This window comes from Limimonas halophila, from assembly GCF_900100655.1.
GTDB lineage: Bacteria > Pseudomonadota > Alphaproteobacteria > Kiloniellales > Rhodovibrionaceae > Limimonas > Limimonas halophila.
In genome coordinates this window covers 1-112,389 of record NZ_FNCE01000004.1, presented here as the reverse complement: position 1 = coordinate 112,389, position 112,389 = coordinate 1, and the positions used below count along the sequence as shown (strand labels likewise).

The following is a 112,389-nucleotide window of genomic DNA, read 5'->3' as shown; positions in this document are numbered from 1 at the left end:
CCGCCAGCACCGCCGCCTTCGCCGCCGCGCCGGGCGCCGGGAGCAGGGTCGCGATCGCCACGGCGGCGACGGTCACGCCGAGCGCCGCCCGCGCGTGCGTTGCGCGCAGCGCCGCCGCACCCGTCATCCCGCCGCCCTCGCCGGCCACGGCGTCGTGCTGCGCACGGCCTCGCGGGCGAAGGGGCCGACCGGCAGCGCCGCCATCACCCGAACCACATCCGCCGGCCGCGCGCGCTCCATGAGAAAGCGCGCCAGGGCGTCGCCCGGCACGCCGGCCGCCAGCCGCCGGAACAGCTCGGGTGCGCCCTGCGGCTCGGCTAGCAGGCGGTTGAGGAAGATCCGGTCCAGCCAGCGGGTGCCCGCTCCCCGCATCGGAAGCGGTTGCGGCGCCCCCGCCAGGATGCGCTCGGCCAGCCGCGCGGCATGGCGCTGGATGGGCAGGAAGGCGTAGCCCGTGCTCGGCCGCGGCGCGCCCGCGCGCGTGCCGATGGGGATGACACCCGGCGCGGCCGGCGCCGGGGGCAGTGCCGTGGTCATGGGGATCGCGCCCTGCTCGCCCGCCACCACCTCGGCCGCGTTCCCGGCAACGCCCGCGACGGCGTCGGCAAGCGCGCCGTCCAGCGCCCCCCGCTCGGGCAGCGAGGGCGTGAAGGCCGTCAGTTCCACGAGGGCGCTGGCGTCGCTGTCGGGCAGGACGTAGCGGAAGCGGATCTCGCCGGCCTGGGGCACGCGGAAGTCCATGAGGTCCACCGTGCCGGGCGCGAAGGTGCCGGGGCGGGCATGGACACGGGCACCCGCGAAGACCTGCCACAGGAAAGGTTCGCCGGGCGCGCGCAGCGCATCGGCCGCCGGCGGGCGGCCGTCGCAGACGACCCCGGCGCCGATCACCTCGCCCGTCTCGGTTTCCACGTGGTCGCCGGCCACGCGCCGCACGCTGACGCCGGTGCGCAACTCGGCGTTGGGCGCGGCGGCGATGCGCTCGCGGGCGCGGGCGTAGACGTCCCCGGCGCGCACGCGGGCGTAGGGAACGCCAGCGTCTTCGGCGACGGCCACGCCGGCCGGCGTGGCGACCCGCCACGACCGCCAGCGCTGAGCGATCAGGTCGCGGAAGGGATGGGGCTCCACATCCCAGAAGCACCAGGTGCGGTCGTCGGCGTAGGCCGTGCGCGGCTCCAGCACGGTGACGCGCGCCGCCGGATCGCGGTCCAGCAATGCCACCGCGAGGCTCAAGCCCGCCAACCCACCGCCGGCGATGACGACGCGCGCGCTCATGCCGGGGCATCCGGGTCGGCGCCCACGCGTCCGGCGATGGACGCGTGCAACGCGGGATCGTGCGCAGACGGCGACCCCACATCCCACGTGCGCGGGTGCGCGAATGCCATCAGGGCGGCCAGGGAGCACACCGCCTTGCGGCCCGGCGGCACGGCGGCCCGCCGGCGCCAATCGTGAGCCGCCAGGACGCGCGGCCCGATGGCGGCGTAGATGTGCCGCGCCGCCAAGATCGCCAGCCGCGCCCGCGCGGGGATGAAGCGCATGCCGCGCTCGGCGCTGGCGTAGTAGCGGTCCGCCGTTTCCAGCGTGCGCGCCAGCGCCCGGCGCACCCGGCCGTCCACCTCGCTGTCCCCGGCACACAACTCGGCGGGGCTGAGCGGCCCGCCCAGCCACGTCGCCGGCAGGTAGCGGCGGCCGCTGGCCGCGTCCTCGCCCACGTCGCGGGCGATGTTGGTGAGCTGCATGGCGATCCCGAGGTCCACCGCGAAGGGCCACGCGCGCGGGTCACGCACGCCCAGCACGGGGCACATCATCACCCCGACCGTGCCGGCGACGCCATGGGCGTATTGGATCAGCGCGTCGCCGTCGGGAAGCTGCGGCGCGTCCAGATCGGCGCGCACGGCCCGCACCAGCGCGCGGGCGGCGTCCAAAGATATGCCGCGCCGCTGCGCCAGCCCCAGAAAGCGTTCGGTTTCGCGGTCGGGCACCGGGCCGCCGTCGAGCGCCGCGAACACCGCATCCAGCGCCGGCCCCGCGCGCTCCGGCGCGGTTTCGTCGCCCAGGTCGTCGATGCGCCGGCAGAAGGCGTAGAGCACGGCGGCGTCGCCGGCCGTCGCGGCGGACATGAAGCGCGCCGCCCAGTGGAAGGAGCGCCCCTGGGCGCGCAGCACGTCGGCGGGCGCGAGGGGATCGACGGCCTGGCTCATGCCGGCGCCCCGGCCGCGATCACGCGTTCCACGACCTTGGCGGAACACAGCACGCCGGGCACCCCGGCGCCGGGGTGCGTGCCCGCGCCGACGCAGTACAGCCCCGCCACCTCCTCGCTGCGGTTGTGGAAGCGGAACCACGCCGACTGCGTGAACAACGGCTGGATGCGGAAGGCGCTGCCGTGCCGGTCCAGGTAGGCGTGGGCGAAGTGCTCGGGCGTCACCGCCGTCTCGGCGGCGATGTGGCCGCGCACGCCCGGCAACTCGCTGGCTTCCAGGCGGTCGAGCACGCGCTCGCGCACCTGCGCTGCCGCCTCGCCCCAGTCGATCCCGGCGCGCAGGTTGGGCGTGCACGCCAGCGCGTAGAAGCTGTCCCCGCCGCAGTGCGGCGCCATGCCGGGGTCGGTCGCCGCCGGGCGGTGCAGATAGACGCTGGGCGTCGCGCACAGCCGCCCACGGTCGAAGATGTCGCGCAGCTCGTCGCGCTCGTCCGGGCCCACGGCGATGGTGTGGTGCGCGACGTCGGGATAGGCGCAATCGGTGGTGAAGTAGAGCACGTAGAGGCCCATGCCGTAGCGCAGCCGGTTCAGGCGCGGCGCCGTCCAGCGGCGCTTGGCGACATCCGGCACCATGTGGCCGTAGACCCGCGCCGGGTCCGCGTTCGCCACCACGACATCCGCCGAAAGGTGGCCGCCGCCCGCCAGGTCGACGCCCACGGCCCGCCCGTCGCGCACGGCGATGCGCTCCACGGTCGTGCCCGTGCGCACCTCGACCCCCGCGAGGTCCAGCAGCCGCGTCAGCGCGTCCACCAGCGCGCCCGTGCCGCCTTCCGGGAAGACGACGCCCCAGCGCCGCTCCAGCTCGTGGATGAGGGCGTAGATGCAGGTGGTGCGGTGCGGATCGCCGCCGATCAGCAGCGGCTGCAGGCTGAGCGCCGTGCGCAGGCGCGGATCGCGGATGTGGCGCGACACCAGCCCGTACAGCGAGCGGTCGGCGCGCAGCCGCGCCAGATCGGGCACGGTGCGCAGCATCCGCCCGAAGCTGTGGAAGGGCTGGTCGCCCAGCTCGGTGAAGCCCTTGTCGAAGAGCTTGCGCGCGTGCGCGGCAAAGCGGCGGTAGCCGTCCACGTCGCCGGGCGAGAGGCGCGCGATTTCGGACTCGATGCGCGGCGTGGGGCCGTAGTCGAAGTGCTCGCCGTCGTGGAAGCGGATGCGGTACCAGGGCGAGACCGGCAGGAAGCGCACGAACTCGGCGCGGTCGTGGCCGAACAACGCGAACAATTCGTCGAAGAGGTGCGGCGCCGTGATGACGGTCGGCCCGGCGTCCATGCACGCGCCGCCGACCGTGTAGACCTGCGCCCGGCCGCCCAGGCGCGCGCAGCGGTCCACCAGCGTGACGTCGTGGCCCCGGGCGCGCAGCCGCAGCGCCGAGGCGATGCCGCCGAAGCCGCCGCCCACGACCACCGCGCGCGGCCGCGGACCGGCCGTGTGGGGCGCGCTTACGGCGTCGCGGCGGCGCATGCCGGCGCCTCCTCGCTGGGGGCGGGGCCGCCGATGGCCGTCGCGGCCCAGCCGGTGAACGCGCGCAGCTCCGGGCGCAGGCGGGCGGCAGCGGAGGCGGCGTCACCCATCAGCCCATCCCGCCAGCCCGTGATCTCGGCCCGCACGTCGGCCCCGCGCAGGCGGGCGATCCAGATCTCGGCATCCTCCGGCGCGGCCAGAAAGCGATCGAACGCGGCCACCGTCGCCGGCTCGCCGAGGGCGCGCAGCGCCGCGACGGGGGCGCACAGCCGCGCCGCCGCGACGTCGCCGCCCGCCGGCCGGCCGAGCTTGTGCCCGTCCAGGTCCGCCAGATCGTCGCCGATCTGGTAGGCCGCGCCCAGGGCTTCGAAGGCCGTCCGCGCGACATGGCGCTCGCGGTGCGGCACCCCGGCCAGGATCAGTGCCGCGTCCACGGCGAAGGCGAAGAGCGCGCCGCTCTTGTCGCGCGCCAGATCGAGGTAGGCGTCGCGCGCCGCGTCGCCGGGCGCGGTGGCGGCGGGGGCGCGTTCGCGGGCGACGCCGTCCACCAGCCGGCGCGCGGTGGCGCTCAGGGCCTGCACCAGCTCGCGCGGCGCGCCGGTGGCCGCGGCCTCGGCGTGCGCGGCGGCGAGCAGGCGGTCGCCGAGCAGCACCGCGCCGGCCGTGCCGTGGGTCTTCCAGACGCTCGGCACGCCGCGGCGCGTGGCGTCTTCGTCGATCAGGTCGTCGTGAACCAGCGAGGCGTTGTGCAGCAGCTCGACCGCCGCTGCGGCGGCTTCGGCGTCGCGCGCGTCGCAGCCGAGCAGGGCCGCGGCGGTCAGGGTCAGGCGCACGCGGCTGCGCTTGCCGCCGGCGGCATCGTGGGCCGCGCCCGCCGCCGCGAGCGGGGTGTCCGCCCAGGCGGTGCGCAGGCGCGCCTCCACGGCGGGCGCTTGCGTGCGTGCTTGCGCCAGCGCGGCCTCGAGGGGGGTGTCGGCGTTTCCGGTCATCGGGCGCTCCGAGCGCGAGACGGGGTGGAATGGGAAGGGGGTGGGGCTTGGCCCCACCCCCGGTCGGCGGTCAGCCGGACGCCTTGGCGCCGCCGTACTCCGCCTCGGTCTTGCGCATGGCGATCTGGAAGATCAGCACGCCGAAGACCGCCTTCGCGACGATGTCGGCAACGGAATAGCCGACCTGCACGAAGGTCTCCGCGGTTGCACCCGTCAGCCCGATCATCGGGAAGAGGAAGACGATCGGGTAGAACAGCCACGCGGCGACGGTGAGCCAGCGCGCGGCGCTCACCAGGCCCTTGGCGTTCTCGGGCTGCTTGTCGATGGCGCTGGAAAGGCCGACGACCAGCTCGTAGACGATCCAGATGAACGGCAGCATCGCCAGCACCCAGAACAGCCAACGGGTGCCGTCGTCGGTCGCGACCTCGCCCGGATAGCCGAGCACGATCATGATCGCCGCCAGCACGCCCAGCCGCGTGGCCTTGGACACCGTCTCCTTCTGCGGCAGGCGCATGATGAGGATCAGCTCGATCATCAGCAGCGGGACGGTGAGCAGCCAGTCGACGTAGCGGTAGGCGTCGTTGAAGGGCTTTCCGGTCGGCTCGACGGCTCCGTTGGCGAGCGTGAAGGCGGCGTCCCAGCTCTCGGCAATGCGGAAGTAGTGATAAAATGCGATAAAGGTAACCAAGCCCGTGATGGTCACGGCGATCTTGTACGGCTGCGCCACGAGCGGCCGCCCCATCCAGAAATAGAGGGTCGACGCCGCCATGACGGCGATCGTGAACGAGAAGAAGTTGTAGACCAGATTGTACTGGCCAACTGTCATGTCGACGGGCATTTTGCTGCTCCTGTTTCCCTGTTTCCCGGGACCCTGCGGATACCCACCCTTCGGACCCGAGTTCCGGTACAGCCGCTGGCCGGTAACGGCGGTACGGCCGTTCCCCCGGCCGCGTGCCGCCTAACTTCGCCGGCCCAACAGGCTGCGTTAACCGAACATGTGGACTTCAAAAATTTGGCGGCAAGCCCGCACGTGCGTTGCGGAAAAACCCGCCGCCGTCTTGACGGCACGCCAAACTTTTTCACCAAATGTTCGCACACCGGCGGCGTGCGGCGGCACACGCATTCGGGGAATCCGGTTCACGCGCCCGGGGGACGAAGGCCGGAAAAACCACGCAACGGGATGGTGCGGCGCCCCCATCGCGCCGTAGGTGTGACAAAACATCACACGCCCGGAGGCACGCATGCGTGGTGGCGCGTTTGTGAATCTGATCCGGCTCGCCCTGGTCCTCACAGCCTGCTGCCTGGCGACACGCAGCCGCCGCACACGCCGGCTCGCCCCACCGTTCGGGAGAGCACGGATCACACCGGCCGGCGCGAACCCGCTTGGCGGCACCACGCGCGCCGGGAACGTTCCGCGGTGAGCGCGAGCACCGACGCAACGCAATCCGCTTTTCACGCACTGTCCCCTGAGGCCCACGCGGCCGCCTCGCCGGCGATGATGGGATCGCCGCCGATCTCTCAAGCCAAGATATCCGGCGCCTTTTGCGGCCGGCCCACGGGTGCGCCGCCGGGCCGGGCTGCCGGCCGACGTGACGCCGCCGTCAGGGAGCATGAACCGGACCGGGGTGTTCCACCGCAATCGATTTTGCCTTACAGCGAAAAAGGCTATACGCCCCGTCCCGGTCCGGCGCACACAACGCCACCGGCTTCCACGCGCCCGAAGGGACGTCGGGCACGGCGAGCCGGGCCATCCGCACGACCACGGCGCCGCCGGCGCACAATGCGAGATCAAGAGGAGACGCGATGAAGATCGCCATGATCGGGACCGGCTACGTCGGCCTCGTGTCGGGCGCTTGCTTCAGTGAGTTCGGAACCGAGGTGGTCTGCGTCGACCACGACGCCGACAAGATCGCCGCCCTGCGCCGGGGCGAGGCCCCCATCTACGAGCCGGGCCTGGCCGACCTCATGGCGCGCAATGCTGACGCCGGGCGGCTGACCTTCACCGGCGACATCGCCTCGGCGGTGGCGGGCGCGGACGCCGCCTTCCTCGCCGTTGGCACCCCCGCCCGGCCGGGCGACGGCCACGCCGACGTGTCCGCCGTCTACGACGCGGCGCGCGCGGTCGCGGCGCATGCCCCGGACGGCCTGGTGATCGTCACCAAATCCACCGTCCCGGTCGGCACCGCCCGGGAGCTGGAGGGGCTGGTGCACCGGGAGGCCCCGGACCGCGAGCTGCACGTGGCCGCCAACCCGGAGTTCCTGCGCGAAGGCGCCGCCATCGACAACTTCATGCACCCCGACCGGGTCATCGTCGGCGCGAACAGCGAGCGCAGCCGCAGCGTGCTGGAACAGCTGTACAGGCCGTTGTCACGCCTGGAAACGCCAACCGTGTTCACCACCCTGGAGACGGCCGAACTGACCAAGTACGCCGCCAACGCCTTCCTCGCCACGAAGATCACCTTCATCAACGAGATGGCCGACCTGTGCGAGGCGGTGGGCGCGGACGTGCACGCCCTGGCGCACGGCATGGGGCTGGACAGACGCATCGGGCGCAGCTTCCTCAACCCGGGGCCGGGCTACGGGGGCTCGTGCTTTCCCAAGGATACCAGCGCCCTCATCCAGACCGCGCGCGGGGCGGCGGCCCCCACGCGCATCGTGGAGGCCGCGGCCGCGGTCAACGACGCCCGCAAGGAGAGCATGGCCCACCGCATCGCCGCGCATTGCGGCGGCGTGGCCGGGCGCACCATCGCCGTGCTGGGCGTGACCTTCAAACCCAACACCGACGACATGCGCGCCGCCCCCAGCCGCGTGATCATCCCGCTGCTGCAAAGCTGGGGCGCCACCATCCGCGCCCACGACCCGGCGGGAATGGCGGCGGCGCGCGAGGTCATCCCCGGTGTCACGTGGTGCAGGGACGCCTATGAAGCCCTGGAAGGGGCGGCGTGCGCGGCCGTGCTGACGGAGTGGAACGAATACCGTAACCTCGACCCGGCGCGGATGAAGGCGGCCCTGGCCGAGCCCCGGATCGCCGACCTGCGCAACATCTACGATCCGGCCTCGATGGCGGCCCGCGGTTTCGCCTATCGCGGGATCGGCCGCATCACGCCCGGCGCGGGGTGACGCCAGCAAACCACCCGCCACCCACGAATGCGACGGTTTCCACGCGGCTGGCGCCCCCGGAGCACCGCCCAAAAACCTTTCTTCCGTTCCATCACCCGCAGGATCGGCACCATGACGGACTCGGACACCCCCATCGTGCACATCGGGTATCACAAAACCGCGTCCACCTGGTTTCAGACTGCGTTCTATCCCGCGTGCAAGGGCGCGCATCTGGTGACACGCCGCAACACCCGCCAGGCGTTCCTGGAACCGACGGCACTGGCGTTCGATCCCGCCGAGGCGCGCCGCACCCTGGCGGTTCCGGCCGGCATGCGCCCCGTGGTGTGCGAGGAAGCGCTGGTCGGCTACTACGGCAATGCCGGCCTGCTGCAGGCCTTGTCGAAGGACGTGGCCTACCGCGTGCGCGACGTTTTCCCCGACGCGCAGGTCGTGATCTTCATCCGCAACCAGCTGGACATGCTCGCGGCGACCTACCTGCAATACATCCGGCGCGGCGGAACGCACACCGTGCGCCGCTTCCTGTATCCCTACCGCCACGTGCGGCGCTACCGCACCAAGGCGTTCAAGAACCCGATGTTTTGCCTGGAACACCTGGATTACCACAACCTGATCCAGCATTACATCAACATCTTCGGACGGGAAAAGGTGCACGTTTTCCCCTATGAAGCCTTCCGCACGAACGCGGGCGATTTCCTGAAAACCTATGCGGCACTGCTGGGCCTGGACGTCGACGTCGACGCGCTGAGCTTTTCCGGCACCAATGTCTCCTACCGCATGACCACCGCACGCCTGGCGCGGCTGCTCAACCACGTCACCGTGGGCGACGCGCCGGACAGCATCACCCCGCTTCCCTTGATGCCGCGCAAGGTGAACGAGGTGGCGATGCGGCAGGTAAACCGCACGCCCCTGGCCGGCCCGAAGGTGACGCCGGAGCGCTTGTTCGGCCGCGAGCACGCGCGCGAGCTGGCCGTGCGGTACGCACCGGGCAATCGCGTGCTCACCGAGATGCTGGACGTGGACCTGGCCGGATACGGCTACCCGGTGGCGGCGGCCGGCCAGTCGGCGGTGTCGGACGCGGCGTAATCGCCCGCGCGCAGGAACGCCGCGATGGCGTCCGCCGCCCGCGCGCCGGCGGTCGCGCCGTCGCCCGACTGGTGGAAGGTTTCGGCGAACAGCCGGCGCTGCTGATCGCGGTAGCCGTCGGGGTCGGTGCGGGCACGCGCCAGGGCCGCGGGCAGGTCGCGCACGCTGTCCACGACCTCGCCGGCCGACCACGCGCGCAGGTTCTCCGACGGCTCCCGCTCGGTCAGGTTGTGGCCGTCGAGAAAGATGCAGGGCCGTGGCGCGTAGAGGAATTCGTAGACTTGGCTGGAGACGTCGCCCAGGTAGATGTCCGCGGCCAGCAGGTGGCTCATGTCCTGGGATGCCGCGCTTCCGGTGTCGACGTGGATGTTCGATGCACGCCGGGCCCCGAGCAGCGGCCGCGCACGATGGCGCAGCGGCCGTTTGTAGAGAATGACGTGCGGGGCGAAGATCAGGTTCACGTCGTCGCGGTTCACGAAGTGGTCGATGACCGCCTTCCCCATGGGCACCCACGAGCTTTCGGCGTTGCTGTAGTGGGGATTGTACAACACGACCGGCTTGTCGTTCGGGAATGGCCTCCGGGGCGTCGCCAAGGCCGGCGCCACGTCGAACTTGGGGTACCCCACCACCGCGCAGCGCTCGGGGGCGACCGATCCGCTCGCCACCAGCCGGTCCCGGATCTTCGCCCCCGCGGCCAGCACGAGGTCGAAGTTGGCGGCCCGCGCATCGAAGCCGACCGGGCGGTCGCCGGCACCGTGCCGGGTGTGGATCAGCAGCAGATGGCGCAGCGCGGGATCCTCGCGCAGTTTCAGGCTGGTCTTTTCCGGGGTCACCAGAACGTCCAGCTGGCGCAAAATACCCCGGTTCGCCGACAGGCGCGCCACCTTGCCAGCGTGCACGATCGGCGAGACCGCGGTCGTGGCCCAGGCGACCAGCCGCGGCTGACGTAGCCGCACCACGCGGCACCGATGATCGGGATACAGGCTTAGCACGCGCTGCACCATCGTGGCCGCGTCGGGGCTGCCTACCAGGATCAATACCTCGAACGCGGGATAGCGGCGGGAAAGCTCGCACGCCACCGGTGCAGCGTGCAGCACCTGATGACCCGCTTCGTGGTTGAGCAGAAAGCCGATGCGCATGATGTGGATCCAACCGCCAGCAACGTGGCACCAGCCCCTTGCGGGGACCGATGCGCCGGGGTGTCCGTCAGCCTACCTCGAATGGATAAGCTTTCCGCACCGCGCGCGGCAAGACAATAGGGGCCCGAGTTACCAGCGCGAGATGCAGGGGATTTTGGTGCGGTCGCAGCGATGGGCGTACTTGCGGGCGATGTCCGTCACCTCGTCCATCAGTCCGGTTTCCAGGGTGACGGGATCGAGTCCCAGGCGCAGCAGGGTGTCGTTGCGCACGTCCAACTCGTTGCTGTCCGCTTCCTTGCGCGGATTGTCCAGGTGCTGGATCGCCACGCCGGTGCGCTCGGACACCATCCGCGCCAGGTCGATCAGGCGGTGGGTTTCCGTCATCTGGTTGTAGATCTGCACCCGGTCGCCGGCCTTGGGCGGGTTTTCGATCGCCAGCGCGATGCAGCGCACGGTGTCGCGGATGTGGATGAACGCGCGCGTCTGGTGGCCGCTGCCGTGCACCGTCAGCGGATACCCGACCGCCCCCTGCATCAGAAAGCGGTTGAGCACGGTGCCGTAGTCGCCGTCGTAGTCGAAGCGGTTGATCAGCCGCTCGTCCAGGGCTGTCTCCTCGGTCTGCGTGCCCCAGACGATCCCCTGGTGCAGGTCGGTCACGCGCACGCCGTCGTTCTTGTTGTAGAAAGCGAACGCCAGCTGATCCTGTGTTTTGGTCATGTGGTAGATGCTGCCGGGGTTCGGCGGATACAGGATCTCCTGGCGCAGTTCGTGGCCGTCGTCCGCCTCCACCTTCACCGACAGGTAGCCCTCGGGGATCGTCACGCCGACCGTGCCGTAGCCATAGACTCCCATCGTGCCCAGGTGGACAAGGTGAATGTCCAGGCCGGACTCCACGATCGCCGCCAGCACGTTGTTCGTCGCCGCCAGGTTGTTGTTGACCGTGTAACGCTTGTGCCAGCTCGACTTCATCGAATACGGCGCCGCGCGCTGCTCGGCAAAGTGCACGATCGCGTCCGGCCGCCATTCCCGGATGAGCGTGTAAAGGCGGTGGTACTGTTCCGCCACGTCGATGTTGTGGGCTGGGATCTCGTGGCCGGTCAGTTGCCTCCAGGCCCGAAGGCGCTCACCCAATCGCCGGATCGGCGTCAGCGACTCCGCTTCCAGTTCGTTGTCGATGTTCCGGCGCGACAGGTTGTCCACGATCGCCACCGTGTGCCCCTGGCGGGAGAGATGCAGGGCCGTCGGCCAGCCACAGAACCCGTCACCACCCAGAACCAAGACCCGCATGTCCGCTGTCCTCAGCTTTGTTTGCGTTCCCGTCCCCGTGCGTCCACGCCACGGGTGTCCGCCGACGCGGAGCGGGCCGGCGCACAACATCCTGGACGAGCGGTGCCCACGTCCGATTGGGCGAAAACCGTTGCCCGGTGTACGCGTATTGCACGGAGACGTAACGGGGAAACCGCGCGCCGTCCATCGACGCGCCCGGGCCGAGCGTCCCGGTGGTCGACGCGCGGCGGCACGGCGGGCGAGCTGCCGGTTTCGCCCCGACCGGCGGCGAGCCTATTTCCCGGCCGGTTCGCCGGGCTGCGGCTCGTGAGGGGGCTGGTTGATGTAGTCCTCGACGTGGCCGGTCATGGCGTCGAGGCGGTTGGTGAAGAAGTGGTTGGCGCCCGGCACGACGCGGTAATCGATGCTGATGTCGCGCTGCTGGGACAGCTTGTTCACCAGCTTGGCGACGCTGCTTTCCGGCACGATGTCGTCGTCGTCGCCCTGCACCACGAGGCCCGAGGACGGGCACGGCGCCAGGAAGGAGAAGTCGTACATGTTCGCCGGCGGTGCCACGGAGACGAAGGCGTTGATCTCCGGCCGGCGCATAAGCAGCTGCATGCCGATCCAAGCGCCGAAGGAAAAGCCAGCGATCCAGCACTGCGACGCCTTCTCGTTGTAGGCCTGCAGCCAGTCCAGCGCCGCGGCGGCGTCCGACAACTCGCCCTCGCCGCGGTCGAATTCGCCCTGCGACCGCCCGACGCCGCGGAAGTTGAACCGCAGGACGGAGAAGCCCTGGCGCGCGAACGCCTGATACAGCGTGTAGACCACCTTGTTGTTCATCGTGCCGCCGTGCTGGGGATGCGGGTGCAGCATCAGCGCGATCGGGGCATTGGCCGCGCGCCCCGGCTGGTAGCGGCCTTCAAGGCGTCCTTCGGGACCGGCGAAGATCACGTCGGGCATGGCATCCTTGCCTTCATTTGATGGGCGCGGCGCATCGCGCGCCCTGTTTCGGCAGCGCGTTCCGCGCGGGTTTCGGCAGCGCGTTCCGCGCGGGTTTCGGCAGCGCGTTCCGCGCGATGGGCCGGCGCCGCCGGGCAGCCCCCGGTCGGCGCGGAAACTTGATCGATTTGGTCAGGCATACTATATCGGCCATGGAGGCTGACGGCCCAGGGTGGCGTGCGCGCGCCGGACCGCCAGCGAGGGCTGTGCACGCTAGCACGATTGGCGAAGTCATGTTCAAGACCCTTCGAGCCGAAATCGACGGCATGATGGCGCGCGATCCGGCGGCACGCTCACGGCTTGAGGTCGTGCTGTGCTACCCGGGTTTCCAGGCCCTGATGGTGTATCGCCTGGCGAATCGCCTGTGGCGGAACGGGTTTCATCTGGGCGGGCGCTTCCTGTCGCACATCGGCCGGGTGCTGACCGGGATCGAGATCCACCCGGGCGCGCGCATCGGCCGCAACTTCTTCATCGACCACGGCATGGGCGTGGTGATCGGCGAGACCAGCTGGATCGGCGACAACGTGACGCTCTACCACGGCGTCACGCTCGGCGGCGTTTCGCCCAGCGAAAACAGCGACGAGCAGCGCGAGCAGAAGCGCCATCCCACGCTGGAGAACGACGTCATCGTGGGCTCGGGCGCGCAGGTGCTCGGCCCCGTCCACGTGGGCCACTGCGCGCGCATCGGCGCCAACGCGGTGGTGACCAAGGACGTCTCGCCCCAGGCCACGATGGTGGGCATCCCAGCCAAGCAGGTGCCGCTGCACGAGCCCAAGCCCAGCCGCGAACAAGAGCCGCAGTTCGTCGCCTACGGCACGCCCACGGGCGACCTGCCCGACCCGGTCGCGCGGGCGCTGGAGGGCGTGTCGCAGGAGGTTCACCGCCTGCGAACGCGCGTCGACGAATTGGAACGCGAGCGCGCGGACGCCACGGAGGATTTGCACGGCGTCGGCGAGGACACGGCGAAGTCGCCGCGCGCCGCCGACGACGCCAAGGGTCAGTGCTAGGGCATGATAAGGTTGGACAGAAACAGTCCGGACTCTGGACACGCAGTCGCACGCCTGAGGCGTGCAAACATGCCCGCCCACGAATGACATAGAGCACGATGAGGCTCGTTGGATGACTCCGCGTCGTCCCATCGTGCTCTGAACACGCTTGCAGCGCAGGCGCAGAGGACAGCTCGCCATGAAGCTCACCGCCAAGGGCCGCTACGCGGTCATGGCCCTCTCCGATCTCGCCCGCCACAGCACGGGACATCCCATCCCCTTGGCGGAGATCGCGGAGCGCCAGGACATCTCCCTCTCCTACCTGGAACAGCTCTTCGCCAAGCTGCGCCGGGCGGGGCTCGTCACCAGCGTGCGCGGTCCCGGCGGCGGCTACCGGCTTGCCCAGCCCGCCGCCCGGACGCGCGTGGCGGACATCATCCTGGCCGTGGACGAGCCGGTGGAGACCAACCGCTGCACCCCGGCCCAGCCATGCGGCTGCAAGGACAGCACGATCCAGTGCCTGACCCACGGCCTGTGGGAGCAGCTGGGCAACCAGATCTACCTCTATCTCTCGGCGGTGACGATCGCCGACGTGATCGAGCAGCGCATGGTCCCGCCTCAGTCGCCCGACCCGCACACGGACGCGCCGGGCCCCGAGGGATCGAGCCCGGAACCGGCCTGAGCCGGGGGTGCCCGCCATGGCCGACCCGGTCTACCTGGACCACAACGCCACCGCGCCCGTCCGCCCCGAGGCGGCGCGGGCCGTGGCCGAGGCGCTGGCGGAGGTGGGCAACGCCTCCTCCGTGCACCGCTTCGGGCGCGGCGCGCGCCGGCGGCTGGAGGACGCGCGCGAGGCCGTGGCCGCGCTCGTGGGCGCGCGGGCGTCGCAAGTGATCTTCACCGGCGGCGGCACGGAAGCCAACAACCTCGCGCTGCGCGGTCTGGCGGGCGCGCGCCCGCTCGTCTCCGCGGGCGAGCACGACTGTGTCCTGCGCGCCCGCGACGACGCCGAAAGCATTCCCCTGACCGCGGACGGCCGCACCGACCTCGACGCCCTGCAGGCCATGCTGGCCGACGACGCGCGGCCGGCGGTCGTCTCCATCATGCTGGCGAACAACGAGACGGGCGTGCTCAACGACGTGGCGCGGGCCGCCGGGATCGCCCACGCGGCGGGCGCGCTCGTGCACTGCGACGCCGTGCAGGCCCCCGGCAAGATCGCTGTGGACGTGCGCGACCTGGGTGTGGACCTGCTGACGCTCTCGGCGCACAAGATCGGCGGGCCACAGGGCGTGGGCGCGCTCGTCATCCCCGGCGAGGTCTCGCTCACCAAGCTCATGGGCGGCGGCGGCCAGGAGCGCGGCTACCGCCCCGGCACGGAGAACGTCGCGGCGGCGGCCGGCTTCGGCGTCGCGGCGGAGATGGCGGGGCGCGAAACGCTCGACCACGTGGCGGCCTGGCGCGACCGCCTGGAGCGCGAGGTGCGCACGATGGCGCCCCAGGCCGTGATCCACGGCGGCGACGCCCCGCGCCTGCCCACGACGAGCTGCATCGGCCTGCCGGGCGTGAACGCGGAAACGCAGGTCATGGCCCTCGACCTCGCGGGCGTGGCGGTGTCCTCGGGCTCGGCGTGCTCCTCGGGCAAGGTTCACCCCTCCCACGTCCTGAAGGCCATGGGCCTGGACGAGGACGCGGCCGGCGAGGCCATCCGGGTCAGCCTGGGCTGGACTTCGCGCGAAGCCGACGTGGACCGCTTCCTCGACGCCTGGGGCAAGCTGGCGCGGCGCCACGCGCCCGAGCACGCGGCCTGAGCACACGGCCTGAGCACGGAGCCTCATCCCTCCCAGCGCCTCAGCCGGGCTGAGCCGCTGGGCCCCTCCCTTCTCCCGGCCGGCGGGAGAAGGGTTGATAACGCGGCGGGCACACACGATGAGCGAACCGCAGCAGCGCCCGATCTACCTGGACCACCAGGCCACCACGCCCGTCGACCGGCGCGTGGCCGATGCCATGTGGCCGTATTTCACGGAAGCCTTCGGGAACCCGCACAGCGTCCACCATGCCTATGGGCGCGAAGCCGGGGACGCCGTGGAAGCTGCGCGCGCCGAGATCGCCGCCCTGATCGGCGCCCAGGCGCGCGAGATCGTCTTCACCTCGGGCGCGACGGAATCCAACAACACCGCCATCAAGGGCGCGGCCCACTTCCACGCCCGCCATTTCGGCAAGCGCCACCTCGTCACCGTGGCCACCGAACACAAGTGCGTGCTGGAAAGCTGCAAGCGGCTGGAGGCCGAGGGCTTCGCCGTCACCCACCTGCCCGTTGCGGCGAACGGCCGCGTCGACCTCGACGCGCTGCGCGCCGCCATCCGCGACGACACGGCCATCGTCTCCGTCATGGCCGTGAACAACGAAACGGGCGTCGTTCAGGACATCGAGTCGATCGGCGCCATCTGCCGCGAGCGCGGCGTGCTCTTCCACACCGACGCCGCCCAGGCCGCCGGCAAGATCCCGCTGGACGTCAACGCGGCCAAGGTCGACCTGCTCTCGCTGTCCGGCCACAAGGTCTACGGGCCCAAGGGCGTCGGCGCGCTCTACATCCGCCGCCGCCCGCGCGCCCGCCTGGACCCGCTGATGGATGGCGGCGGCCAGGAGCGCGGCATGCGCTCGGGCACCGTGCCCGCCCCGCTCGCGGTGGGGCTGGGCGAAGCCTGCCGCCTCGCCCGGACGGAGATGGACAATGAGCGCGCGCGGCTCACCCACCTGCAGCAGCGCCTGCGCGCAGGGTTGGAAGCGGGCATTCCCGATCTCGCGATCAACGGCGATCTGGCCCACCGCATCCCCGGCAACCTCAACGTCACCGTCCCGGGTCTGGACGCGGAAACGCTGATCGAGAACCTGGAGACGGTCGCCGTCTCCACCGCCTCGGCCTGCTCCTCGGCGTCGGTGGAGCCGTCCTACGTGCTGACGGCGATGGGGCTGTCCGACACGGCCGCGGCGGCCAGCCTGCGCATCGGCCTGGGCCGCTTCACCACCGAGGCCGAGGTGGACGCGGCGGTGGACGAACTGACCGCGACGGCCCAGCGCCTGCGGGCCGCGGGCGTTAGCCGCTTGGCGGTGTAGAGCGGTGGCAATCGACTCTGGTCCGCCGGCGGGGCGATCGGTTACTTCCCCGTGCGAAGCGACCACATCCGCATGCGGCGAGAGGTTTGCGCAGCCATGCCGAAGATGACCTTCATTCAGAAGGATGGCAGCAAGAAGGAGGTCGACGCGCCGGTCGGCCTGTCGGTGCTGGAGATCGCGCACCGCAACAACATCGACATGGAAGGCGCCTGCGAGGGCTCGCTGGCCTGCTCGACCTGCCACGTCATCGTCGACAAGAAGTGGTACAAGAAGCTGCCCAAGGCCTCGGAGGACGAGGAGGACATGCTCGACCTCGCGTTCGGGCTGACCAAGACCTCGCGCCTGGGCTGCCAGATCGTGATGAGCGAAAAGCTCGACGGGCTCGTGGTGCAGCTGCCCGAGCAGGTCACGAACTGGATGGATTGAGGCGGTGAGCGGCGCGCTCACCGGCCTGGGCGAGGCGTGGTGGGTGCGCCTGGCCGCCCCCGCCATCGCCCTGACCGACGCCTGCGAGGCCGCCGGGGTATCGACCAACGCCGTGGACACGCTGGCCGCGGGCGACGACGACGCCGCGGCCTCGGCCGTGCTCACCTGCCCCAGCTACTTCTGCACCCCGGGCGCGTTCGTGCTCGTCCTGGCGCACCTGACCCGCTGCAACCTGGACTTCGAGCTGCAGGTGGTCATGGGCGCCGACGCCCGCGCCTCGGTCTACGCGGTGCACCCGCCGCTCGACGAGCATTCGCGCCAGCTGCTGTCGCAGGTCGACCCCGAGCGCGCGCCCGCCGCGTCCGAACTGGAAGCCCGCGCCCGCAGCGTGTTCGCGCGCCTGCGGTCGGAGTCGTGATGCGGCGATGCGGACACCGCGCTTTACGGCGCGGCGTGAACGCGCCATGTGGGAGCCGGGTCGCCGCCGGGTGAGGAGCAGCATGCGTCAGGCCGCCAAGATCTCCGCCACCACCGCGCTTTTCATCCTGGCGCTCGCGGCCGTAATCCCGATGATCCCGTTCAAGGCGCGGGATCTGGGCGCGGACGGCGCGCTGGTGGGGCTGCTGTTCTCCACCTTCGGCGCGGCGGCACTGGTGGCCGCGCCGTTTTGGGGCCGGATTTCCGACCGCGAGGGGCGCCGGCCGGTGCTGGCGGGCTCGGCGCTGATCTCCGCCGTGTCCTACGTGCTGCTCGGGCTGGCCGACGACCTGACGACGCTGTTCGCGGCACGCCTGATCGCCGGGCTCGGCTTCGGCTGGGTGCCGGCGGCGCAGGCGCTGGCCAGCGACATCGCGCCCAGCGGCAAGCGCGCCGCCGCCATCGGCCTGGTGGGCGCAGCCTTCGGTGTGGGCTTCAGCATCGGCCCCGGCATCCAGACGCTGGCGGAGATGGGCGGCTACTCGCTGGACGCCGTGGCCTTCACCGCGGCCGCGTTCTGCGTGGCGGCGCTGGTGAGCGTGCCCATCCTGCCCGCCGGCCGGCAGCCGCAGGCACACCGCCCGTCCATCTGGCACGTCCTGCCGCGGGCGGGGGCGAAGCTGCTGGCGATCCACATCCTCGTCTTCATGGCCTTCACGGGCGTGGAGGCGACACTGGCGCTCTTCCTCGCCGACGAACTCGGCTTCGATGCCGGCGACGTGGGGGCGCTGCTGGTCGTCGCCGGCATCGCCAACGCCGGCATCCAGGGCGGGCTGGTCGGCAAGCTGGTACCGCGCATCGGCGAAGTGCGCACGGCGATGCTCGGGCACCTGTGCCTGGCCGTTGGCGCGCTGGCGATCGTCGCAGCGGGCCTGTTCGAGCAGGGGTGGGCGATCTACCCGGCCATGGTGTGCTTCACGGGCGGGCTGGGCCTGCACGCGCCGTCGCTGCAAACCGCCCTCGCGCGGCTGGCGGGGGAGAACGGCCGCGGCGTCGCCCTCGGCGCGGCGCAATCCGCGGCGACGGGCGCGCGCGTCGTCGGCCCGGCGATCGCCGGCGCGCTGTATGCCGGCCCCGGCCACGCCGCGCCGCTGCTGATGGCCGCGGTGCTGGCGTGCTGCGCCGCGCTGGTGGGCACGATGACCGTCCTGCCGCGCGAGGAACCGGCCAGCTCCCCGGCCTGAGCGCCCGATTGCGAACGGCCCGGGCGCGCATGCGGCCCTGGCCTTGCACGCCGCCGCCCGGGCGTGCTGCTGTTCCGGCTCACCAGCCAAACGGTTTCCCGCCATGGCCCGCTGGCGCTTCGTTCACGCCGCCGACCTGCACCTGGACACCCCCTTCGCCGGCCTCGCCCGCCTGGGCGCCGAGGTGCCGGGGCTGCTGCGCGACGCCTCGCTGCAGGCGTGGGACAACCTCGTCCAGGCGACGCTGGATCACGGCGCGCACGCGCTGCTGCTGGCGGGCGACATCTACGACGGCCCCGAGCGCGGCCTGCGCGCGCAATTGCGCTTCCGCGACGGGCTCCAGCGCCTGAGCGACCGCGGCGTCCGGGTGTTCCTGGTGCGCGGCAACCACGACCCCGTCGCCGAGGGCTGGTCGGCGATCGGGGCGTGGCCGGAGGGGGTCACGGAATTCGGCCACGAGCGCGTGGAAAGCGCCCCCATCACGGTCGAGGGGCATGAGGCCGCGCGCGTCCACGGCATCAGCTACGCCCGCCGCGACACGCGCGAGAACCTGGCCCGGCGCTTCCCCGGCGAGCGCACCGCGCCCTTCGCCATCGGCCTGCTGCACGCCAACGCCGGCGGCAATCCGGACCACGCGGCCTATGCGCCGTGCAGCCTGGACGACCTGCGCGCGGCAGCCATCGACTACTGGGCGCTCGGCCACATCCACGGCCGCGAAACCCTGATCCCCGAGCGCCCCTGCGCCGTCTATCCCGGCGTGCTACAGGGGCGTTCCCCCAAGCCGACCGAAACCGGCCCCAAGGGCGCGACGCTGGTGGAGGTGGACGGCGAGCGCATCGCCGAGACCCGCTTCCTGCCGCTGGACGTCGTGCGCTTCGAGCTGCGCGAGCAGGACGTCGCCGGGATCGCGGACCTCGCCGGGCTGCGCGACGCGCTCGCCGACCTCGCCGACGGCGTCGTGCGCGAGGCCGAGGGGCGCACGATCATCCTGCGCGTCACGCTCACCGGCCGCGCGCCCGTGCACACCGAGCTGCGCCGCGCGCCGGACACCCTGGACGGCCTGCTGGACGAGCTGCGCGAACAGGCCGGGCGCGTGTGGTGGGACAAGCTGACCGACGCCACGGCCCCGCCCATCGACCGCGACGCCATCCGCGCCCGCGGCGACTTCGCCGCCGACCTGCTGACGGAAACCGACGCCCTGCGCGCGGCGGACGACGAAACCCTGCTCGCCGAGCTGCGCGCCTGGGCGGAGCCGCGCGACCGCAAGACACGCACCCTTCTGTCTGGCCTGGACGCGGAGACGGCGCGCGAAATCCTGGAGGCCGCGGAGAGCGAGGCGCTCGACCGCCTGGAGGGCGGGGAATGATCCTGCGCGGCTGGCACATCGACGGCTTCGGCGTCTTCCACGACACCCGCCGCACCGACCTGGGCGACGGCGTCACCGTGGTGTGCAGCCCGAACGAGGCGGGCAAGTCGACGCTGCTCGCTTTCATCCGCGGCGTGCTCTTCGGCTTTCCCGACGGCCGCTCCAAGGAGCCGCGCTACGAGCCCGTGCACGGCGGGCAGCACGGCGGTCGCCTGTTCCTGGAACACGACGGGCACACCTACACCGTGGCCAGGCGTGCCGACAAAAAGCAGCCCCCGCGCATCCTCAACGACGCCGGCGAGGACGTGCCGGAAGGCGTGCTGGAGCAGCTTCTCGGCGGCGCCGACAGCCGCCTTTTCCGCAACATCTTCGGCTTCACGCTGGACGAATTGCAGGCGCTGCGCTCGCTGACCGACGACAGCGTGCGCGAGCGCATCTTCTCCGGCGCCGTCGCGGGCGCGGGCCGTTCGGCGCGGAAGGCGGTGGACGATCTCACCGAGCAGGCGGACGCGCTCTACAAGCCCGACGGCCGGGCCAAGAACAACCGCGTGGCCGGACTGCTCAACGAGCTGAAGACCCTCGACGACAAGCTCACGGCCGCGCGCCGGGAGGCCGAAGCCTACCCCGACACCCTCGCCGCCGAGCGCGACGCGGAGCGGCGCGTGCAGGACTTTCGCGCGCAGTTGGACCGCCAGCAGGCGCGGCGCGACTGGCTGGCGAAGCTGGACCGGCTGTGGGCGCCCTGGCGCGACCGGCGCGCGGCCGTGGACGCGCTAACGCGGGCCGCCCCGCCCGGCTTCGATCCCGAGCGCCCGGACGAGCCCGGCGCGGTCTTGACCGAGACGGCGCGCGAAGCCGAGCGGCTGGCGCAGCAGGCGGAGCCGCAGCGCGAGCGGCTGGAGCGGCTCGCGGCGCTGGACCGGCAAATCCGCGACCGGCGCGAGCGCCTGACCGCCACGCTGGAAACGCTTGGCACCGCCTGGAGCGAGGACGCGGTCGCCGCGTTCACCCTGCCCATTCCCACGCGCGAGGAAATCCGCCAGTGGGACGGCGCGCTGAGCGAGCACGCGCAGGCCGTGGAGCAGGCCGAGGAGCGCCTGAAGCAGGCGGCGAGCGAGGCCGAGCGCGCCGAAGGCGAGCGCAAACGGCTGGCCCGCGAGCTGGACGAGCTTGGCGAGGCGCCCGAGCCGGTGGCGACGCTCCAGGCCCGCGTGCGCGCGCTGGAAACCCTGCGCGCCCGGCTGAGCCAGCGTGCCAGCCAAGCGGAAAAGGTCCGCAACCTGGAGCAGACCGCCGCCGACCGGCGCGCCCACGCCGACGCGCTGAGCCGGCGCGTGCCCGGGCGCGCCTGGAGCCTCGCGGCTGTGGCGCTGGGCGCGCTGCTGATCGCGGGCGGTGCCGGCCTCTACGTCCTGGGCGCGGTGCTGGCCGCCGCCATCGTCGCGGGCGTCGGCGTTGCCGGCGCCGCCGGTTTGTTGCTGCTGGTTCGCTGGCTGCGCCGCCGCGCGTGGACGGACGCGGCCGAGGCCGAGGCGCGGGCAACAGAAGCGGAGCGCGAAGCGGAACACGCACGGCAAGAGCTGGCTCAAGCGGAATCCGGTCTCGCCGACCTCGCCGAACAGGCGGGCCTGGCGGCAACGCCGGACGAAGCCGGCTCGGCGGCAGCGCTCGCGGAAACCCACGCGGCCGTGGACCGCCGCCGACAGTGGGAGGCGCGCAAGCGCGCCCTGGACGACGCGGCGAAGGCGGCGGACGAGGCCGAAAAGGCCCGGGAAGCTGCGGTCACGGCGCGCGACGAGGCCGTCGAGGCGCGCGACGCGCTCGCCGAGCGCTGGCTCGCCTGGAAACGCGACCACGGCCTGCCCGAGCACCTCTCGCCCCAGGGCGTGCTGGACTTCGCCAGCGAGCTGAACACGGCGCGCGAGACCGTCGGCGCCATCCACGGCGACGAACGCCAGCGCGGCCAACTTGCCGAGGCCATCGCCGACTGGACGGAGGCCGCGCGCGGCGTGCTGCACCAGCGCGGGCGCACGGCGCCGGAAGACGACACCGCGCTGATCGACGCCTTCGCCCAGGAGGCCGATGCCATCGCCGAGGAACGCCGGCAAATCCAAACGATCGCCGACGCCGAGGCCGCGATCGCGCGCGAGGCGGGCGACGACGGCGAGCGCGCGGCGGCGCTCAAGGCCGATCTGGCGGGCGGCGACCCGGACGCCTGGGCGCGCGAGACGGCGGAGCTGGACACGGCCATCGCGGAAACGCGGCAGGCCTGGGAAACCGCCGCCGGCGACCTGCGGCAGGCGCGGGCCGATCGCGAGCGCGTCGAGCGCGCCAGCGACGTGGCGGAGCTGGAAACCCGCCGCAACGCGCTGATCGCGGAGATGCAGGACGCTTACCGGCGCTGGCAGACGCTGACGACCGCCCGCGCGCTCGTGGAGCGCACGCTCAAGACCTACGAGCGCGAGCGCCAGCCCGCCGTGGTGGCGCGCGCCGGAGACCACTTCGCCCGCGTGACGGGCGGGCGCTACAGCCGCGTCGTGCAGGACAGCGAGGGCGGCGGCATCGACGTGCTGGACCACCGGGGCGAGCGCCTGCGCCCCGACCAGCTCAGCCGCGGCACGCGCGAACAGCTCTACCTCAGCGTGCGCCTGGGCCTCGCCGCCGAGTTCGCCCAGCGCGGCACGGTGCTGCCGCTGGTGATGGACGAGATCCTGGTCAACTTCGACCCCGAGCGCATGACCGCCATGGCGCGCGAACTGCACCAAGTCGCCGCGCACCACCAGGTCATCCTTTTCACCTGCCACCCCATGGTGGCGGAAACCGTCGCCACCGCCGGCCCCGCAACCGTCATCGACAACCTGCGCGCGGATGCCGGCACAGCCACTCAAACATCCGCGGCGTGAAAACCGTCACCGCATCATCGGGCCACGGTTCGGACCGGCACCTTCCCTAAGACAGCCGCAAACACCGCACCACGCGGGCGTCCATCAGCCTGACAGGCGCGATCCAACAAGCACGAGTTCGCGCGCCGACGGCACGCCGCGTCAGCAAGCCCCGGTTCGGACCGGCACCTTCCCCAAGACAGCCGCAAACATCTCGTTCCGCGGGCGTCCATCAGCCTGACAGGCGCGATCCAACAAGCTTTGTTGGTTAGGTGCGGCGGCTTTCGGGTGGGACGCCGATGTTCCAGACGAGGCGGCCGACTTCGCGGTGGATGAGGTCGAGGTTGGAATCGCGCACCGTGGGGAGCTGGTAGCGCGCCTTCTTGACGTCGGTGTAGTCGACCGTGGCGGTGAGCAGCTCTTCGCCCTCCCCGGCCTCGACGAGCGTGGTGCCGTAGGGATCGACGATGCGGCTGCCGCCCCAGAAGCGCACGTTGCCCTCCTGCACGGCCAGGTTCGCCACCAGCAGCGGCATGCCGTAGATCATGGCGAAGACTTGGAGCGTGGACCGCCAGTTGTCGGGGTTGGAGAACTCGGTGGAGACGACTTCCTCGGCCGAGGCGATGGGCACCTGAAGCACCGTGGCGCCGTGCACGGCCGCGAGGTGAACGAGGGCGGGGTTCCACAGGTCGGCGCAGATCAGCGTGCCCGCGCGCCAGGGCGTGCGCTCCAGGTCGAAGGTGTCGATGTAGCGCCCCTCGGCGAAGTGCTTTTCCTCTTCCAGGAAGCCGTAGCTGGCGAGCTGGAGCTTGCGGTGGATGAAGGCGACGCGGCCGTCGCGCACGGTGATGGCGCTGTTGTGGAGCTGCGCGGCGACGCCTTCCTCGACCGTGCCGAAGGTCGTGCACATCGGCCCGGCGGCCTCGGCCAGCTCGTGCACCACGGGGCTGTCGCGGTGGATGGCGAGATCGACGGCGCGGTGGCCGACGCTGTAGCCGGTGAGCGAGAGTTCGGCGAAGACCAGCATGTCCAGGCCTTCGGCACGCCCGCGCTCGATCATCTCCAGGTGCTTGCGCTTGTTGGCCTGGATGTCGCCGAGCGTGGTTTCGATCTGGGCCACGCCCACCTTGATGCGGCCACCGTCGATCATCGTCTGCCTCCCCTGCGTGCGGACGGCCCTCGGGCCGTCATGTCTGCGATGTGGTCGTGTCGTCGTCCCGCCCCTCGGTCGACGAGCGTGCGGTGAGCCCGGACCACGCCGTGCCCAGCGGCAGCGCCCGTGTCGGCACCGTGGCGGTCAGCGCCCGCCGCACGGCCACCGGCACGGACCGGCGCATCATGCGGTAGAGGGCGAAGACAACCACGACGAGATGGATCGCCGCCAGGTACCAGAGGAACCCGGCGGTGCCGAGGATGTCCATGGCCCAGCCGGCCGTCGACGGGCCGAGGATGGCGCCGGCCCCGAGCGCGAGCAGCAGGCCGCTGCTGGCCGCCACCATCTGCTCGTGGGCCAGATGGTCGTTGGTGTAGGCGATGAGCACGGAATACAGCGTCAGGATGGTCCCGCCCAGCGGCACGGCCAGCGCGATCAGGCCGAGCGTGCTGATTTGCGCCACGGGGACTGCCAGCGCGGCGGACACGGCCGCCCCGAGCGCGATCCCGACGGCAACCTTGCGGCGGTCCATGCGGTCGGACAGCTTGCCGAGCGGCCACTGGAAAACCGCCCCGCCAACGATCAGCGCGGCCATGAACGCGGATACCTCCGCGACCGTCAGGCCGATCATGTGGGCATAGACCGCGCCCATGCCGAAGGTCGCGCCCTTGGCCACGCCGGTCAGGAAGCAGCCCACCGTGCCCAGGGGCGAGATGCGGTAGAGCTGGCGGATGGGAAGCGGCGCGGGCGTGGTGGTGTCCGGCTGGGAGGTGGCGCTGAGCAGGATGGGCACCAGCGCTGCCGAGATGATGACCGAGCAGATGGCGAAGAGATCGAACGCGCCCGGATCGGCGGCGTTGAGCATGAGCTGCCCGCCGCCCATGCCCGTGTAGCTCACCACCATGTAGACGGACAGCAGCCGCCCGCGCAACTCGTTCCCCGCGCTGGCGTTCAGCCAGCTTTCGGAGACCACGTAGAGCCCCGCGTAGGCGAAGCCGGTGACCACGCGCATGACGGCCCAGACGGGCGGCGTCACCATGAGGCTGTGGACCAGGATCGCGATCGAGGCGATCGAGGCCATCGCCGCGAAAACCCGCACGTGGCCAACGTGGATGACCGCGCGCGGCGTCAGCAGCGAGCCGCCGAGAAAGCCGATGTAGTAGCCCGACATCACCAGGCCGGTGACCGAGCTGCCGAAATCCTCCGAGGCCGCGCGCACGCCCAAAAGGCTGCTCTGCAGCCCGTTGCCCAGCATGAGCAGCCCCATGCCGAGCAGCAGTGCCCAGACGCCGCCCGCAGCTTGGACCGTCGCGTTGCGGCTCACCCTTTCCGCAGGGGCGGCCATGGACCGTGCTCCACACGCCGACGGCCGCACGGGGGGGTGCGGCCGTCGGGTTTCCCGGTTTGCCGGCGGGCGTCAGCTGTCGCTGGAGCCCTTGAAGTTGAAGCCGGCGCCGGAACCGATGCCGGACGGCCAGCGCGCGGTGATCGTCTTGTGCTTGGTGTAGAAGCGCACGGCCTCGGCTCCGTAGATGTCGTGCTCGGCGAAGATGGAGCGCTTCCAGCCGCCGAAGCTGTGGTAGGCGGGCGGCACCGGGATGGGCACGTTCACGCCGACCATGCCGTACTGCACCTGGTTGGCGAAGGCGCGCGCGGTGTCGCCGTCGCTGGTGAAGATGGCGGCACCGTTGCCGTATTCGTGCCCGTTGGTGATGTCGAGCGCCTGCTGCGGGGTGTCCGCCCGCACGACCGAGAGCACGGGGCCGAAGATTTCCTCCTTGTAGATGCGCATATCCGTAGTCACGCGGTCGAAGAGTGTGCCGCCCATGAAGTGGCCGTTCTCGTAGCCCTGGAGCGTCAGGCCGCGGCCGTCCACGACCGCTTCGGCGCCCTCCTGGATGCCGGTTTCGACGTAGCCCTCGACGCGCTCCTTGGCGGCGGACGAGATGAGCGGCCCCATGTCGGCCTCGGTGTCGGTGTAGGGGCCGATCTTCAGGTTGCGCACGCGCGGGGCCAGGCGCTCGATCAGGGCGTCGCCCGTCTCCTGGCCCACGGGCACGGCCACCGAGACGGCCATGCAGCGCTCGCCGGCGGCGCCGTAGCCCGCGCCCAGCAGCGCGTCGGCGGCCTGGTCCATGTCGGCGTCGGGCATGACGACCATGTGGTTCTTGGCGCCGCCGAAGGCCTGAACGCGCTTGCCGTTGGCCGTGCCGCGCCGGCGGATCACCTCGGCGACCTTGGTGGAGCCGACGAAGCTCACCCCCTCGATCTGCGGGTGGTCGAGGATGCTGTCCACGGCCTCCCGGTCGCCGTGGACGACGTTGAGCACGCCTTCGGGCAGGCCGGCCTCGTGCATCAGCTCAGCGAGCCGCAGCGGGGCCGAGGGGTCCTGCTCGGACGGCTTGAGGACGAAGGTGTTCCCGCAGGCGATCGCCATGGGGAACATCCACAGCGGGATCATCTCGGGGAAGTTGAAGGGCGTGATCCCGGCGCAGACGCCCAGCGGCTGGCGGATGTCGCTGAGGTCGATGCCCGTGGCGACGTCCGGCGACAGCTCACCCTTGAGGAACTGCTGGATGCCGCAGGTGAACTCCAGCACCTCCAGCCCGCGCATGAGCGAGCCGCGCGCGTCGGCCAGCGTCTTGCCGTGCTCGCGCGAGACCAGCTCCGTGATCTCGTCCATGTGCTGATGGATCTTTTCGCGGAACTTGAACATGACCTGGGCGCGCTTGGCCGGCGGCGTCGCCGACCACGCCGGAAAGGCGCGCGCGGCGGCCTGAACGGCGGCGTCCACCTCGCCCGCGTTCGCCATGGGGGCGTGGCGCTCGATCTCGCCCGTGGCCGGGTTCTCGATGGGCAGCGTGCGGCCGCTGCCGCCGGCGGTGCGCGTGCCGCCGATCCAGTGCGGGAGTTCTTCGGTCATGGCGCTCTCTCCTGGTCCGCGCGCCGGGGTGTCGCGCCGCCCCGGCGGTTCGTGTGTCAGGCGGTGGACCCCGATGCGGGGGCCGTTGGCTCGGAGTCTGACTCGCGGGCCTGGCCCTGGGCCATCTCCACCGCGCTGGGCATGGCGGTGACGTCTTCGCTGGCCGTCACCGCGCGCATGAGCAGGCGCGCGAAGGTGTCGGCGGCCTCGGTCACGGCGGTGGCGGAGCGGTGCAGCTCGACGTCAACGGGCGGCAGCGCCGGCAGGTCGAAGGCCTCGTCGACGATGCGGCAGCTTTCCGGCACCGAGCGGCGGGCCTTCACGCTCAGCGCCATGCCGGCGTCCAGCGCCAGGTTCATGCCGGTGGGGCTGGCGCTCATGTAGACCAGCGACCAGGGCCGCTGCGCCCGGGCCAACGCCGCGATGGCATGCGCGCGGAAGATGCAGCCCGTGGGGTTGAGCGCCAGCGGCAGCGGCGTGCCCGGCTCGGCCGGGAAATAGTGGCCCGCCACCCAGACCAGCCGCTCCTGCCCGATCACCTCGCCGGTCGCGGTGGGCTCGTGGCGGATGGTGAGGGCGAGGTCGAGCTTGCCCTCCTGCATGTGCTCGACGAGCCGGCTGCTCAGATCGCAGACGACCTCCAGGCGCACGTCCGGGTGCTCGCGGGCGAAGGTCGGGATCACGCCAGGCAGGTAGAAGGCCGCCTGCTCTTCCGAGATGCCGATGCGCAGCGTCTTGGTGGCGGTGACGGCGGTCACGGCGGCTTCCGCCTCGTCCTGCAGGCGCAAGATGCGCCGCGCGTAGGGCAGAAGCGCGCTGCCCGCGCCGGTCAGCTCGACGCTGCGGCTGGTGCGCGTGAACAGGCTGTCGCCGATCTGCTCCTCCAGGCGCTTGATCTGGAGGCTCACGGCCGACTGCGTGCGGTTGAGCGCGCGCGCCGCCGCGGTGAAGCCGCGGCTCTCCGCCACGCTGACGAAGGCGCGCAGGAGTTCGGGGTCCATCCCTGCCTCCTCTCGGGCGTGCGATCCGTTCCGGGCCGGCCGCCGACCGTCACGGTCCTTGTATTGCAGGCCCAAATGGATATGATTTCGTATATTCGTTTAACTCATCGCTGAGGCGACCATACCGTATGCGGTGAACTTGGCAAGGACACAGCGTCCATTTTCGATCGCCAAAAAACACCACGGAGGGACGGCATGTCCGCACCGCAGACGGTTCAGCCGGCCGGGAACGCCACCGTCGGCGCGGTCGCGCACACCACGATCGATACCGACAGCTATCCGATCCACGACCGCGGCAGCCAGCGCTACTGGGACCTGGTGAACCTCTACCGCCAGCAGATCGCCGACGTGGGCTGCGCGGTCATCAAGGACTTCGTCCGCTCCGAGGCGCTGGAGCGCATGCGCGGGGAGACGACGGACCTCGCGCCCAAGGCGCACTACAACAACACCTACACGAACCCCTACAACAGCGCGGACGATCCCAGCCTGCCCGAGGATCACCCCAAGCGCACCTTCGCCGACCGCACCAACGCCTTCGTGGCGGGCGACCTGATCGAGACCGACACCGAGGTCCGCCGCCTCTACCACGATCCCGGCTTCCAGCAGTTCCTGGCCGACGTGCTGGGCGTGGAGGAGATTTACGAGTACGCGGACCCGCTTGCCGGGCTGGTCATCAACGTGCTGCAGCCGAACTGCCAGCATCCCTGGCACTTCGACACCAACGAGTTCATCGTCACGATGATGACGCAGCAGTCCGAGGCCGGCGGGCGCTTCGAGTACGTGCCCGAGATCCGCTCCAGCGAGGACGAGAATTTCGACGAGGTCGGCCGCGTCGTGCACGGCGATCATTCGCAGGTGCGCGTGCTGGATGTGAAGCCGGGCGACGTGCAGATCTTCTTCGGCCGCTTCTCGCTGCACCGCGTCTCGCGCGTCGAGGGCGAGTCCGAGCGCCACACCGTGATCCTGGGCTACGCCAAGCAGCCGGGCCAGATCGGCAAGGCCGAGCGCACGCGCAAGCTCTTCGGCCGCACGGCCGAGGTGCACCACCAGGAAGAAGCGACGAACGCCGGCCGCAGCGACAAGCTGAGCGACTGATCGCCCGTTTAAAAAACCGAGCTGATTGTTGTGACGTTAATTTAGAGGCAACCCCACCCCCTCTGTCGGCGCGGGGCAGCGCCCCCGCCGCCGTCTCCCCCTCCCCTTCAGCGAAGGGGAGGGGGAGAGATTGAGGGGGTGGGGATTGGTCGTGCTCCGCAAGAACACGGATGCGGCCCGGCCTCTTGGCCCAGAACCATGCGAGGACACGCCGTGAACGATTCCGGCAACTGGACCGAACCCAAGGAGATGCGCGCGCATCTCGACGTGGTGCCCAGCGGCCCCACGATGACGAGCGACTCCATCCCCATGCACTTCGACCCCAAGACGCTCCGGGCGGGACGGCTGGAGCGCCTGCGGGCAATGATGCGCGAAGCGGACCTGGCGGCCGTGGTCCTGCTGGACCCGTACAACCAGCGCTACGCCACGGGCTCGCGCAACATGTTCGGCTACTTCCTGCGCAACTCCACGCGCTACATCTACGTGCCGCAGGAAGGGCCGGTCATCCTCTTCGAGTATCCGGGCAGCGCGCACGTCTCCACCCACCTGGAGACGATCGACGAGGCGCGTACCTCCAAGGTCGTCTGGTCCTCGGTCAACGCGCGCGACACCGACGCCGCCGCGCCCTTCGCCGAGGAAATCGCCGACCTCGTGCGCCAGCACGGCGGCGGCGCCACCAAGATCGGCCTGGACCGCTGCTTCCACCTGCTCGCCGTCGGCCTGGAAAACCAGGGCCTGACGGTGGAGGACTGCAACGCCCGCATCCTGTGGACCCGCGCGGTGAAGACGCCGGAAGAGGTCGCCTGCCTGGCGCAGAGCATGGCGGCGTCCGAGGCCGCCGTCGCCGCCGTCGAGCGCCAGATCCGCCCCGGCGTCACCGAGCAGGACCTCTTCGCCACGATGTACGAGAACGTCATCCGCGGCGGCGGGGAGTTCATCGAAACGCGGCTGCTCAACTCCGGCCCGCGCACCAACCCCTGGTTCAACGAGGCCAGCTCACGCCCCATCCGCCCCGGCGAGATGGTCGACCTCGACACCGACACCATCGGCTGCAACGGCTACTACTGCGACATGTCGCGGTCGTTCCACTGCGGCCCAGGCCGGCCGACGGGCTACCAGAAAATGCTGTACCAAATGGCCTACGAGCAGGTGCAGTACAACATGTCGATCCTGAAACCCGGGATGTCCTTCCGCGAAATCGCGCAAAAGGCGTGGCCGATCCCCGAACGCTTCTACGACCTGCGCTACCCCTCGGTCATTCACGGCGTCGGCATGCACGGCGAAACGCCGATGATCGCCCACTACGGCGACTTCGACCGCTTCTCCAACGACGGCATCCTCCAACCCGGCATGGTCGTCTCCGTCGAGAGCTACATCGGCGAACCCAATGGCCCCGAGGGCATCAAGCTGGAGGACGAGGTCGTCGTCACCGGCGACGGCGTCGAGCTGCTCTCCAAATACCCCTACGACGATGCATTGTTGGGTAGGCAAGTCTGACCAAAGATGATCTTTGGACCAAGGATGATCCTTGGAACCCTCTGTCACGCGACACCGGCGTCGCGCGGCGACGGATGGGTCCCTCACGACCAAGTATGATACTTGGAACCGTATGTCACTCGACACCGGCGTCATGCCGCGACGAGTGGGTCACTCACGACCAAAGACGATCTGTGGAAACCTGAGTCAGACGGTGGGCGCCCGGCGTGTTCACCGCCTGCGTCGGTCTTGAGACGTGCGGGGGCACCGGCCGGTGCCCCCGCTTGTCGTTTTGGGGTCGTGGCGATCCGTCTTATACGAACGCTCATTAAGCGGAACCTACGACAAGCCGAGGATGTAGCAGCGGAGCCTCGCCAGGGTCCTTTCTCCTTTAGGAGAAAGACAGAATGAGGCAATGAGTTCCGCTCATTGCGCATGCGTCTTACGCCGCGGCCGACCGCTCGGCGCCGCCCATTTCGCGCGCAACCGCGGCCACGGCGTCGGCAAGGATATCCAGGCCCTTGCTGAGCGTGGCCTCGTCGATCGTCAGCGGCGGCAGCAGCTTCGCCACCTCGTCCCGCGCACCGGCCGTCTCCAGGATCAGCCCGCGCGCGAAGGCGGCGTGGGACACGGCTTCGGCCGCACCCGGCACGTCCAGCACGAGGCCCTGCATCAGCCCGCGCCCGCGCACGGACGGCTTCAGGCCGGGATGCCGGGCGGCGATGGCCTCCAACCGTTCCCGCACGATCTCGGCCTTGGCGCGCACGCCGCGTTCGAAGGCGTCGTCGCGCCAGTAGGCCTCCAGCGCCGCCGCACCCGTCACGAAGGCGGGGTTATGGCCGCGGAAGGTGCCGTTGTGCTCGCCTGGGGCGAAGACGTCGTGCTCGGGCTTGATGAGCGTCAGCGCCAGCGGCGTGCCGTAGCCGCCGATGGACTTGGACAGGCAGATCAGGTCCGGGTCCAGGCCCGCCGGCTCGAAGCTGAAGAAGGTGCCCGTGCGCCCGCAGCCGGCCTGGACGTCGTCCACGATCAGCAGCATGCCGTGCGCGCGGCAGATGCGCTGGAGGCGCTGGAGCCAGCCCATGCTGGCGGGATGCACGCCGCCCTCGCCCTGCACCGTCTCCACGATGGCGGCGGCGGGCAGGTCCACGCCGCTGGAGGTGTTGGCGAGCATGGCCTCCAGGTGATCGAGCGTGTCCACGCCCGCGCCCAGCGCGCCGTCGAGGGGCGCGAACACCACGTCCGGCAGCGCCGTTCCGGCACCGCCGCGCTTGCCGCGGTTCCCCGTGGCCGCCAGGGCGCCCAGTGTCATGCCGTGGTAGGCGTTGGTGAAGCTGACGATCGGGCGCCGGCCGGTGACCTTGCGGGCGATCTTCAGCGCCGCCTCCACGCAGTTCGTGCCCGTCGGCCCCGGGAACATGACCCGGTAGTCCATCCCGCGCGGGGCCAGGACGATGTCGTGGAAGCGTTGCAGGAAGCGGGCCCGCGCCTCGGTGACGAGGTCGAGGCTGTGGGTGACGTTGTCGCCTTCCAGGTAGTCGATCAGCGCGCGCTTCAAGAGCGCGTTGTTGTGGCCGTAGTTGAGCGCCCCGGCCCCCGCGAAGAAGTCGATGTAGGCGTCGCCGGCGCGCGTGCGCATCACGGCGTCCTTCGCCGTGGCGAAGGTGACGGGAAAGTCGCGGCTGTAGCTGCGCACCGCGGACTCGTGCGTTTCGACGCTGTGAAGCGGATCGGTGGTGTCCATGAAATCCTCGCTCGTCCCGTTCACCGGGACCAAAAACCGGGTCAGGCCGACGCGGCGGGCTGGAAGGGCCCGACGCGGATCAGGCGCTCGCTTTCGTGGCCCTCGCCGGGAAAGAGATCGGCATCGAAACCCTGGCCGATGGTGAAGCCGGCATCCAGGTCGCGCGCAAGCGCGCGGAAGAGGCGCTTCGAGGGTTTGTTCGACGGCGTCACCGTCGCCTCGATGTAGCGCACGTGGCGGCACGCCGGGCGCGACAGCATGGCGTGCACCAGCCGCTTGGCCAGGCCGCGCCCGCGCTCGCTCTCGGCGCTGGCGACCTGCCAGATGAAGAGCGTTTCCGGCTTCGTGCGCGGCACCAGCCCGGAGACGAAGCCGACGATCCCGCCCTTGCGCTCGGCGACCAGGCAGGTGTCCGCCAGGTATTCGCCCAGCATCAGGTAGCTGTAGGCCGAGTTGAGGTCGAGAACGCCGCTGTCCTCGACGATCTTGTAGATCGCGGCGCCGTCGCCCGTCTCCGGGGCACGGAAGCGGTAGCGCTTGGCATCCTTGCGGGGGTTGGCGGGCGTGGAGGCGGTGGCCGTCCCGCCCGCGTCCTGAACGTCCGCCCGAGCAGCCGGATGCAGCGCATCCGCCTGAACGCGGTTCTGAAGATTTTCTGGGGTCATAACCTGTATGTGCTGTTCAAGCTGTTGAACCAGCCGGCCGAAGGCCCGCCGGGACAGCGCCGCACGTCGCGGCCGCATGCCCCGAACGCTCACTGCCAGTCTAGCGGCAGTGCCGTTGCAAATGCCTTAGCCGATGTGCGGTGCAGCGTACCCTATGCCGGGCGAATGTCAACCGGGATTGCCGGGATGGGACGCGATAGGGTCCAGACGGGCTGCGCAGATCCATCTCGATAGATTCGGCAAAAACTCCGGTTTTCCAGCGCATTGCTCCGAATATTCCGCACCATTTCGCCAGCCCATTTGGGTGTTGACTTGACACCGGCTGACGGGTGGGTATTTTGCAGTGCAAGATGCATTGGCCCGGCGCCCATCATTGCCCGGGCACCGCCGGCGCGGGAGAGGCCCCGGCGCCGGCGCACCATCCCGCCGGCCATGTACGGCCGGGAAACCCATCCCCACGGAAAGATGGAGCCATGAAAGGGTATTATGCGATTGTTCGGCACGCGCCGGACAACGATTACCGAGTGATCTTCCCCGACCTGCCCGGCTGCGGCTGCACCGCGCCGACGGTCGAGGAAGCCCTTCACCAAGCCGAACAGGCGTTGCGCCTTCATTTGGCCGACCTCGACGCCAGCGGCGAACCGGCGCCGGCGCCGCGCCCGGCCGACGGCATGCTGGCCGAGGCCGCGCGCATCTCCGCCGTCGCCGCCGCCTGCCTCCGCCCACCGGCGGCCTGACGGCAGCGCATTCAAAAACGGGAAAACGAACTGGGGGCCGGTTCGCCGGCCCCTTTTTATGCCGACCGGCCCGCCACGGACCGGACCTGGCCGTCGTCGAGCACGCGCCCGGCCGGGAAAACGGCCGTCGCGGTTGTCCCCTCGCCGGGCGCGCTCGCCAAGTAGAGTTCGCCGTCGTGTAGCGTCATGAGCTGGCGCGTGATGGCGAGGCCGAGCCCGGTGCCCTCCTGATGGTCGCTGGACAGGCGCTCCTCGCTCTTCTCGAAGGGATGCAGCACGCGATCCAGGTCCGCCTCGGCGATGCCGGGACCCGTGTCGGTGACGGCGATCGCCAGGTCGCCGGCGTCGGTCCGGGCGGCGCCCACCGTGACCCGGCCGCCCTCGCCCGCGAATTTCACGGCGTTCGTCAGCAGGTTCAGAACCACCTGGCGGAGCGCCCGCTCGTCGGCCAGCAGCCTGGGGGCTGTCCGGTCGACGCCCAGCGAAATCCCCGCCGGCTCGGCGCGCGGCTCGACCATGCGCGCGCATTCGTGCAGGATCTCACCGGTCTGCAAGGGCTCCGGGTTGAGTTCGTAGCGCCCGGCTTCCAGCCGCGACATGTCCAGCAAGTCGTTGACCAGCTCCAGCAGGTGGCCGCCGCTCTTGCGGATGTCGTCGGCGTAGCTCGCATACTGTTCGATGTCGTCGCCGAGCAGGCGGTCGCGGATGACTTCCGACATGCCGATGATGGCGTTGAGCGGCGTGCGCAGCTCGTGGCTCATCGTGGAGAGAAAGCGCGTCTTGGCGGCGTTGGCCGCGGCGGCCTGGTCGCGCGCCTCGACGAGATGGCGCTCCATCCGCTTCTGGTCGGAGATGTCGCGCATGATCGTGGACAGGCGGATCACCTCACCCTGGGAGTCGAAGTGCGCGAAGATCACCTGGGAAACCGGGATTTCGGTGCCGTCGGCGGTGAGCAGGGCCGTTTCCCCCGTCCAGACGCCACCGGCCAGTGCGGTGGGCAGCGCCTCGTGGAGCACGCGCTCAGTCGCCCAGCGGGGGTGATACTGCTCGATTGTACGCCCGGCGACGGCGTCCCGGTCGAGGCCGATCAGCCACTCCGTGGCGGGATTGATGTAGGTGGTGCGCCCGTCCGGCGTCGCCATGCCGATGACGTCGGGGGTGTTCTCCAGGATCTCCAGCAGCCGCGTTCGCGCCTCCTCCGCGTGGGCGTGCTCGGCGCGCAGGCGCTCGCGTTCGCGCGCGTTTTCGCGGAAGATCTGGACCGTCCGCGCCATGCGGCCGATTTCGTCGCCGCGTTCGCGCGCCGGCACCTCGGCGTCGAGGTCGCCTTCGGCCAGCCGGCGCATGGCCCCGGTGAGCGCGGCCACCGGGCGGCTGATGCTGCGCGTCAGCACCCAGCCGGCGAGCCCCAGCGCCAGGGCGGTGAATAGCGCGATGCCGATGGCGACGTTGCGCGTGGCAACCGAATTCGTCACGGCCTGATCGTGCAGGCGGTCGCTGCGGCCGTTCAGCCGCCCCATGCTCTCGGTCATCAGGCTCTGAAGGGCGGCGAACTGCTTTCGCCCCCGCCCCGTGACCGTGAGGTAGGCCGCCTCGCGGCGGCCGGCCTCCATCTGCGTGCGCGTGTGCCGGATCAGGTCCTTGTAGGCCGTCCACGCCGTCTGCAACCGCGCGGCCCGCTCGGCGGCCTCCCCCGAGGCGCGTCGCCGCCAGCGCGCGATGGCGCCGTCCAGCTCCTCGGTCAGCTCGGCGACCTTGGCGTCCACCGTGGCGCGGCGCTCGGCCCCGGGGGCGAGCACGAGGGAAAGCGTGTGCTGGCGCAGCCGCCCCAAGGGTTCGACGATCTGCTGGTTCAGGAAGATCGTGCGCTCGGTGACGCTGTCGACGCGCCGCAGGGCGTCGGTGCTGCGCTCGGCGACCACCAGGACGAGCACGATCAGCGCCGCCATCCCGAGGCCGCCGACCGCGTTCTGGACGAACAGCTTGAGTCCGATATCCGGCGCGCGCAGCCGGCGGACCGCGGACGAAAGACGCATCGGCACCGAGGGGTTGTTACCGCTTTCGGCGCAAGGATCGCATGCGCTGCGCAGCTTGCGCAAATGCAGGTTACGCTCCGGTCCGAGACCCAGCCCGGCGGCGATCCCGTTTCGTTCTCGCCCCGCCCGCGCGAGCACCGCAGAGGTGAAGAACAAACAACCTCGCGGTGTCCTTGCGCATTCTTAAATTTACTATTGAACGCGTTTTTTCATCCCTGCCGCATTGGTTGTACTCCCCCATCCATGCAGGCCGTGTGGGTGGGCTGTTTTGACAGAGCCGCGTGTGCGCCCGGGTGTCATCAAACGTTCACGAACCTGTGCAGCGGATGTCACGCGCCGCGCCTTTTTTGCGCGCCGCACGCCCCGGCGGCCATCCGACGCGGACCACCGACTGCCGGGGCGCGCGCACGAACGCTGGAGGCCGGCATGCACACCGTTCGATTGGCCACCAAACTGCCCGTCGTCGTCACCGTTTCCGCGTTGATGGTGGCGGCCGTGACCGGCGGGGTCTCCTTCCTGGTGGCGAAGGACTCCCTCTATCAGGCGTCCCGAGAGCGCCTGGCGGCCCTGCTGGAGACGCGCGGGGCGGCAATCGAAGCCTATGCCGGGTCCGTCCGACGCGACCTGGAGCTGCTGGCGACGAGCGAGCAGGTGCGCGCCGCCGCCGACGCCTTCCGCATCGCCCACACCGGCCTCGGCTTCGACGAGAACGCGATGCTGCGCAAGGTTTTTGTCGAGCAGAACCCGAAGAAACCCGAAAACCGCAGCGAACTGATCGAGGCCGAGGGGCGCACGGCCTCCTCCTACAACCGGCCGCACGCCAACCATCATCCCTTCTTCCGCAGCTTCGCCCGGGTGCGCGGCTACGCCGACATCTATCTCGTCAGCGCGAAGGGCGACGTCATCTACTCGGTGAACAAGCGCGCCGACTTCGCCCGCAACCTGAACGACGGCAAGTGGGCGAAAACCGGCCTGGGCCGGGTCTACGCGGCCGCGCGGAAAGCCGAGGGCGAGCCCAAGCTGCACTTCACCGGCTTCCGGGCCTACGCGCCGCTGAATGGCGCCCCCAGCGGCTTCGTCGCCCGGCGCGTGTTGAGCGCCGACGGCAAGCTGCTGGGCGTGATCGCCGCCCGCCTGCCCGCCGCGCGCGTGAGTCAGCTCACCGCCAAGGCGCCGGGGCTGGGCCGCACGGGCGAGATCGTGGCGGTCGGCGGCGACGGCCGCCTGCGCACCGACGTGCGGGGTCTGGACGGCTCCCAGATCCTCGATCGCTCGGTGGACAACGCCGCCGTTCGGGCGGCGCAGCAGGGGCGGACGGGCGCCGCCGAGGTGACCGGCCTGCGCGGCAACAGCGCCCTCACGGTCTACGAACCCGTGACCGTGCTCGGCGAGCGTTGGGCCCTGCTGGCCCAACAGGACCTGAGCGAGATCAACGCCCCCGCCAACGCGCTGGTTTGGCGGGTGCTGGCGGTGATCGCGCTGGCCGGCGGGCTCGTCGCGGCGGCGGGCTGGCTGTTCGCCCGCACCACCGCGCGGCCCATCGCCGCGATGACCGATGCCATGAAGACGATCGCGCAGGGCACGACCGACATCGAGGTTCCCGGCCGCACCCGCCGCGACGAGATCGGCGACATGGCCGACGCCTGCGCCGTCTTCCGCGACGCCATTCGGGATTCCCAGAAACTGGCCGAGGAGGAGCAGGCCAAGCAGGAGCGTCAAGCCGCCCGCGCCCGCAAGCTGGCGGAGCTGACCGACGCCTTCGACCGCACGGCCACCCAGGTACTGGAAAGCGTGGGCCAACAGACGAGCGCGCTGAGCAACACGGCGGATCGCGTGCACACCATCGCCGAGACCGCGAACGGCAAGGCCCGGCAGGCCGCCACCGGCGCGCAGGAAGCCAACGCCAACGTGCAGACCGTGGCCACCGCCGCCGAGCGCCTGGACGCCTCCATCCAGGCGATCGCGGGTCAGGTGAGCGACGCCACGCAGGTGGCCAACGACGCCGTCGCGGAAGCCGACCGCGCCGGTGAGCAGGTCCGCAGCCTCTCCGAGGCGGCCGACAAGATCGGCGAGGTGGTCACGATGATCCAGGACATCGCGGAGAAGACCAACCTGCTGGCGCTCAACGCCACGATCGAGGCGGCGCGCGCCGGTGAGGCCGGCAAGGGCTTCGCCGTCGTGGCCGACGAGGTGAAAACCCTCGCCAATCAGACCTCCAAGGCCACGCAGGACATCGGCGAACACGTCCAGCGCGTCCAGGCGGAGACGGGCGACGCCGTCACCGCCATCGAGCGCATCGGCGAGTCCATCCGCCGCATCGACACCCAGGCCGGCGAGATCGCCGGCGCCATCGAGCAACAGCGCGAAGCGGCCTCCGAAATCACCGGCAACGCCCAGCACGCCGCCAAGGGCACACAGGACGCCAGCCAATACATCGAGGAAGTCTCCTCGGCCGCCGACGAAACCGACCAGGCCGCCGGCGACGTGGTGGCGAGCGTGCGCGCGCTCACCGAGCAGGCGGATCACCTGCGCGGCGAGGTCGACCGCTTCCTCCAGGACGTGCGGGGCATCTGATCACAACAGCGGCCGCGTCTCGCCCTGGCCCTGCTCGAACGGCGCGATCACGCCCGGATCGTCGTTGGCGACGGCGTTGACGCGCGTGGATACGGGATAGGCGGTAAGCCTGTCGGCCGGGTACGGCCCCAGCAGCGCCTGCGCGGTTTCGGGCTCGGTGTCCGGGTCGAGCCAGGTCGCAAAGCTGGCCGGGTCCAGGATCACGGGCATGCGCTCGTGGATATCGGCCAGCTCGTCGTTGGCGTCGGTGGTGAGGATGGTGCAGCTCTCCACCGTCTCGCCGCTGGTCTCGTCGCGCCAGTGTTCCCACAGCCCGGCGAAGGCGAACAGCCCGCCGTCGGTCAGCGTCACGCGGTACGGCTGCTTGCGCCCGCCCTTCGTCTCGGGCTTTTTCCACTCGTAGAAGCCGTCGGCGACGACCAGGCAGCGCCGCCGCCGGAACGCGGCCCGGAAGGCGTTCTTCTGCGCCGCCGATTCCGCGCGGGCGTTGATCATGCGGCTGCCGATGCTCGGGTCGTCGGCCCAGAAGGGGATCAGGCCCCAGCGCAGCAGCGCCAGGTGGCGTTCGCCGTCGTCGCCCTGGCGCACGGCCGGCACGTCCTGCGTCGGCGCCACGTTGTAGCGCGGCGGCAGGTTGGGCCGCTCGGCCACCTTGAAGACACGCTGGATGGCCTCAACCGGTTGGGTGATGGAATAGCGCCCGCACATGCCTCGTCCTCCCGTCCGGTCAGATAGCGCACGCGCGGCCGCGCAGCCACCCGGCCGGCGGGGGACGGGCTTGGGTCGTTGCATCGGCGCGGGTAGGATCGCAGCCTCACATCTCCCGCATCACGATCACGGACCCGACAGCCCATGACCGAGGATCTCACCCCCGAGCGCATGAACGAACTGGTCGATCTCGTGCGCCGGCTCGCCGGCCGCGCCGGTCAGGCCACGCTGGTCTACTACGGCGCCGACGCCGACATGGGGGTGCAGGAGAAAAGCGACGAGTCCCCGCTGACCAAGGCCGATCTGGCCGCCGACCGCATCATCGGCGAGGAATTGAAGCAGGCGACGCCGGACATCCCCGTGGTGTCCGAGGAAGGCGTGGAGCAGCACGGCGCGCCCGCCGTCGACCGCCTGTTCTGGCTGGTCGACCCGCTGGACGGCACCAAGGAATTCATCGAGCAGAACGGCGAGTTCACGGTGAACATCGCCCTGATCAAGGACGGCCAGCCGGTGCTGGGGATCGTTTACGCGCCGGCGCTCAACCGCACCTGGCTGGGCGCGCGCCTGCAAAGCGGCGAGGCGCACGCCCTCTTCATCGACGACGGCGCGGAGCCCGAGGAAATCGCGGCACGCACGCCGCCGGCCGAGGGGCTGACGGTCGTGGCGAGCCGCCGCCACGGCGATCCGGAAACGCTTAAGGCCTTCCTGGGCGGCAAGCCGGTCGCCGAAACGAAGAACGCCGGCAGTTCGATCAAGTTCTGCCTGGTCGCCAGCGGAGAGGCGGATCTCTACCCGCGCTTCGGCCGCACGATGGAATGGGACACGGCGGCGGGCCACGCCGTGCTCGCGGCGGCCGGCGGCCGGGTCGAAACCACGGACGGCCAGCCCTTCACCTACGGTAAGCCCGACTTCGCCAATCCCGAATTCGTCGCCTACGGGGCATAAAACTTGGCCCCGGCCGCCGAGCTGGCCGGCCGGGGCCGAGGACCGGTGCAGTTGAGCTTACGCCCGCGCCTTGCGCTGCGGGCCGCCGCGCCGGTGCGCCACGAGCTTGCTCACGCCCGACAGGGCCGCGCGAACCCGATCCGCGCCGGCGACCAGCCACCGATGCAGCTCCTCAGCCTGCTCGCGGCGCGCGGTACGCGCGATGCCGTTCATCTGCTCGGGGGTGAGCGAACCGTTGTGCCAGACCTGCATGGGAACCCTCCTTTTCACCAACGTCCCGCTTTCGTCTGGCAATCGATATAGGGGCCAGGAGGCACCGGGAGAATTGTGCATCCCCGATAGCCAAGATGCAGGAAATGCATGAAGATGGCGGAAACCGGCCCGCCAACAAGATTGCTGCGCGCGCCCCCGTGAGCGGGGAAGCGTCTTCCCCGATCCCCGGCAGGCGGGGAAGAATTTTCCCCGATCTTTCGTCAAAAAAGTCGGCTTGCGGGTCAGCCAAACCGCTTGAAAAGCTCCTCCGCCAGGGCGCGCACCTCCCCAGCCGCCCGGCCGCGGGGCTGCGACTCGGTGACGCCGAGTCCCTCGGCCAGGCTTTCCGCCAGGGCCACGCGCGAGCCGATGCGCGTCGCCGCCAGCCCCACATCCAGCCGGCCGAGCGCGTCCGTCATGGCGTCGGTGAGGCGGGCGCGCGGCGGCACGCGGTTGAGCACCACCAGGGCCGGCGTGCCCGCGTCGGCCGCGAGGCTCAGCGTCGGCTCGGTCGCCCGCACATCCAGCGGCGAGGGCTGCACCGGCGCCACCATGAGGTCGGCGGCGCGGATGACGGCGCGCGCGTCGGTTTCCGCGTGCGGCGGGCTGTCGATGACCACGAGGTCGTGGCCGCGCTGCAGGCGCGACAACTCCGGCCCCAAGCGCCAGCCGGCCACGCTGTGCACCGTCACCGGCGCGCGGGTGTCGGCCGCCGCGCGCACCTCGCCCCACCCTGCCAGCGAGCCCTGCGGGTCCGTGTCCACGGCCGCCACACCGTGCCCCGCCTCGGCCAGCGCGACGGCCAAGTGCGCCGCCAGCGTGGTCTTGCCGGCGCCGCCCTTCTGCTGGGCCAGCGCGATCGTGTGTGCCGCCATGGCGTCCCTCCCCCGTTCGGGGAAAGGCTGCGGTCCACGACCCGCGACGGCAAGTGTATGCTGCACCGCACGGAAAGTGGCTTGCCCCGAACACCGGTTTGGGTAGAGTCGACTCAGCGCCCCGGCGAAAGCCACGGCGCGATCGCAGCCGCACGCGATTTGCGGCGCGGCGGCCGGCGCAGGGATGCCCCAAAGGGCGCCGCGCCGGCCGCGTTGCCATATCCTGATCTGGCGAAACACGCGTGCGCCGCTACACTCCGGCGGCCATGACAGCCAGCACCCCCATTCGCGCGGCGGCCCCCCTTCGCGCGGCAGACGACGACGCCATCGCCCGGGCCGGCGAAATCCTCGCCGGCGGCGGGCTTGTCGCGTTCCCCACCGAAACCGTCTACGGCCTGGGCGCGGACGCCACCAACCCACGCGCTGTCGCCGGAATCTTCGAGGCCAAGGGCCGGCCACGCTTCAACCCGCTGATCGTCCACGTCGCCAGCCTCAAGGACGCCGCGGCCATCGGCACCCTCAACACGGTCGCCCGCGCGCTTGCCGAGCGCTTCTGGCCCGGCCCGCTGACGCTCGTGCTGCCGCGCCGGGCGGACAGCCCCGTCGCCGAGCTGGTCAGCGCCGGGCTCGACACCGTGGCCGTGCGCGTGCCCGCCCATCCCCTCGCCCGCCGCGGCATCGCCGCCGCGCAGCGCCCGCTCGCGGCGCCCAGTGCCAACGCCTCCGGTGAGGTCAGCCCGACCACGGCCCAGCATGTCGCCGACTCCCTCGACGGCCGCCTGGACCTCATCCTCGACGGCGGCGCGTGCGAGGTGGGCGTGGAAAGCACGGTCGTGGACACCACCCGCACCCCGCCCGTGTTGCTGCGGCCGGGCGGCATCCCGCGGGAGGCCCTGGAAGCCGTCGTGGGCGCGGTCGCCGAGCCCGGCGGCAGCGGCGGCGCGCCCGCCAGCCCCGGTCAGCTCACCAGTCACTATGCCCCGGACCACCGCCTGCGCCTGAACGCGGCCACGGTCGCGGGCGACGAGGGCCTGCTGGCCTTCGGCGACGACGTGCCGCCCGGCGCCGCCGTCACCCGCAACCTCAGCCCCGCCGGCGACCTGCGCGAGGCGGCGGCCAACCTCTTCGCCATGCTCCGCGATCTCGACCGACAGCCCGTGCGCGGCCTCGCCGCCGTGGCAATCCCTGACCATGGTCTCGGCCGCGCCATCAACGACCGCCTGCACCGCGCTAAACACGAGGGTGTTTAATAAACATGAGGATGTTTAATCCCTTCTGTCAGTTTGATGGACGCCCGTGTAACGCGATGTTTGCGTCAATCTTGGGGAAGGTTGCGATCCGCACCGGCACCCGATGAAACACACGCGTTGCCGTTGGCGCGGCGGCCCAACGGCACCATGCTCGACCCATGACCGAGGACACCCTGCTCGACCGTCTGTGCGCCGCCGTGGGCGCGCGCTACGTCGAAACCGATCCCGATGCCCTGGCGCCGCACCTGATCGACTGGCGCAAGCGCTACCGGGGAACGGCGCGCGCCCGCGTGCGCCCCGGCACGACTGAAGAGGTCGCGGCCGTCGTTTCCGCGTGCGCGCAAACCGGCACGCCCGTCGTGCCCCAGGGTGGGGAAACCGGCCTCGTCGGGGGCGGCGTGCCGGACGCCTCGGGGTCGGCCGTCATCGTGGCGACCGACCGCCTGAACCGCGTACGTGCCGTCGATCCCGCCAACAACACCATGACGGTCGAGGCCGGGTGCATCCTCCAGCACCTCCAGCAGACGGCCGAAGCGCACGGGCGCCTCTTCCCGCTCAGCCTCGCCGCCGAGGGCATCTGCCAAATCGGCGGCAATCTGGCGACGAACGCGGGCGGCTTGAACGTGCTCAAGTACGGCACGGCGCGCGATCAGGTGCTGGGGCTGGAGGTCGTGCTGGCCGACGGCAGCGTCTGGGATGGCCTGCGCCGCCTGCGCAAGGACACCGCCGGCTACGACCTCAAGCACCTCTTCATCGGCGCGGAGGGCACGCTCGGCATCATCACCGCCGCCGTGCTGCGCCTGCACCCGCAGCCGCGCGAGACGGCGACGGCCTTCGCCGGCGTTCCCGACGTCGAGTCCGCGCTCGCGGTGCTCAACCGCGTGCAGGAAGCCACCGGCCACGCCGCCAGCTCCTTCGAGCTGATGGCCCGGCGCGGCGTCGAGCTTGCCGTCAAGCACGTCGAGGGCGCGCGCGACCCGCTGGGCGCGGCGCATCCCTGGACCGTCCTCGTCGAGGTCACGGGCGGCTTCGGCGACGGGGGCCTGCGCGCGGGCCTGGAAGGCGCGCTCATGGCCGCGCACGAGGCGGGGGAGATCGCCGACGTGGTGATGGCTGAAAACGCCGGCCAGGCGCGCGCGTTCTGGCACCTGCGCGAGGCCATCGTGGAGGCCCAGCGCCACGAGGGCGGGTCCATCAAGCACGACATCGCCGTGCCCGTTTCGGCGGTGCCCGCCTTCCTGGCCGAGGCGACGCCGGCGGTGGAAGCCATGATCCCCGGCGTCCGCCCCGTGCCCTTCGGCCACCTCGGCGACGGCAACCTGCACTTCAACCTGACCCAGCCCGAGGGCGCGGACCCGGGGGCCTTCCTGGCGCGGTGGGAGGCGGTGAACGCGCGCGTGCACGACATCGTCCACGCCCACGGCGGCACGGTCAGCGCCGAGCACGGGGTCGGCCAGCTGAAAATGGGAGAAATCGCCCGCTTCAAGCCGCCGGAAGAGATGGCGATGCTGCGCGCCATCAAGCGCGCCCTGGACCCGCACAACCTGATGAACCCGGGGCGCGTGGTCACGCCGGAGGCTGAGAGTTAATGAAATCGTTTGCTACAGGACCTGACACGTTTTTGTGTCCACGTACGTGGACGCCCGCAACGGTGTGCGGGCGTGACGAGTTGGAAATAATCCGCCCCGAACCGTCATGGCCGTTCACCGTAACGGCCATCCACGCCTGATTCTGAAAAGGCCGTCATGTCCTGTAGCAAACACTTTTGTGAGCTCCCCAGCACCCCAACGCCGATCACACCGCCTGCCCCGCCGTGGCCGGGGGCGGGGTTTCGCCGCGCCGGGTGGCGGGGGCGAAGCCGAAGCGCAGGCGGCGCTTGATGTCCTGAAACGCGGCGAGCAGCGCGTGCTGGTCGTGGGCGCCCAGGAAGACGTCCGCCAGCTCGTAGCTGTAGGCGTCCTGGTCGTGCAGCTCGGACAGCACCACGCCCGGCTGCACGCGCACGTCCACGATCGCGTCCGGATAATCCGCCTTGATGGCGTCCAGCGTCGCCTGATCGGGCACGCGCGTCACGCGGCCGTCGCGGAAGCGGCGGATGAAGAACTTGGCAGCACAGTTGGCCGGCCCCACACGCGACGGCCAGTCGGGCGTGCGCCCCAGCGCCAGATCCACCATGATCTGGAAGTGCGGCACGCCGTGCACCTCCGCGAAGAGGTCGGCGTGGGACTGCGACAGGCGCGGGTTGATCTCCAGCAGCCAGAGCTTGTTGCTCGCCTTCTCCCAGAAGAACTCGACGTTGAAGGTGGCCTCGTCGTAGCCGATGTGGCGCATCACCCGCTCAGCCACGCGGATCATACGGCGCTGGACGGCCGTGGGCAGGCGCGAAGGGTACTGGTAGCGCCGGAAGCTGGAGCGGTTGCGGTGGCGTATGGAGTCCACCACGCCGTAGACGCGCGGCACGCCCCGGTGAACGTAGCCCTCCAGCGTGCACTGGCGCCCGCCGACGGCCGCCTCCGCGATGCACCAGCGCCCGGTGACGTGGGCGACGTCCGCCGGCATCTCCACCCGCCGCAACAGCGCGTCGAAGGGGGTGCCCAGGCGGTCGATGCGCTCACGCGTGGCGGCCAGGGCCGTCTCGAAGTCGGCCGGGCCGGCGATGCGGAAGCTCAGCTGCGAGGCGAAGCCCTTCACCGGCTTGAGCCAAAAGGGATACGGGAGGGGTGGGTCCGGGTCGGCAAAAGGATCGACGGCGCGGAACGCGGGCACGCACTCGGGCGCGACCTCGCGCTGCAGCTGGCGGCTCCACACCTTGTGCTCGCACGTGAGCACGCTGGTCAGCGATGGCCCCGGCAGCCCGAACGCGCGGCACAGCACCGGCACCAGCGAGGTCGTCGGGAAATCCCACCAGCCCACGATCCCGCCCGCACCCCCGGCGGCGCGGATGCGCGCGCACGCCGTTTCCACCAGGGCGTCGAAGTCGAAGGCGTCGCGGCCCTTCACCTCGTCGTATGCCAGCGCCGGCTTGACGCAAAGCCGGTCGTAGCCGTCGATCCGGCGCAAATGGCCGTGGTTGAGGGGGTCCAGGCCCACGACGAACAGCGGCTGCGGCATGCGGGCGGATCCTGCGGTATGGCGGCGACGGCGCGCACACCACATGGTGCCACACGCGCAGCGGATTGGGAGGCAATCCGGAATGGGTGCACGAGAAACCCGGTGTGGGCTCATCGCGGGGATGATGCTCGCCGCCGCCTGCACCACCACGGCGCGGGCCGGGATCGCCGTCGGCGCCAAGGCGGAGCTGCGGCACGCCCTGCTGGCGCACGTCACCGCGCACTACCTGGATGCGAAGGGCATCCAGGCTTCGGTCCACCCCGGCTTCAGCGCGGCGACGCTGTGGGGCGCGCAGCAGGACGGGGTGGTGGATCTGGCCTGGGAAAGCGTGGGCATCGCGCTGACCACGCGGCACGATATGGAGATCGCGGCGGCGCGAAAGCTTGACCGTGAATCGAGCATCGCCCGGTTGCGCGCCAAGGCCGCGGACGGCCCAGTGGCGTGGCCCGCCGTATCGAAGGCCCGCGGCGGCCCCGTGGTGGCGGCACGCGCGGACACCGCCGATGCGCTGGACAGCGCCACGATCGCGGCGCTTCTGCGCCACCTGCGCCGGCAGGACGATGCGCGCTTCGGCATGACCACCGGCTTCGCCGGGCGGCCGGACGGCATCCGCGCCCTGGCCGCCGCCGCGCCGCCGCCCGTGGCCCGCGACAGCCTGCGGCGCATGCCCGGCGAGGCGCTGGTCGCGGCGCTGCGGGACGGCACGCTCACGGGCGCGTCCCTGCCCCGCAACGACGCGCGCACGCACGCCGACGGTCTCATCGTCCTGCGCGACGAGCGCGGGGCCTTCCCCGATCACACGCTCGCCGTGGGGGTGCGGCGCGCGACGCTCGACAAGCACCCGGCGCTTGCCGACCACCTGCGAACGCTCGCCAAACGCATCGACGGCGGGGCGCTGCGCGAGCTCACCGGCGCCGTGGTGCGCGAGGACACGGGCGTGTCGTCGGCGGCAAGAGCTTTCCTCCGCCGCACGGGGCTGATCGAGCCCGCGACAAACGCCGGCCGGGACGGCTGACCCGCCACACCCGGCCGGCGCGCGGGCGTCAGCCGCCCTGCTTCACGGTGACCTTCTTCACCTGCCGCTGCGCCTCGGGCGTCTTGGGCAGCTTGAGCGTCAGCACGCCCTTGTCGACCGTGGCCTCGATATTGTCGCGGTCGACGTCCTCCGGCAGCCGGAAGCTGCGCCGGAAGCTGCCGTAAGAGCGCTCGCGGACGTAGTGGGTCTCTTCCGTGCGCTCCTGCTCGTGCGATTTCTCGCCCTTCACGGTCAGGAAGTCGCCGCTGACCTCGACGTCGACGTCCTTTTCGGTGAGGCCCGGCACCTCGGCCGTGATCTTGTACGCGTCGTCCGCCTCGCTGACCTCGAAGCGAACGTCCGCGACCGCCGTGGCCGGATGCGCTTCCTCGGCCCGCACCGGCCCCTCCCAGCCGCGGTGCCAGGCGGGCAACCCGAACGTGCGGGTGAAGCTGTCGAAAAGCGAATTCATTTCGTTCTGCAGGTCGGCGAAGGGCGTGAATCCGCGCTCGTGCGCGGGCGTTTCGCCGCTGGAGCGGGGTGTGATATTGACCGCCATGATGGCCTCCCTCGGAGCGCTGGAGATCCGGACTCGCGCGGCCGGCAGACAGCCAGCGCGCACACCGCACGTGGGAAGGCCGGTCGGTTTTTTCAGGACGAACGGTCGGGGCACCCCGCCCGGATCACATCGCGCCGCTGACCAGCGCCACAACGCCAAAGACGGCCAGCAGCACCGCCGCCAGCCGGTTCGTCCACGACAGGCTCTGCGGGCCGATGCGCGGCTTGAGCAGGATGGTTCCCCCGCACAGTCCCAGCCACCACATCGCCGACCCCGCCAACACGCCGATCACCAGCGCGGTGACGTTGCCGGTCCCGGCGGCGAGGTCCTCCAGCCCCAGGGCGGCGAAGATGCCGACGAAGCCCATGATGGTCATGGGGTTGGACAGCGTGATCGCCAACCCCGTGGAATAGCCGCCCAGCACGCGCACGTGCACCGGCACGTCCGGCTCGATGCGCGGCCGCGTCCGTTGCCAGGCACGCCATGCCAGCACCAGCAGCACCACGCCGCCGACGATCTTCAGGGAGGTGCTGTGCGCCACGAGATAATCCGCGATCGAGGCGAGGCCGAACGCCGCCACCAGCCCGAACAGGCCGTCGGCGGTGGCGGCGCCGATGCCCGTCGCCAGGCCCACGGTCGCCCCGTCCTGCAGGGTGCGCTGGATGCAAAGCAGCCCGACCGGCCCCACCGGCGCCGCGACCGCGATGCCGATGCCAATTCCTTCCAGCAGCAGCCAGGCGAGCTGCATGCTCGACCCTCCGCGAACGTGGTGCCCTGATTCGCGATATCCGCACGGTCATGCAATCCGCCGCCGCTGTTTGCAAAGCCGGCGCGGCACGTTATCTGACCGGGTGCCGTGTTACAGGGAGGCCGCCAATGCGCAAGACGCTCTGTGTCGCCGGGATGATGGCGGGGATGGCGCTCGCCCCCACCGCCCATGCCGAGGTCGGCGACATGGTGACGACCAAGACCGGCTGCAAAACGGTGAAGGCGTTTAAAACCTTCGAGGAGGTCTACAAGGGCGACGGTCGAGTCGCCGCCTACAAGGCGCTTCTGGACACGGGCAACTGCGCTCGCCTGCCCGAGAAGGTCGACGTCAAGCTGCTGGAAGCCGTCCACAGCTTCGATTTCGGCTGGGGCACGGGCGACGTCTGGCGTGTGAAGCCCGTTCCGGACACCAAGATGACGCCGAAGGAATTCTTCATCCGGATTCGTGACGAGAAATAGGAACCGGCGCCCGTGGATCGAACCAGCGGGCGCCGGCCCACCGGCCGAGCGGCCGGCGGGACGATCGTCCCCCGCCTTGCATGACCGCCCGGGCGCTCCCCTGTTGCCGCTCAGGATGGCACACCCGGTAGCCCGGATCCACGGGGCTATTCGGCCAGCCCGTGCTCGCGCTTGATGTGGGCATAGGTGCCGTCGGCGCGCATCGCGGCGATCCCGTTGTCGATCGCGCGGAGGATCTCCTGCGTGTTGTCGATCTTGCGGCTCACGGCCGCGCGCAGCTCGCGGGCGGAGAGCGCGGTGTCGGTCATCGCGAAGGGGTGCTCGAAGCGCGGCTCGTTTTCTTCGATCAGGTAGCGGGCAATGAGTTCGTCCGCCACGGTCATGTCCACCTGCCCGGTATCCACCTTGAACAGGTTGGCGAGCAGGGTCGGGGCTGGCGTGCGCGTGAAATGCTCGGCCTGCATGAACGCGTCCGTGTAGTGGTAGTCCTCCGCCACGCCCACCGTCTTGCCGGTGAGGCTGTCCAGGCCCGTGTAGCTGAACGCGTCCGCGCGCCGCGTGACGAAGACCAGGCGGTTGCGGGCGATGGGCGCCGTGAACGCCATCTTCCGGGTGCGCGCGTCCGTGTACCAGACCGAAGACAGCACGTCGCGCTCGCCCGCCTTCACGAGGCGCACGGCCCGCGGCCACGGCATCATCTCCACGCGCACTTCATGTCCCGTGCGCCGCAATGCCGTGGCGAGGATGTCGTTGGCGAACCCCTTCGCGCGCAGGTGTTGGGCCGAGAACGGCGGCCAGCCCGTCAGCGCCGCCACCGTCACGGCCGCCTGCGCGCCCGGGGCGGCGGCGACGGCCAAGAGTCCCAGCAGCACGGCGGCGAAAGACCCGCGCAGCCTCGCCATGCGCACCCCCTGTAGAAAACCGGACGACACACCCGCAGCCCGACCGCACACGACTGCCGATACGTGAATGGTGTGCTGAAAAACCATGCTTACCTCGGAGGTGCAACCGTAGTGAAACATTCGTGCACACACCCGCCCAAGGTGGGCAGCCGCCGCGAAGCGACGAATGCAACTCGTCGATCACGCCCATATGCCGCGCGTCGTGAATACGAAATCCAATTGTTCCACTGAAGTCGGATATCAAATGGCTTAGACCGAATGTCCGCACTTGTTTTTGGCAGCATTTGTTATCGTTCTTCTGCGTTGTGGGCGGGCAAAAAGATGCTCGCACACGGAAGCAATTTTGCTGACACATGAATGTCACCGGAAGCGGAACGCGATCGATGGAGACGCTTGCGTCGATCGATTGCTGCTCGCCGAACGGTTTCAAGGAGGCTCGCGATGATCACCACCGCCAAGCCGCACACCCTGCCGCGAACGAAGATGCTGCTGATCACCACCGCGGTCGCGGCCGCGCTCGCCCTGTCCACCCACGCCGGGGCTTCCACCTCCATGCTGTCGGGCAAGCAGCTCGCCCAGACCGAGACGGAGGCTCAGGACACCGAGCAGGGCGGCATGGACGAGTCCGGCACCATGGAAGAGGAGTCGACCGGCGAAACCGGCGCCACGGATCAGGAGGCCACCCCCGAGGAGGGCATGGAAGAGGCCGAAACCATGGAAGGCGAGGCCACTGACGAAGGCGCCGCCGAAACCACGGCCGAGGAAGGCGAGGCCACCGAAGAGGGCACCGGCGAAACCATGGCCGAGGAAGGTGAGGCCACCGAAGAGGGCACCGGCGAAACCATGGCCGAGGAAGGTGAGGCCGCGGGCGACGAAGGCGGCTTCCTCGCCGGCTCGCCCGGCGCGATGATGCAGGCCGGAAGCATGATTGGCGCCAGCGTCGTCGGCGGCGGCGGCGAAACGGTCGGCACGGTCCGCGACCTGCTGCTCGACGCCGAGGGGAACCTCCAGGGCGTCGTCATCTCCTCCGGCGGCTTCCTCGGCATCGGCGAGAAGCGCGTCGGGGTGAGCTGGGATTCGCAGACGATGCGCTTCGAAGGCGAGAGCCTTCAGACCGCGCTGACCCAGCAGGAGATCAAGAACGCGCCCGAGTTCGGCGCGGCACCGGAAGGCGAAGGCGCCACCGGCGAGGGCGCCACGGGTGGCGAAGGCACCACCGGCGAACAATAAGATCGGGTCTCTTGCGACGACGATTCGCTCGCAGACCCCGCCGAAAGCGTTCGGTCTTCCCGACGGACGGGCCAATGCGCGAGTCGGGTGACACCAACTTGACCGAACGTCGGCGAGAGCGGCGGGGCATTGGCCCCGTCGCTCAGTTTCGCGGCCGCTGGATCGCCAGGTGGCTGTCGCTGGGCAAGGGGAGCGCCGGCGGCGTCGGTGCATCGGCCGAAACCCCGCGGCTCATGCGTCCAGCCACACGCACCCCGTCCGCCGGCCCGTACAGCCACATCGCGCCCGCGCGGTCCCCGGGCTGCAAGCTCGCCAGATCCTCGCGGTAGCTGTAGCCCATCAACGGTCCCGACCGGCCCGGATGGTTCAGGCCGATCACGTGCCCGATCTCGTGGGCCAGGACCCGCGTCAGTTCGTAGGTTTCGTCGTCGCCGTCGGCCGTGGTTTCCCAGGCGGCGTCGGGGTTGAGGCAGATCGCGGCCGAGGTGATGCGCCCGCGCCCGGGAACGGTCGTCCGAGCGTGCTCGACGTTGGTGAAGGCGATGCCGCGCGGCTCGCCCTGGCCGCCCACCACGAGATCGGCCGATTCCAGGGAATCGGCGGGCCGGAAGCTCACGCCGGCCGCGCGCGACCACATGCCCAGGGCCGTTTGCAGCGCGCCCGCCACGTCCCCCCGGTCGAGCTTGGAGCGGCGCAGCACCGGCGCCACAGGGCCGAGCTGCTTGCAGTTGATCCGCTCACTGTCCGGATGGGGCGCGTCCGCAAGCGCGTAGGTGATCGTCACCGGCGTTCCGCGCGCCGGCTGCCCCCACTTCAGCGCCATGCCATCCAAGTGGATAACCTTGAAATCGGCCGCCGCCGCATGGCCGGCCAAGGCCAGCACCCACACAACCACACCCAGCGCCAGGTTCCGCATTGCGCCGCCGTCCCGGTTGATCGTTCGAATGGTCTAGCTGTTTCGCGGGAGTATTTAAGCTTCGTTCGCAGTGCTGTCACCTCTTCCGATCCAACTTTCATCGGATCAACCGAACGTGGGCAATGGCGTGTCGGGATTTTTGTTAACACTGGTCACGGCAAAGGGCCTGCGCCGGGAATCCGCCGAAACCCGGGACCGGACCGAAAACAACGGCTACGAACGAAAACAGGGGGCTCGCGGCTTTCCGCGAGCCCCCTGACGGGATGGTGCCCAGGGAAGGATTCGAACCTCCGACACTACGATTTTCAATCGTATGCTCTACCACCTGAGCTACCTGGGCACCGGTGGTGGCAAGGGATCGTCCGCCCCTTGCGAAGCCCGGTTTGTAACGATGCGTCCCGGGCCTGTCCAGCCCCGATGTGGGCTGCGCCTCAGGCGCTTACCACCCCACCGGCCAGCCGCCGTCACCCCTCGCCGTCGTCCTCGCCGTGCGCCGCCGTCGGGGCGGGTTCGCCCGTTGGGATACGGTAGCCGCCGTCCAACCAGCGGCCGAGGTCGAGGTCGGCGCAACGCTTGCAGCAGAAGGGCGCGTGCTTGGCGGACGCGGGGCGCCCGCATTCGGGGCAGCGGCGCGTATCGGGGGGATCGGTCATGGCGTCTCGTCCTCGTCGGCTGTCCGCGCGACGTCAGGTCATGCGCGCGTCCACGTCGTCGCGGGCGCGCGCCGGCTCCTCGGCGAGCGCGATGGCGCGCCCCAGCCGCGCCTCGGTGTCGGCCCGCGCCGACGCCAGCGCGCCCGTGAGCGCGGCCACCACCTCGGGCGCGGCCGCGATTCGCGGTGTCCCGGCCGGGGTGGCCCGCGCCGCCCGCTCCAGCGCCCGCAGCCCGTCGAGCGCGACGGTGCTCGCACGCGGCAGCCAGCCGCCGCCGTCGACGCCGCAGCGTTCCCCGAGCACCTCGTGCAGCGGCGCGCGCTCGCGCTGGCGCGTCAACTCCACCAGGCCCGAGGCCCGCATGGCCGAGATATCGGTGTGGACGCGGTCGCTCGCCAGGGCTTCGGTGAGGGTGTCGGTCACGCGCCGGCGCTGCTCGCGCTGTTCGATCGTGGGGAAATCGACGACGTTCAGCCCCGCCAGCGCGCGCAGGCGAATCTGCCGCGCCACCTCGGCCGCCGCCGCCACACTGGCGTCGAGCGCTTCGCGCCCGCCCGTGTCCACGTCGATCGCGGTCAGGCTGGTCACGGGCTCGATGCGCAGCGCGCCCCCGCCCGGCACCGGCACGTCGGGGGCCAGCAAGTCGTTGAAAACCCCGTCCACGCCGGCCGATTCGAACAGCGGCACGGCGCCCGTGTGCGCGGCCATGCGGTCCGCCAGCTCGGGCACGCGCCGGCGCAGGGCGGCGAGCCCCCCGCTGCCCTCGACGGCGATCGTCGCCGGGTCCGTGTCGCGGAGAATGTCGGCGACGATGTCACGCTGCGCCAGCCAGCGGGGCACCGGCCCGTCGCCGGCGGTGTCGCCGTCCGCCCGCGCCAGCCGCGCCCCCTTCCCCGGCGGCGGCGCACGCGTGATCTCCACGGGAACGGGGTCGCCCGCGCCCAGATCCCGCCCCGCCTTGCGCGGCAACAGCCCCGGCCGGTCGAGGCCGATCTCGACGAAGAGGGCGTCCAGCCCGCGGTCGACCTCCAGCACGCGGCCCACGGCGCGTGACCCGGCGACCGGCGGCGCGTCCGGGCGGTCGATGTGGGCGTCGAGCGGTTCGTCGTCGCCGTCCAGCACCAGCAGGCGCGTTTCCACCGCGCCCAGCCCGACCAGCGCGCGCGTCATCGCACCGGATACCCCAGCCCCGCGAGCAGCTGCACCGTCTCGCACACGGGCAGGCCCACGACGGCCGGGTAGGAGCCGTTCACCCAGGGAATGAACGCGCCCGCGCGGCCCTGGATGGCGTAGCCGCCAGCCTTACCGTCCCACTCGCCGCTGTCGAGATACGATCGGATGTCGTCGGGGTGCAGGCGCTTCATCTTGACGCGCGTCGTCACCAGCCGGTGCGCCGTACGACCGCCGGGCGCGCGCACGGTCAGCCCGCCATAGACCCTGTGCCGCCCGCCGGACAGCAGCCGCAGACACGAATGCGCCTGCTCGCGCGTTTCGGGCTTGGGCAGGATGCGCCGGCCCGCAGCCACGACGGTATCGCAGGCGACGACGAACGCGTCGGGATGGCGCGCCGCCACCGCCTCGGCCTTCTCCGCCGCGACGCGGGCGGCGTAGGCATTGGGCAACTCGCCGCGCGCGGGGGTTTCGTCCAGGCTGGCGGGGTCGATGCGGTCGGGCGCCAGCGCCACCTGGCGCATGAGTTCGAGCCGCCGGGGCGAGGCCGACGCCAGCACCAGCGGCGGACGCTCGCTCGCACAATCGGGCGCCGTCACGCCGCCCCCGCTTACTTGTACCGGAAGGTGATGCGGCCCTTGCTCAGGTCGTAGGGGGTCATCTCCACGTTCACGCGGTCGCCCGCGAGCACGCGGATGCGGTTCTTGCGCATCTTGCCCGAGGTGTGGGCCAGCACCTCGTGACCGTTGTCCAGTTCCACGCGGAACATCGCGTTGGGCAGAAGCTCTCTCACGGTGCCCTGGAACTCGATAAGATCTTCTTTTGCCATGCGGCTCCAGCCGTTCCTTTCGTCCTCGTCCGGTGCAACACTGGTGCGCGGTGAAGCGAACGCGCGCCGCCGCGCCGGTCCCACGGACCCGCGGCGCGCGGAGCATACCGACTCACCCGGCCCCGTCCAAGCGCACCGCACGCGAACCCGGCGCGGTCACGAGCCGGCCTTCAGCGTGAGATCGAAGCGGCCCTTGATCCGCTGGAACAGGGAATCGCGCACCTGGCGGTAGATGTCCACCCGCATGGCGCGGCTGCCCTCCACCACGGTGGGGTCGAGCGTGCGCCAGAATTCCACCTCGCAGGCCATCGTGCGCGTCATCTCCACCGCGCGGTGCTGGGCTTCGGGAGAGAGCGAAATCACCAGGTCGAAGAAGCTGTTCTCCAGCTGGTCGAAGGTCTTGGAGCAGTGCTTGGAGAGGTCGATTCCCACCTCCCCCATGACCTCGACGACGAAGGGGTCGATCTCGCCGGCCCGCAGCCCGACGGAGTCGACGTAGATCTCGCTGCCCGCCAGGTACTTGAGCATGCTCTCCGCCATGGGCGAGCGCACGGCGTTCTGCGTGCAGGCGAACAGCACGCTGTCCGGGAGGTCGCGCATGGCCCGGTCTAGCCCCGGATGTGGAGCACGCAGAGGAGCGTGAACAGCCGCCGCGCGGTGTCGAAATCCACGTCGGCCTTGCTGGAGAGCCGCTGTTGCAGCAGTTCCGAGCCCTCGTTGTGCAGACCGCGGCGGCCCATGTCGATGGCTTCGATCTGGGAGGGGCTGGCCGTGCGGATAGCCTCGTAATAGCTCTCGCAGACGGTGAAATAGTCCTTGATGATCCGGCGGAACGGGGAGAGGCCGACGGTAATGGAGTCCTGATACGCGCCTTCGCCGCTGTGGATGTCCAGGATCATCCGGCTTTCTTCAAGCCGGAGGTTCAGGCTGTACGGCCCCGGCGCCAGCTCGCCGTAGGGGCGGAAGCGGTTGTCGTTCAAAAGGTCGTGAATCGCGATCTGGCGCTCGTGCTCGACATCACGACTGCGCCGCACGACGGTGCGCTCGTCGAGCGTCACCTGCGCGATGTAGTTGGCGGTCGTGTCGCCGCCGGGATCGGCCCCCCCGGGGTTTTCGGGTTCACCGCTCACACCGTCACCGCTCTCCTTGGTTCAGCCTGAGGCTCACCGACAGCGCGTGCGCGTCCAGCCCTTCCGCGCGGGCCAGGGTAACAGCCGCCGGGCCGATCTTTTGAAGGCCCGCCGGGGGCACCTCCAGGATCGAGGAGCGCTTCATGAAGTCCAGCACCGACAGGCCGGAGGAGAAGCGCGCGCTGCGCCCGGTGGGCAGCACGTGGTTGGGCCCGCCGACGTAGTCGCCCACGACCTCGGGCGTGTGGCGGCCCAGGAAGATGGCGCCGGCGTTGCGGATCCGCGCGGTCATGGCGTCGGGGTCGGCGACCGCCAGCTCCAGGTGCTCCGGCGCCACGCGGTCCACCAGCGCGGGCGCGTCCGCCAAATCGGCGACGCGGATGACCGCGCCGTGGTCGCGCCAGCTCTGGGCGGCGATCTCGCTGCGCGGCAACTGCTGCAGGTGGCGGTCCACCGAGCGCTTCACGGCCTCGGCGAAGTCGCCGTCGTCGGTGACGAGGATGGCCTGGGCGGCCGTGTCGTGCTCGCTCTGCGCCAGCAGGTCGGCGGCGACGATGGTGGGATCGTTGTCCCCGTCCGCGACCACCAGCACCTCCGACGGCCCGGCGATCATGTCGATGCCGACGCGGCCGAAGACCTGGCGCTTGGCGCTGGCGACGTAGGCGTTGCCGGGGCCGACGATCTTGTCCACCGGCGCGATCGTCTCCGTGCCGTAGGCCAGCGCGCCCACGGCCTGCGCGCCGCCGATGCGGTAGACCTCGTCCACGCCCGCGATGTACGCGGCGGCGAGCGCCAGCGGGTTCACGTAGCCGCCGGGCGCGGGCACCGTCATCACCAGCCGCTCGACGCCCGCGACCTTGGCCGGCACGGCGTTCATCAGCACCGAGGAGGGATAGGCCGCCGTGCCGCCGGGCACGTACAGCCCCACGCCCTGAACCGGCCGCCAGACGTGGCCCATGCGCACGCCCTGATCGTCGGTATAATCCAGGTCCTCGGGAAGCTGGCGGGCGTGGAAAGCGTGGATGCGATCGCGCGCGAGCCGCAGCGCGTCCAGCGTCTCGGGATCGATGCGCTCCAGCGCCGTCTGCTGCTCGTCGCGGCTCACCAGCATGCCCGCCGGGGTCATGCGGTGATCGTCCAGCAGTTCGGTGAACTCGAGCACCGCCCCGTCCCCGCGCGCCTCCACGGCGCGCAGGATCTCGGCGACGCGGTCGTCCACCTGGGCCGCGGCCTCGCGGCGCGCGGTCAGGAAATCGGCGAACTGCCGCTCGAAGCCCTCGCGGCGGGCGTCCAGCTCATGCGGCATCGGCGGCCTCCCGGAAACGCTCGATCCAGTCGCCGAGCGCGTGCGGCCGCGTCTTCAGCGCGGCGCGGTTGGCGATCAGGCGTGAGGTGACGTTGGCGATGTGCTCCACCTCGACAAGGTCGTTGGCCTTGAGCGTCTTGCCCGAGGAGACGAGGTCCACGATGCGCCGGCACAATCCCAGGCTGGGCGCCAGCTCCATCGCCCCGTTCAGCTTCACCGTCTCCGCCTGCACGCCGCGCGCGGCGAAGTGCTGCTTGGTGATGTTCGGATACTTGGTGGCGATGCGCACGTGGCTCCAGCGCGCGGGGTCGTCGTCCTTTACCAGCTCGCGCGGCTGCGCCACCGCCATGCGGCAGTGCCCGATGCCCAGGTCCACGGGCGCGTAGAGCTCGGGGTAGTCGAACTCCATGATGACGTCGTTGCCCGCCACGCCCAGGTGCGCCGCGCCGAAGGCGACGAAGGTGGCGACGTCGAAGCTGCGCACCCGGATGATGTCCAACTCCGGGTGGTTCGTGGTGAAGCGCAGCTGACGCGAGTCATCGTCCGAGAAGGCCGCCTCCGGCTCGATGCCCGCGTGGTCGAGCATGGGGGCCAGCTCGTCCAGGATGCGTCCCTTGGGCAGGGCGAGGACCAGCTTTTCGTTGGCCGCCGCTTGGTCGGTGGTTGTCGCCTGTGTCTGGGTCACCGCGTGCGCGTGTCCGCCGTTGTCGCTGTCGGTTTCGGGGTCGGTTTCGGGGTCGGCGCCGCCGCGCTCCGGGCGCAGCGCGTCACGACGAGGGCTCGTGCCCCGTATGGGCGGGCGCATCCGCCTCGCCGGCCGCCTGCGAGTGGTCCGGACGCCAACGCGTGGGCCACGGCTCGCCGAGGTCTTCCAGATGGCAGACGATGCCCGCTCCCTGCAAGCGCACCGCGGCATCCTCGGCGAAGGCCAGGGTGACGCCCTCGGCGTCCGGCAGCACCGCGAGCAATTCGAGCACGCGCTCGCCCTCCTGACGCGAAAAGCCGCGGAAGGCGACGCTGCGCACGCGGTCGAAGGCCACGCCCGCGTGGACGCGCTGGTACAGCGGCGCGTCCTCGAAGCGCGCGTCGTCGCCGGCATCGTCCGCGGCCTCGGGCGGCTCCTGGCGCGGCAGGTCCGGCAGGTCCTCCAGCGGCGCCCGCGCCTCCCAGCGGAAGCGGTTGACCACCATGACGAAGCGCCGCTCGCGCGGGAGCTGGTCCATGTCCCGCACGGGCACCAGGGCGTCCTGCAGCACCGCCGAGAGCACGCGGTAGTCCTCGGTGTCGCGCGCGCGAAGCTTGAGCGGCCGGTCCGCGGATGTGTCGCTCATCGTGTGCCTACCCGTCGTCGGGCTCGCGGGTGATGGCGGCGCCGCACGCCGCGAGCTTGTCCACCAGGCGTTCGTAGCCCCGGTCCAGATGGTACACGCGATGGAGCACGGTTTCGCCCCGCGCGGCCAACCCCGCAAGGACGAGGCCGGCGCTGGCGCGCAGGTCGCTGGCCATCACCGGCGCGCCGTCCAGGTGGTCGCGGCCGTGCACCACGGCCGTGCCGCCCTCGACGCGGATGTCGGCGCCCATGCGCTCCAGCTCGCAGACGTGCAGGAAGCGGTTCTCGAAGATCGTCTCGGTGATGACGGACTCCCCGCGCGCCAGGGTCATCAGCGCCATGAACTGCGCCTGGAGGTCCGTGGGGAAGCCCGGATAGGGCTCCGTGGTGACGTTCGCCGCCGCCGGCGTGCCGCCCTGCCCGCGCGCCCGCAGCCCGTCGCCATTGGCCGTGACCTCGACGCCCACCTCGGCCAGCTTGTCCAGCACGCCGGGCAGGTCGGCGGCGCGCGCGCCGATCAGCTCCAGCTCGCCGCCCGTGATCCCGGCGGCCATGGCGTAGGTGCCGGCCTCGATGCGGTCGGGAATGACGGCGTGGCTGGCCCCCGACAGCTCGCGCGCGCCGTGGACCGTGAGCACGTCGGTGCCGATTCCCTCGATCTCCGCGCCCATGGCCATGAGGCAGTGCGCCAGATCGCACACCTCGGGCTCGCGCGCGGCGCCCACCAGCCGCGTCGTCCCGCGCGCCAGCGCCGCCGCCATGAGCACGTTCTCCGTCGCGCCCACGGAAACGTGCGGGAAGACCACCTCCCCGCCCGTCAACCCCCGGGGCGCGCGCGCCACGATGTAGCCCTCGCGCAGCTCGATCGTCGCGCCCAGCGCCTCCAGCCCGCGCAGGTGCAGGTCCACGGGACGCGTGCCGATGGCGCAGCCGCCGGGCATCGACACCTCGGCGTAGCCCTGGCGCGCCAGCAGCGGCCCCAGCACGAGCACGCTGGCGCGCATGCGGCGGACGAGGTCGTAATCCGCGCGCGCGTTCTCGATGCGGCCGGCCTGGAGCGTCATCGCGCCGGGGCCGGTGCGACGCGTGCGCACGCCGTGGTGCTCCAGCACCGTGGCGAGCGTGGTGATGTCGGCGAGGGTGTCGGGCAGGTTCGACAGATGCAGCGGGTCGTCCGTCAGCAGCGAGGCCGCCATGAGCGGCAGCGCCGCGTTCTTGGCACCGCTGATGGGGATGCGCCCCGCCAGCGCCCGGCCGCCCTGGATGCAAATCCGCTCCATCGCGCGCCGTCCGGCCGTTACAGGCGCGGCAGGGTCACGCCCTGCTGGCCCATGTACTTGCCGCTGCGGTCGGCGTAGGAGGTCTCCGGCTGGTCCGCGCCCTGCAGGAAGAGGAACTGGCACACGCCCTCGTTGGCGTAGACCTTCGCCGGCAGCGGCGTGGTGTTGGAGAACTCCAGCGTGACGTGGCCCTCCCACTCGGGCTCCAGCGGGGTGACGTTCACGATGATGCCGCAGCGCGCGTAGGTCGACTTGCCCAGGCACACCACCATCGTGTCCCGCGGGATGCGGAAATACTCCACCGTGCTCGCCAGCATGAAGGAGTTGGGCGGAATGATGCAGTGATCGCCCTCGCGCACCACGAAGGAACTCTGGGAGAATTCCTTGGGGTCGACGATGGCGTTGTCGACGTTCGTGAAGACGTGGAAGCGCGAGCCCACGCGCCCGTCGTAGCCGTAGGACGACAGCCCGTAGGAGATGACGCCGCCGCTTGTGTGCTCGGCGAAGGGCTCGATCATGCCGTCGCGCTGCGCGCGCTCGCGAATCCAGGTGTCGGGCATGACGGACATGGCCGCGGACCTCGTGCATGCGGAGTGGGCCCGGCGGGCGGGCTCACGCGTCGGATTGGGTGGTACGCCGGGCGCGCTGCTGGGCTTTGCGCTTCTTGAGGTTGTCGCGCAAACGGCGCGCAAGCCGCGCTTCGCGGTCCGATTCGGCGGACCGCGATCCCCCGTCGGGCTGATGGCCGGTGCGCTTGCGCGGATGGTCGGTTTCGCTCATGGTGCAAGCGTGATCGCGCCGTGTGGCCGGGTCAAGGCAGGCGCGCGACCACCGTGTGACGACATCAAGGGTCCGACGGCACCATGATCGGGCCGTCGCGCAGCGCTGGCGCGCAGCCATCACACCGCAACGCGATGCCGGGCGGTCGCACCCTTGCATCGCCGGCGCCGGCCTGTCAGGTTCCGCACACTTTCGCGGTCGCCGCGGTAGCTCAGTGGTAGAGCACACCCTTGGTAAGGGTGGGGTCGGGAGTTCAAATCTCCCCCGCGGCACCACCTTGTTCGTTTTCCATCCCACGATGTTCCGCAAAATCATGTCGCGCCGCGGGCCGGCGTGCCGGCCGTGGTGAGCGCCGGCCCAAATCGCTTGTGACGTCGCCGCACGCATCACACAGTCGTGGCACCCGCTGTCCCCAATGAGAGCGCACGCCGCATGCGCATCCTGGTGGTCGAGGACGATCCGGGGGTCGCCGACCTCGTGACCGATGGCCTGCGCCACGACGGCTACGCCGTGGACACGGCGGCCGGTGTGGGCGAAGCGCGGGATCTGCTGGACGTCGCGGCCTACGATCTGCTCGTCCTCGATCTGACGCTTGCCGACCGCGACGGCCTGGAGCTGCTGCGCGCCCTGCGCCACCGCCAAGACACCACGCCCGTGCTGGTGCTCACGGCGCGCGGCCAGCTGTCCGATCGCGTCGCCGGGCTGGATGCGGGCGCCGACGACTACCTCGTGAAACCGTTCGCCCTGGACGAATTGAAGGCCCGGTGCCGCGCGCTGCTCCGCCGGCCGAGCGCCGCCCTGGGCACGGTGATGACCCTCGGCCCGATCCAGTTCGACACGGCCGCGCGCGAAGCCTACCTCGACGGCGCGCATCTGGACCTGGGCCGCCGCGAGAGCGCGCTCTTGGAAGTGCTGATGCGCAACCACGGCCAGGTGGTTACGCGGGAAACGCTGCAGGATACCCTCTACAGCTTCGACGAAGCGGTGACGCCGAACGCGCTGGAAGCGGCCGTGTCGCGGCTGCGCCGCCAGCTCCGCCCGGCGGGCGAGCGCGTGAGCCTCGCCACGGTCCGCGGCGTCGGCTACATCCTGCGGGTGCCATGAGCCGTCCGCACCCCACCCTGCAGCGCATCGTGGTGACACGCCTCGTTGCGGTCGGCGTGATCGCCGTCCTGCTGCAGATCCCGTTGCTGCTGGGCTTCTACCTCACCGACCACGAGGGGCTGCGGCGCGTCGGCGCCGAAGACCTGGCCGACCGCGTGGTCGAGCGCGCCCGCGCGAACGGCCCCGGGGACGGGTTTCCCGGCGGCGCGGTCCCCGCCCACGCCGCCGCGGTGCTGCACTGGTCGGATGCACCGTCCGGGCGGGGCGACGACGACCTGCTCGCCGGCGTGCGCCGGTTCGCCGCGCGATCGCCCGGGATGCCGGAGGGGCTCATCCATCTGGATCTCGGCGACGACCCCGCGTGGCTCGCGGTGCGCCGGACATCGACGCCGCACGGGCCGCTGGTCGCCTATGTCGGCGTGGAAGCGAACGAGGCCGAACTGCAATTCGACGCGCTGACGCAACGCGCGCTGATCGACGAGGCCATCGAGCACGTCGTGCTGTCCATTCTGCCGGTAGCGCTGGTGCTCATCGTGGTCGCCAGCCTGGCGATGCGGCGCGCGCTGCGCCCGCTGGTGCGCGTGGCGCGCGCGGCCGAGGAGCTGGGCGAGAGCGGGCTGGACAGCCGCCTGCCCGCCGACGGCCTGCCGCGCGAAGTCGCCAGCTTGGTCAATGCGGTGAACACCGGCCTGGCACGCCTGGAGCGGGCCACGGCGCGTCAGCGCGACTTCGCCGCCATGGCGGCACACGAGCTGCGCACGCCGTTGACCCGCCTGAAGCTGGAGGTGGATCACCTGACCGACCCGCGCGCCCGGCGCCTGCGCGAACAAATCGACTCGCTGACGCGCACGGCCAACCAGCTGCTTGCCCTGGCGCGCGCGGAAGCCCTGGAAGCCCCCGTGCACGAACGCGTGGACCTCAGCGCGGTGGCGCGCCGACTGGTGGCGGAAATGGCACCAATCGCCCTCGACCAGGGCCAGGAACTCGGGCTGGACGCACCCGACACGCCCGTGACTGTGAACGGGGACGGGGACGCCATCGACATGGCCCTGCGCAACCTGATCGAGAACGCGCTCGCCCACGTCCCCGAGGGTGGCACGGTGGACGTGCGCGTGGGCCCTGGCGCCCGCGTGACCGTGGCCGATGCGGGACCCGGCGTCCCCGATGCCGCGAAACCCGAAATCTTCGACCGCTACCGGCACCGTCCCGGCGGGGGCCGGCGCCGCGGCGGCGTGGGCCTGGGTCTGGCGATCGTGGCCGAGGTCATGGCGGCTCACGGCGGCCGCGCCGAGGTCCACGACAGCGATCTGGGCGGGGCCGCCTTCGTGCTGGATTTCACCGCCCCGGCGCACGCCGCCGAAAAAACCTGACAGCTCGTCAGGTGCTCGTCAGCCGACCCCAGTAGGCTTCTCCCCAGTCAACGCGGCGCGCCCAGCGCGCCAGGGGAGAGCCAGACCGGAGGTCACGATGGACGAGGATCGCGACGATCGCTTCGACGACGACCGGGACGATGCGGGCTTCGACGGCCGCGAGATCGAAGGCACCCGACGTGCCGACACGCTGACCGGGACGCCCGCCGCCGATGTCATCGAGGGCGAGGGCGGTGCCGACACGCTCACGGGCAACGGCGGTGCCGATCGCTTCGAATTCGAGCGCGGCGACGGCAACGACGTCATCACCGACTTCGAGCCCGGCACAGACGTGCTCATCTTCGACGATCAACCCGCGTCGGCCGTCACGCTTGCCGACGGTGACACGGGCGCAGCGGTCACCCACGCCGGCGGCAGCGTCGTGCTCGACGGCGTCAGTGCCTCGGCCGTGCCGGCCAGCGCCATTCGAACCGAAGACGGCGTGCGCGACGAGCGTGACGACGACGACCGTTTCGACGATGACAGCGGCGCGGACGATCGGGATTCCGACGACGACGACCGCGACGATCGCTTTGACGATGACGACGGCCAGGATCGCGAGACGGACAGGGATCGCGACGACGCTCGCGACCGGGACGATGCCGGCAGCGGTGACCCCGACGACGCAAACAGCAACCCCGGTACGCCGGACGGTCCCCCCGCCCCGGATGTCGGCGAGTTGAACGTTCTCACGCTCACCGGGCAGCCGCAGACCCTTTCGCTCGGATTCGATGCCGACGTGCGCGGAACCTCGGCTGCCGAGACGGTTCAGGTTCAACCCGGCGCCACGGTAACCTTCGGCGGCGGTGCGGGCGATGCCGTGGAACTCGGCGGCAGCCTGGCCGATTTCAACGTCGCCGCCAGCGGCAACACCCTGACGCTGTCGAACGGCGGAACGCAGGCGCAAATCGCCCTGAACGGCGAAGTTACCGTCGCCTTCGCGGACGGCGGCGCGACGGCGAGCGTGGTGCCCGGCAAGGCGGGCTTCGCCGTGGCCCTGGGCGGCGAGACCGTGGACGGTTCCTTCGATCCCGGTGGCGTCCAACTCGATCCCGCGTTGGCTTCCGACGTGGCCGCCCCGGATCCGGGCACACCGAGCGGCCAGGGCGTGCCGGCCCTTCCTTCGGAAGGTGGCCCCGCCCCCGTCGCCGTCGGCACCGCGGCCAGCGAGAACATCGACGGCAATCAGGCGGTCGACACGCTGTCCGGTGCCGGCGGCGCGGATCGCTTCATCTTCGATACCGGGAGCAGCTCGACCGTCACGATCGACGACTTCGCCGAGGACGATCAGCTGTTTTTCCAGGGCATCGACCAGCTGGGGGATATCGGCGTCAGGAACGACGATCTCACGGACGGGTCGGTCACGCTGACGGCCGGTGAGGTCACCGTGACCGCGACCAATCTCGGTGCCGACGCGGACAGCCAGATTTTCAACGCCAGCGCCTTCGAGAGTGCGTTCGGCGCCGACGCCCTGGGGTTCGCCTGAACCATCCGGATCGACCCGCGGGCGGGGTCATTCCCCGCCCGGCCCAGGCCGATGGGAGATTGCCATGAAACTGGGAAGCTATGTCGCCCTGACCTTGCTGGCCGGCGCCGTCGCGGTCGGCGGCACGGCCGTGTCGGCGGAGATCGCCGGTACGCCCCTCACGATCGCGTCGGCTGACGGGATGACCGAGACGGACCACGACCGCGACGACCATGAAAGCTCGGAAGGGGACGCCGGCGTGTCCGCGGCCGCGGTTCGCGACACGCTCAAGGCGCATGGCTACACCGATGTCCGCGACATCGACCGCGACGACGGCCGCTACGAGGCGGACGCGCGCACCGCGGACGGCAACCGCGTCGAGGTCGACGTGGACGCCGGAACCGGGCGGATCATCCGCGAGGAGCGCGAGGAATGACCGTTCACGCCACGGGCGGGCACGCGGCGGACACACCGCGCGTGTCCGTCTGGGATCCGTTGCTCCGGGCGCTGCACTGGTCGCTGGCGACGAGCTTCGCCGTGGCCTACCTGACCGGCGAGACGTGGATGAGCGTGCACGAACTGGCCGGCTACGCGATCGTCGCCATCGTCGGCGTGCGCGCCCTGTGGGGCTTGGTCGGTCCACGGCATGCGCGTTTCGACGACTTCGTGCCGGGGCCACGCGCCCTGCTGGCGTATCTTCGGGCCCTCGCAGCCGGGCGCGCACCGCGGCATCTGGGCCACAACCCGGCCGGCGGCGCCATGATCGTGGCGCTGCTGGCAAGCCTGCTTGCCGCGAGCGCGACCGGCATCCTGACCGACAGCCTGGGCAAAGCCGCCGAGGAGCTGCACGAACTGGCGGCGAACGCCTGCCTTATCCTGGTGCTGATCCACATCGCCGGCGTCGTCGCCACCAGCCTGCTGCACCACGAGAACCTGGTCGCGGCCATGATCACGGGACGCAAGCGGTCGCACTAGCTTGGTCCGGCGATTGCGGCACCGGGTCGCCACGCTCCCCCAACCCCCAGAGCCCGTACCCCCGGCTCGCGGCGCCCGGTGCCACCCGGCCCGCGCGGCATCGCCGCGCGGGCCATTCCGGTTGCGGTGCTGCCGCACAGACGGCGCGGCTATTGAAGATCCCCGGGCAGATCGAGGCCCAGGCGCGTGCGGGCGGCGGTCGCCGTTTCGGCGTCGATCGTGGGCGGGCGCAGGTCGACCCCCTCGGCGAGGGTGTCGTGGATGACGCGCAGGGCCTCGACGCGCGCGGCCTTCTTGTTGTCCGCCGGGATCACGTGCCAGGGCGCGCGCTCGGTCGAGGTCAGGCGGATCATGTCCTCGATCGCCCGCGCATAGGCGTCGCGCTGTTCCCAGTTGCGGATGTCGGCCACGGACAGCTTCCAGCGCTTTTCCGGGTCGGCGAGGCGCTTCTTGAAGCGGCGGCGCTGTTCCTCGGCGCTGATGTGCATGAACAGCTTGACGATGTGCACGCCGTCGTCGAGCAGCATGCGCTCGAAGTCGGTGATCTCGCGGTAGGCGCGCTGCCAGGCCGCGCGCTCGGTCAAGGCGTCCACGCGCTCGACGAGCACGCGCCCGTACCAGGAGCGGTCGAAGACGGCCAGGCGGCCCGCTTCGGGCAGGAGTTGCCAGAACCGCTCCAGGTGGTGCCGCCCCTGCCAGCGGGCTGGCGGCGGCCCGATCGACCAGTAGTTGAGGGCGCGCGGCTCCAGCACGGACGCCATGCGGCGGATGACGCCGCCCTTGCCGCTGGCGTCCCAGCCCTCGAAAACGACGATGCCGCGCAGGCCCTGACGCATGTAGGCGAGCTGAAGGGTGCGCAGCGCCGCCTGCAGTGCGACCAGACCATCGCGGTAGCGGCCGGCGAGCTTGGCGCGGGTGGGCACGTCCGCGAGGGTGAACGCGGCGTCCGGCATGGCATCCGGCTGGTCCACGGCACGCCCTCCACCGGCAAACAAACAGCTATGGGGCAGTTCCCCACACCCGGCCCGCCATCGCAAGGCGAAAACGCGGCCGGTGGCGATCGCACGCGCGCCCGCCGGATGACCTCCCCCGAACGGTGCTTTGACGATCGGGGCTGCACAGGTTAGAACAAAACATGAACTTTGAGCGTGAATCATCGGGGCCGGCCGCGGGCCGGGGACTGCTTCATGGCCGACCTGGACCACCTGCGCGCCCGCATCCGCGCGCTGGAACGCGGCAACGCCCCCGATGCGGGCGTGCTGCCGCTGGGCGCCGAAGCGCTCGACACCGCTCTGCCCGGCGGCGGCCTGGCGCGCGCGGCGGTGCACGAGGTGGTGCCCGCGCGCACGGGCTGGGACGACGGCCCGGCCGCCGGGTTCGCACTGGCGCTGGCCGGGCGCGCGCTGGCGCGGGCCGACGGCCCCGTGCTCTGGGTGGCGCGCACCCTCGACCTCTACCCGCCCGGCATCGCCGGCTACGGCGTGCCGCCCGCGCGCCTGCTGTGCGCCCGCGCCCCGGACGACGCCGGGGTGCTGTGGACGCTCGAAGAGGCGCTGCGCTGTCCCGCGCTGGCGGCGGCCGTGGGCGAGGTCGGGCACCTGGGCCGCACGTCGGTGCGCCGCCTGCAGCTCGCCGCCGAGGCGGGCGGCGTGACGGGGCTGCTGCTCCAGCGCCGGCGCATCCCGCCCACGCGCGCCGAGCCCAGCGCCGCCGTCACGCGCTGGCGGGTGGGCGCGCTGCCGCGGATCTCGCTGACGAGCGGGCCGCGCTGGCGGGTGGAGCTGGCGCGCGTGCGCGGCGGGCTGCCGACCGAGTTCGAGGTGATCTGGGATGACGCGACGGGTCGTTTCGCTCTGGCTGCCCCGCTTCGCGACCGAGCGGCGGCGGGCTGATCCTGGCTGTCCCTGGGTGCTGGCGCGCGGCGACGGCGACCGCCTCACCGTGGCGGCCGTGGACGCGCGCGCGGCGGCGGCGGGCCTCACCCCCGGCCTGCCGCTGGCGGAGGCGCGCGCCCAGGTGCCGGACCTGCTCAGCGAGCCCCACGACCCGGCGGCGGACGCGCGGGCTTTGCACCGCCTGGCGGCGTGGTGCGGGCGCTACACGCCGTGGACGGCGCCCGACGGCGGCCACGACAGTGCCGGCGCGGCGGGCGTGCTGCTGGACGTCACGGGCTGCGCCCACCTGTTCGGCGGCGAGGCGGCGTTGCTGGCCGACCTCCTGGCGCGCCTGCATGACCTGGGCCTGAGCGCCCGCGCGGGCCTGGCGGGCACCGTGGGCGCGGCCTGGGCGCTGGCGCGGTTTGCTGGCGAGACGGCCGCGATCTGCCCCGAGGGCGGCGAGCACGACGCCCTGGCGCCGCTGCCGCCGGAAGCGCTGCGCATCGCCCCGGCGCAGGCGGGGATGCTGCACCGCCTGGGGCTGACGCGCCTGGAGGCGCTGTGCGCCATCCCGCCCGAAACCCTGGCGCCGCGCGTGGGCCGAACCGTGGCGCAGCGGCTGGATCAGGCCCTGGGGCGCGCGGGCGAGCCGGTGACCCCCATCGCCCCCGCGCCGCCGCTGCGCGTGCGCCGCGCCTTCGCCGAGCCCATCGGGCGGCGCGAGGACATCCGGGCGGCGATGGAAGAGCTGGCGGCCGCCCTCGCCCGCCGGCTGGAGACGGACCAACAGGGCGCGCGCCGGCTGGCGCTGACGCTCTACCGCGTGGACGGCTCGCTGCAGACCGTGGCCGTGGGCACCAGCCGTGCCAGCCGCGAGCCCGCCCATCTGACGCGCCTGCTGCACGAGCGTCTGGACGAACTGGACGCCGGCTTCGGCGTGGAGGTCGCGACCCTGGCGGCGACGGCGGTGGAGCGCTTCACCGCCGCGCAGGCCGGGCTGGGCACCGGGCGCGAGCGCGACGACCTCGCCGCGCTGATCGACCGCCTGACCGCCCGCCTGGGCGAGGGCGCGGTGGCGCGCCCGCACCCGCGCGACACCCACACGCCCGAGCGCGCCGTGACCTGGATGCCGCCGCTCTCGCGGCCCGGTGCGGATGCCTGGCCGGCCGTGCCGCCGCGCCCCGTGCGGCTCTTCTACCCCGCCCCGCGCCTGGACGTGAGGGGGTACACGTCCGACGGCCGGCCGCGCGCGCTGCACTGGGGCGGGCTGGACCACCGCGTCGCCGCCGCCGAGGGCCTGGAGCGCCTGAGCCCGGCGTGGTGGCGCGCCCCCGAGGCCGCCCCGCGCGATCACCTGCGCCTGGAAACCGACGCCGGCCGCCGCCTCTGGGCCGCCCGCCACGGCGAGCGGTGGAGCGTGCAGGGGGTGTTCGGGTGACACCCGCGCAGCATTGCAGGTCATGACCCGCGAGCTATGTCATTAATCTAGACTTGGATGGAGGTGGGACATGGGTGAGTCCGCGATCGCCAGGCTGTTCCGCAACGGCCGCAGCCAGGCCGTCCGGCTGCCCAGCGCCTTCCGCTTCGAGGGCGACCGGGTGCGCGTTCGCCGCGTCGGGCGCGGGGTGCTGCTGGAGCCCATGTTCACCGACGCGGGTGCGTGGTTCGCCGCGCTGGACGAGGCCGGTGGCGACGCCCCCTTCATGGCCGAGGGCCGCGCCCAGCCAGCCGCGCCGCGGCGCGACATGTTCGCATGAACGCTCTGCTCGACAGCGTCCCAGCGATGGCGCGCATCAAAGATGTTCAGCTACGATGCTGGCAGACGACCGGCGAACGGAGGGGCCGTTATGGCCACGCTGACCATTCGCGATCTGGACGAAGCGACCATCGAGCGCTTGAAGGCGCGCGCGAAGGCGCACAACCGCTCGCTGGAAGCCGAGGTCCGCGACCTGATCACTGCATCGGCGAACACACCCAATTGGGCGAGCTTTCGCCGCGAGGCCGAGCGGATCGCCGCCAAGACAGCCCAGCGCCCCCAGTCCGACAGCGTCGAGTTGATCCGCGCGGACCGCGACAATGATTCGGATTATCGATAGCTCCGTTTTCATCAAATGGTTCATCGCGGAGCAGGCCCACGAGGCGGCATTCGCTTGGCTGGATGACGAAACCACCTTCATGGCGCCGAGCCTGCTGGTGTGCGAAATCGCCAATATTGCCTGGAAAAAAGTCCGGCGCGGCGACATCGATGCGGACGACGGCTATCGTCTCGTTTTCCGATGTGGGGGCGGCCGGATCGAACTGATTCCCGACGAAACCCTGTCCCTGACGGCGTGGCGCATCAGCCGTGCCCTGGACCATCCAGCCTACGATTGCTTTTTCCTGGCAGCCGCGGAAGTGGCGAATGCACATCTGCTGACCGCCGACAAACGACTATGTGCGGCCGTCGCAAACACCGAATACGAGCCGTATGTCCGCGACGTCGTGACCGGCTGATCGCTAATAAAGCCGTATGACCGCCGACCTCGCCGTGACGACCAACTTCAGCTTCCTGCGCGGCGCCTCGCACCCGGACGAGCTGGTGGTGGCGGCGCGCGCGCTCGGGCTCTCGGCCATCGGGGTCGCCGACCGCAACACCGTGGCGGGCGTGGTGCGCGCGCACACGGCCGCGCGCGAGCATGACCTCCCGTTGCTGGTGGGCGCGCGGCTGGTGTTGCGCGACGGGCCGGAGGTCATCTGCTACCCGACGGATCGCGCCGCCTGGGGCCGGCTGTGCCGCCTGCTCACGCGCGGCAAGCGGCGCGCGCCCAAGGGCGACTGCTGGCTCGACCTCGCCGACCTGCCCGCCCACGCCGAGGGCCAGCTCGCCATCGTCGTGCCGCCCGACGGCCCGGAACCGGACCAGACCTTCGCCGACGCCCTCGCCTTCCTCGGCGCCACCTTCCCCGGCGCCTGCTACCTGGGCGCGCGCGTCGCCCTCGACGGCTGGGACGCACGCCGCCTCGCCGCGCTGGACGAGCTAGAGAACAAAACAGGAATGCCGTTGGTGGCGCTGGGCGATGCGGCCATGCACACGCCCGCGCGCAAGCCGCTGATGGATGTGCTGACCTGCATCCGCGAGGGCTGCACGATCGACGAGGCTGGCCGGCGGCTGGCGAAGAACGCGGAAGCCCACCTCAAGTCGCCCGAGCGCCTGGGCGAGCTGTTCCGCGACCGCCCCGACGCCCTCGCCCGCACCGAGGAAATCGCCGCGCGCGTCCACTTTTCCCTGGACGAGCTGTCCTACGAGTACCCCGAGGAAAGCGCCGGCCGCTCGCGCCCGCCGCAGGCCGAGCTGGAACACCTCACCTGGCAGGGCGCGCGCGGCCGCTACCCGGACGGCGTGCCCGAGCGCGTGCAGGACACCCTGCGCCGCGAGCTGGAGCTGATCGGGCAGCTCGGCTACGCGCCCTACTTCCTGACGGTCTTCGACCTCGTCCGCTTCGCGCGCTCGCGCGGCATCCTGTGCCAGGGGCGCGGTTCCGCGGCCAATTCGGCGGTGTGCTACTGCCTGGGCATCACCGCCGTCGATCCCGCGCGCATGGACCTGTTGTTCGAGCGCTTCGTCTCCGCCGAGCGCGGCGAGCCGCCCGACATCGACGTCGATTTCGAGCACGAGCGCCGCGAGGAGGTCATCCAGTACATCTACGCCAAGTACGGCCGCGAGCGCGCGGGGATCGCCGCCACCGTCATCTGCTACCGCCGGCGCGGCGCCATCCGCGAGGTGGGCAAGGCCATGGGCCTGTCCGCCGACACCATCGCCGCGCTGGCCGGCGGCGTCTGGGGCCGCGACGGCGAGGGCGGCGACGCCGAGGGCCTGCGCGCGCTGGGCCTGAACCCGGACGACCCGCGCCTCGCGCAGACCCTGGCGCTGATCGAGGAAATCCAGGGCTTCCCGCGCCACCTCTCGCAGCACGTGGGCGGCTTCTGCATGACGCGCGGGCGGCTGGACGCGGTCGTGCCCGTCGCCAACGCGGCGATGGACGGGCGCACGATGATCGAATGGGACAAGGACGACCTGGAAGCGCTGGGCATGCTCAAGGTCGATGTGCTCAGCCTCGGCATGCTCACCTGCATCCGCAAGGCGTTCGATTTGCTGGCCGAGTACCACGGCGCGCGCCACGGCCTCGCCACGGTGCCGGAGGGCGACGCGGGGGTGTACGACATGCTCTCGCGCGCGGACTCCCTTGGCGTCTTCCAGGTGGAAAGCCGGGCGCAGATGAACATGCTGCCGCGCCTGCAACCGCGCGCGTTCTACGACCTCGTCATCGAGGTGGCGATCGTCCGCCCCGGCCCCATTCAGGGCGACATGGTCCACCCCTACCTGCGCCGGCGCAACGGCCGGGAGGACGTCGCCTACCCCGGCGAGGCGCTGAAGCGCGTGCTGGGCAAGACGCTGGGCGTGCCGCTGTTCCAGGAGCAGGCGATGCAGATCGCCATCACGGCCGCGGGCTTCACGCCCAGCGAGGCCGACCGGCTGCGCCGTGCCATGGCGACCTTCCGCCGCCACGGCACGGTGCACCACTTCCACGAACGGCTGGTGGAGGGCATGGCCGCGCGCGGCTACGACCGCGCCTTCGCCGAGCGCTGCTACAAGCAGATCGAGGGCTTCGGCACCTACGGCTTTCCCGAGAGCCACGCCGCCAGCTTCGCGCTGCTGGTCTACGTCTCGGCGTGGCTGAAGCACCACTATCCGGCGGCCTTTGCGTGCGCGCTCTTGAACAGCCAGCCCATGGGCTTCTACGCGCCCGCCCAGATCGTGCGCGACGCGCGCGAGCACGGCGTCACCGTGCGCCCAGTGGACGTGAACCGCTCCGGCTGGGACTGCACGCTGGAACCCTCGGAAGACGGCCAGGCGCTGCGGCTCGGGCTGCGGCAGGTGGTGGGCCTGGGCGAAGCGGCGGGGCGCGCGGTCGAGGCGGCGCGCGGCAACGGCTACCCGGACGTGCACACGCTCTGGCGGCGCACCGGCCTCGACGCGGGCGCGCTGGAGGCGCTGGCGAACGCGGACGCCTTCGGCTCGCTGGGGTTGGACCGGCGGCACGCGCTCTGGGCGGTGAAGGGGCTTCCGGACGCGCGGCCGCTGCCGCTGTTCGACGGCCTGGACGCGGGCGAGCGCGGGCCGGAGCCCGAGGTGCGGCTGCCCGAGCTGTCCGAGGGCGAGAACGTGGCCGAGGACTACGCCAGCCTGCGCATGACGCTGCGCGCCCATCCCGTCAGCTTCCTGCGCGATGGGCTGCGCGAGGCGGGCTTCGTGCCCACCGAGGCGCTGTGGGACATCGAGCCGAAGCGCCGCGTGCAGGTGGCGGGGCTGGTGCTGGTGCGCCAGCGCCCCGGCAGCGCGAAGGGCGTGATCTTCGCCACGCTGGAGGACGAAAGCGGCATCGCGAACATCGTGCTCTGGCCCGGCGTGTTCGCGCAGTATCGCCAAACCTTCCTGCAAGCCAGCCTGCTGGGCTTGCGCGGCCCCATCCAGCGCGACGGCCTCGTCATCCACCTCGTCGCCGAACAGCTCTGGGATCTCACCGACCGCCTCGCCACGCTCCAGTCTCCAACCTTCGCCAATTCCCTCGCCCACGCCGACGAGGTCAAACACCCCGGCCCGGAGCCGGTGTACCCCTCACGGGATTTTCATTGAGCAACAAAGCTTGTTGCATCGGTTCAGTCACGCACACCGAACCTAGCAACACTAACACATCGTCTATGCCCTCAGAATCATCTTAACTCTATCCAATGATAGCACCAGCTATCCCTCCACGCGCAGCAACGCGCCATTTACTTTCACCATTAATCTTTTTACGTTCCTATGCCAAGGCTTTTTTCGTGACTCCTCCTCTAACCATTCCTTACCTGTCCTCAGATACTCTTTACTTTTCTCATCACCGTATCGCTCGAAATATTGAAGCGCTTGCTCCGCGAATGTCACTACGTGATATGTCTTTCTTTTGTCGTAAAAATAACAATCACGAATGATTTCCATGCTCTTATCCAATGTTTCTCGAACATTCTCCTCTTCCTCATCCGCACCAATATTCGCTTTGAACAATATTATTGCATGAGAATGCCTTATCGACCTTACACGGCCGCCTGTCCGACGGATCGCCTCATCAATCCACCTAAACGCTCTCCGAAAAGCTCGTTTTTCCGCGAGAAACAGAGCAGCCTGCTGATAAATAAACGGATTGTCGTATTTTTCTGAAAGGAACCGATAAAATTCTTCCCCTTCATCAGCGCTCTTAAACGCCCGAACGTATAATTCCGCATCAAATGCTCGCCGCTGAAACACATCAAACCTAGCAATACGTATCGGCGACAAGTTATAATGAAATTGCTTTAAAACATTCTTAAGCAATTCTTGAGGAACCTGATCCAAAATCACCTCTGAAACCCAACTAGACCTTGGAAAAAAGTGATCCTGTTCTGTATCCACCCACGGCCCATCATAGTCAACCACAAACTCCCCAAGCTGTTCTATCAGCCCCTGAATATCATCAATACCATACCCTTCACTACGAACAAAAGATAGAATCATGTCAAACGAAACAGGCGCCCTTGTCATGTGTACGTAACAAATCATAACAAATAATTTTGCTAATTTCGGGTATTTACTATTCAATTCACTAATCACACTTCTATAGCGACGTTTGATCGACTGCGTTTTAATATTTGCATCGACCATCTCAAAAAGAGAGGGCTCCTTATCGCCCTCCATTTTTGGATCTTTCATATTGCCAACTTTAAGATCTTCGGGAAGACTATCGTAGACTTTCTGACGATCTCGATCAGATAATTCGGTTATATTTCTCAGCTTGCATCCGCTTTTATCAACTAAATGAGATACAATCTCGTAATTATACTCTCTTTCTGTAGCAATTACTTGTATATTATTTTTATTCTTTATAAAATTAAACGCTTCTACGCTATCGGACAACTGATCCAAGTATATTATCGCTGGTTCACCATTTAATTTTTGAACAATTTGATGCGCATGTTCGACAGGCATATAATCCGCCATTAACTTATGTTTTTCGTTTGACGTATATGCCGCTGCCTGCATCAGCATAGTTGTTTTCCCACTCGCTGGAAGACCAATCAGTATCGAATTATTGTTCCCATCAATGTCATCTATTAACTTATCCAGATGACTGATTTCAGCGATTTTACCCGAATATATATCAGACCAGACGGGTTTTGCGCCGTTGAAAAAATTATGCAACGGCCGAACAAATTGAACCTCTTCAATACTTGGTATTTTTTCGTCTGGGAACTGAATACTTGTGCTAGATACATTTTGCTTAATGACCTTATTTGCATTAACCCTCGAAAAATAATCTAACAAATCTTCAATATCGCCGCTAATAATGTTGAACCCGAAACTTCTGTAAAAATCAACCACTTCATCTCTCAAATCAGTAACAAGTATCCATTTGGCATTGTTGCCGCCGATATTTCCAAATTTATCGGACAATACTTTCAACGTACTAGCGTCAGACAAACTGTACCCACAGAAAATTGTCGGCATTTCCCGAATTTTTTGCTTCAAAAAATGCCACTGATCAGGATCCTCAGAAAACGCAGACGCCAAATCTTCGGACGAGAACGTTAAACTTGGCCTAACATGATTAACTGTGCCATGAAGAGGCACAAAGTTGACAGCGTATCCAGACGACAACGACGGCCCGCGAAGCGAAAGGTCGTGAATATAGTATTCTGATATATCAAAAAAAACTTTATAAATTAAATCATCTATATTCGTCGTAAAAATGGAGCTTATAGATATGTTTTTCAAATTATAATATTTTTCGGAGAAATTTTTTACCTTGTGGCGATTTATGAGGTATTTCATAAAATGTTCGTCATGTTTAGTACGCAATATCTGAGATATTTGATCTAAGTTGAGATTCCCGTAATGTTCTGGAAACCCGAATTTAGTTATTAGCTCGTCTTTGAGTTCAGAACCCAGTGGAAGGGTTTGATTATTTGCATCCTCAGAAAGCTTAGAAAAACCCGCACCAAGAAATAAATTTACGTTGCTTTTCAGGGCTGCGTTAAGGCTGTTTTCATTTTCGATCTGAAGGCTCATAATATCCTCCAATGGTTTTTGTGGTTTTAGTATAGCTACGCTGCGGGGCGTGTCAACGACCGCGATTATACGTGCTGCGCGTGCATTTCTATGGCCAAAATATAAGGCGTCGTGTTAGGCTTGAATCGGTGGAGTGGGCGTGTTTTTTCTTTATGATGTTCGGTTTACGGACGCTCGCTGATAGAGGGGTGCGTACGAATTCTCTTTGTTATCTCGCCTGCACGCGCTGAAGGGCGATTACCGGGGCTTCTGGGCGATCACGGTTCGCGCGAACTGGCGGATCGTGTTCACGTTCGCGGAAGACGGCGTTCGAGACGTGGATTTCGTCGATTATCATTAGGATGGCTGTGCCATGCGCATGAAGACCCCGCCGCATCCGGGCCGCATCGTGCGGCAGGAATGCTTGGAGCCGTTGGGCCTCACGGTGACGGAGGCCGCGCGGGTGCTGGGCGTGAACCGCAACACGCTGAACAACCTCGTCAACGAGAAGGCCGGGATTTCGCCGGAAATGGCGGTGCGGCTTTCCAAGGCGTTCGGCAGCACACCGCGCACCTGGCTGAGCTTGCAGATGGAACACGATCTCGCACGCGCCGAGGCCGCAGCGGACAGCATCGACATCGCGCCCGTCGCGCGGCCGGACGCCGAGGCGGCGGAGAGCGGTCAGCGCGACCCCGGCCGGACTTGAGGCGCCGCTCACCCCATCAGCGCGACGATGTCCGCCACGTGCTCCCGTTTGGCGGGGTGCATTTGGTGGATGGCGTGGACGAGGCGGGTGGTGGAGCCGGGCAGGTGGTGGAGGCGGCGGGTGGCGACCAGGGCTTCGAGGATGAGGTCGAGGGGGTCGGCGTCGAGCTGTTCGGCGAGGGCGACGACGCGGCTGAGCGTCAAACCGGCGTTGCCGCGTTCGAAGGCCAGCAGGTGCCCGGCGGTGATGGGCATCTTGGCGACCAGCCGTTCGCGGCTCATCCCCACGGCCTCGCGGTAGGTGGCGACGGTGCGGCCCAGCGCGGCGTCGAAGGCACGGTCCTCGGCGCACTCGGTTGGGAACTTTTCGACCATGAAGCCTCCGTATAGCCGCAACGTCTGATCCGGTCTTCAGAGCGCCGAAATATATAGCGCTGCGCCCAGAACTGGCGTTACGAATATACGAGACGACCGTTAATGTCTAGATAGATACGTTGGGAACGTATTCTTTCTGCGCCGGCTTGAGCGGATGCTCCGGGCATGGCCGGTGTGGACGATGTGACCGATGCGACGGTGAAGGAGGCCTTCGGCGCGCGTCTGCGCGAGCTGCGTGGTCACGCCGACCTCACGCGCCCGCAGTTCGCCGAGCGCGTCGGCAAGTCGCCCGAGGCCATCCGCGACATCGAGATCGGCAAAAACAGCGTACGCCTGCCCGACGCCGCGCGCTTCGCCGCCGCCCTGGGCGTCAGCCTGCCGGAGCTGACGGACCTCGCCGACCTGCCCCGCCACGACAGCGAGCACCGTTCGGCCCTGCTGGCCTTTGTCCGCACCGCCCGCGCCGCCGACGCCGCAAGCATCCACCTCATGCGCAGCTACCTGCGCGGCCTGCTGGCCTTCCTGAACGCGCGAGAGGGGTGACGGCGGTTCGGGCTGGGGTCCCTACCCCGCCGTGCCGAACGCCAGCGCGGCGGACTCGCCGTCGCGGGTGAGGAAGTCGCGCTGGGAGAGCATGGCGAAGGGTTCGCCGTCCGCGTCCACGACCGGGAGGTGCCGAAAGCCGCCCTCGCGCATGCGGGACAGGCAGGTTTCGACGGGCTCATCGACGGTCACGGTCGCCACGGCGCGCGACATGACGTCGGCCACGCAGGTCGTGCGCACGTCCAGCCCCGGCACCACCACGCGAGTCATCAGGTCGCGTTCGGTGAAGATGCCGGACATCCGCCCCGCGCGCAGGGCAATGACCGCGCCGATGTGGCGGTCGGTCATCATCTCCGCCGCGTCCAGCACCGTCAGCTCGTCGTTCACGGCCGCCAGGTCGCGGTCCGCGATCAGGCCCGGCAGATCGCCCACACGCATGTTCGCCTCCGGCGCTGGACTGGCGCGGCTCTCCGCCGCATCCCCCGATACGCAGGCGGATGCCGCCCGGATCAGCCTAATTGCTCGCCGTCACCGCCGCCGCGATCGCCAGGGCCGAGCCGAACACGGCGAACAGCGCGTGGGCGGAGAGCACGAAGCCGCGCACGCCCGGTTGGCTGGTGGACACCTTGTGCCCGGCCGCGCCGATGGCCGCCGCGACGATGAGGAACGCCATCGCCAGCACGCCGAAGCTGATGCCGCCCTCGGGCTCGGTGCGCGTGGGCGGCCCGACGGCGACCACGGCGATCGTGAGCGCCACCGCGCCCAGCCCGAGCAGCGCGTGCGCGAGGATCGCGGGGCGCGGCGGCGTCCACGCCCCGCCCCGGACGAGGAAGGCGATTCCCAGGCCGGCGCCGGCCAGGGCGGCGATGCCGGCGACGATGGCGGCGGTGTCCAGCAGCGCGGGCATGAGGCTCCTCCGGATGTGCCGCCCCCGAGATAGCGTTTGGCGGGTCATCTGTCAGCGGCCGTGGATTGCGCTTTGACGCGGCGGGTGCGAACGCGCTCCACTCCGGGTATGGCCCGATTCCAGACGTGGCTGAAAGCTCGCGTGCGCTGGCTGGCGCGGCAGCGCGGCGTACGCCAAACAGCTCGTTATGCGGATTTCTACGTCCGCTGGCTTCAGCACCATCCCAACGGCTGGTTCCGGCGCGGCGCGGCGCTGCTGTTCATCTTCGGCGGCTTCTTCGCCTTCCTGCCCATTCTGGGCGCGTGGATGCTGCCGGTGGGGCTCGTGGTGCTTTCGGACGATCTGCACATGCTGCGCCGCCTGCGCCGGCGCATCGTCATCCGCATCGCCCGTTGGCTGCTGGACCGGCCGCCCCTGCGCGAACGGCTGCGCGCCCAGCGCCGCACGGCCGCCCCGCGCGTCCGCGCCGTGGCCGGGGAGGACCGCGGATGAGGCCGACCGCCACGCGCGATCGCCTTTTGCAAAGCGGGCACAGGAACGCCATGCTTCGATCGCCGAACGCAGCGCGGTGGGGAGTCCTCGCATGGCCGTCTACCTCATCACCTTCGCCGTCAACGACGATTCCGGTGCCGACGCGCGGCGCTCCCGCATGTGCCGGCGCATCGAAACCACGCTGGCCGGGCAGTGCATCACGCCCACGGCCTATGCCATCGACGGCGACGATATCGCCCAGATCGAGTGCCGCGACACCGACGAGATCCGCGACTTCCTGCGCCGCGACCTGAGCGACGACGACGAGCTGTTCGTCTTCGCGCTGTCCAAGGAGCAGCCCTGGGCGGGCGACGGCGGCCCGGCGGCGCAGAACTGGCTGCGCGACCACATGGACCGCCCCGACAAGGAAACCTTCATGAAGGTGGTGCGCGACCTGGGCCAGCAGTGACGCCCCCGCCCCTTCCGCGCGCGAGGCACTTGCCAGCGCCCGTGCCGGCATGCGACACGCATGCCGCGATGCACAACGAACCGATTCCACGGCATACCCGTCGGCAGCCGTCATCCGCGTTACGGGAGGCGGCGTGAGCGGCGATCCCATCCGCGTGAACCTGGCGCTTCAGGGCGGCGGCGCGCACGGCGCCTTCACCTGGGGCGTGCTGGACCGCCTGCTGGAGGAGCCGGACATCGTCATCGACGGCGTCAGCGGCACCTCGGCGGGGGCAATGAACGCCGCCGTGCTCGCGGACGGCATGGCGCGCGGCGGCAACCAGGGCGCGCGCGAGCGGCTGGCGCAGTTCTGGGACACCGTGATCCACATGGGCCGCTTCGGCCCGCTGGTGCGCACGCCGCTGGACGCCATGGCCGTGCCGTGGAACATGGAATACAGTCCCGGCTACATGATCTTCGACGCGATCAGCCGGTACTTTTCGCCCTATCAGTTCAATCCGATGAACTGGAACCCGCTGCTTGCGATGCTGCGGGAGACGATCGATTTCGACCGCGTGCGCGCCTGCGACTGCATCAAGCTTTTCGTCGCCGCCACGGCCGTGCGAACGGGCAAGCTGCGCGTCTTTCACACCCGCGAGATGACGCCCGAAGCCGTGATGGCCTCGGCCTGCCTGCCCCACGTGTTCCAGGCCGTGGAGATCGACGGCGAACCCTACTGGGACGGCGGCTACATGGGCAACCCGGCGCTGTTCCCGCTGATCTACAACTGCGACGCCAGCGACATCATGATCGTACAGGTCAATCCGCTGGCCCGCGACGAAACGCCCACGACCACCCCGGCCATCCTCGACCGCGTCAACGAGATCAGCTTCAACGCCACGCTCATGCGCGAGATGCGGGCGATCGACTTCGTCTCGCGCCTGGTGGCGGAGCACAAGCTGGAATCCGACGGGCACAAGCCCGTGCGCCTGCACCGCGTGGACGTGCCCGAGCCCATGCGCCACCTCTCCGCCGCCTCCAAGCTCAACGCCGAGCGCAGCTTCCTCAACCAGCTCCACGCCTGGGGCCGCGAGCAGGCCGACGGCTGGCTGGCGGACCATCGCCGCGACCTGGGCGCGCGCTCGACGATCGACATCGAGCGCGACACCACGTAACGGCCCCACCCGGTCGCGACGGCGCGTTGACGCCGCTGCACCGCAGCATCAAGCTTGCCCGGATGCCGGGCGACGCCCGGCCCCACCCGCGCGGAGGTGCGTCCCGGCATGGTGAGCTACCTGGATGTGGAACGGCCGGCGCCCGGCACGGCCGTGCGCGTGGCCCCCGGGATCCACTGGGTGCGCCTGGACCTGCCCTTCAAGCTGGACCACGTGCACGTCTGGCTGCTGGACGACGGCGACACCTGGACCGTCGTGGACGCCGGTATCGGCAACGACGCCACCTGGGCCGCGTGGCAGCAGCTCACCCAAACGACGCTCGGCGACAAGCCGATCGGGCGCATCGTCCTCACCCACTTCCACCCGGACCACGTGGGCGCGGCGCCCTGGCTGGCCGAGGCGCACGGCGCGTCCATCTGGATGACGCGCCCCGAGTGGCTGACGGGGCGGCTGCTGAGCGTCGACCTCGACGCCGGGATGACGGACCACGTGGTCGCCTTCTACCGCGCGGCCGGGTGCGGGGCGGCCTACCTGGACTACGTGCACCGCACCAGCGACGCCTACGCCCGCATGGTGGCGCCGCTGCCGCGCAGCTACCGCCAACTGCGCGACCGCGACGGCCTGCACATCGGCGGGCGGACGTGGCACGTGATCGTTGGCGGCGGGCATTCCCCGGCGCACGCCTGCCTCTACGCGCCCGACGACGGCATCCTCATCTCCGGCGACCAGATCCTGCCGCGCATCTCGCCCAACGTGGGCGTCAACGCCAGCGAACCGGACGCCGACCCGCTGGCGGATTTCCTCGCGTCCTTGAACCGGCTGGAGGGCCTGCCGGAGGGGCTGCTGGTGCTGCCCTCGCACGACGCGCCCTTCCACGGCCTGCACGGGCGCTGCGAAGAATTGCGCGCGCACCACGACGCGCGGCTGAACGATTGCCTGACGGCGTGCCGCGACGGCGCCACCGCGATGGAGGTGGCGCAGGTGCTCTTCGACCGGCCGCTGGACGATCACCAGACGGGCTTCGCCGTGGCGGAGACGCTGGCCCACCTCAACCACCTGCTGGCGGCGGGCCGGCTGACCCGCGAGACGGACGGCGACGGGGTGTGGCGCTACACCGCCGTCTGAGGAGCGCGCGACACGCACACGGTTGTCAGGGCCGGCACCGTCCCCGTGATTGATACGCATGCGCAATGAGAGGAACTCATGGTCTCATTCTGTCTTTCTCCTAAAGGAGAAAGGACCCTGGCGAGACTCCGCTGGTACATCCTCGACTTGTCGTAGGTTCCGCTCAATGAGCGTCTGTATGACGCAAACATCTCGCTTGGAAGGCGTCCGTGGGCCTGACAGATGTTTCCAAAGATCATCGTACAATGAAAAAAACACTGGTCAGAGCTGGCACTTTCCCCGTGACGGACGCAACCATCTCGCTTGGAAGGCGTCCGTTGGCCTGACAGACGTTTCCAAAGATCATCTTTGGTCGGCGATGACCTTGCCGTCGTTGGGGAGGGTGTCGGGGGCGGCGAGGTGCACCTCGGCGCCGACGGTGCAGACCGCGCGGAAGGTCTCGGCGATGCGCTCGGCCAAGCCGTCCCCGCTGTCTGCGGTCTCGCAATAGAGCGTGGCGACGTCGCGGTGGTCGGCCTGCTCGACGACCAGCCGCGCGCGGCGGACGGCGTCGAAGCGCCCCACGAGCTCCTGGATCTGTTCGGGGTGGACGAAGACGCCGCGCACCTTGGTGGTCTGGTCGGCGCGGCCCATCCAGCCGCGGATGCGCATCTTGGTGCGGCCCGTGGGGCAGGTCCCCGGCATGACGGCGGACAGGTCGCCCGTGGCGAAGCGGATCAGCGGATAGTCGGGGTTGAGCGTCGTGACCACGACCTCCCCCACCTCGCCGTCGGCAACGGGCGTGCCGGTGCCGGGGTGGACGATCTCGACGACGACGTCCTCGTCCACGACCAGCCCCTCGCGCGCCTCGGTCTGATAGGCGATGAGGCCGAGGTCGGCGGTGCCGTAGCACTCAAAGACCTCGATGCCGCGCGTGCGGAAGTGATCCACCAGCGAGGCCGGCAGCGGCTCGGCGGTGACGAGGCCGCGCTCCAGGCTGTCCACGGCGAGGCCCAGCTCGTCCGCCTTCTCCAGCAGGATGTTCAGGAAGGACGGCGTGCCCGTGTAGTAGCGCGGGCGCAGCTGCGCCATGGCGCGCACCTGCTGCTCCGACTGGCCGGGGCCGGCCGGGAACACCGGGCAGTCCAGCGCCTTGCCCGCGCTGTCGAACATGAAGCCGGCGGGCATGAAGTGATAGCTGAAGGTGTTGTGAACGATGCCGCCGCCGCGCTCGACCCCGGCCGCGCGCAGCGCGCGGGCGAAGCGCCAGACGTCGGTACCCCCGCCTTGCGGCTCGTAGATAGGTCCCGGCGACTGGAAGACGCGCTCGAAGGGACCGCTGTCCTCGGCCACCAACCCGCCGAAGGGCGGCGCGTCCGCCTGGCGCTGGATCAGGTCCGCCTTGCGCAGCACCGGCAGCCCGGCCAGGGCCTCGCGCGTCGTGATCCGCTGGGAGTCGACGTCCGCCAGCGTCTCGGCGAAGTGCGGCGTGGCCGCCTGGGCGCGCGCGATCTGGGCGGGCAGGCGCTCGGCCAGCTCCGCCGCGCGCTCGGCGTCGGATCGGGTTTCGCGCGGGTCGAGGGGCGCGCTCATCGCCGGCTCCTGTTCGATTGGGTGGTTACAGCCAGCGCTTGCGGCGCTTGTAGCTCTTGAGGTTCTTGAAGGACCGCCGCTCCTCGCCGCCGCCGAGGTAGGACTCCTTCACGTCCTCGTTGTTCAGCAGCTCTTCGCGCGTGCCGTCGAGGACGACCTTGCCGTTCTCCATGATGTAGCCGTAGGAGCAGAGGTGCAGCGCCCAGTTGGCGTTCTGCTCCACCAGCAGCATCGTCAGCCCCTGCTCGCGGTTGATGCGCTCGATGATGCCGAAGACCTCGCGCACCAGCATGGGCGAGAGGCCCATCGAGGGCTCGTCGAGCAGCAGCACGCTCGGCCGGGCCATGAGCGCCCGCCCGATCGCGAGCATCTGCTGCTCGCCGCCCGACAGATACCCGGCCAGGCCCTTCGCCCGCTCGGCCAGGCGCGGGAAGTATTCGAAGACCTGCTCGATGTCCTGGTTGATGGCGCCGCGATCCTTGCGGGTGTGCGCGCCCAGGCGCAGGTTCTCCACCACCGTCATGTCCTCGACCAGCCGGCGGCCTTCCATGACCTGGAAGACGCCTTTGCGGACGATGTCCTCGGCCGGGTGGTTGGTGATGGCCTCGCCGTTGAGGCTCACCGAGCCGCGCGTGATCTCCCCGCGCTCGGTGAGCAGCAAGCCGGAGATCGCCTTGAGCGTCGTGGACTTGCCCGCGCCGTTGGCGCCCAGCAGCGAGACGATCTGGCCGCGCGGCACCTCCAGCGTCACCCCGCGCAGGACGAGGATGACCTCGTCGTAGACGACCTCGATGTTGTTGATGCTGAGCACCGTGTCGGTCTGCGGGTCGGCGGCGGCCTGGGACATGGCGGCACCTTCTGCGGGCGGCGATGGGGAAAGGCACAAACGGGGCGGGCTCCGGCCCGCCCCGTCGTCCCGCGTTACCAGCCGAGCCAGTCGTCGCGGCGCGGCAGGTCGATTGTGGTCAGATGCTCGAAGGCGATCTCGCCGTCGCCCTGGTAGTCGTTCTGGTACACCATGACCTTGGTGGTCCCGCGGTGGTTGTCCGCGGTCCAGGTGTGCGGCAGGCAGACGCCCTCCATGCCGTCGGGCACGTGGCCCTCCATGCTCTCCAGGCCGGCCTTGATGGCGGGTCCGGTGACCTCGCCGTTCGCGGCGGCGCGCTTCATGGCATCAGCCATGAACATCACCGAGCAGACGCCGCGCATGTAGTGCAGCGCCTTGCGCTCGTCGCTGCCGGCGATCTCCCGGATGGTTTCCATGCCGGGCGCGTCGTCGGTCCAGATCGCCGCGCCGACCGGGAAGACCACGCCGTCACCGGCCTCACCCGCCGGATCGACGGAGGTTTCGTCGAAACCCCAAACGTTGGTGAGGAACTGCACATCCACGCCCACCGTCTCGCAGGAGCGCAAGAGCGAGATGTTCGAGCCCGAGGTGTTGGCGAGATAGGCGTAGTCCGCGTTCTTTTCCTTGAGCGAGAGGCACTGCGCCTTGAAGTCGCCGGGCGAGAGCGAATACACGATCGGATCGAGGACCTCGAAGCCGAGTTCCTTGGCATAGGCCGCGCAGGCTTCCTTGGGCGCGTTCGGATAGGGGTGGCTGTCGCCCATGTGGATGAAGCGCGGCGTGCCCTCGTTGCCGGCCTTTTCCCAGTCGTTCTTGGCCCATTCGACCATGGCGCGGCAGCCGTCCGAATAGGACGGGCCGTAGAAGAAGTTGTAGGGTGCCGCGACCTTGGTGTGCGGGGAATCGCCCTTGGGGTCCGTCAGGTGGCCGGAGTAGGACGCCGAGAGGTAGGGGATCTTGTCGCGCGCCACGAAGCGCACCAGCGCCTCGGTATCCGCCGTGCCCCAACCCTGGATCGCCACGGGCTCCAGCTGCGTCTTCCACTTCTTGTAGGTCGAGATGGCGCGCCCGGTCTTGTAGCCGTAGTCGACCGTGTCCTTCTCGATCTCCTGCCCGGCGATGCCGCCGTGCTCGTTGATGTAGGCGATGGCGTCCTCGACGCCCTGCCCGTAGACCTGCCCGACGTCGGACGTCGGGCCGGTGTAGGCCGCCAGGTGTCCGACCGGGATCTCCTGCGCCTGCGCGGACATCGTCCCCGCCGCCAGGATGCCGGCAGCAGCCAGCAATCCGATGCGCGTCATGACGTTAACCCTCCTCCGTTCGTCGCGGGCCTTTGCGGGCCCTGGTTTGTGGGTCGGCCCCATTTCGGGTGCCGTGTTGGGTCCGGCGCGCGGCCGGACCGGGTGAACCGCCGCCTCAGTACGAGAAGGGGTAGAGCTTCCAGTACGCCTTGATGAGCTTCCAGCGGTGCGCGAGCCCCTCGGGCTCGAAGATCAGGAACCCGACGATCGCCAGGCCGATGGCGATCTCCTTCATGTAGGCCACGCCCTGCTCGATCCCCGGCATGGCGCCGGACAACCCGGCGGCCAGCATTTCCATCACCTCGGGCAACAGCACCAGGAAGGCGACGCCCATGAGCGTGCCCATGATGGAGCCGAGCCCGCCGATGATGATCATGCCCAGGAACTGGATGGACATGAGGATCGTGAAGCCCTCGATGGAGACGAAGCCCAGGTAGTGCGCGAAGATCGCGCCGCCCACGCCCGCGTAGAAGGCCGAGATGCCGAAGGCGAGGATGCGGTACTTGGTGAGGTTGATGCCCATGATCTCGGCGGAGAGGTAGTGATCGCGCACGGCGATCAGGGCGCGGCCGTCGCGGCTGCGCACCAGGTTGCTCGCGAGCAGGAACATCACCAGGACGAAGCCGAGCACGATGTAGAAATAGCTCCGGTCGGTATCGAAGGTCATGCCGAAGAGCGCCACCGGCTCGGCGAAGGAGCCGGCGGAGCCGCCCGTGAACCACTCGGCGCGCGAGAAGAAGTCCTCGATGATGAACTGCGCCGCCAGCGTGGCGATGGCGAGGTAGAGGCCTTTGATCCGCCCCGCCGGGATGCCGACGATCATCCCCACGGCCGTCGTGATCAGCCCCGCCAGGGGGATGCACAGGATCACGGGGATGCCCGTGTGGGTGCTGAGATAGGCCGAGGTGAACGCGCCGAAGCCGAAGAAGGCGGCGTGGCCCAGCGAAATCTGCCCGGAAAAGCCCACCAGCAGGTTGAGCCCCAGCGCCGCCACCCCGAAGTAGCCGATCTGGATCAGCAGGTTCAGGTAGTAGGGCGTGAGCACCAGCGGACAAGCCGCTGCCAGGATCACGCCCAGGACCGCGAAGTTGCGCGACATCGCGGTGGGAAAGATCCGCGTGTCCTGCCGGTAGGTGGTGCGGAACTCGCCGCACCGTGGTGCATCCGCGCTGAGCGCCACGGCGCGCCCTCCCCTCGTCTTTTAAATCCGTTCGATGTCCTTGGTGCCGAACAGGCCGTAAGGCTTGATCATCAGAATGATGACCAGGACGTAGAACGGCACGATTTCGTAAAGATTGCCCCAGTTGAGCCACGTGGAGTCGACGAATTGGGCGGCGTTTTCCAGCAAGCCGATGATCAGCCCGCCGACGACGGCGCCGACGATGGAGTCCAGGCCGCCCAGGATCGCCGCCGGGAAGACCTTGATGCCGAAGAAGGACAGCGCCGAGCTGACGCCATTGACCATCCCGATCACCACCCCGGCCATGGCCGAGACCATGGCCGAGATCGCCCACGCCAGCGCGAAGACGTGCTTGATGGAGATGCCCAGGCTGGCGGCGACCTGCTGGTCGAAGGCGGTCGCGCGCATCGCCAGGCCCATGCGCGAGTACTGGAAGAAGTAGTAGAAGCCCACCATGATGACGAGCGCGAAGACGAGGCTCATCAGATAGGCCGTCTGCACCTGCAGCCCCAGCACGTTCACCGAGTCCACCGAAAAGACCTCGGGGAAGCGCTTCGTCCACTCGCCGAAGATCCACGCCAGCGTCGACTGGAAGACGATCGACAGCCCGATCGTCAGCATGATCACCGACAGGATGGGCTCGCCGATCATGGGACGCAGGACCACGACCTGCAGCAGCACGCCGAAGATGAACATGAACAGCAGCGTGACCAGGAAACCCAGCCAGAACGGCAGCTGGAACTCCACCAGCAGCGCCCAGCACACCCACGCGCCGATCAGCAGGAACTCGCCCTGCGCGAAGTTGACGATCTTCGTGGACTTGTAGATCAGCACGAAGCACATCGCGACGACGCCGTAGAGCGTGCCGACGATGGCACCGTTGACGAGGAGTTGCAGCAGGAAGTCCCAGTTCATCGCAGCATATCCCCGGCTCAGCCGCCGCCAGCGGCGCGGCGTTCCGTCTCGGCCGTGCGACCGCCCGCCAGCTCGGCGGCCGTCGCATGAACCTCGCCCGCCGCCTCACCGGCCTCGGGCTGATCGGGCATGAGGTCCACCACCTTCAGCGTCGTCTGGATGCGCGAGGTCGTGCCGTCCTGGAAGGTGATGACGGTGTCCACGTCGACGCGGTCGCGGCCGCTGTAGATGGCGTCGATGATGTCGCTGTACTTCTCGTTGATGATCGGCCGGCGCACCTTGCGCGTGCGCGTCAGCTCGCCGTCGTCCGGGTCCAGCTCCTTGTAGAGCAGGAGGAACTTCCGGATGCGCTGCCACGGCGGCAGGCTCTCGTTGACCTGCTCCACCTCGCGCTGGATGGCGTCGTAGACCGCCGGCTGCGCGGAGAGGTTCGTGTAGTTGGTGAAGCCGATCCCGCGCTGTTCCGCCCACTTGGCGACGATGCCGTAGCGGATGCAGATCATCGCCGCGAGGTAGGGGCGCTCGTGGCCGAGCACCACGGCCTCGGCGATGAAGGGGGAGAACTTGAGCTTGTTCTCCACGTACTGCGGCGAGAAGCGGTCGCCGTGCGCGGTGGTCGCCAGGTCCTTGATGCGGTCGACCACGACGAGGTGGCCGTTCTCCGGCTTGAAGTAGCCGGCGTCGCCGGTGTGCATCCAGCCGTCGACCATGTCCTCGCGCGTGGCTTCCTCGTTCTTGTAGTAGCCGAGGAAGATTCCCTGCGTGCGCGCGACGATCTCGCCCATGCCGTTTTCGTCCGGGTTTTCGATGCGGACCTCCGCGCCCTCCATGGGAACGCCGACGGTGTCGAAGTCCACGTCGTCCGGGGTGTGGATGGTGTAGGCGCCCGCCAGCTCCGTCTGGCCGTAGAGCTGGCGCAGCGGAACGCCCATCGCGAGGAAGAACTTGAAGGTGTCCGGCCCCAGCGCCGCGCCCCCCGTCGCCGCCGAGCGCAGGTAGGTGAAGCCCAGGCGGTCCTTGAGCGCGCGAAACAGGATGAACCACGCGATCGGCGACGACTTGCCGGTCTGCTCCAGCTTGCGCGTGCCGATGCGGGTGCCGAGGTGGTACATCGCGCGCTTGAAGGCCGAGGCCTCCATCATGCGCGCCTTCACGTCGGCGGCGATGGACTCCCACACGCGCGGGGCCAGCAGCGCGAAGGTGGGGCCGATCTCGCGCAGGTCGCTCATCATCGTCTCGCCGGACTCGACGAAGTTCACCGTGATGCGCGAGATCAGCGGCTGCGCCACGGCGTAGACCTGCTCCATGATCCACGGCAGCGGCAGCACCGAGACGTAGTTGTCGTCCGGGTACTTCGGGTCGGCGTGCAGGTAGGCGAGGCTGTGCTTGAGGAAGGGCCCCGCCTGCATCATCGCCAGCTTGGGGTTGGACGTCGTGCCCGAGGTGGTGAGCAGGATCGCCACCTCCTCGCCGTCGCGCTGCTCGATCAGCCGGCGGTAGAGCCCCGGATCGGCCTCGCGCGCCGCATCCCCGCGCGCCATCATGGCGTCCTGGCTGATCAGGCGCGGATCGTCGTATTTCCGCATGCCGCGCGGGTCGTGGTAGACGATCCAGCGGATCGAGGGGCAGCGGTCGGCGATGGCGAGCATCTTGTCCGCCTGCTCCTCGTCCTCGCAGAACACCAGCGCGGTCTGGGCGTAGTTGACGAGGTAGACGACCTCCTCCGACAGCGCGTCGCCGTACATCCCGATGGTCATGGCGCCGATGGCGTGGCCGGCGACCTCGGTGACAACCCATTCGGGGCGGTTGCTGCCGATGATGCCGATGGTGTCGCCCGGCGCGATGCCCAGCTCGCGCATGCCGAGCGCCATGCGCTCGACCATGTCCTGGTAGTCGCGCCAGGTGAACTCGTTCCAGATGCCGTATTCCTTCTCGCGCAGCGCCACCTCGTCCGGCACGCGCTCGGCGTGGTGCGCGAGCAGCTTCGGGAAGGTGTCGAGCGTGTCGAGATCGGGATACGCCGCCGGCTGCCGGGTCATGACGCCGCCCTGTGGTCGTGTTCGGCCTCGATGTCCTCGCCCAGGTAAGCCTGCTTGACGCGCGGGTCGGCCATCACCTCCTCCGGCGTGCCCAGCGCGATGCGCTGGCCGAAGTCGAGCACCGCGACCCGGTGGGAGATGTCCATCACCGCGCCGATGTCGTGCTCGATCATGGCGATGGTCACGCCCCACTCCTCGTTCAGGTCGATGATGAAGCGCGCCATGTCCTCTTTTTCTTCCTGGTTCATGCCCGCCATGGGCTCGTCGAGCAGCAGCAGCGCGGGCTCCAGCGCCATGGCGCGCGCCAGCTCGACGCGCTTGCGCAGGCCGTAGGAGAGCGTGCCCGTCGTGGCCTTGCGGATGTGGGCGATTTCCAGGAAGTCGATGATGGTCTCGGCGGCGCGGCGGTGCTCGATTTCCTCGCGGTCCGCACCCGTCAGCCAGTACAGCGAGCCGGTGATGAAGTTGTTGCGCAGCTGGTTGTGGCGGCCGACCAGGATGTTCCCGAGCACGGACATCCGGTTGTAGAGGGCGAGGTTTTGAAACGTGCGGCCGATGCCGCGAGCGCAGCGGGCGTTCGGCTTGGCACGCGTGAGATCCTCGCCGCGAAAGCGGATCGCGCCCTGCTGCGGCCGGTAGCGCCCGGAAACGCAGTTGAGGAGCGAGGTCTTGCCGGCCCCGTTGGGGCCGATGATGGAGAAGATCTCGCCCTCGCCCACCGACAGGCTGACGTCGCTGAGCGCGGACACGCCGCCGAACTGCAGCGTGACGTCGGCGACCTCCAGGATGGGCGCGCCGGCGTCAGCCATGACGGCACCCGGATCGGCTGGCGGCACCTGCACCACATCGGCGGGCGGCCGCGCGGGCCGGATGGCGGAATGACAGCGGACCCCACATCGCCGAGGAGCCTCCCCAGGTTCCCGTTGTCGCGGCGCCGGGCTGCGGCGCCGTGTCCCGCGGCTTTTGGCCGCCGCGTTCAGCTTATGGGTCGATACGTTACGTTTACGTCAACGTCACTTCAAGCATGGAATCGTGCCCACCTGCAATTCCGCGTTGCACAATCAGCGCGGCCCCATGCGAACCGCGCCGTCGAGGCGGATGACCTCGCCGTTCAGCATAACGTTCGTGAGCAGGTGCAGCGCGAGCGATGCATACTCCTCGGGCAGGCCCAGGCGCTGGGGAAACGGCGTCTGCTCGGCCAGCGATTGGCGCACCTTGTCGGGCAGGCTCGCCATCATGGGCGTGTCGAAGATGCCGGGCGCGATCGTCACCACGCGGATGCCGCGGCCCGAAAGATCGCGCGCCAGCGGCAGCGTCATGGCCGCGACGCCGCCCTTGCTCGCCGCGTAGGCCGTCTGCCCGATCTGCCCGTCGTAGGCGGCGATCGAGGCGGTGTTGACGATCACGCCGCGCTCGCCGTCCGCGCCCGGCGCGTTGTCCGCCATGGCGGCGGCGGCCAAGCGCGCCACGTTGAAGCTGCCGACCAGGTTGACGTTCACCGTCTTGGCGAAGGCGTCCAGGTCGTGCGGCTCACCCGCCTTGTTGAGCACGCGCCCCGAAGCGACCACGCCGGCGCAGTTGAACGCGCCGTGCAGCGCCCCGTAGGCGGAGAACGCGGTGTCCACCGCTTCGCGCGCGTCCGCCTCCCGGCTCACGTCCACGCGCACGAAGCGCGCCGCGTTCCCCAGCTCGGCCGCGAGCGCCGCGCCGCCCTCGGTATCGACGTCGCCCAGGACGACCGCACCGCCCCGCGCCACCAGCGCCCGCGCCGTGGCCGCGCCCAGCCCGGAGGCGCCGCCGGTGACGAGAAACGTCCGCCCATCGATGTCCATGTCGAAGCTCCCTGCCGGAATGTGGCCGACTTGACGCTAACGTAAGCGTCAATATCCTGCCAGATGGAAGATTGGCACACCCGGGCGCCGGTTGCCCGAGCGGTTGTGGGCGGGCATGGATTTCGAGCTTTCCGAGGATCAGCAGGCGTACCAGGAGAGCGCGCGCACCTTCGCGCGCAACGAGCTGGCGCCCCACGCGGCCGACTGGGACGAGCGGGCCCACTTTCCGATCGACGTGATCCAACGCGCCGGGGAGATGGGGTTCTGCGGCCTCTACACCCCGGAGGAAGCCGGCGGCCTGGGCCTGTCGCGCCTGGACTCCGCCATCATCTTCGAGGAGTTGGCGGGCGGCTGCACCTCCACGGCTGCCTACCTGACGATCCACAACATGGCCTCGTGGATGGTCGCCACCTGGGGCAGCGCGGCGCTGCGCGCGGCGTGGTGCGAACCGCTCACCCAGGGCCAGCGCTTGGCGTCCTACGCCCTCACCGAGGCGGGTTCCGGCTCGGACGCGGCCAGCCTGCGCACGCGCGCCGTGCGCGACGGCGACGCCTACGTCCTCACCGGCGACAAGATGTTCACCTCGGGCGCCGGGGACACCGACCTCCTCGTCGTCATGGCGCGCACCGGCGGCGAGGGCGCTGGCGGCGTCACCGCCTTCGCGGTGCCGGGCGATGCGGCGGGCATCACCTACGGCCGCAAGGAGGTGAAGATGGGCTGGAACAGCCAGCCCACCCGCTCGATCCGCTTCGAGGGCGTGCGCGTGCCCGCCGAGAACCGCCTGGGCGACGAGGGCGAGGGCTTCAAGCTGGCGATGAAGGGCCTGGACGGCGGGCGCATCAACATCGCCACCTGCTCCATCGGGACGGCCCAGGCGGCGCTGACAGCGGCGCAGCGCTACGCCCGCGAGCGCGCGCAGTTCGGCCGCGCCATCGCCGACTTCCAGGCCATCCAGTTCAAGCTGGCCGACATGGTCACCGAGCTGGTGGCGGCGCGGCAGATGGTGCGCCTCGCGGCGGCCAAGCTGGACCGGCGCGATCCCGACCGCACCGCCTACTGTGCCATGGCCAAGCGCTTCGCCACGGACGTGGGTTTCCGCGTGTGCAACGAGGCGCTTCAGGTCCACGGCGGCTACGGCTACCTGCGCGACTACCCGCTGGAGCGCCACGTCCGGGATGTGCGCGTGCACCAGATCCTGGAGGGCACGAACGAGATCATGCGCCTGATCGTGGGGCGCAGCGTGCTGGAAGACGACGCGACGGACCGCCTGCGCTGACGCGCACGCGCGGCGAATGCCGTCGCAGCCTTGCGATCGCCGCCGGCACTTGCTTTATCCGATGGGGTAAGCCGTTTACCCGAAGGAAAGCGGCATGTATGACCTGCCGCGCGCGTCAAGACGACGACCGGCAGCGAACGAAAGTGAGCGACGCACGCAATGGCCGACAGCGCCCCGACCCCCGACGGCGAGCCGGACAGCTCCAAGAAACGCAGCTTCACGATCGGCGAGCTGGCGCGGGAGTTCGACGTCACCCCGCGCACGATCCGGCTGTACGAGAAGCAGGGCTTGCTCGCGCCCGAACGCGACGGTCAGCGCCGCATCTATTCCCGGCGCGACCGCGTGCGCCTCAAGCTCACGCTGCGGGGCCGGCGCATCGGCATGACGCTGGCGGAAATCCGGGAGGTCTTCGACCTCTACGACAGCTCCGCCAACGGCGAGGAGCGCCAACTGCAACGCTACCTCGACATCCTGGAGGAAAAGCGCGACGCCCTGCTCCGCCAGCGCGCGGACATCGACGCCGCGCTGGCGGAACTGGAGGAGTCGGCGAGCGCCTGCCGCGAGGTGCTGTCCGCCCGCAAGGGCGAAAAGCAGGCGAACTCCGCCCGCAACACGACGCTCCGCCCCTCGGTCAACCCACGTTGACGTTTACGTAAAGGCGACGTACGCTCGACAATGTCGGTTTCTGCCACCCCGTCGAGCGTCCGCCATGACCCACATTCCCCAGCTCAACTTCGGCCTCGGCGAGGACATCGACATGCTGCGCGACAGCGTCGTGTCCTTCGCCCGCAACGAAATCGCGCCCATCGCCGACGAGGTGGACCGCAGCAACAGCTTCCCGCGCTGGCTGTGGCCGAAGCTCGGCGAAATGGGGCTGCTCGGCATCACGGTCGAGGAAGCCTACGGCGGCGCGGGCATGGGATACTTGGCCAAGACCGTGGCGATGGAGGAGATCTCGCGCGCCTCGGGCGCGATCGGGCTGTCCTACGGCGCGCACGCCAACCTCTGCGTCAACCAGATCCGCCTCAACGGCACGGAAGACCAGAAGCAGCGCTACCTTCCCAAGCTGTGCACGGGCGAGCACGTGGGCGCGCTGGCGATGTCCGAGCCGGGCGCCGGCTCCGACGTGGTGAGCATGCGCCTGCGCGCGGAGAAGCGCGGCGACACCTACGTCCTCAACGGCACCAAGATGTGGATCACCAACGGCCCGCTCGCGGACACCCTGGTGGTCTACGCCAAGACCGACCCGGACGCCGGCGCCAAGGGCATCACCGCCTTCATCATCGAAAAGGACATGCCCGGCTTCGAGCCCGCACAGAAGCTGGACAAGCTGGGCATGCGCGGCTCCGACACCGGCGAACTGGTGTTCCGCGACTGCGAGGTGCCGGCGGAGAACGTGCTGGGCGCGGAGAACAAGGGCGTGCGCGTGCTCATGTCCGGGCTGGACTACGAGCGCGCCGTCCTCGCCGCCGGGCCGGTGGGCATCATGCAGGCGGTGCTGGACGTGGTGACGCCCTACGTCCACGAGCGCGAGCAGTTCGGCCAGCCCATCGGGGAGTTCCAGCTCGTCCAGGGCAAGCTGGCCGACATCTATTCCACGCTCAACGCCTGCCGCGCCTACGTCTACGCCGTCGCCGCCGCCTGTGACCGCGGCGAGACCACGCGCAAGGACGCCGCCGGCGCCATCCTCTACGCCGCCGAGAAGGCCACGCAGGTCGCGCTCGACGGCATCCAGCTGCTCGGCGGCAACGGCTACATCAACGAATACCCGACGGGCCGGCTGTTGCGCGACGCCAAGCTCTACGAGATCGGCGCGGGCACCAGCGAGATCCGGCGCATGCTCATCGGCCGCGAGCTGTTCAACGAAACGGCCTGACCGCCCCATCCCGACACCCTACGGCGAGGGAGCTTCTGCCATGTCCGCCGATCCCATCGTCATCGTCGGCTACGCCCGCACCGCCCTGGGCGGCCTCATGGGCGAGCTTGCCGCCAAGCGCGCCCCGGACCTCGGCGCCGCCGCCATCAGCGCCGCCATGGAGCGCGGCGGGCTGTCGGCCGCCGATCCCGACGAGGTCTTCATGGGCAACGTCCTGCCCGCCGGCATCGGCCAGAACCCGGCGCGCCAGGCCGCGCTCGCCGCCGGGCTGCCGCAAAGCGTGCCGTGCACGACCGTCAGCAAGGTCTGCGGGTCGGGCATGAAGGCGAACATGCTGGCCGCCGACCTGCTCGCCGTGGGCACGGGCGACGTCTTCGTCGCCGGCGGCATGGAGAGCATGTCCAACGCGCCCTACCTGCTGAACAAGGCGCGCGGCGGCTACCGCCTGGGCCACGGCGAGATCAAGGATCACATGTTCGTCGACGGCCTGGAGGACGCCTACGAGCCCGGCCGGCTCATGGGCGTCTACGGCGACGAGACGGCGCGCGTCTACGGCATCTCGCGCGAGGCCCAGGACGACTTCGCCATCCGCTCGCTGGACCGCGCGCAGACGGCGAACGAGGACGGCACCTTCGCCCGCGAGATCACGCCCGTCACGATCCATTCGAAGAAGGGCCAGACCACGGTGGACCGGGACGAGCAGCCGCGCTCGGCCAAGCCCGACCGCATCCCCCACCTCAAGCCCGCGTTCTCGCCCGACGGCACGATCACCCCCGCCAACGCCAGCTCCATCTCCGACGGCGCGGCGGCGCTCGCGCTCATGCGCCGCTCCACGGCCGAGCGGCGCGGGCTGACGCCGCTGGCGACGATCCGCGGCCATGCCGGCCACGCCCAGGAGCCGGCGTGGTTCACCACAGCGCCCGTCGGCGCGATCAAGAAGCTGCATGAGCAGGTCGGCTGGACCGCGGGCGAGGTCGACCTCTACGAGATCAACGAGGCCTTCGCCGTGGTCACGCTCGCGGCCATGCAGCAGCTCGGCCTCTCGCACGAGCAGGTGAACGTCCACGGCGGCGCCTGCGCCCTGGGGCATCCGCTGGGCGCGTCGGGCGCGCGCATCATCGTGACGCTGCTCGGCGCCATGGAAGCGCACGACGTCAAGCGCGGCATCGCCTCGCTGTGCATCGGCGGCGGCGAGGCCACCGCGATCGCCCTCGAACGCGCCTGAGCCCCGCCATGCCCGTCATCCGCAGCGCCGTCGACACCACCAGCGAGTCCTTCCGCGAGAACGCCGACGCCATGGGCGCGCTCGTCAGCGACCTGCGCGCCCACGTCCAGCGCGTGAAGCAGGGCGGCGGTGAACGCGCCCGCCAGCGCCACGTCGCCCGCGACAAGCTGCTGCCGCGCGACCGCCTGCGCGTCCTGCTGGACACGGCGGCACCCTTCCTGGAGTTCTCGCAGCTCGCCGCGCACAACGTCTACGCGGACGACGTGCCGGGCGCCGGCATCATCACCGGCATCGGCCGCATCGCCGGGCAGGAGTGCGTCGTCGTCGCCAACGACGCCACGGTGAAGGGCGGCACCTACTACCCGCTCACGGTGAAGAAGCACCTGCGCGCGCAGGAGATCGCGCGCCAGAACCACCTGCCCTGCGTTTATCTGGTGGACTCCGGCGGCGCCAACCTGCCCCAGCAGGACGAGGTCTTCCCCGACCGCGACGACTTCGGCCGCATCTTCTTCAACCAGGCCACGATGTCGGCCGAGGGCATCCCGCAGATCGCGGTGGTGATGGGCTCGTGCACGGCCGGGGGCGCCTACGTGCCCGCGATGGCCGACGAGAGCATCATCGTGAAGGAGCAGGGCACCATCTTCCTGGGCGGCCCGCCGCTGGTGAAGGCGGCGACCGGCGAGGTCGTCTCCGCCGAGGAGCTGGGCGGTGCCGACGTGCACGCGCGCACCTCCGGCGTCACCGACCACTACGCCCTCAACGACGCGCACGCCCTGGGCACGGCGCGGCGCATCGTGGGCGACCTGAACCGGCGCAAGCAGCACGACCTGGCGGTGCAGCCGCCCAAGCCGCCGCGCCACGACCCGCAGGAGCTGCACGGCGTGGTCCCCACCGACCTCGCGCACGCCTTTGAGGTGCGCGAGGTCATCGCCCGCATCGTCGACGACAGCGAGCTGGACGAGTTCAAGGCGCTCTACGGCACCTCGCTGGTGACCGGCTTCGCGCGCCTGCACGGCTATCCGGTCGGCATCGTCGCCAACAACGGCGTGCTCTTCTCGCAGTCGGCGTTAAAGGGTGCGCACTTCGTCGAGCTCTGCTGCCAGCGCGGCATCCCGCTGATCTTCCTGCAAAACATCACCGGCTTCATGGTCGGGCGCAGCTACGAGGCCGGCGGCATCGCCAAGGACGGCGCCAAGCTGGTCACGGCCGTCGCCAACGCCAGCGTGCCCAAGCTGACCGTCATTATCGGCGGCAGCTTCGGCGCCGGGAACTACGGCATGTGCGGGCGCGCCTACGACCCGCGCTTCCTGTGGATGTGGCCGAACGCGCGCATCTCCGTCATGGGCGGGCAGCAGGCGGCCAACGTGCTCGCCGAGGTGCGGCGCGAGAGCCTGGAGCGGCGCGGCGAGTCCTGGTCGCCCGAGGACGAGGAAGCTTTCAAGGCGCCCATCCGCGAGCAGTACGAGCGCCAGGGCCACCCCTACTACGCCTCCGCGCGGCTGTGGGACGACGGCATCATCGACCCCGCGGACACGCGCACCGTGCTGGCGCTCGGGCTCTCGGCGGCGCTCAACGCCCCGGCGCAGCCGACGAAACACGGCGTCTTCCGGATGTGAGGCGCGCCACCCAATGACACCGAACAGCCCATTCACACCGCACTCTGGACATCCCCATACCCCTCTCGGATCGGGCTTCCGCCCGATCCCGTCTCCCCCTTCCCCTTCAAAGGGGAAGGGGGAGATCGCAGAGGGGGTTGGGGTCCGCGACCTCGTCGGATCGACGGCATGAGGCGCCGATGACGCAAGACATCCTCTCCGTCGCGCACGACAACGGCGTCGCCTGGGTCACGATCGACCGGCCCGAGGTGCGCAACGCCTTCGACGACCACCTGATCGCGGAGCTGACGGCCACGCTGCGCGAACTGGACGGGCGCGCGGACGTGCGCGCCGTCGTGCTGGCGGGCGCGGGCAAGCACTTCTCGGCGGGCGCGGACCTCACCTGGATGCAGCGCATGGCGTCCTTCGGGTGGGACGACAACTTCGCCGACAGCCAGGCACTGGGCGAGCTGATGCACACGCTCAACACCCTGGCGCAGCCCACGCTGGCGCGCGTGCAGGGCGCGGCCGTCGGCGGCGGCCTGGGGCTGGTGGCGTGCTGCGACATCGCCGTGGCCTCGGACCGGGCGGTGTTCGCGCTCACCGAGGTCAAGCTCGGGCTCATCCCGGCCGTGATCGCGCCCTACGTCGTCACCGCCATCGGGGAGCGCGCGGCGCGGCGCTACGCCGTGACGGGCGAGCGCTTCGACGCCCACCGCGCCCACGACCTGGGCCTAGTGCAGGAGGTCGTGCCCGAGGCGGAGCTGGACACCTACCTCGCCACGATTCTGGACACGCTGCGCGAAAACGGCCCGCAGGCCATGCGCGGGGCGAAGCGGCTGATGCGCGATGTGGCGCGCGTGCCCATCGACGCCGAGCTGCGCCGCGAGACGGCGCGCCGCATCGCCGACCAGCGCGCCAGCGCCGAGGGTCAGGAGGGCGTCGCGGCCTTCCTCAACAAGCGCACGCCGAGCTGGCGCGATCATTAACGGCAGGTGCCCGCCATGTTCGACACCGTCCTGATCGCCAACCGCGGCGAGATCGCCTGCCGCATCGCCCGCACCTGCCACCGGCTGGGCGTGCGCAGCGTCGCCGTCTACTCCGAGGCGGACGCCGGGGCCGCCCACGTCGCCGCGTGCGACGAGGCCTGGCCCATCGGCCCGGCGGCGGCGCGCGAGAGCTACCTGAATGCCGAGCGCATCCTGGACGTCGCCCGGTGCAGCGGCGCACAGGCCATCCACCCCGGCTACGGCTTCCTCTCGGAGAACGCGGCGTTCGCCCGCGCCTGCGCGGCGGCGGGGATCGCCTTCATCGGCCCGCCGGCCGAGGCCATCGAAGCCATGGGCTCGAAGAGCGCGGCCCGGCACCTCATGGCGGAGGCGGGCGTGCCGCTCGTGCCGGGTTACGACGGCGACGCGCAGGACGACGCAACACTGAAGAAAGCCGCGGATGACATCGGCTACCCGGTGCTCATCAAGCCCACGGCGGGCGGCGGCGGCAAGGGCATGCGCCGTGTGGACCGCGCGGCGGACTTCGCGGACGCCCTGGCGGCGGCCAAGCGCGAGGCGGCGGCCAGCTTCGGCGACGACACCGTGCTGCTGGAGCGCTACGTCACCTCCCCCCGCCACATCGAGATCCAGGTGTTCGCCGACACCCACGGCGACGCCGTGCACCTCTTCGAGCGCGACTGCTCCATCCAGCGCCGCCACCAGAAGCTGATCGAGGAGGCCCCCGCCCCCGGCATGACGGCCGAGCGGCGGGCGGAGATGGGCGCGGCGGCCGTGCGCGCGGCCCAGGCCATCGGCTACGTCGGCGCCGGAACGGTGGAGTTCATCGCCGACGCGGGCGGCGAGTTCTTCTTCATGGAGATGAACACGCGCCTCCAGGTCGAGCACCCGGTCACGGAGATGGTGACGGGCACGGACCTCGTGGCGTGGCAGCTTCAGGTCGCCGCCGGGCAGCCGCTGCCGCACGCCCAGCCCGATCTCGCCGTGCACGGCCACGCCATCGAGGCGCGCGTCTACGCCGAGGATCCGGCCGCGGGCTTCCTGCCCTCGATCGGCACGATCACGCACATGGCCACCCCGGCGGAGACGCCGCACGTGCGCCTGGATTCCGGCGTGCGCCAGGGGGACGCGATCACGGTCCACTACGACCCCATGATCGCCAAGCTGATCGTCTGGGACCACAGCCGCGACGCGGCCCTGCGCCGCCTGCGCCGGGCGCTGGGGGAGTTCCGCGTCGTGGGCCCGACGACCAACCTGCGCTTCCTGCAAGCCGTGGCGGCGCATCCCGCCTTCGCCAACGGCGAGGTCACGACCCACTTCATCGACGAGCACCGCGACGCCCTGCTGCCCGAGGCGGCCCCGGCGTCCGACCGCGTGCTGGCCGTGGCGAGCCTGGCGGTGTTCCGGCGCATCGAAGCGGACGCGGCCGATCGCGCGGCGCGGTCGGGCGATCCCTTCTCGCCCTGGCACGCCGTCGACGGCTTCATGCTCAACGACGACGGCCACCACGAGCTGACCTTCCGCGACGGCGAGCGCGACGTCAGCGTGACGGCCTGGCTGCGGCGCGACGGCTACGTGCTGGAGCTGCCGGGCGGGCCGGTGCTCGCGTCGGCGGATGCGGGGGAGAACGGCGAGCTGCGCGTGGCGCTGGACGGCGTGCGCCTCTCCGCCACGGTGGTCGAAGAGGGCGAGCGGCTGACGGTGCTCACGGAAGAGGTGAACCACACCCTCGTGCTGCACGACCCGCTGACCGCCGGCATGGCGGACGCGATCAAGGAAGGATCGCTCACCGCGCCCATGCCGGGGACGGTGACGCAGGTGCACGTGCGCCCCGGCGAGGCGGTGCACGAGGGCCAGGCGCTGATGATCCTGGAAGCCATGAAGATGGAGCACACGATCACGGCGACGAAGGACGGCGTCGTGGACGCGGTCCACTACGCGGCCGGCGACACCGTGGGCGAAGGCGCGGAACTCCTCGCCCTGCGCGACGCCGAGGACACCGAGCGGGCGGCGGAATGACCTTTCCCGAGCGCGTCACCCTGGTCGAGGTCGGCCCGCGCGACGGGCTGCAGAACGAGCCGCAGCCGGTTTCGGCCGACACCCGCATCGCGCTGGTGGACCGCCTCGCCGCCGCCGGCCTGCCCGTGGTGGAGGCGGGGGCCTTCGTCTCCCCGCGCTGGGTGCCGCAGATGGCGGACAGCGACGCCGTGCTGACGGGGATCACGCCCCGGCCGGGCGTGCGCTATCCCGTGCTCGTGCCCAACACCAAGGGGCTGGACAAGGCGCTGGCGAGCGGCGCGCGCGAGATCGCGGTGTTCGCGGCGGCCTCGGAGACTTTTTCCAAGAAGAACATCAACGCCAGCATCGCCGAGAGCCTGGAGCGCTTCGCGCCCGTCATGGAGCAGGCGCGCGCCAACGGCGTGGCCGTGCGGGGCTATGTGTCGTGCGTGCTCGGCTGCCCCTACGAGGGCGCGATCGCGCCCGAGCAGGTGGCCTGGGTGGCCGAGCGGCTGATGGAGTTGGGCTGCTACGAGGTCTCGCTGGGCGACACGATCGGCGTGGGCACGCCGCTCAAGGCGCGGCGGCTGGTGGAGACGGTGGGCGCGCGCGTGCCCGTGGAGAAGCTGGCGGCGCACTTCCACGACACCTACGGCCAAGCGCTCGCCAACCTCGTGACCGTGCTGGACCAGGGCATCGCCACGGTGGACACGGCCGTGGCCGGGCTCGGCGGCTGCCCCTACGCCCCCGGCGCCGCCGGCAACGTCGCGACCGAGGACGTGCTCTACATGCTGGACGGCATGGGCATCGCAACCGGCGCCGACCTCCACGCCGTCGCCGCCATCGGCCGCTGGATCAGCGAACAGTTGGACCGGCCCATCGCGTCGCAGGCTGGGAAGGCGTTGGTTGCGCGCGCGTGTACCGCTTAGCACGCTGAGAATCCTGTTATACCGCTAGCATGATACTATTCGTCCACGCCGGACCCAGTTACCAGACGATACGAAGCACGATTTATCCGAGTAAGACGATATATAGCTTGTTTTATTTTTTATATATCGTGTTTTTCATTTAACTTATATTTTTGATCTATAATATAATTGACAATTACCGAGATCTACATATATTCCATTATCATACCAGATTTAATTTAAATATATTCGAATATTTGCGGCAAATTTAACATATCCGTCAAATCGACCTTTTTTCAACGGATGATGGGAACATATGTATGAGCACCTCAACACTTGCCTAACCGACGCAGACAGATATCAGGGATTAGCCGGACCATAAACTTTCGACCCTATCACCTCCCAGGATGCCCCCTTATCAGCGACATACCGGTTGCATTAATGGTCTCTGGTATGCCATTCTCATCAATCATAATTGCACAATCTGGGCAATACTCACCGAGAACGTGTAACACTGCAAAAAAGGCAAGGTTAAGGGAAAGACATGATAGAAGATATTCTCCGAGCATACATCAATTTTTTGCGAAAAAACAAAGGAATATTTCGCTTCGTTACAATAGTAGTACTAATAGCATATTCGGCAGCTATTTTGTTTGCGACAGGCCTTATATCTGCGAATCTCACCTTATTCGTCGTATCTGGCGCAATAGTTTTCGTTGTTATTGTAGTATTTCTTGGAGTCCCCTCAACCGGACAGTATGAGGAAACTACAGGGATAGACGACTTCGCCAATCTGTTCCGAGAACCATTACATGAAACTACGCGGAAAAATCGTCGAAATCTTCTAATCTCATCAACTATCGGGTTGGTCATGTCTGTCGGCAAGATTGCTCCAACTGAAATAAAAGCGCTAGGGATAACCCTTGATGCCGTCGAACAAAATAATCTTTATCTCCTCGTTGCAGGCATTGTATCTTATTTTATTATATCATTCTCCGTCTATATACGATCGGACTTAATATCCGCTTTCTTGAGTGCTGAATCGAAAAGGAATGATTTAAAGTACACGCTAGTTGGACGAATTCTTTTTGACGCAGTTCTTCCACTGATTGTTGGAATAGCTTCCCTGGGATTCCTCACAACACAATTCCAACAAATTTGTTAATTTATATTTAGTAGAGTCATACGCAGGACACCGCGTCCCGGACTTCTGCAATTAAAGCATTTCTGAATATATTATTCACTTAATAAGCTAAAATTTACCTATTGTATTGTTACGGAATAAATAATTGAAAACGCGATACATTTAGGCACGGCTAAAAACCAGGAGAAGGCGGATCCATACGCGGTTTGTTGGCGCAACATGTGTACGTTCAAGTCAAGTTTTATGTTTGTTGCTCAATACACGTGATAGCAGGTTACAAATCCTCTCCCCGCAACATCTTGTAGATGCCGGAATAGTCCTTGTGGCCGTGGCCCTGGTTGCAGAAGACGCCGTAGAGGGCGGCGGCTTCGGCGCCGAGGGGGCTGGCGACGTTGGCGTTCGCCGCGGCGTCCTGGGCCAGGCGCAGGTCCTTGAGCATCATCCCGGCGGCGAAGCCCGGCGTGTAGTCGCGGTTGGCGGCAGCCGTCTCCACCACGCCCGGCACGGGATTGTGGTTCAGCATCGCCCAGCACGAGCCCGAGGCCTGGGAGATGATCTGGTACAGCGTCTCCGGGTCGATGCCCTGCTTCTCGCCCAGCGTGAAGGCTTCCGAGGTGGCGAGCATGCAGATGCCCAGCATCATGTTGTTGCAGGCCTTGGCGATCTGGCCGTTGCCCGCCTGCCCCGCGTGGATCGCGGCCTTGCCCATGACGTCGAAGAGCGGCTTGGCGCGCGCGAAGGCGTCCGCGTCGCCGCCCACCATGAAGGTGAGCTTGCCGGCCTTGGAGCCCTCCACCCCGCCGGAGACGGGCGCGTCCAGCACCGCCTGCCGCCCGCGCACGGCCGCCGCGACGGCGCGCGCGCTGTCCACGTCGATCGTGGAGCACTCCAGCATGAGCGCGTCCTCGGGCGCCGAGGCGATGACGCCGCCCGCGCCCTCGTAGACCGAGCGCACGGCCGCGCCGTCGGGGAGCATGGAGACGACGATGGCCGCCGAGGCCGCCGCGTCCGCGACGCTGTCGACGATCGTAACGCCCTGCTCGCGCGCGGCCGCGCAGTTTTCCGCCGAGAGGTCGGTCCCGTGCACGCTGTAGCCGGCGGCGACGAGGTTCGCCGCCATCGGGCCGCCCATGTTGCCCAGGCCGATAAAGCCCACGCTGGTCATGCTTCGCCTCCCCGTTCGTGTGCGCGGACGCCGCGCTTGACGTCCACGTCAGCTTCTTGGGGTATGGTGCGGCGCGCGCGGCGCGTTCGCAAGGATCACGGTTGCATCGGGACCATCACCCCCACCCGATCGCCTGCCAGCGATCGACCTCCCCCTCTTCCGCCGAACCTACGGGAGTCACACATCTTTGTTGCGAGGCAGGAAGATGCGCCACAGCTACCGCTCGTCGTCACCCGGCTTGACCGGGTGACCTCACCCAGTTCGACCTCCCCGCAAGCGCCGGGAATGCCGAGCTGGGTGAGACCACCCGCTTGAAGCGGGTGGTGACGGGGTTTGGGAAAGTCGCGATTGCACGAGAACCAATCGCGATCCGTGAATCCCGTAGCCCCGCCCAAGGGGAGGCCGCCGGGTAGAGGCTGCTTCACGCCGCGAACGACAGGTCCGGCACGTCCAGCGGGTCGAAGCAGCGGGCGACCTCGGCGTCCGTGACGTCCTCCAGCCGCGCGGGGTTCCAGGCGGGCGAATTGTCCTTGTCCACGAGCACGGCGCGCACGCCCTCGAAGAAGTCGGCACGCGCCGTCATCGCCTGGCTGAGGCGGTATTCCGTGACCATGCAGGCGTCGAAGTCCCTGTCCGCCGCAGCGCGGATGGCGGCGAAGGTCACCTTCATTGAGCTGGGCGAGCGCTGGCGCAGCGTGGCCGCGGTCTGCTGCGCCCACTCGCTGCCCTCGGCGTCCAGCGCGGCCAGGATGCCTTCCACGCTCTCGGCGGCGAAGCAGCGGTCGATGGCCTCGCGGTGCTCGGCCAGCGGCGCCGGACCCGGATCGCCCGCGAAGTCGGCGAGCACGTCGGCCACGGCCGCGTGCGCGTCGTCCTCGAACGCGGCCGACGGCAGGGCTTCCTCCAGCTCCGCCATGCGGTCGCTGGGGACGTAGTGCGTCGCCAACCCGGTGTAGACGGCATCCGCCGCCGTCAGACGCGCGCCCGTGAGCGCGAGGTACATCCCGAGTTGCCCCGGCAGGCGCGAGAGCACCCAGGTCGCGCCCACGTCGGGAAAGAAGCCGATGGCGGTCTCCGGCATGGCGACCATCGTGCGGTCGCCGGCGATCCGGTGGCTGCCGTGCACGGAAATCCCGACGCCGCCGCCCATCGTGATGCCGTCGATCAGCGCCACGTAGGGCTTGGCGCAGGCGTGGATGCGGCGGTTGAGCGTGTACTCCTCGGCGAAGAAGCGCCGGCGCAGGTCCGTGTCCCTCGGCCCCGCGTCGTAGACCGCGCGCACATCGCCGCCGGCGCAGAAGGCCTTTTCGCCCTGGCCGCGGATCACCACCGCGCTCACGCTGTCGTCGGCCGACCACGCGGCGAGCTTGGGGTCCATGTGGCGGATCATGTCCAGCGACAGCGAGTTCAGCGCCTTGGGGCGCGTCAGCTCGATCTCGGCCAGCGCGCCGCGGCGCTCGAACGCGATTTCGTCCGTGCCGCCCTGCTCCGTCACCGCGGCCGGGGTGTGCTCGTTCACGGCCCTGCCCTCCCCTTCGGATCTTCGACCGGCGGCAAGCATGCGGCGCCCGGCCGCGATGTTCAACACGCCCCGCGCCGCACCGCAACATGCGAAACGATCTTGCGCTTGACGCGCACGTAAGGTCGTGCGCGTGCGATCCGCCCCAAGCGCGCGCAAACCGTCTTGCTTTTTGCCGCCACGCTCGGGCGGACCGATTGTCGCACCCGAGCGCGCGGGCGTATCCTCCGGGTGTGCGCGCCGGGTGGTTGCCGTTTACGTCAAGCCCCGGCGCGGCCCATGCGAGGAGGGCGCGTCATGGCTCTCGCCGAAGTCTCCCTGAAGGACAAGTACCGCCAGGAGCGCGGCACGATCTACATCTCGGGCATCCAGGCGCTGGTGCGCCTGCCCATGATGCAGCGCCAGCGCGACAAGGCGGCGGGGCTGGACACCGCCGGCTACATCTCCGGCTACCGCGGCAGCCCGCTGGACGGCCTGGACAAGCAGATCTGGGGCGCCAAGCCCTTCCTCGACAAAAGCGACATCCACTTCCACCCGGGCATCAACGAGGACCTGGCCGCCACCGCCGTCTGGGGCACGCAGCAGGGCGACATCTTCAAGGACTTCGACAAGGACGGTGTCTTCGCCATGTGGTACGGGAAGGGCCCGGGCGTGGACCGCTCGGGCGACGTCTTCCGCCACGGCAACATGGCCGGCACGGCCAAGAACGGCGGCGTCCTGCTGCTCGCCGGCGACGACCACACGGCGTCCTCCTCCACCACGGCGCATCAGTGCGAACACGCCTTCATGGACGCCATGATCCCGGTGCTAAACCCGGCGGGCGTGCAGGAGTTCCTCGATCTCGGGCTCTATGGCTGGGCGCTCAGCCGCTATTCGGGCTGCTGGGTGGGCTTCAAGACCACGGCGGAAACCGCCCAGACCGCCGCCGCCGTCTCCATCGACCCCGAGCGCATCCAGATCGCCGAGCCCACGGACTTCGAGATGCCGCCGGGCGGGCTCAACATCCGCTGGCCCGACCCGCCCCTGCAGCAGGAAGAGCGCCTGCATCGGTACAAGCTCTACGCCGCGCTGGCCTTCGCGCGCGCCAACAAGCTCGACAAGCGCGTCATCGACAACCCGCACAAGCGCAAGCTCGGCATCATCACCGCCGGCAAGGGCTATCTGGACCTGCGCCAGGCCCTCGACGACCTGGGCATCGACGAGGACCTGGCCGCCGAGATCGGGCTGTCGGTCTACAAGGTCGCCATGTCGTGGCCGTTGGAGCGCGAGGGCATCCGCGCCTTCGCCGAGGGGCTGGACGAGCTCGTCATCGTCGAGGAAAAGCGCGCCTTCATCGAAAACCAAGTGCGCGAACAGCTCTACAACTGGCGCGAGGACGTGCGCCCGCGCGTGGTGGGCAAGTTCGACGAGCACGGGCAATGGCTGCTGCCGTCCTTCGGCGAGCTGACGCCGGCCAAGATCGCCCGCGCCCTCGCCCCGCGCATCGAGCGCTTTTACGACAGCCCGCGCATCCGCGAGCGGCTGGCCTTCCTCGATGAAAAGGAAAAAGCGCTCACGAGCGAGCCGTCGCCGCTGACGCGCCTGCCCTATTACTGCTCCGGCTGCCCGCACAACACCTCCACGGTCGTGCCCGACGGCAGCCGCGCCATGGCCGGCATCGGCTGCCACTACATGGTGCAGTGGATGGACCGCAACACGGCCACCTTCACGCAGATGGGCGGCGAGGGCGTGCCGTGGATCGGCCAGGCGCCGTTCTCGACAACCGAGCACGTCTTCGTGAACCTGGGCGACGGTACCTACTACCACTCGGGCATCCTGGCGATCCGCGCCTGCATCGCGCAGCAGGTGAACATCACCTTCAAGATCCTGTTCAACGACGCCGTCGCCATGACCGGCGGGCAGCAGGTGGACGGGCCGCTCGACCCCATGATGATCTCGCGCCAGCTCGCCGCCGAGGGCGTGCGCGTGATGCGCGTCGTGACGGACGAGCCGGAGAAGTACCCGCTCAACGCCGGCTTCGCGGACGGCGTCAGCGTTCACCACCGCGACGAGCTGGACACGATCCAGCGCGAGCTGCGCGAAACGCCGGGCGTGACGGCGCTGATCTACGACCAGACTTGCGCCGCGGAGAAGCGCCGCCGGCGCAAGCGCGGCACCTACCCCGACCCGGCCAAGCGCGTCTTCATCAACGATCTGGTGTGCGAGGGCTGCGGCGACTGCTCCGCCAAGTCCAACTGCGTCTCGGTGGTGCCCTACGAGACGGAATACGGCACCAAGCGCGCCATCGACCAGTCCAGCTGCAACAAGGACTTCTCCTGCCTCAAGGGCTTCTGCCCCTCCTTCGTCACCGTCGAGGGCGGGCAGCTCCGCCAGGGGCCGCAGGGGTCCGCCGAAGCGCTCGCGCACGACTGGGGCGAACTGCCCGAGCCGAATGTGCCCGAGCTGGCGAGCGACACCCACAACATCGTCGTCACCGGCGTGGGCGGCACGGGCGTCGTCACCGTCGGGCAGATCCTGGGCATGGCCGCCCACATCGAGGGCAAGGGCTGCACCGTCTTCGACATGACGGGCCTGGCGCAGAAAGGCGGCGCGGTGACCAGCCACGTGCGCCTGGGCAGGACGCGCGGCCACATCCACTCCAGCAAGATCTCCGCCGGCACGGCGGACCTGCTGCTGGGGGCCGATCTCGTGGTCGCGGCGGGCTTCGACGCGCTGGCCAAGACGATGGCCGGGCGCACGCACGCCGTCATCAACACCCACGAGACGATCACGGGCGACTTCACGCAGAACCCGGACTACACCTTCCCCGGCGAGGAGCTGCGCGAGCGCATCCGCGAAGCCGTGGGCCGCGAGCGCGCGGAGATGGTGGAGGCCACGGAGCTGGCGACCGGGCTGCTGGGCGATTCCATCGCCGCCAACCTCTTCATGGTGGGCTACGCGTGGCAGCGCGGGCTCATCCCGCTGTCCGAGGCCGCGCTGATGCAGGCGGTGGAGACGAACGGCGCCGCCGTGGATTTCAACAAGCAGGCCTTCCTGTGGGGCCGTCGCGCCGCGCACGACCTCGCATCCGTGCAGAAGGCGGCCGAGCCCGCCGCCGGTGAGGAAGCCGTGGGCTCCGAGCACCTCTCGGAGACCCTGGACGAGGCCATCGAGCGCCGCGTCACCTTCCTGACCGACTACCAGAACGCCGCCTACGGCGAACGCTACCGCGCGCTGGTACAAAAGGCGCGCGACGCCGAGCGGCAGGCCGCGCCGGAGCGCGAGGAGCTGAGCTGGGCGGTGGCGAAGAGCTACTTCAAGCTGCTCGCCATCAAAGACGAATACGAGGTGGCCCGGCTCTTCACCACGGGCGAGTTCGAGGCCAAGCTGAAGCGCCAGTTCGAGGGCGACTACAAGCTGAAGTTCCACCTCGCCCCGCCGATCATGAACCCCGCGGACCCGAACACCGGGGAGCCGCGGAAGAAGACCTTCGGGCCGTGGATGTTCCCGGTCTTCAAGGTCCTCGCGCGGTTGCGCGTGCTGCGCGGGACCAAGCTCGATCCCTTCGCCTACCTCGCGGAGCGCAAGCGCGAGCGCGAGCTGATCGCGGAATTCGAGGCGCTGATGGATGAGGTGCTGGCGGGGCTGACCCGCGACACCCACGCCACGGCGGTCGCGCTGGCGGAGTTGCCGCAGCAGGTGCGCGGCTACGGCCACATCAAGATGGCCAACCTGGAGCGCGCCAAGGCGGAAGAAGCCCGCCTCTTGGACCAGTTCCGCTCCCCGGCCCCGATGCCGCAGGCGGCGGAATAATACCGCCGAGTTGATGAAGTCATAAGCCTCATCCCTCTCTGCCTTTCGCGCAGGTTTGCGCGAAAGCCATCTCCTCCCTCTCCTTCAGGAGAAGGGGGAGATTGTAGAGGGGGTTGAGGCCGACACGATGACCAAGTCATGTCATTGGCTCGATGGTATATTACCGTCGAGACGCCCCGGTGCACGCACGTGCCGGGGCATCCAACGCCGGTCAGCCGAGATACTTCGCCAGGATCTCGTCCAGCTTGCCGGAGTCCTTCACGGCCTCGAAGGCCTTGCGGAAGGCCTCGATCGCGGCCGGATCGGTGTCCGGGTTGAAGGCGTAGTAAAGCTCGCCGCTCTTGAGCACGTGCTTGACGTCGAAGCGATCCGCCATGCCCTCGTTCTTGAGCGCATACTTGGAGACGTTGACCTCGTAGGCCCAGTAGGTGGCACGGCCCGCCGCGAGCAGCTTGAGGATGGAGTCCAGGTTGCTGACGCGGTGCAGCGCGCTCTTGGGCACACCCTTTTGCATCAGCAATTGTTCGGCCACATCGTCGCGGATGGTGGCGGTGCGCGCGTCGTGAAGCTGCGCCAGATCGTCGATCGCCGGCTTGTCGGCCGGGCCAATGACGCCGATCTTGGTGGACGCGATGGGGCCCACCCAGGTGAACTTGTCCTCGCGGTTCTCGGTGCGCGTCGTCGCGAAGACGACCGTGTTGGCCTGATTGAGCGTCTTGTTGTAACCGCGCGACCAGGGCGCCATGGTCACGTCGGCGATCGTCTTGCCGGTATCGGCTTCCTCGAAAATCGCCCGCGTCAAGTCGATGGAAATGCCGGTCTTCTCACCGTCAATCTTCATGTTGTAGGGTGGATATTGCTCGGTGTAGAAGCTCAATTTGTCGATGGGCCCGGCCTGCGCCATCGGCGCCACCAGAACAGCCACGAGGGCGAGCGCGATCCGTCGCATGGTGTTTTCCCTTCCGCTGGGATTCCATAAAGGCGTTTGTCGTCCAGACATCCGACGGGACGCGTGGGCGCGCGCCGTGCGGCATCGCTGCTCGTGGCCGCCGCCGACACCGACCCGGTGCGCCACCGCATCCCCCTTTTTGATTAGCGTTCGCGATAAATTATCTCACGTCAACCATTAACGGGGAGCGACGCCGGGGGTCAAAAAAGGGGCCGCGCGGGTACACCGGGCGGCCCGAGCTTGGGGAGGGTCGACGTTCATGACAAAGCGGTTCCGGAAATCCCGAAGGCCGCTCCAACGTCGATGCCGGGATTTCACCGCTCATTGTGGTGCAGTGCAACATTCGACACGGCGCGGCCCGCGCAAGGCCCTTTTGACCGCCACGCAAAGGCGCCGCGCCGGCGGCCCGTTCAGGCCGCTTCCCGCTCCCACGGCGGCACGCCGGCGAAGTGCCCGACCAGAAAGTCGAGAAAAACGCGGATCTTGGGCGCCAGGTTGCGGCGGTCTGCGTAGATGGCGACGATGTTCGAGTTTTCCTGCACGTAGTGCGGCAGCAGGCGCACCAGCCGCCCCGCGCGCAGATCGTCCTGAACCAGATAGGTCGACAGCCGTGCGATCCCCACGCCCGCGAGCGCCGCGTGGTAGATGGCGTCCGCGCTGTTGGCCTCGAAGTTGCCGCTGACGCGCAGCGTCTCTCCGCCCCGATCGTCGAACACCCAGTCGTTCCAGGCCGTCACCGTGGTCAGACCCAGGCAGTTGTGGCGGGCCAGATCCTCGGGCGTTTGCGGCGCGCCGAAGCGCTCGACATAGGCCGGCGCGGCGCAGATCACGCGCCGGTTGGGAGCCAGCTTGCGGGCGATCACGGTGGGATCGGCGATCTGCTCGCTGAAGCGGATGGCGACGTCGACGTCCTCCGCCGCCAGGTCCACGGGGCGGTCCGTCAGTTCCAGATTGAGCCGCAGTTCGGGATACGCGTCCAGAAACGCCGGCAGCAGGGGCAGCAATTGCGCCTTGCCGAAGGCCACGGTGGAGACGATGCGCAGCGTCCCGCGCAGCGCGCCCATCGTCGCGAGCGATTCCTCGGCGTTGGCGACCTCCCGCGCCACCGCGCGGCAGCGTTCGTGAAACGCGCGCCCCTCCTCGGTCAGCGAAATGCCCTGCTGCGTGCGGTTGAGCAGGCGCACGCCGACGCGGTCCTCCAGGTGGCCGATCTGACGGCTCACGGCCGAGGGCGACTGCTCCAGCGCCCGCGCCGCCCGGGAGAAGCTCCCGGTGTCGACGACGCGGGCGAAGAGGATCATCTGGCTGGCGAGATCCATGGGGCCACCCCGTCCTTGTGCACCGCAGCAGAAGCGTAACGGCTGCACGGGCCGGTGGCGAGCGCCGGGTTCAAGGGGAGGCAGAGCGACCTAGCGGCATCGCGCGCACCCGGCCTGCGGCGCTCCGCACGCACCCCGCCACGCTCGCGAACAGCCGGCCGGCGGCGGCGTGCGCGGCTTCTGCCCGCAAGCGGTGCGCCCGGGCGATGCAAGCGTCGATTTCGGCCTGGCTGGGCTGGCGGATGACCGTGGCGATCCGATCGTCCATCATCACACGTCTCCTTCCGGCGTGGTTTGCGCCGTGGGTGACGGCGCCGTGCTGCAATGCACAATGTTGGATCGGCGCCGGATGCGAGAAGCCGCCGCGGGCGCAAAGGGGCCTTGTCCGCGGTGCAAGGGGGCGCCCTCCGGCCAGTTTTGACGCACATCAATGCCGGTGCCGGAACGCGAGGTAGTGTGCCGGTGTTGTCCGAATGCCACCGCACGCCGCTTCACGAGACGGAGACGGCCATGACCTTCGTGCTGACCAGCGCGGCCTTCGGCCAGGGCGAGCGCATCCCGAAGCTCTACACCTGCGAGGGCGACGACACCTCGCCGCCCTTCCAGTGGCAGGGCGCGCCCGAGGGGACCCGCAGCTTCCTGCTGGTCTGCGACGACCCGGACGCCCCCGGCGGCATCTTCCGGCACTGGGCCGCCTACGACATCCCGGCGGACTGGACCTGGCTGGAAGCGGGCCTGAACGGCGAAACGCTGACGCACGGCATCCGTCAGGCCATTAACGACTTCAACAAGCCGGGCTACGGCGGCCCCTGCCCGCCCGAAGGGCACGGCCCGCACAACTACCACTTCCGCCTGAGCGCGCTGAGCGAACCCACGCTACCCGTGGCGCCGGGCGCCACCTGTGTGGAGGTCCAGACGCTCGCCCGGCCCTACGTCATCGACTTCGTGGAACTCGTCGGCGTCTACGAGCGCTGAGGCGGCCGGCGCTGGAAACATTCATCTTACGGAACGGGTCAATTTTACGGCCAAGGTGTTGCCACCTTGACCGAATTGACCCTATCGATGCTTCCGCCTCTTTCCGGCCGGCGCTGGAATCATTTATCTTACGGGACGGGTCAATTTTACGGCCAAGGTGTTGCCACCTTGACCGAATTGACCCTATCGATGTTTCCAACGTTTTACAGGCGGCGCTGGAAGCACCTAACGGTGCTTCCAGTGGGGCTCCCGCTTCTCGTTGAAGGCGGCCATGCCCTCGGCGCGGTCCTCGAAGGCGAAGGTGGCGTGGAAGGAGCGGCGCTCGAAGCGCACGCCCTCGGCCAGCGTGGTTTCCTCGGCGCGGTTCACGGCCTCCTTGCACGCCATGACGGCGGGCAGCGACATCCCGGCGATCGTGCCGGCCGTCTCCAGCACGCGGTCCATCAGCTCGTCGGCCGCGACGACCTGGGCGACGAGCCCCGCGCGCTCGGCCTCCTCCGCCTTCATCGTGCGGCCGGTCAGGCACATCTCCATCGCCTTGGCCTTGCCGACCGCGCGCGTGAGGCGCTGCGTCCCGCCCATGCCGGGGATCGTGCCCAGCTTGATCTCGGGCTGGCCGAACTTGGCGTTGTCCGCCGCGATGATCAGGTCGCACATCATTGCCAGCTCGCAGCCGCCGCCGAGCGCGTGCCCCGCCACCGCGGCGATCGTGGGCGTGCGCAGGTGCGCGATGGCCTCCCAGTCGTCGGTGATGAAGTCCTCGTAATGGACCTGGGCGAAGTCCTTGGGCTGCATCTCCTTGATGTCGGCGCCGGCGGCGAACGCCTTCTGCGAGCCGGTGATGACGATGCAGCCGATGTCGGGGTCGTTGTCCATCGCGCGCGCGGCGCTGTCCAGATCGGCCATGAGCTGGCTGTTGAGCGCGTTCAGCGCATCCGGGCGGTCGAGCGTGATGATCCCCACGCGATCGCGCGTTTCCGTGCGGACGAGGCTGTCGGACATGACGTGGCTCCCTGTTGTGCCGGCGGGGATCGACCCCGCGCCTCCCGCCGGTTTACGCGCGCGTCAAGACCGCTGCAAGCCGGGTTTCCGTGTGGGTCAGCCACCGAACAGAACCGCGTACATGATGCGCCCGGGCACGAAGGTGAAGATGCCGGCGATCACCAGCGCACCCACGAAGAGCGACACCATGGCGCGCTTGTGCCGGTCGACACGGTGGCGATGCGCCGCCAGGACCGCCAGCGGCAGGGTCGCCAGGGTCAGGATCGACAGCAGGTGAATGGGGCTCCACCGCCCAACCACGCGGAGTTCGTGGATCCAGAAGGAGCTGCCCGCGACCACGAGCATCGCGATCACCCAGCCCCAGCCGAGCACACGGTGCGGCACCGTCCCCTTCGGCCCGGCGAGCTGCACCAGCCCGGCCACAAAGGCCAGGATGGCGGCAAACGCGTGGACCTGGATCGCCGGGCTTGCGCTCAGCAACGGGGTCAGGCTCATGCGATCCTCCTGGTTTCGAGGGCATTTCACCGTAATACTGCCGAGTTGATGAAATCGTCGACCCCAACCCCCTCTGTAATCTCCCCCTTCCCCTTGTAGGGGAAGGGGGAGATGGGTTTGGGGCGATAGCCCGAAACCCAGAGGGGGATGGGGCTATG

The 112,389-nt window shown here is 69.4% G+C and carries 106 protein-coding genes, 2 tRNA genes and 1 pseudogene (1 of these 109 only partly in view); 51 read left to right on the top strand and 58 right to left on the bottom strand.

Annotated features, from left to right (window positions below):
- The 7 genes from BLQ43_RS07405 to BLQ43_RS14325 form a co-directional block, all read right to left on the bottom strand.
- Positions 1-127 carry the 5' end (the start) of a Brp/Blh family beta-carotene 15,15'-dioxygenase gene (locus BLQ43_RS07405; RefSeq protein ID WP_143006187.1) on the bottom strand. The gene continues 818 nt to the left of window position 1, outside the view, so the window shows 127 of its 945 coding nt (coding positions 1-127); it begins with the start codon at positions 125-127; its stop codon lies off the left edge, out of view.
- Positions 124-1,272, bottom strand: coding sequence for a lycopene cyclase family protein (locus tag BLQ43_RS07400; RefSeq protein ID WP_090019499.1), 1,149 nt, complete (start codon positions 1,270-1,272; stop codon positions 124-126). The genes BLQ43_RS07405 and BLQ43_RS07400 overlap by 4 nt, the downstream gene beginning before the upstream one ends.
- Positions 1,269-2,198, bottom strand: a complete 930-nt coding sequence (locus BLQ43_RS07395) for a phytoene/squalene synthase family protein (protein WP_090019498.1) — start codon at positions 2,196-2,198, stop codon at positions 1,269-1,271. The genes BLQ43_RS07400 and BLQ43_RS07395 overlap by 4 nt, the downstream gene beginning before the upstream one ends.
- Complete coding sequence (gene crtI / locus BLQ43_RS07390; protein WP_090019497.1) at positions 2,195-3,718, bottom strand: phytoene desaturase family protein; 1,524 nt, start codon at positions 3,716-3,718, stop codon at positions 2,195-2,197. The genes BLQ43_RS07395 and crtI overlap by 4 nt, the downstream gene beginning before the upstream one ends.
- Entirely contained in the window at positions 3,697-4,707 is a 1,011-nt protein-coding gene (locus BLQ43_RS07385) for a polyprenyl synthetase family protein (RefSeq protein WP_090019496.1), read from the bottom strand. The genes crtI and BLQ43_RS07385 overlap by 22 nt, the downstream gene beginning before the upstream one ends.
- A 70-nt stretch (positions 4,708-4,777) precedes the next feature.
- On the bottom strand, positions 4,778-5,545 hold the full coding sequence (locus BLQ43_RS07380; RefSeq protein ID WP_218119153.1) for a bacteriorhodopsin-like: 768 nt from the start codon (positions 5,543-5,545) through the stop codon (positions 4,778-4,780).
- 763 nt (positions 5,546-6,308) lie between these two features.
- Entirely contained in the window at positions 6,309-6,524 is a 216-nt protein-coding gene (locus tag BLQ43_RS14325; RefSeq protein ID WP_143006186.1) for a hypothetical protein, read from the bottom strand.
- On the opposite strand from BLQ43_RS14325, the gene BLQ43_RS07375 reads away from it, so the two are divergent.
- The gene (locus tag BLQ43_RS07375; RefSeq protein ID WP_090019495.1) at positions 6,511-7,827 is read left to right on the top strand and encodes a UDP-glucose dehydrogenase family protein; all 1,317 of its coding nucleotides are present in this window, start codon (positions 6,511-6,513) and stop codon (positions 7,825-7,827) included. The two genes, BLQ43_RS14325 and BLQ43_RS07375, sit on opposite strands and share 14 nt — an antisense overlap.
- Positions 7,828-7,938: 111 nt before the next feature.
- On the top strand, positions 7,939-8,910 hold the full coding sequence (locus tag BLQ43_RS07370) for a hypothetical protein (protein ID WP_090019494.1): 972 nt from the start codon (positions 7,939-7,941) through the stop codon (positions 8,908-8,910).
- Here the strand turns inward: BLQ43_RS07370 and BLQ43_RS07365 are convergent.
- The 3 genes from BLQ43_RS07365 to BLQ43_RS07355 form a co-directional block, all read right to left on the bottom strand.
- Positions 8,862-10,049, bottom strand: a complete 1,188-nt coding sequence (locus BLQ43_RS07365) for a CDP-glycerol glycerophosphotransferase family protein (RefSeq protein ID WP_090019493.1) — start codon at positions 10,047-10,049, stop codon at positions 8,862-8,864. The two genes, BLQ43_RS07370 and BLQ43_RS07365, sit on opposite strands and share 49 nt — an antisense overlap.
- A gap of 129 nt (positions 10,050-10,178) precedes the next feature.
- The gene (locus BLQ43_RS07360; RefSeq protein ID WP_090019492.1) at positions 10,179-11,336 is read right to left on the bottom strand and encodes an NAD-dependent epimerase/dehydratase family protein; all 1,158 of its coding nucleotides are present in this window, start codon (positions 11,334-11,336) and stop codon (positions 10,179-10,181) included.
- A gap of 273 nt (positions 11,337-11,609) precedes the next feature.
- Positions 11,610-12,278, bottom strand: a complete 669-nt coding sequence (locus BLQ43_RS07355; protein ID WP_090019491.1) for an alpha/beta hydrolase — start codon at positions 12,276-12,278, stop codon at positions 11,610-11,612.
- Between the two features lie 272 nt (positions 12,279-12,550).
- Between BLQ43_RS07355 and epsC the strand changes: the two genes are divergently transcribed.
- The 9 genes from epsC to BLQ43_RS07310 all read left to right on the top strand — a co-directional run bounded on the left by epsC (position 12,551) and on the right by BLQ43_RS07310 (position 22,773).
- Positions 12,551-13,324: a serine O-acetyltransferase EpsC gene (gene epsC, locus BLQ43_RS07350; protein ID WP_090019490.1), complete on the top strand. Its 774-nt coding sequence runs from the start codon at positions 12,551-12,553 to the stop codon at positions 13,322-13,324.
- A gap of 178 nt (positions 13,325-13,502) precedes the next feature.
- A complete protein-coding gene (locus tag BLQ43_RS07345; RefSeq protein WP_090019489.1) occupies positions 13,503-13,985 on the top strand; it encodes an Rrf2 family transcriptional regulator in 483 nt (160 codons plus the stop codon).
- Between the two features lie 16 nt (positions 13,986-14,001).
- On the top strand, positions 14,002-15,111 hold the full coding sequence (locus tag BLQ43_RS07340) for a cysteine desulfurase family protein (protein ID WP_090019488.1): 1,110 nt from the start codon (positions 14,002-14,004) through the stop codon (positions 15,109-15,111).
- 118 nt (positions 15,112-15,229) lie between these two features.
- Complete coding sequence (locus tag BLQ43_RS07335) at positions 15,230-16,417, top strand: cysteine desulfurase family protein (RefSeq protein ID WP_090019487.1); 1,188 nt, start codon at positions 15,230-15,232, stop codon at positions 16,415-16,417.
- Between the two features lie 96 nt (positions 16,418-16,513).
- Entirely contained in the window at positions 16,514-16,843 is a 330-nt protein-coding gene (locus BLQ43_RS07330; RefSeq protein WP_090019486.1) for a ferredoxin family 2Fe-2S iron-sulfur cluster binding protein, read from the top strand.
- A gap of 4 nt (positions 16,844-16,847) precedes the next feature.
- Complete coding sequence (locus BLQ43_RS14600) at positions 16,848-17,261, top strand: hypothetical protein (RefSeq protein WP_090019485.1); 414 nt, start codon at positions 16,848-16,850, stop codon at positions 17,259-17,261.
- Between the two features lie 82 nt (positions 17,262-17,343).
- Positions 17,344-18,504 (top strand): MFS transporter, encoded by a 1,161-nt coding sequence (locus tag BLQ43_RS07320; RefSeq protein WP_176758570.1) that lies wholly within the window; start codon positions 17,344-17,346, stop codon positions 18,502-18,504.
- Between the two features lie 103 nt (positions 18,505-18,607).
- On the top strand, positions 18,608-19,870 hold the full coding sequence (locus BLQ43_RS07315) for a metallophosphoesterase family protein (RefSeq protein WP_090019483.1): 1,263 nt from the start codon (positions 18,608-18,610) through the stop codon (positions 19,868-19,870).
- Positions 19,867-22,773, top strand: a complete 2,907-nt coding sequence (locus BLQ43_RS07310) for an ATP-binding protein (RefSeq protein WP_090019482.1) — start codon at positions 19,867-19,869, stop codon at positions 22,771-22,773. Before BLQ43_RS07315 ends, BLQ43_RS07310 begins: the two co-directional genes overlap by 4 nt.
- A 247-nt stretch (positions 22,774-23,020) precedes the next feature.
- Here the strand turns inward: BLQ43_RS07310 and BLQ43_RS07305 are convergent, their stop codons facing one another.
- From BLQ43_RS07305 to BLQ43_RS07290, 4 genes are all read right to left on the bottom strand, one after another.
- On the bottom strand, positions 23,021-23,902 hold the full coding sequence (locus BLQ43_RS07305) for a nitrilase-related carbon-nitrogen hydrolase (protein ID WP_090019481.1): 882 nt from the start codon (positions 23,900-23,902) through the stop codon (positions 23,021-23,023).
- Between the two features lie 37 nt (positions 23,903-23,939).
- Complete coding sequence (locus BLQ43_RS07300) at positions 23,940-25,229, bottom strand: MFS transporter (protein ID WP_218119152.1); 1,290 nt, start codon at positions 25,227-25,229, stop codon at positions 23,940-23,942.
- 93 nt (positions 25,230-25,322) lie between these two features.
- Positions 25,323-26,828, bottom strand: coding sequence for a CoA-acylating methylmalonate-semialdehyde dehydrogenase (locus tag BLQ43_RS07295; protein ID WP_090019480.1), 1,506 nt, complete (start codon positions 26,826-26,828; stop codon positions 25,323-25,325).
- A 56-nt stretch (positions 26,829-26,884) separates the two neighbouring features.
- Positions 26,885-27,829: a LysR family transcriptional regulator gene (locus BLQ43_RS07290; RefSeq protein WP_090019479.1), complete on the bottom strand. Its 945-nt coding sequence runs from the start codon at positions 27,827-27,829 to the stop codon at positions 26,885-26,887.
- Positions 27,830-28,024: 195 nt separating this feature from the next.
- Between BLQ43_RS07290 and BLQ43_RS07285 the strand changes: the two genes are divergently transcribed.
- Together BLQ43_RS07285 and BLQ43_RS07280 are read left to right on the top strand one after the other, a co-directional pair.
- Positions 28,025-28,924, top strand: coding sequence for a HalD/BesD family halogenase (locus tag BLQ43_RS07285; RefSeq protein ID WP_090019478.1), 900 nt, complete (start codon positions 28,025-28,027; stop codon positions 28,922-28,924).
- Positions 28,925-29,137: 213 nt separating this feature from the next.
- On the top strand, positions 29,138-30,421 hold the full coding sequence (locus tag BLQ43_RS07280) for a M24 family metallopeptidase (protein WP_245659500.1): 1,284 nt from the start codon (positions 29,138-29,140) through the stop codon (positions 30,419-30,421).
- A gap of 421 nt (positions 30,422-30,842) precedes the next feature.
- Here the strand turns inward: BLQ43_RS07280 and ectB are convergent, their stop codons facing one another.
- Together ectB and ectA are read right to left on the bottom strand one after the other, a co-directional pair.
- A complete protein-coding gene (gene ectB / locus BLQ43_RS07275; protein ID WP_090019589.1) occupies positions 30,843-32,144 on the bottom strand; it encodes a diaminobutyrate--2-oxoglutarate transaminase in 1,302 nt (433 codons plus the stop codon).
- A 41-nt stretch (positions 32,145-32,185) separates the two neighbouring features.
- Positions 32,186-32,809, bottom strand: a complete 624-nt coding sequence (gene ectA / locus BLQ43_RS07270; RefSeq protein ID WP_090019476.1) for a diaminobutyrate acetyltransferase — start codon at positions 32,807-32,809, stop codon at positions 32,186-32,188.
- Positions 32,810-33,159: 350 nt separating this feature from the next.
- On the opposite strand from ectA, the gene BLQ43_RS14595 reads away from it, so the two are divergent.
- Complete coding sequence (locus BLQ43_RS14595; RefSeq protein WP_143006185.1) at positions 33,160-33,546, top strand: type II toxin-antitoxin system HicB family antitoxin; 387 nt, start codon at positions 33,160-33,162, stop codon at positions 33,544-33,546.
- A gap of 56 nt (positions 33,547-33,602) precedes the next feature.
- Here the strand turns inward: BLQ43_RS14595 and BLQ43_RS07260 are convergent, their stop codons facing one another.
- Positions 33,603-35,582 (bottom strand): sensor histidine kinase, encoded by a 1,980-nt coding sequence (locus tag BLQ43_RS07260; protein ID WP_090019474.1) that lies wholly within the window; start codon positions 35,580-35,582, stop codon positions 33,603-33,605.
- Between the two features lie 426 nt (positions 35,583-36,008).
- On the opposite strand from BLQ43_RS07260, the gene BLQ43_RS07255 reads away from it, so the two are divergent.
- The gene (locus tag BLQ43_RS07255; protein ID WP_176758568.1) at positions 36,009-38,156 is read left to right on the top strand and encodes a methyl-accepting chemotaxis protein; all 2,148 of its coding nucleotides are present in this window, start codon (positions 36,009-36,011) and stop codon (positions 38,154-38,156) included.
- Here BLQ43_RS07255 and BLQ43_RS07250 read toward each other — a convergent pair whose 3' ends face one another.
- On the bottom strand, positions 38,157-38,864 hold the full coding sequence (locus tag BLQ43_RS07250) for an SOS response-associated peptidase (RefSeq protein ID WP_090019472.1): 708 nt from the start codon (positions 38,862-38,864) through the stop codon (positions 38,157-38,159). It lies immediately after the preceding gene.
- 144 nt (positions 38,865-39,008) lie between these two features.
- On the opposite strand from BLQ43_RS07250, the gene cysQ reads away from it, so the two are divergent.
- Positions 39,009-39,809, top strand: a complete 801-nt coding sequence (gene cysQ / locus BLQ43_RS07245; RefSeq protein WP_090019471.1) for a 3'(2'),5'-bisphosphate nucleotidase CysQ — start codon at positions 39,009-39,011, stop codon at positions 39,807-39,809.
- A 57-nt stretch (positions 39,810-39,866) separates the two neighbouring features.
- Here cysQ and BLQ43_RS07240 read toward each other — a convergent pair whose 3' ends face one another.
- Positions 39,867-40,061 (bottom strand): hypothetical protein, encoded by a 195-nt coding sequence (locus BLQ43_RS07240; protein ID WP_090019470.1) that lies wholly within the window; start codon positions 40,059-40,061, stop codon positions 39,867-39,869.
- 242 nt (positions 40,062-40,303) lie between these two features.
- Positions 40,304-40,936 (bottom strand): ParA family partition ATPase, encoded by a 633-nt coding sequence (gene parA, locus BLQ43_RS07235; RefSeq protein WP_090019469.1) that lies wholly within the window; start codon positions 40,934-40,936, stop codon positions 40,304-40,306.
- A 266-nt stretch (positions 40,937-41,202) separates the two neighbouring features.
- Between parA and BLQ43_RS07230 the strand changes: the two genes are divergently transcribed.
- Positions 41,203-42,186: an L-threonylcarbamoyladenylate synthase gene (locus tag BLQ43_RS07230; protein WP_090019588.1), complete on the top strand. Its 984-nt coding sequence runs from the start codon at positions 41,203-41,205 to the stop codon at positions 42,184-42,186.
- A 158-nt stretch (positions 42,187-42,344) separates the two neighbouring features.
- A complete protein-coding gene (locus tag BLQ43_RS07225; RefSeq protein ID WP_090019468.1) occupies positions 42,345-43,775 on the top strand; it encodes an FAD-binding oxidoreductase in 1,431 nt (476 codons plus the stop codon).
- A gap of 205 nt (positions 43,776-43,980) precedes the next feature.
- Here the strand turns inward: BLQ43_RS07225 and BLQ43_RS07220 are convergent, their stop codons facing one another.
- On the bottom strand, positions 43,981-45,297 hold the full coding sequence (locus BLQ43_RS07220) for an ATP-grasp domain-containing protein (protein WP_176758567.1): 1,317 nt from the start codon (positions 45,295-45,297) through the stop codon (positions 43,981-43,983).
- 82 nt (positions 45,298-45,379) lie between these two features.
- Here BLQ43_RS07220 and BLQ43_RS07215 point away from each other — a divergent pair, with 82 nt between their 5' ends.
- Complete coding sequence (locus BLQ43_RS07215) at positions 45,380-46,312, top strand: glycine betaine ABC transporter substrate-binding protein (RefSeq protein ID WP_176758566.1); 933 nt, start codon at positions 45,380-45,382, stop codon at positions 46,310-46,312.
- 28 nt (positions 46,313-46,340) lie between these two features.
- Here the strand turns inward: BLQ43_RS07215 and BLQ43_RS07210 are convergent, their stop codons facing one another.
- Both BLQ43_RS07210 and BLQ43_RS07205 read right to left on the bottom strand, forming a co-directional pair.
- The gene (locus BLQ43_RS07210) at positions 46,341-46,871 is read right to left on the bottom strand and encodes an Hsp20/alpha crystallin family protein (protein WP_090019466.1); all 531 of its coding nucleotides are present in this window, start codon (positions 46,869-46,871) and stop codon (positions 46,341-46,343) included.
- A 124-nt stretch (positions 46,872-46,995) separates the two neighbouring features.
- Positions 46,996-47,619: a LysE family translocator gene (locus tag BLQ43_RS07205; RefSeq protein WP_090019465.1), complete on the bottom strand. Its 624-nt coding sequence runs from the start codon at positions 47,617-47,619 to the stop codon at positions 46,996-46,998.
- A 128-nt stretch (positions 47,620-47,747) separates the two neighbouring features.
- Here BLQ43_RS07205 and BLQ43_RS07200 point away from each other — a divergent pair, with 128 nt between their 5' ends.
- A complete protein-coding gene (locus BLQ43_RS07200) occupies positions 47,748-48,098 on the top strand; it encodes a hypothetical protein (protein WP_090019464.1) in 351 nt (116 codons plus the stop codon).
- 146 nt (positions 48,099-48,244) lie between these two features.
- On the opposite strand, the gene BLQ43_RS07195 is transcribed toward BLQ43_RS07200, so the two are convergent.
- Positions 48,245-49,000 (bottom strand): transporter substrate-binding domain-containing protein, encoded by a 756-nt coding sequence (locus tag BLQ43_RS07195; protein ID WP_176758565.1) that lies wholly within the window; start codon positions 48,998-49,000, stop codon positions 48,245-48,247.
- Between the two features lie 441 nt (positions 49,001-49,441).
- Here BLQ43_RS07195 and BLQ43_RS07190 point away from each other — a divergent pair, with 441 nt between their 5' ends.
- Complete coding sequence (locus tag BLQ43_RS07190; RefSeq protein WP_090019462.1) at positions 49,442-50,230, top strand: PRC-barrel domain-containing protein; 789 nt, start codon at positions 49,442-49,444, stop codon at positions 50,228-50,230.
- A gap of 142 nt (positions 50,231-50,372) precedes the next feature.
- Here BLQ43_RS07190 and BLQ43_RS07185 read toward each other — a convergent pair whose 3' ends face one another.
- The 14 genes from BLQ43_RS07185 to BLQ43_RS14590 all read right to left on the bottom strand — a co-directional run bounded on the left by BLQ43_RS07185 (position 50,373) and on the right by BLQ43_RS14590 (position 59,624).
- Positions 50,373-51,146, bottom strand: a complete 774-nt coding sequence (locus BLQ43_RS07185; RefSeq protein WP_090019461.1) for a matrixin family metalloprotease — start codon at positions 51,144-51,146, stop codon at positions 50,373-50,375.
- Positions 51,147-51,410: 264 nt separating this feature from the next.
- Positions 51,411-51,486: transfer RNA gene (locus tag BLQ43_RS07180), tRNA-Phe, on the bottom strand.
- A gap of 124 nt (positions 51,487-51,610) precedes the next feature.
- Positions 51,611-51,799, bottom strand: coding sequence for a DNA gyrase inhibitor YacG (locus tag BLQ43_RS07175; protein ID WP_090019460.1), 189 nt, complete (start codon positions 51,797-51,799; stop codon positions 51,611-51,613).
- 33 nt (positions 51,800-51,832) lie between these two features.
- Positions 51,833-52,969 (bottom strand): ribonuclease E/G, encoded by a 1,137-nt coding sequence (locus BLQ43_RS07170; protein WP_090019459.1) that lies wholly within the window; start codon positions 52,967-52,969, stop codon positions 51,833-51,835.
- On the bottom strand, positions 52,966-53,568 hold the full coding sequence (locus tag BLQ43_RS07165; protein WP_090019458.1) for a Maf family protein: 603 nt from the start codon (positions 53,566-53,568) through the stop codon (positions 52,966-52,968). The genes BLQ43_RS07170 and BLQ43_RS07165 overlap by 4 nt, the downstream gene beginning before the upstream one ends.
- 11 nt (positions 53,569-53,579) lie before the next feature.
- A complete protein-coding gene (gene infA / locus BLQ43_RS07160) occupies positions 53,580-53,798 on the bottom strand; it encodes a translation initiation factor IF-1 (RefSeq protein WP_090019457.1) in 219 nt (72 codons plus the stop codon).
- Between the two features lie 156 nt (positions 53,799-53,954).
- Entirely contained in the window at positions 53,955-54,398 is a 444-nt protein-coding gene (locus tag BLQ43_RS07155; protein WP_090019456.1) for an arsenate-mycothiol transferase ArsC, read from the bottom strand.
- Positions 54,399-54,406: 8 nt separating this feature from the next.
- The gene (locus tag BLQ43_RS07150; RefSeq protein WP_281217565.1) at positions 54,407-54,928 is read right to left on the bottom strand and encodes a UPF0262 family protein; all 522 of its coding nucleotides are present in this window, start codon (positions 54,926-54,928) and stop codon (positions 54,407-54,409) included.
- 4 nt (positions 54,929-54,932) lie between these two features.
- Complete coding sequence (hisD, locus tag BLQ43_RS07145) at positions 54,933-56,234, bottom strand: histidinol dehydrogenase (protein WP_090019455.1); 1,302 nt, start codon at positions 56,232-56,234, stop codon at positions 54,933-54,935.
- Positions 56,224-57,039, bottom strand: coding sequence for an ATP phosphoribosyltransferase (hisG, locus tag BLQ43_RS07140; RefSeq protein ID WP_090019454.1), 816 nt, complete (start codon positions 57,037-57,039; stop codon positions 56,224-56,226). The genes hisD and hisG overlap by 11 nt, the downstream gene beginning before the upstream one ends.
- Positions 57,002-57,565: a DUF2948 family protein gene (locus BLQ43_RS07135; protein WP_090019453.1), complete on the bottom strand. Its 564-nt coding sequence runs from the start codon at positions 57,563-57,565 to the stop codon at positions 57,002-57,004. The genes hisG and BLQ43_RS07135 overlap by 38 nt, the downstream gene beginning before the upstream one ends.
- Before the next feature lie 7 nt (positions 57,566-57,572).
- Positions 57,573-58,844, bottom strand: a complete 1,272-nt coding sequence (murA, locus tag BLQ43_RS07130) for a UDP-N-acetylglucosamine 1-carboxyvinyltransferase (RefSeq protein ID WP_090019452.1) — start codon at positions 58,842-58,844, stop codon at positions 57,573-57,575.
- Positions 58,845-58,861: 17 nt separating this feature from the next.
- Positions 58,862-59,413, bottom strand: a complete 552-nt coding sequence (dcd, locus tag BLQ43_RS07125; protein WP_090019451.1) for a dCTP deaminase — start codon at positions 59,411-59,413, stop codon at positions 58,862-58,864.
- Positions 59,414-59,456: 43 nt separating this feature from the next.
- Positions 59,457-59,624 carry a hypothetical protein gene (locus tag BLQ43_RS14590; protein ID WP_176758564.1) on the bottom strand — a complete coding sequence of 56 codons (168 nt, stop codon included), beginning with the start codon at positions 59,622-59,624 and terminating at the stop codon, positions 59,457-59,459.
- A gap of 200 nt (positions 59,625-59,824) precedes the next feature.
- On the opposite strand from BLQ43_RS14590, the gene BLQ43_RS07120 reads away from it, so the two are divergent.
- From BLQ43_RS07120 to BLQ43_RS07095, 7 genes and pseudogenes are all read left to right on the top strand, one after another.
- Positions 59,825-59,899: transfer RNA gene (locus tag BLQ43_RS07120), tRNA-Thr, on the top strand.
- Positions 59,900-60,056: 157 nt separating this feature from the next.
- A complete protein-coding gene (locus tag BLQ43_RS07115; RefSeq protein ID WP_090019450.1) occupies positions 60,057-60,728 on the top strand; it encodes a response regulator in 672 nt (223 codons plus the stop codon).
- Positions 60,725-62,098 carry a sensor histidine kinase gene (locus tag BLQ43_RS07110; protein WP_090019449.1) on the top strand — a complete coding sequence of 458 codons (1,374 nt, stop codon included), beginning with the start codon at positions 60,725-60,727 and terminating at the stop codon, positions 62,096-62,098. Before BLQ43_RS07115 ends, BLQ43_RS07110 begins: the two co-directional genes overlap by 4 nt.
- Positions 62,099-62,195: 97 nt before the next feature.
- A pseudogene (locus BLQ43_RS14905) lies at positions 62,196-62,321 on the top strand (hypothetical protein); the annotation flags it as partial.
- Positions 62,322-62,429: 108 nt separating this feature from the next.
- Entirely contained in the window at positions 62,430-63,623 is a 1,194-nt protein-coding gene (locus BLQ43_RS07105) for a hypothetical protein (RefSeq protein WP_143006181.1), read from the top strand.
- Positions 63,624-63,687: 64 nt separating this feature from the next.
- Positions 63,688-64,038 (top strand): PepSY domain-containing protein, encoded by a 351-nt coding sequence (locus tag BLQ43_RS07100; protein WP_090019447.1) that lies wholly within the window; start codon positions 63,688-63,690, stop codon positions 64,036-64,038.
- Complete coding sequence (locus BLQ43_RS07095) at positions 64,035-64,577, top strand: cytochrome b/b6 domain-containing protein (RefSeq protein WP_090019446.1); 543 nt, start codon at positions 64,035-64,037, stop codon at positions 64,575-64,577. Before BLQ43_RS07100 ends, BLQ43_RS07095 begins: the two co-directional genes overlap by 4 nt.
- A 149-nt stretch (positions 64,578-64,726) precedes the next feature.
- Here the strand turns inward: BLQ43_RS07095 and BLQ43_RS07090 are convergent, their stop codons facing one another.
- Positions 64,727-65,548 carry a polyphosphate kinase 2 family protein gene (locus tag BLQ43_RS07090; protein ID WP_176758563.1) on the bottom strand — a complete coding sequence of 274 codons (822 nt, stop codon included), beginning with the start codon at positions 65,546-65,548 and terminating at the stop codon, positions 64,727-64,729.
- A 216-nt stretch (positions 65,549-65,764) separates the two neighbouring features.
- Here BLQ43_RS07090 and BLQ43_RS07085 point away from each other — a divergent pair, with 216 nt between their 5' ends.
- The 6 genes from BLQ43_RS07085 to BLQ43_RS07060 all read left to right on the top strand — a co-directional run bounded on the left by BLQ43_RS07085 (position 65,765) and on the right by BLQ43_RS07060 (position 72,128).
- Positions 65,765-66,469, top strand: a complete 705-nt coding sequence (locus tag BLQ43_RS07085) for an ImuA family protein (RefSeq protein WP_090019444.1) — start codon at positions 65,765-65,767, stop codon at positions 66,467-66,469.
- On the top strand, positions 66,408-67,892 hold the full coding sequence (locus BLQ43_RS07080) for a Y-family DNA polymerase (protein ID WP_090019443.1): 1,485 nt from the start codon (positions 66,408-66,410) through the stop codon (positions 67,890-67,892). Before BLQ43_RS07085 ends, BLQ43_RS07080 begins: the two co-directional genes overlap by 62 nt.
- A gap of 70 nt (positions 67,893-67,962) precedes the next feature.
- A complete protein-coding gene (locus BLQ43_RS07075; protein WP_090019442.1) occupies positions 67,963-68,211 on the top strand; it encodes an antitoxin in 249 nt (82 codons plus the stop codon).
- 90 nt (positions 68,212-68,301) lie between these two features.
- The gene (locus BLQ43_RS07070) at positions 68,302-68,550 is read left to right on the top strand and encodes a FitA-like ribbon-helix-helix domain-containing protein (RefSeq protein WP_090019441.1); all 249 of its coding nucleotides are present in this window, start codon (positions 68,302-68,304) and stop codon (positions 68,548-68,550) included.
- The gene (locus BLQ43_RS07065) at positions 68,531-68,947 is read left to right on the top strand and encodes a type II toxin-antitoxin system VapC family toxin (protein ID WP_090019440.1); all 417 of its coding nucleotides are present in this window, start codon (positions 68,531-68,533) and stop codon (positions 68,945-68,947) included. Before BLQ43_RS07070 ends, BLQ43_RS07065 begins: the two co-directional genes overlap by 20 nt.
- A 16-nt stretch (positions 68,948-68,963) precedes the next feature.
- Positions 68,964-72,128 carry an error-prone DNA polymerase gene (locus BLQ43_RS07060; protein WP_090019439.1) on the top strand — a complete coding sequence of 1,055 codons (3,165 nt, stop codon included), beginning with the start codon at positions 68,964-68,966 and terminating at the stop codon, positions 72,126-72,128.
- Between the two features lie 108 nt (positions 72,129-72,236).
- Here the strand turns inward: BLQ43_RS07060 and BLQ43_RS07055 are convergent, their stop codons facing one another.
- Positions 72,237-74,573, bottom strand: coding sequence for an SIR2 family protein (locus tag BLQ43_RS07055; RefSeq protein ID WP_090019585.1), 2,337 nt, complete (start codon positions 74,571-74,573; stop codon positions 72,237-72,239).
- A gap of 205 nt (positions 74,574-74,778) precedes the next feature.
- On the opposite strand from BLQ43_RS07055, the gene BLQ43_RS07050 reads away from it, so the two are divergent.
- Entirely contained in the window at positions 74,779-74,913 is a 135-nt protein-coding gene (locus tag BLQ43_RS07050; protein ID WP_090019438.1) for a type II toxin-antitoxin system RelE/ParE family toxin, read from the top strand.
- 12 nt (positions 74,914-74,925) lie between these two features.
- The gene (locus tag BLQ43_RS07045; RefSeq protein ID WP_090019437.1) at positions 74,926-75,258 is read left to right on the top strand and encodes a HigA family addiction module antitoxin; all 333 of its coding nucleotides are present in this window, start codon (positions 74,926-74,928) and stop codon (positions 75,256-75,258) included.
- A gap of 8 nt (positions 75,259-75,266) precedes the next feature.
- Here BLQ43_RS07045 and BLQ43_RS07040 read toward each other — a convergent pair whose 3' ends face one another.
- Complete coding sequence (locus tag BLQ43_RS07040) at positions 75,267-75,632, bottom strand: helix-turn-helix domain-containing protein (RefSeq protein WP_090019436.1); 366 nt, start codon at positions 75,630-75,632, stop codon at positions 75,267-75,269.
- 165 nt (positions 75,633-75,797) lie between these two features.
- Between BLQ43_RS07040 and BLQ43_RS07035 the strand changes: the two genes are divergently transcribed.
- The gene (locus BLQ43_RS07035) at positions 75,798-76,175 is read left to right on the top strand and encodes a helix-turn-helix domain-containing protein (protein WP_090019435.1); all 378 of its coding nucleotides are present in this window, start codon (positions 75,798-75,800) and stop codon (positions 76,173-76,175) included.
- A 21-nt stretch (positions 76,176-76,196) separates the two neighbouring features.
- On the opposite strand, the gene BLQ43_RS07030 is transcribed toward BLQ43_RS07035, so the two are convergent.
- Positions 76,197-76,613, bottom strand: a complete 417-nt coding sequence (locus BLQ43_RS07030; RefSeq protein WP_090019434.1) for a CBS domain-containing protein — start codon at positions 76,611-76,613, stop codon at positions 76,197-76,199.
- Positions 76,614-76,689: 76 nt separating this feature from the next.
- A complete protein-coding gene (locus tag BLQ43_RS07025) occupies positions 76,690-77,082 on the bottom strand; it encodes a hypothetical protein (protein ID WP_090019433.1) in 393 nt (130 codons plus the stop codon).
- A gap of 108 nt (positions 77,083-77,190) precedes the next feature.
- Between BLQ43_RS07025 and BLQ43_RS07020 the strand changes: the two genes are divergently transcribed.
- The 4 genes from BLQ43_RS07020 (at position 77,191) to BLQ43_RS07005 (ending at position 80,300) form a co-directional block, all read left to right on the top strand.
- Positions 77,191-77,574 (top strand): hypothetical protein, encoded by a 384-nt coding sequence (locus BLQ43_RS07020; RefSeq protein WP_143006180.1) that lies wholly within the window; start codon positions 77,191-77,193, stop codon positions 77,572-77,574.
- Positions 77,575-77,665: 91 nt separating this feature from the next.
- Positions 77,666-78,022 (top strand): hypothetical protein, encoded by a 357-nt coding sequence (locus BLQ43_RS07015; protein WP_090019431.1) that lies wholly within the window; start codon positions 77,666-77,668, stop codon positions 78,020-78,022.
- Between the two features lie 133 nt (positions 78,023-78,155).
- Entirely contained in the window at positions 78,156-79,175 is a 1,020-nt protein-coding gene (locus BLQ43_RS07010; RefSeq protein WP_245659498.1) for a patatin-like phospholipase family protein, read from the top strand.
- Between the two features lie 108 nt (positions 79,176-79,283).
- Complete coding sequence (locus BLQ43_RS07005; protein WP_090019429.1) at positions 79,284-80,300, top strand: MBL fold metallo-hydrolase; 1,017 nt, start codon at positions 79,284-79,286, stop codon at positions 80,298-80,300.
- A gap of 342 nt (positions 80,301-80,642) precedes the next feature.
- On the opposite strand, the gene BLQ43_RS07000 is transcribed toward BLQ43_RS07005, so the two are convergent.
- From BLQ43_RS07000 to BLQ43_RS06965, 8 genes are all read right to left on the bottom strand, one after another.
- Positions 80,643-81,872, bottom strand: coding sequence for a phenylacetate--CoA ligase family protein (locus tag BLQ43_RS07000; protein ID WP_090019428.1), 1,230 nt, complete (start codon positions 81,870-81,872; stop codon positions 80,643-80,645).
- Between the two features lie 25 nt (positions 81,873-81,897).
- Complete coding sequence (locus BLQ43_RS06995) at positions 81,898-82,719, bottom strand: ABC transporter ATP-binding protein (RefSeq protein ID WP_090019427.1); 822 nt, start codon at positions 82,717-82,719, stop codon at positions 81,898-81,900.
- A 74-nt stretch (positions 82,720-82,793) separates the two neighbouring features.
- On the bottom strand, positions 82,794-84,020 hold the full coding sequence (locus tag BLQ43_RS06990) for an ABC transporter substrate-binding protein (protein ID WP_090019426.1): 1,227 nt from the start codon (positions 84,018-84,020) through the stop codon (positions 82,794-82,796).
- 115 nt (positions 84,021-84,135) lie between these two features.
- Positions 84,136-85,200, bottom strand: a complete 1,065-nt coding sequence (locus BLQ43_RS06985) for a branched-chain amino acid ABC transporter permease (protein WP_245659496.1) — start codon at positions 85,198-85,200, stop codon at positions 84,136-84,138.
- 21 nt (positions 85,201-85,221) lie between these two features.
- Complete coding sequence (locus BLQ43_RS06980) at positions 85,222-86,115, bottom strand: branched-chain amino acid ABC transporter permease (RefSeq protein ID WP_090019425.1); 894 nt, start codon at positions 86,113-86,115, stop codon at positions 85,222-85,224.
- Positions 86,116-86,132: 17 nt separating this feature from the next.
- Positions 86,133-88,154: a long-chain fatty acid--CoA ligase gene (locus BLQ43_RS06975; RefSeq protein WP_090019424.1), complete on the bottom strand. Its 2,022-nt coding sequence runs from the start codon at positions 88,152-88,154 to the stop codon at positions 86,133-86,135.
- Positions 88,151-88,963 (bottom strand): ABC transporter ATP-binding protein, encoded by an 813-nt coding sequence (locus tag BLQ43_RS06970; protein ID WP_090019423.1) that lies wholly within the window; start codon positions 88,961-88,963, stop codon positions 88,151-88,153. The genes BLQ43_RS06975 and BLQ43_RS06970 overlap by 4 nt, the downstream gene beginning before the upstream one ends.
- Positions 88,964-89,215: 252 nt before the next feature.
- Positions 89,216-89,986, bottom strand: coding sequence for an SDR family NAD(P)-dependent oxidoreductase (locus tag BLQ43_RS06965; protein ID WP_090019422.1), 771 nt, complete (start codon positions 89,984-89,986; stop codon positions 89,216-89,218).
- A gap of 115 nt (positions 89,987-90,101) precedes the next feature.
- Here BLQ43_RS06965 and BLQ43_RS06960 point away from each other — a divergent pair, with 115 nt between their 5' ends.
- The 8 genes from BLQ43_RS06960 to BLQ43_RS06925 all read left to right on the top strand — a co-directional run bounded on the left by BLQ43_RS06960 (position 90,102) and on the right by BLQ43_RS06925 (position 99,892).
- Positions 90,102-91,262, top strand: coding sequence for an acyl-CoA dehydrogenase family protein (locus BLQ43_RS06960; RefSeq protein ID WP_090019421.1), 1,161 nt, complete (start codon positions 90,102-90,104; stop codon positions 91,260-91,262).
- 159 nt (positions 91,263-91,421) lie between these two features.
- Positions 91,422-91,907, top strand: a complete 486-nt coding sequence (locus tag BLQ43_RS06955; protein ID WP_090019420.1) for a MerR family transcriptional regulator — start codon at positions 91,422-91,424, stop codon at positions 91,905-91,907.
- Between the two features lie 64 nt (positions 91,908-91,971).
- Positions 91,972-93,138, top strand: coding sequence for an isovaleryl-CoA dehydrogenase (locus tag BLQ43_RS06950; RefSeq protein WP_090019419.1), 1,167 nt, complete (start codon positions 91,972-91,974; stop codon positions 93,136-93,138).
- Positions 93,139-93,178: 40 nt separating this feature from the next.
- A complete protein-coding gene (locus tag BLQ43_RS06945) occupies positions 93,179-94,363 on the top strand; it encodes an acetyl-CoA C-acyltransferase (RefSeq protein ID WP_090019418.1) in 1,185 nt (394 codons plus the stop codon).
- A gap of 8 nt (positions 94,364-94,371) precedes the next feature.
- Positions 94,372-95,979, top strand: a complete 1,608-nt coding sequence (locus BLQ43_RS06940) for a carboxyl transferase domain-containing protein (RefSeq protein ID WP_090019417.1) — start codon at positions 94,372-94,374, stop codon at positions 95,977-95,979.
- 179 nt (positions 95,980-96,158) lie between these two features.
- Entirely contained in the window at positions 96,159-96,947 is a 789-nt protein-coding gene (locus tag BLQ43_RS06935; RefSeq protein WP_090019416.1) for an enoyl-CoA hydratase/isomerase family protein, read from the top strand.
- A 15-nt stretch (positions 96,948-96,962) separates the two neighbouring features.
- Positions 96,963-98,984 carry an acetyl-CoA carboxylase biotin carboxylase subunit gene (locus BLQ43_RS06930; RefSeq protein WP_090019415.1) on the top strand — a complete coding sequence of 674 codons (2,022 nt, stop codon included), beginning with the start codon at positions 96,963-96,965 and terminating at the stop codon, positions 98,982-98,984.
- The gene (locus tag BLQ43_RS06925) at positions 98,981-99,892 is read left to right on the top strand and encodes a hydroxymethylglutaryl-CoA lyase (RefSeq protein ID WP_090019414.1); all 912 of its coding nucleotides are present in this window, start codon (positions 98,981-98,983) and stop codon (positions 99,890-99,892) included. The genes BLQ43_RS06930 and BLQ43_RS06925 overlap by 4 nt, the downstream gene beginning before the upstream one ends.
- Before the next feature lie 1,397 nt (positions 99,893-101,289).
- Here the strand turns inward: BLQ43_RS06925 and mmsB are convergent.
- The gene (mmsB, locus tag BLQ43_RS06920; RefSeq protein WP_090019413.1) at positions 101,290-102,180 is read right to left on the bottom strand and encodes a 3-hydroxyisobutyrate dehydrogenase; all 891 of its coding nucleotides are present in this window, start codon (positions 102,178-102,180) and stop codon (positions 101,290-101,292) included.
- 421 nt (positions 102,181-102,601) lie between these two features.
- On the bottom strand, positions 102,602-103,699 hold the full coding sequence (locus tag BLQ43_RS06915) for an enoyl-CoA hydratase/isomerase family protein (protein WP_245659494.1): 1,098 nt from the start codon (positions 103,697-103,699) through the stop codon (positions 102,602-102,604).
- 279 nt (positions 103,700-103,978) lie between these two features.
- Between BLQ43_RS06915 and BLQ43_RS06910 the strand changes: the two genes are divergently transcribed.
- Positions 103,979-107,491, top strand: a complete 3,513-nt coding sequence (locus tag BLQ43_RS06910) for an indolepyruvate ferredoxin oxidoreductase family protein (protein WP_090019412.1) — start codon at positions 103,979-103,981, stop codon at positions 107,489-107,491.
- 211 nt (positions 107,492-107,702) lie between these two features.
- Here BLQ43_RS06910 and BLQ43_RS06905 read toward each other — a convergent pair whose 3' ends face one another.
- The 3 genes from BLQ43_RS06905 to BLQ43_RS06895 all read right to left on the bottom strand — a co-directional run bounded on the left by BLQ43_RS06905 (position 107,703) and on the right by BLQ43_RS06895 (position 110,030).
- Positions 107,703-108,440, bottom strand: coding sequence for a substrate-binding periplasmic protein (locus BLQ43_RS06905; protein WP_176758562.1), 738 nt, complete (start codon positions 108,438-108,440; stop codon positions 107,703-107,705).
- A gap of 410 nt (positions 108,441-108,850) precedes the next feature.
- Complete coding sequence (locus tag BLQ43_RS06900; protein ID WP_090019410.1) at positions 108,851-109,759, bottom strand: LysR family transcriptional regulator; 909 nt, start codon at positions 109,757-109,759, stop codon at positions 108,851-108,853.
- A gap of 70 nt (positions 109,760-109,829) precedes the next feature.
- Positions 109,830-110,030 (bottom strand): hypothetical protein, encoded by a 201-nt coding sequence (locus BLQ43_RS06895; RefSeq protein ID WP_090019409.1) that lies wholly within the window; start codon positions 110,028-110,030, stop codon positions 109,830-109,832.
- A gap of 239 nt (positions 110,031-110,269) precedes the next feature.
- Between BLQ43_RS06895 and BLQ43_RS06890 the strand changes: the two genes are divergently transcribed.
- Positions 110,270-110,734 (top strand): YbhB/YbcL family Raf kinase inhibitor-like protein, encoded by a 465-nt coding sequence (locus BLQ43_RS06890; RefSeq protein ID WP_090019582.1) that lies wholly within the window; start codon positions 110,270-110,272, stop codon positions 110,732-110,734.
- Between the two features lie 225 nt (positions 110,735-110,959).
- Here BLQ43_RS06890 and BLQ43_RS06885 read toward each other — a convergent pair whose 3' ends face one another.
- A complete protein-coding gene (locus BLQ43_RS06885) occupies positions 110,960-111,736 on the bottom strand; it encodes an enoyl-CoA hydratase (protein WP_090019408.1) in 777 nt (258 codons plus the stop codon).
- 96 nt (positions 111,737-111,832) lie between these two features.
- Positions 111,833-112,231, bottom strand: a complete 399-nt coding sequence (locus BLQ43_RS06880) for a DUF2306 domain-containing protein (RefSeq protein ID WP_090019407.1) — start codon at positions 112,229-112,231, stop codon at positions 111,833-111,835.
- Positions 112,232-112,389: the final 158 nt, after the last annotated feature.

Bases quoted from the DNA above. Each gene is read 5' to 3' on its own strand.
- BLQ43_RS07400 (WP_090019499.1), bottom strand. From the start codon at position 1,272: ATGAGCGCGCGCGTCGTCATCGCCGGCGGTGGGTTGGCGGGCTTGAGC.
- BLQ43_RS07395 (WP_090019498.1), bottom strand. From the start codon at position 2,198: ATGAGCCAGGCCGTCGATCCCCTCGCGCCCGCCGACGTGCTGCGCGCC.
- crtI (WP_090019497.1), bottom strand. From the start codon at position 3,718: ATGCGCCGCCGCGACGCCGTAAGCGCGCCCCACACGGCCGGTCCGCGG.
- BLQ43_RS07385 (WP_090019496.1), bottom strand. From the start codon at position 4,707: ATGACCGGAAACGCCGACACCCCCCTCGAGGCCGCGCTGGCGCAAGCA.
- BLQ43_RS07380 (WP_218119153.1), bottom strand. From the start codon at position 5,545: ATGCCCGTCGACATGACAGTTGGCCAGTACAATCTGGTCTACAACTTC.
- BLQ43_RS07375 (WP_090019495.1), top strand. From the start codon at position 6,511: ATGAAGATCGCCATGATCGGGACCGGCTACGTCGGCCTCGTGTCGGGC.
- BLQ43_RS14325 (WP_143006186.1), bottom strand. From the start codon at position 6,524: ATGGCGATCTTCATCGCGTCTCCTCTTGATCTCGCATTGTGCGCCGGC.
- BLQ43_RS07370 (WP_090019494.1), top strand. From the start codon at position 7,939: ATGACGGACTCGGACACCCCCATCGTGCACATCGGGTATCACAAAACC.
- BLQ43_RS07365 (WP_090019493.1), bottom strand. From the start codon at position 10,049: ATGCGCATCGGCTTTCTGCTCAACCACGAAGCGGGTCATCAGGTGCTG.
- BLQ43_RS07360 (WP_090019492.1), bottom strand. From the start codon at position 11,336: ATGCGGGTCTTGGTTCTGGGTGGTGACGGGTTCTGTGGCTGGCCGACG.
- BLQ43_RS07355 (WP_090019491.1), bottom strand. From the start codon at position 12,278: ATGCCCGACGTGATCTTCGCCGGTCCCGAAGGACGCCTTGAAGGCCGC.
- epsC (WP_090019490.1), top strand. From the start codon at position 12,551: ATGTTCAAGACCCTTCGAGCCGAAATCGACGGCATGATGGCGCGCGAT.
- BLQ43_RS07345 (WP_090019489.1), top strand. From the start codon at position 13,503: ATGAAGCTCACCGCCAAGGGCCGCTACGCGGTCATGGCCCTCTCCGAT.
- BLQ43_RS07340 (WP_090019488.1), top strand. From the start codon at position 14,002: ATGGCCGACCCGGTCTACCTGGACCACAACGCCACCGCGCCCGTCCGC.
- BLQ43_RS07335 (WP_090019487.1), top strand. From the start codon at position 15,230: ATGAGCGAACCGCAGCAGCGCCCGATCTACCTGGACCACCAGGCCACC.
- BLQ43_RS07330 (WP_090019486.1), top strand. From the start codon at position 16,514: ATGCCGAAGATGACCTTCATTCAGAAGGATGGCAGCAAGAAGGAGGTC.
- BLQ43_RS07320 (WP_176758570.1), top strand. From the start codon at position 17,344: ATGCGTCAGGCCGCCAAGATCTCCGCCACCACCGCGCTTTTCATCCTG.
- BLQ43_RS07315 (WP_090019483.1), top strand. From the start codon at position 18,608: ATGGCCCGCTGGCGCTTCGTTCACGCCGCCGACCTGCACCTGGACACC.
- BLQ43_RS07310 (WP_090019482.1), top strand. From the start codon at position 19,867: ATGATCCTGCGCGGCTGGCACATCGACGGCTTCGGCGTCTTCCACGAC.
- BLQ43_RS07305 (WP_090019481.1), bottom strand. From the start codon at position 23,902: ATGATCGACGGTGGCCGCATCAAGGTGGGCGTGGCCCAGATCGAAACC.
- BLQ43_RS07295 (WP_090019480.1), bottom strand. From the start codon at position 26,828: ATGACCGAAGAACTCCCGCACTGGATCGGCGGCACGCGCACCGCCGGC.
- BLQ43_RS07290 (WP_090019479.1), bottom strand. From the start codon at position 27,829: ATGGACCCCGAACTCCTGCGCGCCTTCGTCAGCGTGGCGGAGAGCCGC.
- BLQ43_RS07285 (WP_090019478.1), top strand. From the start codon at position 28,025: ATGTCCGCACCGCAGACGGTTCAGCCGGCCGGGAACGCCACCGTCGGC.
- ectB (WP_090019589.1), bottom strand. From the start codon at position 32,144: ATGGACACCACCGATCCGCTTCACAGCGTCGAAACGCACGAGTCCGCG.
- ectA (WP_090019476.1), bottom strand. From the start codon at position 32,809: ATGACCCCAGAAAATCTTCAGAACCGCGTTCAGGCGGATGCGCTGCAT.
- BLQ43_RS14595 (WP_143006185.1), top strand. From the start codon at position 33,160: ATGCATTGGCCCGGCGCCCATCATTGCCCGGGCACCGCCGGCGCGGGA.
- BLQ43_RS07260 (WP_090019474.1), bottom strand. From the start codon at position 35,582: ATGCGTCTTTCGTCCGCGGTCCGCCGGCTGCGCGCGCCGGATATCGGA.
- BLQ43_RS07255 (WP_176758568.1), top strand. From the start codon at position 36,009: ATGCACACCGTTCGATTGGCCACCAAACTGCCCGTCGTCGTCACCGTT.
- BLQ43_RS07250 (WP_090019472.1), bottom strand. From the start codon at position 38,864: ATGTGCGGGCGCTATTCCATCACCCAACCGGTTGAGGCCATCCAGCGT.
- cysQ (WP_090019471.1), top strand. From the start codon at position 39,009: ATGACCGAGGATCTCACCCCCGAGCGCATGAACGAACTGGTCGATCTC.
- BLQ43_RS07240 (WP_090019470.1), bottom strand. From the start codon at position 40,061: ATGCAGGTCTGGCACAACGGTTCGCTCACCCCCGAGCAGATGAACGGC.
- parA (WP_090019469.1), bottom strand. From the start codon at position 40,936: ATGGCGGCACACACGATCGCGCTGGCCCAGCAGAAGGGCGGCGCCGGC.
- BLQ43_RS07230 (WP_090019588.1), top strand. From the start codon at position 41,203: ATGACAGCCAGCACCCCCATTCGCGCGGCGGCCCCCCTTCGCGCGGCA.
- BLQ43_RS07225 (WP_090019468.1), top strand. From the start codon at position 42,345: ATGACCGAGGACACCCTGCTCGACCGTCTGTGCGCCGCCGTGGGCGCG.
- BLQ43_RS07220 (WP_176758567.1), bottom strand. From the start codon at position 45,297: ATGCCGCAGCCGCTGTTCGTCGTGGGCCTGGACCCCCTCAACCACGGC.
- BLQ43_RS07215 (WP_176758566.1), top strand. From the start codon at position 45,380: ATGGGTGCACGAGAAACCCGGTGTGGGCTCATCGCGGGGATGATGCTC.
- BLQ43_RS07210 (WP_090019466.1), bottom strand. From the start codon at position 46,871: ATGGCGGTCAATATCACACCCCGCTCCAGCGGCGAAACGCCCGCGCAC.
- BLQ43_RS07205 (WP_090019465.1), bottom strand. From the start codon at position 47,619: ATGCAGCTCGCCTGGCTGCTGCTGGAAGGAATTGGCATCGGCATCGCG.
- BLQ43_RS07200 (WP_090019464.1), top strand. From the start codon at position 47,748: ATGCGCAAGACGCTCTGTGTCGCCGGGATGATGGCGGGGATGGCGCTC.
- BLQ43_RS07195 (WP_176758565.1), bottom strand. From the start codon at position 49,000: ATGGCGAGGCTGCGCGGGTCTTTCGCCGCCGTGCTGCTGGGACTCTTG.
- BLQ43_RS07190 (WP_090019462.1), top strand. From the start codon at position 49,442: ATGATCACCACCGCCAAGCCGCACACCCTGCCGCGAACGAAGATGCTG.
- BLQ43_RS07185 (WP_090019461.1), bottom strand. From the start codon at position 51,146: ATGCGGAACCTGGCGCTGGGTGTGGTTGTGTGGGTGCTGGCCTTGGCC.
- BLQ43_RS07175 (WP_090019460.1), bottom strand. From the start codon at position 51,799: ATGACCGATCCCCCCGATACGCGCCGCTGCCCCGAATGCGGGCGCCCC.
- BLQ43_RS07170 (WP_090019459.1), bottom strand. From the start codon at position 52,969: ATGACGCGCGCGCTGGTCGGGCTGGGCGCGGTGGAAACGCGCCTGCTG.
- infA (WP_090019457.1), bottom strand. From the start codon at position 53,798: ATGGCAAAAGAAGATCTTATCGAGTTCCAGGGCACCGTGAGAGAGCTT.
- BLQ43_RS07155 (WP_090019456.1), bottom strand. From the start codon at position 54,398: ATGCGCGACCTCCCGGACAGCGTGCTGTTCGCCTGCACGCAGAACGCC.
- hisD (WP_090019455.1), bottom strand. From the start codon at position 56,234: ATGCCGCATGAGCTGGACGCCCGCCGCGAGGGCTTCGAGCGGCAGTTC.
- hisG (WP_090019454.1), bottom strand. From the start codon at position 57,039: ATGCGCCCGCCCATACGGGGCACGAGCCCTCGTCGTGACGCGCTGCGC.
- BLQ43_RS07135 (WP_090019453.1), bottom strand. From the start codon at position 57,565: ATGAGCGACACATCCGCGGACCGGCCGCTCAAGCTTCGCGCGCGCGAC.
- murA (WP_090019452.1), bottom strand. From the start codon at position 58,844: ATGGAGCGGATTTGCATCCAGGGCGGCCGGGCGCTGGCGGGGCGCATC.
- dcd (WP_090019451.1), bottom strand. From the start codon at position 59,413: ATGTCCGTCATGCCCGACACCTGGATTCGCGAGCGCGCGCAGCGCGAC.
- BLQ43_RS14590 (WP_176758564.1), bottom strand. From the start codon at position 59,624: ATGAGCGAAACCGACCATCCGCGCAAGCGCACCGGCCATCAGCCCGAC.
- BLQ43_RS07115 (WP_090019450.1), top strand. From the start codon at position 60,057: ATGCGCATCCTGGTGGTCGAGGACGATCCGGGGGTCGCCGACCTCGTG.
- BLQ43_RS07110 (WP_090019449.1), top strand. From the start codon at position 60,725: ATGAGCCGTCCGCACCCCACCCTGCAGCGCATCGTGGTGACACGCCTC.
- BLQ43_RS07100 (WP_090019447.1), top strand. From the start codon at position 63,688: ATGAAACTGGGAAGCTATGTCGCCCTGACCTTGCTGGCCGGCGCCGTC.
- BLQ43_RS07095 (WP_090019446.1), top strand. From the start codon at position 64,035: ATGACCGTTCACGCCACGGGCGGGCACGCGGCGGACACACCGCGCGTG.
- BLQ43_RS07085 (WP_090019444.1), top strand. From the start codon at position 65,765: ATGGCCGACCTGGACCACCTGCGCGCCCGCATCCGCGCGCTGGAACGC.
- BLQ43_RS07080 (WP_090019443.1), top strand. From the start codon at position 66,408: ATGACGCGACGGGTCGTTTCGCTCTGGCTGCCCCGCTTCGCGACCGAG.
- BLQ43_RS07075 (WP_090019442.1), top strand. From the start codon at position 67,963: ATGGGTGAGTCCGCGATCGCCAGGCTGTTCCGCAACGGCCGCAGCCAG.
- BLQ43_RS07070 (WP_090019441.1), top strand. From the start codon at position 68,302: ATGGCCACGCTGACCATTCGCGATCTGGACGAAGCGACCATCGAGCGC.
- BLQ43_RS07065 (WP_090019440.1), top strand. From the start codon at position 68,531: ATGATTCGGATTATCGATAGCTCCGTTTTCATCAAATGGTTCATCGCG.
- BLQ43_RS07060 (WP_090019439.1), top strand. From the start codon at position 68,964: ATGACCGCCGACCTCGCCGTGACGACCAACTTCAGCTTCCTGCGCGGC.
- BLQ43_RS07055 (WP_090019585.1), bottom strand. From the start codon at position 74,573: ATGAGCCTTCAGATCGAAAATGAAAACAGCCTTAACGCAGCCCTGAAA.
- BLQ43_RS07045 (WP_090019437.1), top strand. From the start codon at position 74,926: ATGCGCATGAAGACCCCGCCGCATCCGGGCCGCATCGTGCGGCAGGAA.
- BLQ43_RS07040 (WP_090019436.1), bottom strand. From the start codon at position 75,632: ATGGTCGAAAAGTTCCCAACCGAGTGCGCCGAGGACCGTGCCTTCGAC.
- BLQ43_RS07035 (WP_090019435.1), top strand. From the start codon at position 75,798: ATGGCCGGTGTGGACGATGTGACCGATGCGACGGTGAAGGAGGCCTTC.
- BLQ43_RS07030 (WP_090019434.1), bottom strand. From the start codon at position 76,613: ATGCGTGTGGGCGATCTGCCGGGCCTGATCGCGGACCGCGACCTGGCG.
- BLQ43_RS07025 (WP_090019433.1), bottom strand. From the start codon at position 77,082: ATGCCCGCGCTGCTGGACACCGCCGCCATCGTCGCCGGCATCGCCGCC.
- BLQ43_RS07020 (WP_143006180.1), top strand. From the start codon at position 77,191: ATGGCCCGATTCCAGACGTGGCTGAAAGCTCGCGTGCGCTGGCTGGCG.
- BLQ43_RS07015 (WP_090019431.1), top strand. From the start codon at position 77,666: ATGGCCGTCTACCTCATCACCTTCGCCGTCAACGACGATTCCGGTGCC.
- BLQ43_RS07005 (WP_090019429.1), top strand. From the start codon at position 79,284: ATGGTGAGCTACCTGGATGTGGAACGGCCGGCGCCCGGCACGGCCGTG.
- BLQ43_RS07000 (WP_090019428.1), bottom strand. From the start codon at position 81,872: ATGAGCGCGCCCCTCGACCCGCGCGAAACCCGATCCGACGCCGAGCGC.
- BLQ43_RS06995 (WP_090019427.1), bottom strand. From the start codon at position 82,719: ATGTCCCAGGCCGCCGCCGACCCGCAGACCGACACGGTGCTCAGCATC.
- BLQ43_RS06990 (WP_090019426.1), bottom strand. From the start codon at position 84,020: ATGACGCGCATCGGATTGCTGGCTGCTGCCGGCATCCTGGCGGCGGGG.
- BLQ43_RS06980 (WP_090019425.1), bottom strand. From the start codon at position 86,115: ATGAACTGGGACTTCCTGCTGCAACTCCTCGTCAACGGTGCCATCGTC.
- BLQ43_RS06975 (WP_090019424.1), bottom strand. From the start codon at position 88,154: ATGACCCGGCAGCCGGCGGCGTATCCCGATCTCGACACGCTCGACACC.
- BLQ43_RS06970 (WP_090019423.1), bottom strand. From the start codon at position 88,963: ATGGCTGACGCCGGCGCGCCCATCCTGGAGGTCGCCGACGTCACGCTG.
- BLQ43_RS06965 (WP_090019422.1), bottom strand. From the start codon at position 89,986: ATGGACATCGATGGGCGGACGTTTCTCGTCACCGGCGGCGCCTCCGGG.
- BLQ43_RS06960 (WP_090019421.1), top strand. From the start codon at position 90,102: ATGGATTTCGAGCTTTCCGAGGATCAGCAGGCGTACCAGGAGAGCGCG.
- BLQ43_RS06955 (WP_090019420.1), top strand. From the start codon at position 91,422: ATGGCCGACAGCGCCCCGACCCCCGACGGCGAGCCGGACAGCTCCAAG.
- BLQ43_RS06950 (WP_090019419.1), top strand. From the start codon at position 91,972: ATGACCCACATTCCCCAGCTCAACTTCGGCCTCGGCGAGGACATCGAC.
- BLQ43_RS06945 (WP_090019418.1), top strand. From the start codon at position 93,179: ATGTCCGCCGATCCCATCGTCATCGTCGGCTACGCCCGCACCGCCCTG.
- BLQ43_RS06940 (WP_090019417.1), top strand. From the start codon at position 94,372: ATGCCCGTCATCCGCAGCGCCGTCGACACCACCAGCGAGTCCTTCCGC.
- BLQ43_RS06935 (WP_090019416.1), top strand. From the start codon at position 96,159: ATGACGCAAGACATCCTCTCCGTCGCGCACGACAACGGCGTCGCCTGG.
- BLQ43_RS06930 (WP_090019415.1), top strand. From the start codon at position 96,963: ATGTTCGACACCGTCCTGATCGCCAACCGCGGCGAGATCGCCTGCCGC.
- BLQ43_RS06925 (WP_090019414.1), top strand. From the start codon at position 98,981: ATGACCTTTCCCGAGCGCGTCACCCTGGTCGAGGTCGGCCCGCGCGAC.
- mmsB (WP_090019413.1), bottom strand. From the start codon at position 102,180: ATGACCAGCGTGGGCTTTATCGGCCTGGGCAACATGGGCGGCCCGATG.
- BLQ43_RS06910 (WP_090019412.1), top strand. From the start codon at position 103,979: ATGCGAGGAGGGCGCGTCATGGCTCTCGCCGAAGTCTCCCTGAAGGAC.
- BLQ43_RS06905 (WP_176758562.1), bottom strand. From the start codon at position 108,440: ATGCGACGGATCGCGCTCGCCCTCGTGGCTGTTCTGGTGGCGCCGATG.
- BLQ43_RS06900 (WP_090019410.1), bottom strand. From the start codon at position 109,759: ATGGATCTCGCCAGCCAGATGATCCTCTTCGCCCGCGTCGTCGACACC.
- BLQ43_RS06895 (WP_090019409.1), bottom strand. From the start codon at position 110,030: ATGATGGACGATCGGATCGCCACGGTCATCCGCCAGCCCAGCCAGGCC.
- BLQ43_RS06890 (WP_090019582.1), top strand. From the start codon at position 110,270: ATGACCTTCGTGCTGACCAGCGCGGCCTTCGGCCAGGGCGAGCGCATC.
- BLQ43_RS06885 (WP_090019408.1), bottom strand. From the start codon at position 111,736: ATGTCCGACAGCCTCGTCCGCACGGAAACGCGCGATCGCGTGGGGATC.
- BLQ43_RS06880 (WP_090019407.1), bottom strand. From the start codon at position 112,231: ATGAGCCTGACCCCGTTGCTGAGCGCAAGCCCGGCGATCCAGGTCCAC.